The organism is Bradyrhizobium sp. 22, from assembly GCF_000482425.1.
Lineage (GTDB): Bacteria > Pseudomonadota > Alphaproteobacteria > Rhizobiales > Xanthobacteraceae > Bradyrhizobium > Bradyrhizobium japonicum_B.
Genome location: NZ_KI519399.1, coordinates 411619 through 523701 on the forward strand (window position 1 = coordinate 411619; position 112083 = coordinate 523701).

The 112083-nt window shown below is 65.5% G+C and carries 110 protein-coding genes, 2 tRNA genes and 1 pseudogene; 56 read left to right on the plus strand and 57 right to left on the minus strand.

Going from position 1 to position 112083, the window contains the following annotated elements; genetic code table 11:
* Positions 1-18: 18 nt before the first annotated feature.
* From K410_RS41510 to K410_RS36435, 10 genes are all read right to left on the minus strand, one after another.
* Positions 19-1359: an ATP-binding protein gene (locus K410_RS41510; RefSeq protein ID WP_028133515.1), complete on the minus strand. Its 1341-nt coding sequence runs from the start codon at positions 1357-1359 to the stop codon at positions 19-21.
* The gene (locus K410_RS0103275; protein WP_028133516.1) at positions 1359-2636 is read right to left on the minus strand and encodes a metallophosphoesterase family protein; all 1278 of its coding nucleotides are present in this window, start codon (positions 2634-2636) and stop codon (positions 1359-1361) included. Before K410_RS0103275 ends, K410_RS41510 begins: the two co-directional genes overlap by 1 nt.
* A gap of 59 nt (positions 2637-2695) precedes the next feature.
* Positions 2696-4084, minus strand: coding sequence for a ubiquitin-activating E1 family protein (locus K410_RS36430; protein ID WP_049819915.1), 1389 nt, complete (start codon positions 4082-4084; stop codon positions 2696-2698).
* Entirely contained in the window at positions 4081-4566 is a 486-nt protein-coding gene (locus tag K410_RS0103285) for a hypothetical protein (protein ID WP_155253210.1), read from the minus strand. Before K410_RS0103285 ends, K410_RS36430 begins: the two co-directional genes overlap by 4 nt.
* Positions 4556-5029, minus strand: a complete 474-nt coding sequence (locus K410_RS0103290) for a DUF7665 family protein (protein WP_028133518.1) — start codon at positions 5027-5029, stop codon at positions 4556-4558. Before K410_RS0103290 ends, K410_RS0103285 begins: the two co-directional genes overlap by 11 nt.
* 1 nt (position 5030) lies before the next feature.
* A complete protein-coding gene (locus K410_RS0103295) occupies positions 5031-5540 on the minus strand; it encodes a hypothetical protein (RefSeq protein WP_028133519.1) in 510 nt (169 codons plus the stop codon).
* A gap of 90 nt (positions 5541-5630) precedes the next feature.
* A complete protein-coding gene (locus tag K410_RS0103300; RefSeq protein ID WP_028133520.1) occupies positions 5631-9017 on the minus strand; it encodes an ATP-dependent helicase in 3387 nt (1128 codons plus the stop codon).
* A 2-nt stretch (positions 9018-9019) separates the two neighbouring features.
* Positions 9020-9640 carry a hypothetical protein gene (locus tag K410_RS0103305; RefSeq protein ID WP_028133521.1) on the minus strand — a complete coding sequence of 207 codons (621 nt, stop codon included), beginning with the start codon at positions 9638-9640 and terminating at the stop codon, positions 9020-9022.
* On the minus strand, positions 9627-10433 hold the full coding sequence (locus K410_RS0103310; protein WP_028133522.1) for an RNA polymerase sigma factor: 807 nt from the start codon (positions 10431-10433) through the stop codon (positions 9627-9629). Before K410_RS0103310 ends, K410_RS0103305 begins: the two co-directional genes overlap by 14 nt.
* 231 nt (positions 10434-10664) lie before the next feature.
* Positions 10665-10892 (minus strand): hypothetical protein, encoded by a 228-nt coding sequence (locus K410_RS36435; RefSeq protein ID WP_049819916.1) that lies wholly within the window; start codon positions 10890-10892, stop codon positions 10665-10667.
* A 320-nt stretch (positions 10893-11212) separates the two neighbouring features.
* Here K410_RS36435 and K410_RS0103320 point away from each other — a divergent pair, with 320 nt between their 5' ends.
* The 9 genes from K410_RS0103320 (at position 11213) to K410_RS36445 (ending at position 19635) form a co-directional block, all read left to right on the plus strand.
* Entirely contained in the window at positions 11213-11815 is a 603-nt protein-coding gene (locus tag K410_RS0103320; RefSeq protein ID WP_028133523.1) for a hypothetical protein, read from the plus strand.
* A gap of 233 nt (positions 11816-12048) precedes the next feature.
* Positions 12049-12519, plus strand: coding sequence for a hypothetical protein (locus K410_RS0103325; RefSeq protein WP_155253211.1), 471 nt, complete (start codon positions 12049-12051; stop codon positions 12517-12519).
* A 96-nt stretch (positions 12520-12615) separates the two neighbouring features.
* Positions 12616-13575 carry a DUF4357 domain-containing protein gene (locus tag K410_RS0103330; protein ID WP_028133525.1) on the plus strand — a complete coding sequence of 320 codons (960 nt, stop codon included), beginning with the start codon at positions 12616-12618 and terminating at the stop codon, positions 13573-13575.
* A gap of 16 nt (positions 13576-13591) precedes the next feature.
* On the plus strand, positions 13592-14326 hold the full coding sequence (locus K410_RS0103335) for a hypothetical protein (RefSeq protein ID WP_245269318.1): 735 nt from the start codon (positions 13592-13594) through the stop codon (positions 14324-14326).
* Between the two features lie 27 nt (positions 14327-14353).
* Positions 14354-16408, plus strand: coding sequence for an AAA family ATPase (locus K410_RS36440; protein WP_049819917.1), 2055 nt, complete (start codon positions 14354-14356; stop codon positions 16406-16408).
* 408 nt (positions 16409-16816) lie between these two features.
* Entirely contained in the window at positions 16817-17065 is a 249-nt protein-coding gene (locus K410_RS0103345; protein WP_028133527.1) for a hypothetical protein, read from the plus strand.
* 309 nt (positions 17066-17374) lie between these two features.
* The gene (locus K410_RS0103350; protein WP_080672117.1) at positions 17375-18604 is read left to right on the plus strand and encodes a tyrosine-type recombinase/integrase; all 1230 of its coding nucleotides are present in this window, start codon (positions 17375-17377) and stop codon (positions 18602-18604) included.
* Between the two features lie 86 nt (positions 18605-18690).
* Complete coding sequence (locus K410_RS0103355) at positions 18691-18873, plus strand: hypothetical protein (RefSeq protein WP_155253212.1); 183 nt, start codon at positions 18691-18693, stop codon at positions 18871-18873.
* Positions 18874-19008: 135 nt separating this feature from the next.
* Positions 19009-19635 carry a hypothetical protein gene (locus K410_RS36445; protein WP_155253213.1) on the plus strand — a complete coding sequence of 209 codons (627 nt, stop codon included), beginning with the start codon at positions 19009-19011 and terminating at the stop codon, positions 19633-19635.
* A 122-nt stretch (positions 19636-19757) separates the two neighbouring features.
* Here the strand turns inward: K410_RS36445 and K410_RS36450 are convergent.
* Positions 19758-20399 (minus strand): annotated as a pseudogene (locus K410_RS36450) (magnesium chelatase domain-containing protein); the annotation flags it as partial.
* A 228-nt stretch (positions 20400-20627) separates the two neighbouring features.
* On the opposite strand from K410_RS36450, the gene K410_RS0103370 reads away from it, so the two are divergent.
* Together K410_RS0103370 and K410_RS0103375 are read left to right on the plus strand one after the other, a co-directional pair.
* Entirely contained in the window at positions 20628-20873 is a 246-nt protein-coding gene (locus tag K410_RS0103370; RefSeq protein WP_018644993.1) for a PilZ domain-containing protein, read from the plus strand.
* A 79-nt stretch (positions 20874-20952) separates the two neighbouring features.
* A complete protein-coding gene (locus K410_RS0103375) occupies positions 20953-21726 on the plus strand; it encodes a tetratricopeptide repeat protein (protein WP_028133530.1) in 774 nt (257 codons plus the stop codon).
* Positions 21727-21786: 60 nt separating this feature from the next.
* Here the strand turns inward: K410_RS0103375 and K410_RS0103380 are convergent, their stop codons facing one another.
* From K410_RS0103380 to rsmI, 7 genes are all read right to left on the minus strand, one after another.
* Positions 21787-23076: a CpaE/TadZ family protein gene (locus K410_RS0103380; RefSeq protein ID WP_028133531.1), complete on the minus strand. Its 1290-nt coding sequence runs from the start codon at positions 23074-23076 to the stop codon at positions 21787-21789.
* Positions 23073-23804 carry a CpaD family pilus assembly protein gene (locus K410_RS0103385; RefSeq protein WP_028133532.1) on the minus strand — a complete coding sequence of 244 codons (732 nt, stop codon included), beginning with the start codon at positions 23802-23804 and terminating at the stop codon, positions 23073-23075. The genes K410_RS0103380 and K410_RS0103385 overlap by 4 nt, the downstream gene beginning before the upstream one ends.
* A 64-nt stretch (positions 23805-23868) precedes the next feature.
* A complete protein-coding gene (locus K410_RS0103390; RefSeq protein ID WP_028133533.1) occupies positions 23869-25386 on the minus strand; it encodes a type II and III secretion system protein family protein in 1518 nt (505 codons plus the stop codon).
* Positions 25387-25396: 10 nt separating this feature from the next.
* Positions 25397-26209, minus strand: a complete 813-nt coding sequence (gene cpaB / locus K410_RS0103395) for a Flp pilus assembly protein CpaB (protein WP_028133534.1) — start codon at positions 26207-26209, stop codon at positions 25397-25399.
* Positions 26210-26643: 434 nt separating this feature from the next.
* A complete protein-coding gene (gene gshB, locus K410_RS0103400) occupies positions 26644-27588 on the minus strand; it encodes a glutathione synthase (RefSeq protein ID WP_028133535.1) in 945 nt (314 codons plus the stop codon).
* 10 nt (positions 27589-27598) lie between these two features.
* Positions 27599-28015, minus strand: a complete 417-nt coding sequence (locus K410_RS0103405; protein ID WP_028133536.1) for a YraN family protein — start codon at positions 28013-28015, stop codon at positions 27599-27601.
* Positions 28002-28964 carry a 16S rRNA (cytidine(1402)-2'-O)-methyltransferase gene (gene rsmI, locus K410_RS0103410; protein WP_028133537.1) on the minus strand — a complete coding sequence of 321 codons (963 nt, stop codon included), beginning with the start codon at positions 28962-28964 and terminating at the stop codon, positions 28002-28004. The genes K410_RS0103405 and rsmI overlap by 14 nt, the downstream gene beginning before the upstream one ends.
* Before the next feature lie 338 nt (positions 28965-29302).
* Between rsmI and K410_RS0103415 the strand changes: the two genes are divergently transcribed.
* Positions 29303-30535 (plus strand): penicillin-binding protein activator, encoded by a 1233-nt coding sequence (locus tag K410_RS0103415; protein WP_028133538.1) that lies wholly within the window; start codon positions 29303-29305, stop codon positions 30533-30535.
* 117 nt (positions 30536-30652) lie between these two features.
* Here K410_RS0103415 and hemW read toward each other — a convergent pair whose 3' ends face one another.
* Genes hemW through rph form a run of 3 tightly spaced genes read right to left on the minus strand, consistent with a single transcriptional unit; the run spans position 30653 to position 33214 of the window.
* Positions 30653-31837: a radical SAM family heme chaperone HemW gene (gene hemW, locus K410_RS0103420; protein WP_049819921.1), complete on the minus strand. Its 1185-nt coding sequence runs from the start codon at positions 31835-31837 to the stop codon at positions 30653-30655.
* Positions 31838-31853: 16 nt separating this feature from the next.
* A complete protein-coding gene (rdgB, locus tag K410_RS0103425) occupies positions 31854-32489 on the minus strand; it encodes an RdgB/HAM1 family non-canonical purine NTP pyrophosphatase (RefSeq protein ID WP_028133540.1) in 636 nt (211 codons plus the stop codon).
* Positions 32490-32500: 11 nt separating this feature from the next.
* Complete coding sequence (gene rph, locus K410_RS0103430; RefSeq protein ID WP_028133541.1) at positions 32501-33214, minus strand: ribonuclease PH; 714 nt, start codon at positions 33212-33214, stop codon at positions 32501-32503.
* 167 nt (positions 33215-33381) lie between these two features.
* On the opposite strand from rph, the gene hrcA reads away from it, so the two are divergent.
* Both hrcA and grpE read left to right on the plus strand, forming a co-directional pair.
* Positions 33382-34470, plus strand: a complete 1089-nt coding sequence (gene hrcA / locus K410_RS0103435) for a heat-inducible transcriptional repressor HrcA (protein ID WP_028133542.1) — start codon at positions 33382-33384, stop codon at positions 34468-34470.
* Positions 34471-34579: 109 nt separating this feature from the next.
* Positions 34580-35197 carry a nucleotide exchange factor GrpE gene (grpE, locus tag K410_RS0103440; protein ID WP_028133543.1) on the plus strand — a complete coding sequence of 206 codons (618 nt, stop codon included), beginning with the start codon at positions 34580-34582 and terminating at the stop codon, positions 35195-35197.
* 110 nt (positions 35198-35307) lie between these two features.
* On the opposite strand, the gene pncA is transcribed toward grpE, so the two are convergent.
* Positions 35308-36030, minus strand: coding sequence for a bifunctional nicotinamidase/pyrazinamidase (gene pncA / locus K410_RS0103445; protein ID WP_028133544.1), 723 nt, complete (start codon positions 36028-36030; stop codon positions 35308-35310).
* Positions 36031-36198: 168 nt separating this feature from the next.
* Positions 36199-37140, minus strand: a complete 942-nt coding sequence (locus K410_RS0103450) for a hypothetical protein (RefSeq protein WP_028133545.1) — start codon at positions 37138-37140, stop codon at positions 36199-36201.
* Positions 37141-37534: 394 nt separating this feature from the next.
* Here K410_RS0103450 and dnaK point away from each other — a divergent pair, with 394 nt between their 5' ends.
* From dnaK to K410_RS0103490, 8 genes are all read left to right on the plus strand, one after another.
* Positions 37535-39436: a molecular chaperone DnaK gene (gene dnaK, locus K410_RS0103455; protein WP_028133546.1), complete on the plus strand. Its 1902-nt coding sequence runs from the start codon at positions 37535-37537 to the stop codon at positions 39434-39436.
* A gap of 244 nt (positions 39437-39680) precedes the next feature.
* Positions 39681-40808 (plus strand): molecular chaperone DnaJ, encoded by a 1128-nt coding sequence (dnaJ, locus tag K410_RS0103460; protein ID WP_028133547.1) that lies wholly within the window; start codon positions 39681-39683, stop codon positions 40806-40808.
* Between the two features lie 88 nt (positions 40809-40896).
* On the plus strand, positions 40897-41496 hold the full coding sequence (locus K410_RS0103465; protein WP_028133548.1) for a class I SAM-dependent methyltransferase: 600 nt from the start codon (positions 40897-40899) through the stop codon (positions 41494-41496).
* Between the two features lie 57 nt (positions 41497-41553).
* Positions 41554-42132, plus strand: a complete 579-nt coding sequence (locus K410_RS0103470; RefSeq protein WP_028133549.1) for an NADPH-dependent FMN reductase — start codon at positions 41554-41556, stop codon at positions 42130-42132.
* 6 nt (positions 42133-42138) lie between these two features.
* A complete protein-coding gene (gene pyrF, locus K410_RS0103475) occupies positions 42139-42852 on the plus strand; it encodes an orotidine-5'-phosphate decarboxylase (RefSeq protein ID WP_028133550.1) in 714 nt (237 codons plus the stop codon).
* 100 nt (positions 42853-42952) lie between these two features.
* The gene (locus K410_RS0103480; protein WP_028133551.1) at positions 42953-43264 is read left to right on the plus strand and encodes a DUF1330 domain-containing protein; all 312 of its coding nucleotides are present in this window, start codon (positions 42953-42955) and stop codon (positions 43262-43264) included.
* A 209-nt stretch (positions 43265-43473) separates the two neighbouring features.
* Entirely contained in the window at positions 43474-44289 is an 816-nt protein-coding gene (gene dapB / locus K410_RS0103485) for a 4-hydroxy-tetrahydrodipicolinate reductase (protein ID WP_028133552.1), read from the plus strand.
* Positions 44290-44378: 89 nt separating this feature from the next.
* A complete protein-coding gene (locus tag K410_RS0103490; protein ID WP_028133553.1) occupies positions 44379-45002 on the plus strand; it encodes a 2,3-bisphosphoglycerate-dependent phosphoglycerate mutase in 624 nt (207 codons plus the stop codon).
* Between the two features lie 117 nt (positions 45003-45119).
* On the opposite strand, the gene K410_RS0103495 is transcribed toward K410_RS0103490, so the two are convergent.
* Together K410_RS0103495 and K410_RS0103500 are read right to left on the minus strand one after the other, a co-directional pair.
* On the minus strand, positions 45120-46016 hold the full coding sequence (locus tag K410_RS0103495) for a methylated-DNA--[protein]-cysteine S-methyltransferase (RefSeq protein ID WP_028133554.1): 897 nt from the start codon (positions 46014-46016) through the stop codon (positions 45120-45122).
* A 55-nt stretch (positions 46017-46071) separates the two neighbouring features.
* On the minus strand, positions 46072-46602 hold the full coding sequence (locus K410_RS0103500; RefSeq protein ID WP_028133555.1) for a DUF2244 domain-containing protein: 531 nt from the start codon (positions 46600-46602) through the stop codon (positions 46072-46074).
* 22 nt (positions 46603-46624) lie between these two features.
* On the opposite strand from K410_RS0103500, the gene nth reads away from it, so the two are divergent.
* A complete protein-coding gene (gene nth / locus K410_RS0103505) occupies positions 46625-47422 on the plus strand; it encodes an endonuclease III (RefSeq protein WP_028133556.1) in 798 nt (265 codons plus the stop codon).
* Positions 47423-47434: 12 nt separating this feature from the next.
* Here the strand turns inward: nth and K410_RS0103510 are convergent, their stop codons facing one another.
* From K410_RS0103510 to K410_RS0103520, 3 genes are all read right to left on the minus strand, one after another.
* Positions 47435-48175 carry a sulfate transporter family protein gene (locus K410_RS0103510; RefSeq protein ID WP_028133557.1) on the minus strand — a complete coding sequence of 247 codons (741 nt, stop codon included), beginning with the start codon at positions 48173-48175 and terminating at the stop codon, positions 47435-47437.
* A gap of 292 nt (positions 48176-48467) precedes the next feature.
* The gene (gene nikR / locus K410_RS0103515; protein WP_028133558.1) at positions 48468-48914 is read right to left on the minus strand and encodes a nickel-responsive transcriptional regulator NikR; all 447 of its coding nucleotides are present in this window, start codon (positions 48912-48914) and stop codon (positions 48468-48470) included.
* 136 nt (positions 48915-49050) lie between these two features.
* Positions 49051-51498 carry a heavy metal translocating P-type ATPase gene (locus K410_RS0103520; protein ID WP_028133559.1) on the minus strand — a complete coding sequence of 816 codons (2448 nt, stop codon included), beginning with the start codon at positions 51496-51498 and terminating at the stop codon, positions 49051-49053.
* 64 nt (positions 51499-51562) lie between these two features.
* Here K410_RS0103520 and K410_RS0103525 point away from each other — a divergent pair, with 64 nt between their 5' ends.
* Complete coding sequence (locus K410_RS0103525; RefSeq protein WP_028133560.1) at positions 51563-51838, plus strand: metal-sensitive transcriptional regulator; 276 nt, start codon at positions 51563-51565, stop codon at positions 51836-51838.
* Positions 51839-51995: 157 nt separating this feature from the next.
* Here K410_RS0103525 and K410_RS0103530 read toward each other — a convergent pair whose 3' ends face one another.
* Entirely contained in the window at positions 51996-52961 is a 966-nt protein-coding gene (locus K410_RS0103530; protein WP_028133561.1) for a YiiX/YebB-like N1pC/P60 family cysteine hydrolase, read from the minus strand.
* A 192-nt stretch (positions 52962-53153) separates the two neighbouring features.
* Here K410_RS0103530 and K410_RS0103535 point away from each other — a divergent pair, with 192 nt between their 5' ends.
* Entirely contained in the window at positions 53154-54551 is a 1398-nt protein-coding gene (locus tag K410_RS0103535) for a flavin monoamine oxidase family protein (RefSeq protein WP_028133562.1), read from the plus strand.
* Positions 54552-54568: 17 nt separating this feature from the next.
* Here K410_RS0103535 and K410_RS0103540 read toward each other — a convergent pair whose 3' ends face one another.
* Genes K410_RS0103540 through pheS form a run of 3 tightly spaced genes read right to left on the minus strand, consistent with a single transcriptional unit; the run spans position 54569 to position 58884 of the window.
* Positions 54569-55342: a sulfite exporter TauE/SafE family protein gene (locus K410_RS0103540; protein ID WP_028133563.1), complete on the minus strand. Its 774-nt coding sequence runs from the start codon at positions 55340-55342 to the stop codon at positions 54569-54571.
* Positions 55343-55396: 54 nt separating this feature from the next.
* Positions 55397-57805 (minus strand): phenylalanine--tRNA ligase subunit beta, encoded by a 2409-nt coding sequence (gene pheT / locus K410_RS0103545; protein ID WP_028133564.1) that lies wholly within the window; start codon positions 57803-57805, stop codon positions 55397-55399.
* The gene (gene pheS / locus K410_RS0103550) at positions 57802-58884 is read right to left on the minus strand and encodes a phenylalanine--tRNA ligase subunit alpha (protein ID WP_028133565.1); all 1083 of its coding nucleotides are present in this window, start codon (positions 58882-58884) and stop codon (positions 57802-57804) included. The genes pheT and pheS overlap by 4 nt, the downstream gene beginning before the upstream one ends.
* Positions 58885-59126: 242 nt before the next feature.
* Here pheS and K410_RS0103555 point away from each other — a divergent pair, with 242 nt between their 5' ends.
* On the plus strand, positions 59127-59450 hold the full coding sequence (locus K410_RS0103555) for a hypothetical protein (protein ID WP_245269319.1): 324 nt from the start codon (positions 59127-59129) through the stop codon (positions 59448-59450).
* 8 nt (positions 59451-59458) lie between these two features.
* On the opposite strand, the gene rplT is transcribed toward K410_RS0103555, so the two are convergent.
* Together rplT and rpmI are read right to left on the minus strand one after the other, a co-directional pair.
* On the minus strand, positions 59459-59818 hold the full coding sequence (gene rplT, locus K410_RS0103560) for a 50S ribosomal protein L20 (protein ID WP_028133567.1): 360 nt from the start codon (positions 59816-59818) through the stop codon (positions 59459-59461).
* An 81-nt stretch (positions 59819-59899) separates the two neighbouring features.
* Positions 59900-60100 carry a 50S ribosomal protein L35 gene (gene rpmI, locus K410_RS0103565; protein ID WP_008539890.1) on the minus strand — a complete coding sequence of 67 codons (201 nt, stop codon included), beginning with the start codon at positions 60098-60100 and terminating at the stop codon, positions 59900-59902.
* A gap of 271 nt (positions 60101-60371) precedes the next feature.
* Between rpmI and K410_RS0103570 the strand changes: the two genes are divergently transcribed.
* Entirely contained in the window at positions 60372-60776 is a 405-nt protein-coding gene (locus tag K410_RS0103570) for a hypothetical protein (protein WP_028133568.1), read from the plus strand.
* A 155-nt stretch (positions 60777-60931) separates the two neighbouring features.
* Here K410_RS0103570 and infC read toward each other — a convergent pair whose 3' ends face one another.
* A complete protein-coding gene (gene infC, locus K410_RS0103575) occupies positions 60932-61471 on the minus strand; it encodes a translation initiation factor IF-3 (protein WP_080672213.1) in 540 nt (179 codons plus the stop codon).
* Between the two features lie 251 nt (positions 61472-61722).
* Here infC and K410_RS0103580 point away from each other — a divergent pair, with 251 nt between their 5' ends.
* A complete protein-coding gene (locus tag K410_RS0103580) occupies positions 61723-62532 on the plus strand; it encodes an alpha/beta hydrolase (RefSeq protein ID WP_028133570.1) in 810 nt (269 codons plus the stop codon).
* A 160-nt stretch (positions 62533-62692) separates the two neighbouring features.
* The gene (locus K410_RS0103585; RefSeq protein WP_028133571.1) at positions 62693-63163 is read left to right on the plus strand and encodes a nuclear transport factor 2 family protein; all 471 of its coding nucleotides are present in this window, start codon (positions 62693-62695) and stop codon (positions 63161-63163) included.
* A 130-nt stretch (positions 63164-63293) separates the two neighbouring features.
* Here K410_RS0103585 and K410_RS0103590 read toward each other — a convergent pair whose 3' ends face one another.
* From K410_RS0103590 to K410_RS0103600, 3 genes are all read right to left on the minus strand, one after another.
* Positions 63294-64091: an acyl-CoA thioesterase domain-containing protein gene (locus K410_RS0103590; RefSeq protein WP_028133572.1), complete on the minus strand. Its 798-nt coding sequence runs from the start codon at positions 64089-64091 to the stop codon at positions 63294-63296.
* A gap of 154 nt (positions 64092-64245) precedes the next feature.
* A complete protein-coding gene (gene queG / locus K410_RS36455) occupies positions 64246-65469 on the minus strand; it encodes a tRNA epoxyqueuosine(34) reductase QueG (protein ID WP_049819922.1) in 1224 nt (407 codons plus the stop codon).
* Positions 65418-66110, minus strand: a complete 693-nt coding sequence (locus K410_RS0103600) for a glutathione S-transferase family protein (RefSeq protein ID WP_028133573.1) — start codon at positions 66108-66110, stop codon at positions 65418-65420. The genes queG and K410_RS0103600 overlap by 52 nt, the downstream gene beginning before the upstream one ends.
* A 169-nt stretch (positions 66111-66279) precedes the next feature.
* On the opposite strand from K410_RS0103600, the gene K410_RS0103605 reads away from it, so the two are divergent.
* The gene (locus K410_RS0103605) at positions 66280-67086 is read left to right on the plus strand and encodes an undecaprenyl-diphosphate phosphatase (protein ID WP_028133574.1); all 807 of its coding nucleotides are present in this window, start codon (positions 66280-66282) and stop codon (positions 67084-67086) included.
* A gap of 153 nt (positions 67087-67239) precedes the next feature.
* Here K410_RS0103605 and K410_RS0103610 read toward each other — a convergent pair whose 3' ends face one another.
* The gene (locus K410_RS0103610) at positions 67240-68205 is read right to left on the minus strand and encodes a complex I NDUFA9 subunit family protein (RefSeq protein WP_028133575.1); all 966 of its coding nucleotides are present in this window, start codon (positions 68203-68205) and stop codon (positions 67240-67242) included.
* Positions 68206-68356: 151 nt separating this feature from the next.
* Here K410_RS0103610 and K410_RS0103615 point away from each other — a divergent pair.
* Positions 68357-68443, plus strand: a tRNA-Leu gene (locus K410_RS0103615).
* A gap of 295 nt (positions 68444-68738) precedes the next feature.
* Here K410_RS0103615 and K410_RS0103620 read toward each other — a convergent pair.
* From K410_RS0103620 to K410_RS0103630, 3 genes are all read right to left on the minus strand, one after another.
* The gene (locus K410_RS0103620; protein ID WP_245269320.1) at positions 68739-69131 is read right to left on the minus strand and encodes a lysozyme inhibitor LprI family protein; all 393 of its coding nucleotides are present in this window, start codon (positions 69129-69131) and stop codon (positions 68739-68741) included.
* A 401-nt stretch (positions 69132-69532) separates the two neighbouring features.
* Positions 69533-70486: a Bug family tripartite tricarboxylate transporter substrate binding protein gene (locus tag K410_RS0103625; RefSeq protein WP_049819923.1), complete on the minus strand. Its 954-nt coding sequence runs from the start codon at positions 70484-70486 to the stop codon at positions 69533-69535.
* A 190-nt stretch (positions 70487-70676) separates the two neighbouring features.
* The gene (locus K410_RS0103630; RefSeq protein ID WP_028133578.1) at positions 70677-71948 is read right to left on the minus strand and encodes an MFS transporter; all 1272 of its coding nucleotides are present in this window, start codon (positions 71946-71948) and stop codon (positions 70677-70679) included.
* A 399-nt stretch (positions 71949-72347) separates the two neighbouring features.
* Between K410_RS0103630 and K410_RS0103635 the strand changes: the two genes are divergently transcribed.
* From K410_RS0103635 to ptsN, 9 genes are all read left to right on the plus strand, one after another.
* On the plus strand, positions 72348-73910 hold the full coding sequence (locus tag K410_RS0103635) for a hypothetical protein (RefSeq protein ID WP_028133579.1): 1563 nt from the start codon (positions 72348-72350) through the stop codon (positions 73908-73910).
* A 35-nt stretch (positions 73911-73945) separates the two neighbouring features.
* Entirely contained in the window at positions 73946-74491 is a 546-nt protein-coding gene (locus tag K410_RS36460; protein WP_245269321.1) for a hypothetical protein, read from the plus strand.
* A gap of 149 nt (positions 74492-74640) precedes the next feature.
* Positions 74641-75255, plus strand: a complete 615-nt coding sequence (locus tag K410_RS0103645) for a ribonuclease D (RefSeq protein WP_028133580.1) — start codon at positions 74641-74643, stop codon at positions 75253-75255.
* A gap of 197 nt (positions 75256-75452) precedes the next feature.
* Entirely contained in the window at positions 75453-76181 is a 729-nt protein-coding gene (gene lptC, locus K410_RS0103650) for an LPS export ABC transporter periplasmic protein LptC (protein ID WP_028133581.1), read from the plus strand.
* A 5-nt stretch (positions 76182-76186) separates the two neighbouring features.
* On the plus strand, positions 76187-76906 hold the full coding sequence (locus tag K410_RS0103655; RefSeq protein ID WP_049820212.1) for an LptA/OstA family protein: 720 nt from the start codon (positions 76187-76189) through the stop codon (positions 76904-76906).
* A gap of 220 nt (positions 76907-77126) precedes the next feature.
* Positions 77127-78143, plus strand: coding sequence for an LPS export ABC transporter ATP-binding protein (gene lptB / locus K410_RS0103660; protein WP_028133583.1), 1017 nt, complete (start codon positions 77127-77129; stop codon positions 78141-78143).
* 90 nt (positions 78144-78233) lie between these two features.
* On the plus strand, positions 78234-79877 hold the full coding sequence (gene rpoN, locus K410_RS0103665) for an RNA polymerase factor sigma-54 (RefSeq protein WP_028133584.1): 1644 nt from the start codon (positions 78234-78236) through the stop codon (positions 79875-79877).
* A gap of 195 nt (positions 79878-80072) precedes the next feature.
* Positions 80073-80678: a ribosome hibernation-promoting factor, HPF/YfiA family gene (gene hpf, locus K410_RS0103670; protein WP_028133585.1), complete on the plus strand. Its 606-nt coding sequence runs from the start codon at positions 80073-80075 to the stop codon at positions 80676-80678.
* Between the two features lie 217 nt (positions 80679-80895).
* Positions 80896-81357: a PTS IIA-like nitrogen regulatory protein PtsN gene (gene ptsN / locus K410_RS0103675; protein ID WP_014438750.1), complete on the plus strand. Its 462-nt coding sequence runs from the start codon at positions 80896-80898 to the stop codon at positions 81355-81357.
* 74 nt (positions 81358-81431) lie between these two features.
* Here ptsN and K410_RS0103680 read toward each other — a convergent pair whose 3' ends face one another.
* Positions 81432-82067, minus strand: coding sequence for a TetR/AcrR family transcriptional regulator (locus tag K410_RS0103680; RefSeq protein WP_049819924.1), 636 nt, complete (start codon positions 82065-82067; stop codon positions 81432-81434).
* Between the two features lie 319 nt (positions 82068-82386).
* Here K410_RS0103680 and K410_RS0103685 point away from each other — a divergent pair, with 319 nt between their 5' ends.
* Genes K410_RS0103685 through K410_RS0103695 form a run of 3 tightly spaced genes read left to right on the plus strand, consistent with a single transcriptional unit; the run spans position 82387 to position 85948 of the window.
* Positions 82387-83190, plus strand: a complete 804-nt coding sequence (locus tag K410_RS0103685) for an SDR family NAD(P)-dependent oxidoreductase (RefSeq protein WP_028133587.1) — start codon at positions 82387-82389, stop codon at positions 83188-83190.
* A 35-nt stretch (positions 83191-83225) separates the two neighbouring features.
* Positions 83226-84356, plus strand: a complete 1131-nt coding sequence (locus K410_RS0103690; protein ID WP_028133588.1) for a DUF5938 domain-containing protein — start codon at positions 83226-83228, stop codon at positions 84354-84356.
* Positions 84357-84409: 53 nt separating this feature from the next.
* Entirely contained in the window at positions 84410-85948 is a 1539-nt protein-coding gene (locus K410_RS0103695; RefSeq protein ID WP_028133589.1) for an AMP-binding protein, read from the plus strand.
* Here K410_RS0103695 and K410_RS0103700 read toward each other — a convergent pair.
* From K410_RS0103700 to K410_RS0103755, 11 genes are all read right to left on the minus strand, one after another.
* Positions 85937-86872, minus strand: coding sequence for an FAD binding domain-containing protein (locus K410_RS0103700; RefSeq protein ID WP_028133590.1), 936 nt, complete (start codon positions 86870-86872; stop codon positions 85937-85939). The genes K410_RS0103695 and K410_RS0103700 overlap by 12 nt on opposite strands.
* Positions 86869-89556, minus strand: coding sequence for a molybdopterin-dependent oxidoreductase (locus tag K410_RS0103705; protein WP_028133591.1), 2688 nt, complete (start codon positions 89554-89556; stop codon positions 86869-86871). The genes K410_RS0103700 and K410_RS0103705 overlap by 4 nt, the downstream gene beginning before the upstream one ends.
* Entirely contained in the window at positions 89553-90194 is a 642-nt protein-coding gene (locus K410_RS0103710; RefSeq protein ID WP_028133592.1) for a TetR/AcrR family transcriptional regulator, read from the minus strand. The genes K410_RS0103705 and K410_RS0103710 overlap by 4 nt, the downstream gene beginning before the upstream one ends.
* A 375-nt stretch (positions 90195-90569) precedes the next feature.
* Positions 90570-90842 carry a BQ00720 family protein gene (locus K410_RS0103720; protein ID WP_011083553.1) on the minus strand — a complete coding sequence of 91 codons (273 nt, stop codon included), beginning with the start codon at positions 90840-90842 and terminating at the stop codon, positions 90570-90572.
* Positions 90843-90892: 50 nt separating this feature from the next.
* The gene (locus tag K410_RS0103725; RefSeq protein WP_028133593.1) at positions 90893-91318 is read right to left on the minus strand and encodes an Hsp20 family protein; all 426 of its coding nucleotides are present in this window, start codon (positions 91316-91318) and stop codon (positions 90893-90895) included.
* Between the two features lie 435 nt (positions 91319-91753).
* Positions 91754-92842 carry a sn-glycerol-3-phosphate import ATP-binding protein UgpC gene (locus tag K410_RS0103730; protein ID WP_028133594.1) on the minus strand — a complete coding sequence of 363 codons (1089 nt, stop codon included), beginning with the start codon at positions 92840-92842 and terminating at the stop codon, positions 91754-91756.
* A gap of 14 nt (positions 92843-92856) precedes the next feature.
* Complete coding sequence (gene ugpE / locus K410_RS0103735) at positions 92857-93705, minus strand: sn-glycerol-3-phosphate ABC transporter permease UgpE (RefSeq protein WP_028133595.1); 849 nt, start codon at positions 93703-93705, stop codon at positions 92857-92859.
* A 1-nt stretch (position 93706) separates the two neighbouring features.
* The gene (ugpA, locus tag K410_RS0103740; RefSeq protein WP_028133596.1) at positions 93707-94588 is read right to left on the minus strand and encodes a sn-glycerol-3-phosphate ABC transporter permease UgpA; all 882 of its coding nucleotides are present in this window, start codon (positions 94586-94588) and stop codon (positions 93707-93709) included.
* A 47-nt stretch (positions 94589-94635) separates the two neighbouring features.
* The gene (gene ugpB / locus K410_RS0103745) at positions 94636-95952 is read right to left on the minus strand and encodes a sn-glycerol-3-phosphate ABC transporter substrate-binding protein UgpB (RefSeq protein WP_028133597.1); all 1317 of its coding nucleotides are present in this window, start codon (positions 95950-95952) and stop codon (positions 94636-94638) included.
* Positions 95953-96171: 219 nt separating this feature from the next.
* The gene (locus tag K410_RS0103750) at positions 96172-97377 is read right to left on the minus strand and encodes a CaiB/BaiF CoA transferase family protein (RefSeq protein ID WP_028133598.1); all 1206 of its coding nucleotides are present in this window, start codon (positions 97375-97377) and stop codon (positions 96172-96174) included.
* Between the two features lie 185 nt (positions 97378-97562).
* Complete coding sequence (locus K410_RS0103755) at positions 97563-97988, minus strand: organic hydroperoxide resistance protein (RefSeq protein ID WP_028133599.1); 426 nt, start codon at positions 97986-97988, stop codon at positions 97563-97565.
* Between the two features lie 150 nt (positions 97989-98138).
* On the opposite strand from K410_RS0103755, the gene K410_RS0103760 reads away from it, so the two are divergent.
* A complete protein-coding gene (locus tag K410_RS0103760; RefSeq protein ID WP_028133600.1) occupies positions 98139-98600 on the plus strand; it encodes a MarR family winged helix-turn-helix transcriptional regulator in 462 nt (153 codons plus the stop codon).
* Between the two features lie 6 nt (positions 98601-98606).
* Here K410_RS0103760 and K410_RS0103765 read toward each other — a convergent pair whose 3' ends face one another.
* From K410_RS0103765 to K410_RS0103775, 3 genes are all read right to left on the minus strand, one after another.
* Positions 98607-98849: a GIY-YIG nuclease family protein gene (locus tag K410_RS0103765; protein WP_028133601.1), complete on the minus strand. Its 243-nt coding sequence runs from the start codon at positions 98847-98849 to the stop codon at positions 98607-98609.
* Between the two features lie 253 nt (positions 98850-99102).
* Positions 99103-99178, minus strand: a tRNA-Ala gene (locus K410_RS0103770).
* 94 nt (positions 99179-99272) lie between these two features.
* Entirely contained in the window at positions 99273-99680 is a 408-nt protein-coding gene (locus K410_RS0103775) for a TIGR02300 family protein (RefSeq protein ID WP_028133602.1), read from the minus strand.
* Between the two features lie 160 nt (positions 99681-99840).
* Here K410_RS0103775 and aroA point away from each other — a divergent pair, with 160 nt between their 5' ends.
* From aroA to K410_RS0103835, 12 genes are all read left to right on the plus strand, one after another.
* Positions 99841-101178, plus strand: coding sequence for a 3-phosphoshikimate 1-carboxyvinyltransferase (gene aroA / locus K410_RS0103780; RefSeq protein ID WP_028133603.1), 1338 nt, complete (start codon positions 99841-99843; stop codon positions 101176-101178).
* Positions 101175-101813 (plus strand): (d)CMP kinase, encoded by a 639-nt coding sequence (gene cmk, locus K410_RS0103785; protein ID WP_028133604.1) that lies wholly within the window; start codon positions 101175-101177, stop codon positions 101811-101813. The genes aroA and cmk overlap by 4 nt, the downstream gene beginning before the upstream one ends.
* 267 nt (positions 101814-102080) lie before the next feature.
* Positions 102081-103787, plus strand: a complete 1707-nt coding sequence (rpsA, locus tag K410_RS0103790; protein WP_028133605.1) for a 30S ribosomal protein S1 — start codon at positions 102081-102083, stop codon at positions 103785-103787.
* A gap of 269 nt (positions 103788-104056) precedes the next feature.
* Entirely contained in the window at positions 104057-105037 is a 981-nt protein-coding gene (gene sppA / locus K410_RS0103795) for a signal peptide peptidase SppA (RefSeq protein WP_028133606.1), read from the plus strand.
* A gap of 172 nt (positions 105038-105209) precedes the next feature.
* Entirely contained in the window at positions 105210-105515 is a 306-nt protein-coding gene (locus K410_RS0103800; RefSeq protein ID WP_008539997.1) for an integration host factor subunit beta, read from the plus strand.
* 69 nt (positions 105516-105584) lie between these two features.
* Complete coding sequence (locus K410_RS0103805) at positions 105585-105977, plus strand: lipopolysaccharide assembly protein LapA domain-containing protein (RefSeq protein ID WP_028133607.1); 393 nt, start codon at positions 105585-105587, stop codon at positions 105975-105977.
* A 66-nt stretch (positions 105978-106043) separates the two neighbouring features.
* Positions 106044-106703, plus strand: coding sequence for a phosphoribosylanthranilate isomerase (locus K410_RS0103810; RefSeq protein WP_028133608.1), 660 nt, complete (start codon positions 106044-106046; stop codon positions 106701-106703).
* The gene (trpB, locus tag K410_RS0103815) at positions 106700-107914 is read left to right on the plus strand and encodes a tryptophan synthase subunit beta (RefSeq protein WP_028133609.1); all 1215 of its coding nucleotides are present in this window, start codon (positions 106700-106702) and stop codon (positions 107912-107914) included. Before K410_RS0103810 ends, trpB begins: the two co-directional genes overlap by 4 nt.
* Positions 107911-108747: a tryptophan synthase subunit alpha gene (gene trpA, locus K410_RS0103820; RefSeq protein WP_028133610.1), complete on the plus strand. Its 837-nt coding sequence runs from the start codon at positions 107911-107913 to the stop codon at positions 108745-108747. The genes trpB and trpA overlap by 4 nt, the downstream gene beginning before the upstream one ends.
* Positions 108748-108919: 172 nt before the next feature.
* Positions 108920-109861, plus strand: coding sequence for an acetyl-CoA carboxylase, carboxyltransferase subunit beta (accD, locus tag K410_RS0103825; protein WP_028133611.1), 942 nt, complete (start codon positions 108920-108922; stop codon positions 109859-109861).
* Entirely contained in the window at positions 109858-111201 is a 1344-nt protein-coding gene (locus K410_RS0103830; RefSeq protein WP_028133612.1) for a bifunctional folylpolyglutamate synthase/dihydrofolate synthase, read from the plus strand. Before accD ends, K410_RS0103830 begins: the two co-directional genes overlap by 4 nt.
* 129 nt (positions 111202-111330) lie before the next feature.
* The gene (locus tag K410_RS0103835) at positions 111331-112071 is read left to right on the plus strand and encodes a metallophosphoesterase family protein (protein ID WP_028133613.1); all 741 of its coding nucleotides are present in this window, start codon (positions 111331-111333) and stop codon (positions 112069-112071) included.
* Positions 112072-112083 lie beyond the last annotated feature (12 nt).

The following is a 112083-nucleotide window of genomic DNA, read 5'->3' on the forward strand; positions in this document are numbered from 1 at the left end:
GCTCCGACGAGACGAGCGCTACCGCCAAACCGAGCCGCTCAAGGGGGTCAAAATTGGAAGCCGATACGGGGTCAAATTTGAACGCCGATTGACATCCAGACCCGCCCCGTGCTCACATAGCCTCGCTTCGGCCTCCGCGAGCGCGCCTTCGGCTTTGGCCAACTCGGCCTCGGCAGATGCAAGAGCCGCCTCGACGCCAGAGCGTCGCTCCATAAGGTCTCGGAGAGTTCCCGTCACGCCGGTGGAGAGGAGGAGCTGCGCGGGATCCTGCTCTGCCCTCCGATCGAGCAGCGTCAAAACATGCGCGATCTTCTGCTCGGCAAGTCCAAGGGCGAGGCGACGATCCGGAAGGTCCTTCGCCGCCGTGACGTACCGGGCCCGCAGGTCCGTCAGCAATTCCATGCGGCTGTTCAGGGCGTGAGCCGAGGCGTTTACGACAAGCCCATCGAGCTCACGCTGCAGAGCGACAGTGTTCTCGGTCGCCGACCGCATCTGCACCGTCAAGGCCGCCTGGCGGCTCGTCAGCGCTGGAAGATCGCGCCCCCACGACGACGGTGCGACGGGCAACCGTGCGAGCGGAGACAGTTCGGTGCGGAGGGCGCGCAAGCTGCGCAACCGCGGCAAGGCGTTGATGCAGCTTTGCACTTGATCCATCCGTGCCTGCGTGCGGCTACGTTGCGCGATTGCATCGGCGTAGGCCGCGGCCGCGTCGTCGCGCTGGATCACGAGGCGGGCGTATTCGGTAGCGAGGGTATCTATGCGCTCTCGCTCCTCGTTGAGAGCCGCCAGATTCTTCTTGAGCTCGAGGAGACCTCCCGATCGCTTTCCTGGACGGAAGAACGCCTCCGCTTCCGCCTGCATGGACCCGAGACGGGCGCTGAGATCGGCCAGACCGGCGGTTGCGGAAAACAGCAGATGACCGAGATCGCCCTTGCTGGCGAGGATGCTTTCCCCACCGGCCTCCAGGGTCTCGTCGTCGAGACAGAACATGGTGTGGAAGGCGGTGCGATCCAGGCCTCCCAATTCTCCGGGAAGCGTCGTATCGGGAACCGGATTGTCGGCCTCGTCCAGCAGGCTGTTATGAGGACGCTTGATGCGGCAGAACCTGCGAGTTCCGCCCGAGGTCTCCACTTCGGCTTCGATACGCATGGCCGCGTAGGGGTGAAGGAAGTTGAACCTGCTCTGCGCTGGGATGCCGAAGATCAGATCCGTGCACGCCGACATCGCGGTGGATTTCCCGGCCTCGTTCGATCCATAGACGATGTGCAGGTCGGCGCAACCCGCGACCCGCTCACCGAAGTCGATGAAAGCGTCCGTGAACTTGCCGTAGCGACGAAGTCCGAGTTTTCGGATGCGCATCAGCGCGCTCCGTCCGAGTCGCCGATCGCAAGGCGCGCCAGGACCTCTTCCGCACCCTCTCCCGCGAGCCGCACGACAAGATCCTCGAGGGCGGCCTCGTCCGGAGCGATGGCTCGCCGGCACTCAGGCGGCAACTGCGCCAGCAGCTCCTTGACCGTGTCGGTTGCCTCGGTTCGGAAGCCTTCTGATGCGACGACCTCGTCGTTCATCGTCCTTCGAAGTGCATCTAGTTGGTCGGTGCTCGCGGTTGCGCCTGCTGGCGTGCGCCGGCAGTCGATTTCGAGTTTGTCGATCCATACGTCGCCCAGCGATTTCGCGCGTGTTTCGGCCTCGGTCCGCAGGAGATCGGCGTCCCGTCTCATATTCCACGCCAACGGCGTCGTTCCGGACACCGCGAGCCGCACGACGAGATGATCGCTGACGGACCGGGTCGCCGCGACCTGAAGCGACGTCTCGAGCCGCGCGACCAGATCGTGCCAAGTTGCCGTTCCGGAAGCATCGAGTCCGACCCGCTCGAACTGGGCCAGGCTCACGATCCGCTCCTCGAGTGCAATGGAGCCGTCGTCTAGTACGTTCGCCAACGTCACGGACTTGGGTCCGCTTTCGCCGATGTCACGCCCCTGCGGGATTCCGGGCATCACGATGGGGCAATATCCTTCGATCGTCGATCGCTTGTGGATGTGTCCCAGCGCCCAATAGCGGAAGCCGGATGCGAGGAGGTCGCTCGTGGAGCATGGCGCATACACATCGTGAGAAGGCGAGCCGCCCAGGCTGGTATGCATCATTCCGATGTTGATCGCGTCCTGTACCGATGGCCGGTACTTGACGAGGAGTCCCTCGGGGGCGTGCGGTTTCGCGAAGCTGAGCCCGTGTATGACGATCGATCGCTCTCCGCGATCCCGCTCTACCTCGACGGCTTCGGCACGTCCGCCGAAAAGATGCACGTTCGGCGGAAAGACGAGCTCCTTCGTGATCCTGGCCAACGCGTCATGGTTGCCTCGGATGATGAAGATTCGGATGCCCGCAGCGTCGAGGCGCCGAAGTTGCTCGCCGAGAAAGCGCGCGGTCTTCATCGAGGTCTGATCGCCGTCGTAGAGATCGCCGGCGAGCAAGAGCGCTTGTACCCGTTCATCGAGGCAGAGATCGATGATGCGCGCGAAGACCTGCCGGCTGGCGTTGCCGATGAAATCGGCCAGTTCGCGATCCCGCAGCGCGAGAGAGCGCAGCGGCGAGTCGAGGTGGATATCCGCCGCATGGACGAAACGGTAGGCAGTCATCTACAACTCGCATCTTTTCGAATCAGCGGAGTTTACCCCACTTGGGAAGCGTCGGACGCTCAGCGGGAGCAGGGTTGGAGATATCCTCGATCTTCGCAGCCGACGATCGAAACGGTACCTGGGTTGCATGGGGGCCATGCCGCGCCGCTAAGTATGGTGCGGCTACCAAGATCGCGCAAATGGCACGAGATGAGTTCGTGCCGATGCGCACCCATGGCGAGGCGCATGAACTCGGCGATCACGAGCGTCGCGGCAATCGCACCAACAAATGGCGCGCCGATGCTCCGACCCGCTAGGCGAACGGTTCCGCATTGGTCGCCGCTCTCCTCAAATAAACGACGATAGGCAGGTTGAGAAACGGTTGCGTCTTCGGCCGCGGTGCTCTGCCAAGTCGAGCGCGCGTCGCGCGCGCCGGGAAAAGTGTGCATGTCGATGCCGAGATAGTCCTGCGGGCCTTTGCCCAGGCCCGCCTCGATGACGCGCTCGAATCCGATATCTTCAATCGATTGCCGCGCGAGCGCGTTGTCGACCCCGATGAGTGCGACCACCGGTTCGCGCGGGCTCACGCGAAAGTCATTCGCGAAGCGGCGCTCAATGATCGACGTCCGGAAACCGCGCTCCTCGGCCCAGTCCGCCATCGCGCGCGACTTGTAGCGGCCGACGAGCTTCGGCGTCGTAAGCAGCGACGTGCTAACGTTCGACGTTGCGAGAACGTCGAAGTCATGCAGCACGACCTCGAGCGCGCCGGGCCGATAGGGCAGAAGTCCCAGTGTCCAGAGATAGGCCTGGCCGAGATTGCCAAGGCCGACGAGCCAAGCGGATGAGGGCAAACGAGCAAGGGCCGGCCCGTCGCCGCCTTGGAGCCAATCCTGTTCGGGACGCCAGAGGTTGAGCCCTATCGTCCGGCGACACGCCAGCCGGTGGCCGCGCAGGCGCTGGAAGATCTCAGAGACCACGAGCGCCCCCGCCATCACCCCGGCCGGCGTCACGTCCGCACCGGCCGATGCGGGTACATTCTGCTTCGCCGGAACGACGCCACCGCTCCATCCTCGTAGGACGACGCGAATAGCGAGACGGTCGACACCATCGATGTTCGGCATGCCGAAGGTCGCCGTCGGCATGCCGATCTGAGGGCGGTCAGCGACCTTCGCACCGTACGCTTTCAGAGCAGCCATGAGACTGCCGAAGGGTGGTAGCGTGACCCTCAACGGCATATCCGCCCCGATGACGGTTACGCCCCCCAGCAACGTTCGCGTGGCGCTGTTTACCGCCGTCAGAACCGCTGCCTGCAGGCCTGCGCTGTCGGCGACCTCGGGGCCGAGAACGAATTGCGCTTGGTAACCGGCGAAGATCCGCATCGCGTCGTCGAGCGACGCGGCCTCGCCGGTGTCGAGCGCGATCTTGGCGGTGCGGTGCAATTCGTCGGCAATCTGTTCAAGGTCCGTCATTGTTCATCCTCGATCTTGAGTACACTGGCCACCTGACGACCGCCGTGTGAGCGCCAACGATGATCCCCTAGATATTCGTAGAGCCCGATCGACCAGCGGCGCACCGGCGGCCGCGCCATCAGCGGCAGTATGAGCGCAAGATGGCCCGGCCGTGCGATCATGGGGTTGTCGCGGTCGGACAAGCTCTGCCCGGCGCCTCGTGGATGCACGTGCGCGTCCGCGACCACCACGAGCGACATCTCGGCGCAGCGGTCCCACAGCCGACCGAAGGCGTCGGCATGCAGCACGCAGATTCCCTTGGAATAGGCGTGCGGGTCGAGGTCATCGTAGTAGACGACGGCGGTCGCTTCACGGTCGGCTCCGCTGCGCGTTCCGAGCAGAAACGCGCCGGATTCGTGACGACCTTCGGTGCGTCGGTGCAACTCCGAACCGAGAGCGAGCCACAGGTTGCGTCGCATGTGAAGGGTGGGATCAGGCTGCACGGCGACCTCCGTAGTCGCCGGAGTTCAGGAGGTCATGCACCACGCGCAGGTAGCCCACGATGCCGATCGCTGGATCCCAGATGAGACTCGGATGCTGCTGGTACCAGTTCGCATGGCCTTCGATGGATACGCGGTCGCACGGCAGATAGAGGCATGCGCCGTTCTTCCAGTCGGGATTGAACGCGAGCGAAACGCGGTTCTGCCCGGCCGGCCACTTGTTCGCGGCCAGCGGACCGCCGAGGTCAAGATCCCACGGCCGCGCCGTTGGTGGTGTGCGCGGGTAGTCTTGCAGTTCGAAGCGGAGCCCGTACACCAACCCATCGCGTGCCAAGACTGCAAACACGGCATGCGGCCACGCGTGTGAGACGAGGCGCCACCGCCTCGCCGCCGCGCCGCTGCGATATCGGCCGGCGGCGAGATGTGCGTGGAACACCGCTTCCTCCGGAGTCATGGAGGTGCTCAACTTAACCCTCCACGCGCTGACAGGGCACGAGGTCGAACGCGACAGCGCAGGTGTGGTGCTGCGTGAGCGTTCCGACGTGCACGTCGCGGTCCGGCCGCGTGGTCGTACCCTTGATCTGGAGCACGTGCTCGGCGGCGTCGCGCGGTGACAGGTGGAAGGCACGCCGGGCCGCCCAGCGCTTAACGCGTTCCACGGTGGCGCCGGGCGCGAAGGGACGCTTCTCGGTCTCGCCGTTGAAGCGGACCAAGACCTCCACATGGCGGCAATGCGAGACGTGCACGCGCAGCGGACCCGTGGCGTCGTCGTCGGGAGGCAGCGGTAGCAGCTCCTCGATCACGGCGTGGCCGTCGATGGCCCCGTCGATATCTTCCAGGAACAGGAAGCGGCCTTCCTTGTCGCCGGGCAAGTCGATCCTGGACAAGATCGCCGCGAGGGTGTCTTCGGGCTTCGCCTCCAGCACCGCAATGTCGGCGAGCCCGTGGCTCTGGAGCAGGACGTCGATGATCTTCATTCTACCAACCCTTTTCAGTAAGCGGGTGCTCCTGATTGAGACCCTGCGCTCTAAAGGGTTAGTCGTAGACTTCGCGAAAAACCGGAATCGCTAGGGTTGACCAGGGACGCTGGCGCAGATGAAGTAATGTGGGCAGCGTGGGCAGTTCTCGCCGTTGTCCTTCGGCTGAGCCGGATAGAAGCCCTTCGCGATTCGACCCAGTGCATTTTCTGCATCCGCGAGGCGGGCCTTCATGACACCATCGAGAGTGACCGGAACCGGTTCGTTCGTCGTGAGGTATTGCACCTCGAAGGTGGCGCTTCCGCCCATCGCGTTGCGAACGGCCTGAAGCATGAGTGCGTGCAAATGACGCTGGTCGGGACGCGACGGTTCTCGGCCCGTACGAACGCGTCGCACGACAAGACGCCCATCGCTACGCTCGATCTCGTCGATCGGCACGTTGATCGTTCGACCGCCACGCGTGAGCGGCACCGTGCTCCCGAACGTGATGCCTTCGCGTTGACGACTCCTGGCGTTCTCGAGGATGCTCATGGCCGAGGTCTTGTAGAGTGGCTCGAGCGGGTCTCCGGTCGGACCTATGTCGTTCCACGCCGCATCCAGCGCTTCGGCGAGGGCCGCGGCCTCGACTGAGCCGGTCTGTGCTCGCAGCCAATCGAGCACGCGGTAGACCGCGCGGTGGAACCGGACATACGCCGTGTCGTCGCGACCACCGCTGAGACCGAGCACGAGCTGATAGAGGTAGCGCCGTGGGCAATCGATATAGAGCTCGATGTCGCGGCCATCGTGCTCCGGGATGTCTCGCGCGAGGTCGGGGCGGTGGTCATCAGGCGGTGCCAGCGGCAGTTTTTCGGTCCAAGTCGGGTCGCCGTCCGGCGCGCGCGGCAGAAAACGCGCGATCTGGAGAAAAGGCGTCGCTGAATTGGACCTCTGTTTCTCGGAATAGCGCTCGGCGCGAGATAGAGAAAGATGGTCGCGGGCGCGCGAGAGCGCCACGTAGAATAGACATTCCTCCTCCTCCTCGTGATCGGCGATCGGCGAGGTTGGAAGCAGGCCGTCCGGCGCCGGACAGCGGTCGCCTTGTCGCCGCAGCGGGAACATGCCCGAACCTAGCGTCGGCAGATGCACGACCTTGAACTCAAGACCTTTGCTCGCGTGGACGGTCATGAGGCGGACCGCATCGATACCGTCGACGGCGTTAGGTGGCTCGCGCAGCGCGCGCTCGTCACCGAATACCTCAAGTCGCCGTATCCATTGCAGCATTCCGCGCTTGGGATCGCCCGCACCGCTGTTGTTCTCGATCGCGAACTGAACGAGTTGATGGATCGCCAGGCGACACTGCTGATCGGCAGGGGTGTCGCCACCGAGATAGTTTCGCAGGAGTGTGCCGCGATCGAAGAGCACATGACATAGAAACGCACCGGGTCCCGTGCGGAAGCCGATGCCGTCGAGGTCGGCCGCCAGGCGGCCAAGGCTCGCTTTGCCGTCCGGAGACAGGCAAGGAACATTTGCCAGATCCGCCAGCGCCTCGGCTGGTCGCCTCTCGTGATCGCGGGCGTAGGCCAAGAACGCCTGCACGTCGGCAAGCGACGTGCGGTAGGGCGGGAGGTCCGCGACCCGAAGCAAACCACCACGGTGAGGTTCGGCGACGAAGGAGATGAGCGAAAGTAGATCGCACACTTCCGGGCGCTCGAAGAGATCGCCGAGATAGAGGACCGGCACGCCGGCGGCCTCCAAGCCGAGCGCCACCCGCTCAAGATTGCTGTGCACGCGGCAGAGCACGGCTTGCTCACGGAAGTCGATGCCGCTCGCGCGGTGCTTCATGATGGCATCCGCGATGCCTCGGATCTCGGCATCGCGGTCCAAGGCGACGTTGCAGTCGACGGCTTTGGCTCCCGGGCCGCGATAGGCAGTGAGCTTCACGGCCTTCATCTCGCCACCGTGCATATGCCCGGCGTAACCGCCAAAGGTGTCGACGATCTGCTGGCGTGAGCGGTAGTTCACCGTGAGGGCCTTACGCTGTCCCTTTGGATAATCCTTCTCGAAGTCGAGCGCATTCTGAGGCGCGGCGCCGCGGAAGCGGTAGATCGATTGGCGCGCATCCCCGACGACCCAGAGCCGGTCGCCTTCACCCGCCAACTCCTTTACGAGCAAGGCGCTCGCGCGATTGACGTCCTGATATTCATCCACGAGCAGGTGTTGATACTGGCCCCGGAGTTCATCGCGCACCTCTGGGCGCGCCCGCAAGAGCTCGACCGGTCGATTGATCAGATCGGCAAAGTCGACCCAGCCGGCCCTGCGCATCTTATCGTCGTAGTGCTTGAAGACGCGCGCTACCTCTTGCGCTTTGGAGACCCTGAGTTCCGCTTCTTCGTCGCCCTTCGCCACGCTGGCCGCCATGCGGCGGACCGCCTCGGCGTAGTCGGCCGGCGACTTCACCTCGTCCTTCGCGCGGCTTATGGCGCCGAGTACGAAGCGAAGGTCGGACAGCGGTTCGTGGAGGCGGAGGTAGTGGTCGAGTCCGAGTGCCAGAAGGTCTTCTTCAAGAAGGGCCAGGATATCGGCTTGGTCCAGAAGTCGAACCGGTTGAGCGATGCCAATTAGCTCACCGTATTTACGGATCAGTTCGAGACCGAAAGCGTGAAAAGTACCCGTCCAGATCTCAGCGGCGGCCTCGGGCATCGTCGAGGCGACGCGTTCGCGGATCTCGCGGGCGGCCTTGTTGGAGAAGGTCAGCGCGAGAATCGACGCCGGCGGGTGCTTCTTGCCGACGAGAAACTCGAGACGAGCGATGAGGGTTCGCGTCTTGCCGGTGCCGGGCCCCGCTTCGATCAGCAAGGGCGAGCCCTCATGATGCGCGGCCTCCCGTTGCGAGTCGTCGAGGCCCAGACGTTCGGCGGGCCCTGGCTCTTCGACGACGGTATCCGGGGGTTTCGGGAGAAGTAGTGACGCGGCGAGTTGCTGATGGACGAGGCCCAGGGGAATCGCGAGATCTTCGGCGATCCTAGGCGCTGAGTTTTCCAGATCGACGAAAAGCCTATGCGCCTCGTGGCACGGCAGTAGGAACTCCCGAGCGAAAACGTTGGCAAGGCGCTCGCGCAGTTCTTCGGGGCTGTAAGCTTCGACGCGCTTGAGGCCGAGCGGCGTGCCCTCTTCCGGAGCGCCCGGATCTGATCCTCGCGGCATGATCGCGGGGTCGGTCGGCGTCTCGATCCAATAATGCCCGAACTCGTGCGCTTCGACGTAAGCGGCGCTTTTCGGCGAAAGTTCGTTGGAAATGTAGATCGCCTTAGATGCGCGGTGCAACGCGCCGTCTCCGCCACCCAACAGCGGATGGTCGGGCGGCAGGCTTTGTACCTTGATGTCAGCCTCCTTGCGCGCCGCTGCGAGCAATTGAGCGGCGGCATTGCCGCCCGCCTTTGCGCGAAGCAACGCATACTTCTCGCGGGCAAGTGCCCTGACGGCGCCGAAACTGTCCATCGCTATTCCTGCAAAACGGGATCGGGCTCCTCCGAGAGCCACTGCTTTTTTTCGGGTTCGGGTAACTCGGCATGTTCGACGAGGTAGGCGAAGTCGACCTGCTTGGCGGTCGGCCGCTTTCGCGCTTTGTGTGCGGTCGCCATCTGCGGCGGCAACCGGAAGAATTCTCGCACGCCGTCGAGCTGACGGTGCAGCGCTGCCGCAATCTCGCGCACGAGACGCGCCGGAATCGTAGCGGGCCGGACCAGCCGAGCGGCAAGCGAAGCCAAGATCGATTGGTCGATTCCGAGCGTGCGCTGGAAGGATTCAAGGCTATGCCCCGCCCGGGTGATCTCGGCCGAAAGGTCGTGAATTGTCTGCTGCCGATCGGCTTCATCGAGGAGCTGCTGCACGCGGCTCATGGTTCGGCTGACGACCCGGTTGACCGCTTCCGGCGCCGGCTCAGGCGAATCCGAGCGCGTTTCGACATCGATCCAGGCGGTGACGTACCGGATAATTTCGCTCCTGAATGTCGGATACCGGTCGAGCCAAATGCGGAGCCCGTCACCGGTCGGAGGCTTGCCGAGCGTCCCGAGCTCAGTCAGCACGTCGTCAAGGTCCGGTTTCGGCTCAATCTTCGTCATCGTTGTCTCCCTGGCGCCCAGCGATTTTCAAGGCCTGTTGCACCCAATTGCTGATGGTGGTCGCATCTACCTGGTAGTGCTCGGCAAGCTCTTCGTAAGTCAGGCGGGCGATGTAACGTTGTATGAGGATGTCGCGAAATTTACCTTCAAGTCTTCCGATCGCGTGGCGCAAAAGACCCTGCACTTCGGGGCTTGCCATGCGATCTTCGATCTCGTTGAGAGGATCCACCGCATCGCTCTCATCGCCATCGTTGGCGGAGCTCGGCTGGGCACGCTCGCGCTTACTTTCGATAGATGAATCCTTGTGGCGATGAGCATCGATGGCCTTGCGCATGGCGTAGTGCGCAAAATTGACCTCGGCGTACTCGGCCTTCCCAGCTTGAACCTCCTTCGCGATTCGCAACAGCACGTCCTGGGCATGGTCTTCGTCTTCGCCCGCGTCGTACTTCACGGCTTGACGCATCAGCAGCGGCGTTGCCCGGGTAGCGAAGGCGTTGAAAGCTTCAATGTAGGACCGACGGTCGCCGCTGGCGTGCGCTTGTCGGACCGCGTGCATGAGCGCCTCGATGGTCCATCGCTTCGCACCGGCAGCGACATGCCTGAGCTCGTCGCGTCGCGCCGCATCCTCCAACGCGTACCAGCGGCGCAACTCATCGGTAAGCTCGGAGCGCCGCTTGTATTTCGCGAGAGGCGGTACGCCTGTTAACTCTACAGCGCCCTTTGTCGGACGGGCGGGTGCCGCGATGTCCGCCGCAAGGTGGCTGGGGTCATCAGTTTCCCCCGAATTTGCCATGGCCGTCTCCTTAGTGAGGGCGCCTGATAAAGGGCTAATCGGAGGCGAGCAGAAAAAACGGAATCATCTTGGAAATAGATTTTGGATTGCAGCGAGTCGCCCCGACCCGAGGGTATCGGCACGCAGGGCTTGTGCCAAGGGGTAGATACCAGTTGTGGCTGCCAAGCGGCTGTTTGCGACGCCCGCGCCTTGATAGGGCTGAGGTCAGTCGATGCTGGGGGGCAGCGGCGATCAAGCCTTTTTCGACTTCTGTGTCCTAATCGCCCGCTCAACCAAATGCCAGGCATCCTGCTCCTTGAGCGCCTTGATCACTGCCTGCTCGACGAATTGCCAGGCCTTCTGATCGTTCGCGGTCGCGGCGTCCCTCACTGCGGCGATGTATTCGGGCCGCATGTAGTACAGCGCGGCCCGGCGGCCGTCCTTTCTTGAAGCCTGTATCTTCTTCGCCGCCTTCGCCATCTCCGCTCGCCTGCTCGTTCTGCGCGATTCGACTCGAAAGCTATCACGCGCCGGCGCCCGGTCGCGAACGTTTTCCTAAAGTTTTCACCCCCGGCTTCCGAAAGTCGCAACCGGTATTCGATATCGGATCGATATCCGATCGATATCGGTCGGATATCCGATTTTTCTTGACTTTTCCCCGGTTTTATGATCTAAGCAGCGACATCCCACTCACTACCAATCGGCCAGGCCACCTTCACACCGCGCGAATCGCGCGGCCTCCCTTCGTGCGTCAGCGTGCCGGGGAGTGCGGGCGCGTTCCATTTCCCCAACGAGGACTCATGAAGACGAAAAACGCCGCCGCACTCTTCGCCAGCTTCAAGACGTCGCGGGCCATCCCGTGCGCCCGACCACTCCGGCGGGACTTCATGATCCAGTCGACGTTCGACGCCGGCGTCAGGGCCATCGAATACCATCCCATGGTGGTGCTCGACGACCACGTGATCAGGACCGACGCCGTCCTGGTCGATCGGGACGATGGCCGCTACGTCGTCGACTTCGTCGATGCGCGGCCGCCGGGTGATCCCGAGGCCGCAGGCCTCCTCCAGCTCGGTTTCGAGCAGGACTCCTCCGGGATTCTCTCCGTCACGACGGCCGATGTCGGCCGCGAGCCGCTCCTCTCCGCGGCTCGCGAGGTTTGGCGGCATTCCACGATCGCGGTGAGCGCCGGAGACCGGGCGCAGGTCCTCGAAGCTTTGGAGCAGGAGGGCCCAATCCCGCTGCGTGCTTTCGCCGGTCTGGTCGCAACTCGACGCTATCCGATCGAGGTCGTCTATGCGTTAGCATGCGAGGGAAGCGTTGGGATTGACTTGACCTGCGGGCTCGACGCTCGCGCCATCGTGCGCTGCGGAGACCTCGGCCTCAGCCGTCGCTACGGGACGTAGTGCGGACACTCTTCTCTCGACAGCACGGGGCCAGACAGCGCCTCGGACGGTAGGCGCGGAAAGAGCCTGGCAATTGAAAGCCGGGAGAGGTCGCCAAGATACATTTCTGTCACATGACGCAATTCACAATCCCCGATTTGCGAGGACTGATGGGCATTGATCAAGGATTCGTTTTTCAGTCCGTCAAATGCGTGCGCCCAATATGGTGCACGACGGCGGTGCTCGAGCATCACTTGATCCAGATGACGCTCGACGGGACGACAGACACAATCGACCAGATCGCGGTGAAGGCTGGCGGAGGCACCTTCGTCCGCTACGTCGTCGCATGGCGATGCGGGGCGGGTGTCGTGCAGCAGATCGGACTGCCGTCGACGGCTGGGGAGGTTTTCGCCATCCGACGCGCGGCTGCATCCCAAGGATTGGCGATCGAGACTCTCGATCCACGAGAGGTCCTCGCCGAGCCTCGCTGCAGCGCCGCGCGTGCCGTCTGGGCGCTGCGCGACCGGGACGTCGACCCGGCGATGCGGATTGCGGTCCTGTCCGCGCTGGCGGAAGGCCAGATGAGTCTGGACGAGCTCTGCGCGCAGGTGCCGGGTCCGGCCGATCCCATCCCGGCTATCGCCTCACTCGCCTGCGCAGGCGACATCCGCCTCGATCTGTCCGCAAGCTTCGGGCCCGACACCCCGGTCAAGATCGCGGCGTGACGGCGCGCGCGGCCAAAGGGCAGCGTCTCGCATCGTCAATAATCTCGCGCGTGCGCGCGTGCGTACTCGGCTCACTTCACCTGCGAGGAGACCAGTATGGCCGAACCTTCGACCGCCACCACTACTATCGTGTACCGCCCCTTCGGCGGAATGGACGGCTACCGCGTCCTGTCCGACCGCGCGAGCCGCGCTGTGGTCCACGCCTTCCCACTTAAGGACCTCCCAGCCGTGGCGTCGGCCGGGCTGCTCGCCGGCGGCTGCGCCTATGTCCTGCTCGGCGGCGGCAGGGCCTACGTTGGCGAGAGCGGCAAGCCACTGCGCCGGCTCGCCGAACATGCCGCCGACCCGACCAAGGGATTCGCGCGCGAGGCCTTCGTGGTCAGCGGCTGCGACGGAGCAGCTTTCGACAAAAGTCTGGGTCTGGATTTCCAGTTTCGTCTGACGAAGGAGGTCATCGACGTCGGATCGGTGACGGTGGTGAAGGGCAGCAATCCTATCGGCCCCGATCTGCCGGCAGCCGACCGATCCACGCACGACCGCATTTACGCCGACGCGCTGAGGCTGCTGCACGACGCTGGCTGTGGCATCTTTTCCCCCACTGGCACCGCTGCCGGCCCCGATGCCCCAACTCCGACCGCGCCGCCCGACGCGCCGCATCGGCCGTCGCTACCCGAAGCTCCGTCCGCAGACGCGGCGGACGGCGGCCCCATGGCCATCGGCGTGTCGGCGCTGCCGATCGACGGCGAGTCCTTCGAATTGCGTTACTGCAATCTCTGGGCGCGTGGCTATCGCTCCGGCGCGCGATTCGTGGTCGGGGCCGGCTCGGAAATCAGGACCAGCACCAACGGCAGCGTCGATGCGATCACGCGCAAGCGGCGCGAAGAGCTCTTCAGGGCGGGCGTGGTGGCGACGATCCCCGGGTTGTCGGACCGGCGGCGCCTGATGGTGGACGTCGCTTTCGCGACGGAGTCGATAGCCGCCAAGGTCACGTGCGGCGCGCACACCGCACCGTCCTGGACACCGCTCGCCGCACGGGCCGTGGTCCTGGGAACGTGATGCTGCGCAGGGAGGCTTGAACGTGGCCATGCGGTGCGATTCCGGCTGGCGGGCGAAGCTCGTCCGATCCTATCCCGACCTCTTCCATCCAACGGGCGATCCGCTCTCCGCGGAAGGCTGGCCGGCCGTGGACGACGGCTGGCGCGAGCTGCTGGAGCGCGCCTGCGCTCGCATCCGGGAGGCGGTCCGCGCCGAGGACGGCTCGTTCCGCGCGACGCGGGTCAAGGAGAAGTACGGCACGCTCCGCTTCCACTGGTCGGGCCGCCTGTCGCCGGAGGCGCGAGACCGGGTCGAGGAGGCGATCGCGCTCGCCAAGGCGCGCAGCGCGTCCACGTGCGAGGTTTGCGGCGAAGCCGGGCGCCTGTACGGCGGCGGCTGGTTTCACGACGCGCTGCCCCTTCCATGCGGAAGGCCGCCCGGCCGTCCAGGTCGAGGAAGGGTTCGAAAATCTTCACGTCGACCACCGCCCGGTCGGCGGCCGCTGGCTGCCCCGCTACCGCTTCTACGACCGCGACACGGACCGCTTCGTCGAGGCGGGGCGGCCCCGCGGAAAGGGCAAGTGATGGCGAAATTCCGCCGCGGCGCCTGCGGACGCAGGGGCGAGTTCGAATACGACCTGGACCGTCACGGCTGCCCGCTCTGCGGGTCGGCGGACGTCGTCTTCGCGCTGGCCATCGAAGAGGTGCCGGACGAGCTGCTCGCCGCGCTGAAATCGATGGGATCTGACGACGAGGGGCGGGACGGGGACTGAGGTCCCGACGATCGCGAGGTGGCGTGCATGGCGAAGAATACCGAGAAGCCGAAGAAGAAGGGCCGCGTCGCCCCTGGGTGGGGATTCAAGCGCCTGTCGGCCCTCAAGGTCGACCCGACGCTGGGTCCGCAAGACGCCGAATCCGAAGGACCCGAAACCGCGGGACCGGAAACCGAAGCCGCGTCCGCCCCCGAGCGGCCTCGGAAAAGGCACGGCACGGCGACCGCGATCATCGTCGGCGCGGCGTTCGAGGCTGCGACGACGCCGGCCGTCCGCCGCCGCCTCGCCCACGTCCAGGCGCTCGCCGCTATCGTGATCGTTCCCGGCCCCGCCTGGGTCGCTCCCATGCAGGCCTACGTCGCCTCCGAATTCGGCTCCCGTTGGTGCTTCCACACCCGCGACGGCACCGACCGCAGGCGCGAGGACGCCGGCTCGGTCGAGGCGGCGCGCGACCTGTCGCGCGGCATGTGCGTTATGGGCGTGAGCCACGACGAGACGCTGCTGCCCGCCTCGCTGCGGAGCGCGGCCGACATCGTCGTCCGCATCGCCCCGCCGGACGGCGCCTTGATGCGCAAGGCGATCGCACGTTTCGCCGGGCGCTCGCCTGGCGAACTCGGGCCCGGGATCGCGGCCGGCCTCGAGCTGCCGGAGATCGTCGCCGCGTTCCGGCCGGCCAGCGGCGCCAAGAACATTGTGCGGCGGCTCGAGGCCGCGCGCCATTCGCATGTCGGTACGCCGCGGCGCGTGCCGGCTCTCGCCACCGCGGTCGAATATGGCGAGGCGCAGCGCTGGGGTCTCGACCTCGCCCGCGACATCGCCGACTTCAGGGACGGCAAGATCGAGTGGCGCGACGTCGACCGCGGCGTCTGCCTTCATTCGCCGCCGGGCTTTGGCAAGTCCTGGTTCGCGGGCGTGCTCGCGCAGGGCTGCGGCGTGCCGCTGGTCACGACGTCCGCAGGGTCGTGGTTCGCGAACGGGCCTGGGTATCTGGACAGCGTGGTCAAGGAGTGCAGAAAATCCCATGCCATGGCTGTCGCGGCGGCCGGGCCCGGCGTCGCCGTCTGGCACATCGATGAGGTCGACGCCGCCGTACCTGAACGTGCAACGATGTCACAACGCGCGCAGGAGTGGTGGAATGTCGTAGTTTCTGATATTTTGAATATCGTCGATTCTGCGCTGGCGGCGAAGGATGCGCACCTCCTGGTCATCGGGAGCTGCAACGACATCAGCCGCGTGGATTCAGCGCTGCTGCGGCCGGGCCGCCTGGAGAAGGTCGTCCGGATCAATCCGCCCGACGCCGCGGGGATCGCCAACATTCTGCGCTTCCATCTGGACGGCGAGCTCGCGGGCGATGACCTCGGCGCGGCCGCCGCCGTGATGGAGGGGTCGACCCCCGCCGAGGTCATGTACATGGTCAGGACGGCGCGGCGCGCCGCCAGGCACGCCGGCCGGAGCCTGGCCGTCGCCGATCTGATCGCCGCGGCGATGCCGTGCGAGGCCCATCCGCCGGCGCGCCTCTTCAGGATGGCGATCCACGAGTCCGCGCACGCCGTGATCCTGCTGGCGCTGGAGGCGGGCACCGTGCAGGGCGTCTTCCTGAGGAGCGCCGGCGACGCCGGCGGCCGCACCTCCGTGCTCTATGCCGAGGACGACCTCGTCACCCGCGCGGCGATCGAGGACCGCGCGACGGTCGGGCTGGCCGCGCGCGCCGCCGAGCGCCTCTTCACCGGGGCGGTCTCCACCGGCGCAGGTGGCGCCCCGGACAGCGACATCGGCTCGGTGACGGTCCTGGTCGCATCCCTCCACGCGTCCTTCGGAATGCGGGGCGCCCCGCTTTATCTCGGCGCCGGCGACGAGCTGCTCAGGGCGGTCGCGCTGGACACCGTCCTGCGCGAGGCGGTGGCGCGCGACCTGCGCCGGCTGGAACGCCGGGCGGACCGGCTGGTCGCGGCCAACCGCGCCGCCATCCTCGCGGTGGCCGGCCGGCTGGCGGAGGCACGCCATCTCACCGGCGCCGAAGTCGAGGCGCTGGTGCGCGGGCGCCTGCGCGGGCGGCGCCGCCGTCCGCCGGGCGGGGCGTGAGCGGTGCCGCCCGCCGTCGCCCGCCGCCGGCGGCCCGCCGGCCGGGTGCCGGCGGGGGCCGTCCCGGCCCGGCGGGATCCTCCCGACGGGTCCCACGAAAATCGAATCCTTGGACGGCAAATCCTTGAAAGATCGAATCCTTGAGAAAGCGGAAAATTCGAATCCTTGAAATCGAATCCTTGGAAAACGAGTCCTTGAAGATGAATCCTTCAATTCTGTTTTGCCGAATTTCCGCCCGCGGCGGCCCGGGGCGTCCGGCGGCTCCCGGTCCGGACCGCGGGGCCTCGCCGGGCCGGCGGCGGGGCCCGCTCCGCGCGCCGGGCGGATGCGCCCGCGGGGGACGCCGGCCGGGGCCGCGGCGACCGGCGCCGGACGAGGATTTCCTGCAACCCGAACGGAGGAAAGATCATGAAGCCGATACCCCGCCGCGTCGCGGCGAGACCTAGCGTGAAGGACTGGAGTCCGACGGAGGTATTATCGTATGAGGAGGCCGCCGCGCTGCTGTGGCCTTCGGGAAAACCGCTTTCGGCGTCGAGTCTGCGCACGGCGCAAAAAGCTGGGCTCCTGGATACCATCTTGGTTGCAAGGAAGAGACTTACAACCTTAGCGACCATCGAGGCGATGCTCGAGACGGCGCGCCAGAAGGCGCGCGAATGAGAAGGGGGCGCCCAGTATCGGCGAAGTATCGGCAAGTAATTCGGGAGCGGGCTGCCGCGGAGAGCGCCCGCGGTCCCGGCTCCAACCTCTTGAATTCATGACGGAAGTGGGGAATCCGTGGTGCCGCGTTCCGCCCTTGCGGGCGGCGCAGGATGATCCGGAGCGACCCCGGCGGACGAGCCGCCCGGGGCCGACGTTCCGGAAGGCGACGACCCCGCCGATCTCTCGACGGGGTCGCTGACGAGACCGCGCGCACGGTTCTAGCCGTGGAAAGCAGCCGGACGCGCGATCCGAGGAGCAAAGCGTACCATGAAAAAGGTCGGTAGGGAATTGCATCGCGCGGCGATGGAGAGGGCGATCCTGATGCCCTCGGTCGTCGACGGCGAACGCCTGGACGGGCCGAAATACTCCGCCCGCTTCCGCAGCCAGACCGGATACTGGGCCCTGTGGAAGGGCAAGGATCGCGTCCGAAGCCTGAACACGAGCGACAGGGAGGAGGCCCAGCGCCTGGTCGACCTGGCCCAGCTGCAGTCGGACGCCCGCGAGGACAACATCGTGGACTGCCGCCGGGCCTCGGCGACCGAGGTGATCGACGAGCGCATCAAGGTCGTCAAGAAGTTGAAGAAGCGCTCGGCCGGCCAGATCGAATCCACGCTCAAGGCGCTCAAGCCCCACGTGGAGGGCAAGCAGCTGCGCCAGCTGGATAACGATTGGCTGGCCGAGACCGAGGAGGCGATGCTCGAGGAGGGGTATTCGTATTCGTATTTCTGGAACGGAATCAATTACTTCCGGACCGCGGTCCGGAAGTATTGCGCGGCCAAGCTCTCGCTGCCGGTCCTGCCCTTCGCCATGCCGCCGCGCGCGGAGGGCCGCAAGCGCGTGGTCTCCCGGGAGGAGCAGGCCGACATCGAACGGTGGTCGGGCGGCAACGACGCCTACGACAAGACGACCAGGCTCTGGACCCCGCGGAACTGCATCTCCGCGGCCGAAGCGCACCGCCGCCTGATCGTCGCCCGCCAGACGTATCTGGGAGCGACGTTCGGCTCGCGCGCCGGCGTCTACGTGGGTCTATCCTACGGGCCTCGCGTCGACGGCGGCGGCTACTTCGACCTCGAGCGAGGCGTGTTCCACCGCGTCAAGCCGGGCACCAAGACCTCGGCCAACAAGCGCTCGCCGAAGGTCATCATGCCGCCGAGCGCGATCGACGAGGTCGCCGGTTGGCAGATCCGGGACGCCGGCTGCCCCTGGGTGTTCCCCACCCAGGACCGAAGCGGCCCGCTCGGCCAGGAGCGCATGCGGGTGATCTACGAAGATGCGATGGACGAGCTCGGCATCGAGGACGTGTTCGCCCACATCTGGCGCCACACCTTCATCACCCGCCTGGTCGAGGAAGGAGTCTCGGCCTACGCGATCGCGGAGGTCGCCGGCGTCTCGGTCCGGATGATCAACAAGGTCTACGATCACCACGACGTCGGCGCGGTGCAGCGGCTGGCCCACGAGGCGATGGCCGGCATGACGGGGCGCCGCAAGGCGGCCTAGGACGTCCGATCCGTCGGAGGCCCCAGGGCGCCGCAGGCGAAATGCCGGCGGCGCCCTTTTTCATGGCGGGTCCCAGAAGACCGCCGATGACGGTCCGCGATACGGTCCGCCGGCGGCCGGGCTTCGCAATCGCCGCCAAGGCCATGCGGCGGCTGGCATTTCCGGCAGGGTCTCTCTTCCGGGTGGAAAAGGCGGTCGCGTTAACCTTCTTTGTCCACTTTCTTAAATTGGCGGATTTCAGCGCGGTCCAAACCGGCTCGGAGCACTGAAATCGGCTTCATAACGGTCCGTGCAGGTCGCGCGATGACGATTTTTGGACGGTCGCCGGCGCCTGCTGGAAGCGCGGTGGCGCCCGCGGTAGAAGCCTAGGGACGCCGTCCGCCGGGGCGGCTCGGAGGCGCACCATGGACGATATGCCGACCGACATCTCCGCACGGCCGTCCCGTCGGCGCCAGCGCGCTCCTGGAGCCCCTCAGTTCGTCCTGCGCTTTCCGGTCGAGATGATCCCGGCGCTCGCCGCAGCCCACGTGGAGGACGACGATGAGCGCAGGGCGTTCGCAGCCGGACGCCGGATCGCCGCCGGCAGCCGAGCCCGCGATGATTTCATGTCAATCTTCGAGTGGAAGACGCGGGGCCGGGGCCGGTCCAGGCCGGCCCGCAACTCCGACGTCGAGATCCGCGACGCGCTCGACCTGGCGATGGCCGCTCGGACTGAGCGTTCGGCGATAGCCGTACTGTCCGGCCTGGTCGGCGTCGACGTCCCGGTGGCCTCGGCGGTCATGACCGCCATCGACCCTGCGCGCTACACGATCCTCGACTTCCGCGCGCTGTGGTCGCTTGGCGTCGAGCAAAACTCGCCCTACTATCCTATCCCCTACTTCCTCGATTATCTGACCACGTGCCGCCAGATCGCGGCGGAGACCGGCACCTCTCTGCGCGATCTCGACCGCGCTCTGTGGGGGTACTCGAAGAGGAATCAGAGGCGCCCCGGCGCGATTCGCGGACCGAGTGAAGCGCCGTGGCCGGTCTGACCGCTGGAAACCACGCGGTCCGAGGGCCTCCCCCAAAAAAAATTTGGAAGTATTGATTTCGATGATGTGGCCCTAAACTCATCGAGACGACCTGAATAGACTTGAGTTTTGTATCACATCCTCAGCAGATGATGGCCGCCGGCGGCCGCGATCTCCAGCGCCCGCTTGGCGCTCTCCTGGCCCTTAATGTCGCGCAGGTCGAGCGTGGAGGCGGCGGCTTCGTGCACCTTCGGCGAGGGCCGCGACAGCACCTGCGTGCCCTTGAAGTGGTTGGCGATCTGGATCAGCGAGCTTGCTGCGATGATCTGGATGTCCGGGCTCGCCCAGGCCGCTTCGGAGCCGCAGGCCGCCGGGCAGATCAGCCCCTCCTCGCGTGCATTGGCGCCGATCGCGGCGGGAAGGACGCCGGCCACCGGGGCGATCGAGCCGTCGAGGCCAAGCTCGCCGAGCACGGTGAAGCCGGTCAGCGCATCCGGCGGGATCGCCCCGATCGCCGCCATCAGCCCGAGCGCGATCGGCAGGTCGTAATGGCTGCCCTCTTTGGGCAGGTCGGCCGGCGCCAGATTGACGATGATCCGCCGCGCCGGCAGCGCCAGCCCCGAGGCGATCAGCGCCGAGCGCACCCGCTCGCGCGCCTCCGACACCGCCTTGTCCGGCAGGCCGACGATGGCGAAGGCCGGCAGGCCGGGGGCGACCTGGACCTGCACGTCGACCGCGCGGGCCTCGATCCCCTCAAAGGCGACGGTGGAAACCCGCTGAACCATGCTCAAACCAGCCTGCCCCTCTCGCACAATTACGGGTAGCAGAGCGCGGCTCTTTTCGCAAGAACAATACAGGAACATCCCGCAGGGGCGGACAAGCCCTAACCGATCGTAAACACCGAGCCGACACTACGCCTCGAATGCGAGCTTCTGCCCTCAGCACATTCCAACGAATGTCCGCTACTCCTGAGGCTGCGGGATGGGCCGTGGTCTAACGGGTGAACAATTCAAATGCTTGCAAATCGCCGCAGAAGCGAACGTCGGGTGTGCAGCCGCCTCGCCAAGATCCATTTTGGCGCGGGCTCGCTGCCGCGGGACTGCACGATCACCGATATTTCGGATGGTGGCGTGAAAGTGGTGGCGGAATTTCTGGAAGTGCCGCCGCAATTCACCATCATCTTCGCGCCGGATTATTCCCGGCAATGCCGCCTGCGCTGGCGCATCGGCTGCGAGTTCGGCGCTGAATTCGTCGACTGAGAGGCGGGGGCCCGCGTCCTTAACGGGACTTTAGCGTTAATCGGTAAGCATCTCTGATCAGTTGCCGAGTGATCAGAGTATGTCCAAGCGTTCGTCTCTCGCCTTTCCGCCGGCGAGATTGCTGTCTCCCGCACTGCTGGTGCTCGTCCTCGGCGGCTGCCAGACCGCCGGCGTCGAGGATGTCACCGGCGCGCTCGGCATCAGGTCGGAAACGACCGTCAAGACGGATCCCAAGCCGGACATGGACGCTTTGCGCGCGCGTTACCGCGCCAAGCCCGGCGATCCCGCAATGGCGATCGAATACGGCAAGGCACTGCGCGAGACCGGCCAGCGCGCCCAGGCGGTCGCGGTGCTGGAGCAGGCCGTGCTCGCCCATCCCAGCAACAAGGCGCTGCTCGCCGGCTATGGCCGCGCGCTCGCCGACAGCGGCAATTTCCAGCAGGCGTTCGACGTTCTCAGCCGCGCGCATTCGCCCGAGGATCCCGACTGGCGCATCCTGTCGGCGCAAGGCGCGGCGCTCGATCAGCTCGGCCGCCACGAGGAGGCGCAGCAATATTACGCGAGCGCCCTGAAGATCGTGCCCGACGAGCCGCAGGTCCTGTCCAATCTCGGTCTGTCCTACATGCTCCAGAACAATCTGCCGCGCGCCGAACAGGTGCTCGGCCGCGCCCATCAGCGCAATCAGAGCGATACGCGGATTCGTGCCAACCTCGCGCTCGTGCTGGGATTGCAGGGCCGCCAGGCCGAGGCTGAAATCCTGGTCAAGGCAGATTTGCCGCCGGACCAGGCAGCGGCCAAAGTCACGGCGCTGCGGCAAATGCTGGCGAAGAAGCAGCAGCAGGCCGAGAAGTAACCCGCCAGCCAACTGCATTCCTGCTCGTCGCGTCCTCGCGAGGCGAGAACGCTATCTCGATCACGACGCCTTGCGGTGCGGAGCCGATGGGCGGCCCGACCGGCCCTTCAGCTTCTTCAGCAGCGGCTCCAGCAGCGAGCGCTTCGGCTTCTTCACCTCGCCGCGACCGGCGAGGCGGTTCGCCATGGTCTGAAACAGCGCGGTGGTGCGGTGGTTCTTGGCGACTTCCGCGATCATCTGGCCGTTATTGGCCGCGGTCGAGAACAGCTTCGAATCGAACGGGATCACCGCGATCGGCTGGCTCTCCATGGTCTTGGCGAAGGCCTTGACGTCGATCTCCGCGCGCTTGTGCATGCCGACCTGGTTGATGCAGTACAGCGGCGGCCGGTCGTTCGGTCGTGCCGCCTTCAGCACGGTCAGCATGTTCTTGGTGTTGCGCAAGTTCGCGAGATCGGGCTCGGCGACGATCACGATGTCGTCGGCGTTCACCAGCGCGCGACGCGTCCAGCCGGACCATTGGTGGGGAACGTCGAGCACGATGCAGGGCGTGGTCATGCGCAGCGTGTCGAACACGGCATCGAAGGCTTCGGCGCCGAAATCGTAGACGCGGTCGAGAGAGGCGGGCGCAGCGAGCAGGCTGAGGCGCTCGGTGCATTTGGCGAGCAGACGCTCCATCAGCGCCGTGTCCGGCCGGTCCTGCGACAGCACCGCGTTGGCGATGCCCTGGACCGGATCCTGGTTGTAGTCGAGGCTCGCGGTGCCGAAGGCGAGGTCGAGGTCGATCACGACCGAATCGAGCGAAAGGTCGCGGGCGATGGTCCAGGCCACGTTGTGCGCGACGGTGGAGGCGCCGACGCCGCCCTTGGCGCCGACCACCGCGATGACGCGGCCGGTGATGATGGCCTCGGAGGCCGAGAACAGGCTGCAGATCGAGCGGACGACGTCGAGGGTCTCGACCGGTCCGATTACATAATCGTTGACGCCGCGGCGTACCAGCTCGCGATAGGGCGCCGTGTCGTTGGGATTGCCGATCACGACCACGCGGGTGCCTGGGTCGCAGACGCCGGCGAGGTCGTCCAATCCCTCGAGGATGTCGCGCGTGCCGTCGGATTCGATCACGATCACGTTCGGCGTCGGCATCGATTCATAGACTTCGATCGCCGCGGCAAGGCCGCCGTCCTTGGCGGTGAGGTGCGCCTTGGCGAGCCGGCGGTCCTGCCCCGCCGCGGTCACCGCTTGGAGCGTCTGCTCGGTCTCGCAAAAGGCCTGCACGGAGATGCGAGGAACCGGCGCAATGTGTTCCTCGGGGTGCCCTAGGTCGTCCGAATCTTCGTCGTGGAGCCGTGTCATTTGCCGGTATCGCTGAGCTTGGCCTTGTCGGCGTCGGGATTGGGTGTCGAAACCGCGGTGCCCTTGCGATAGCGCTCGAAGGCGATGTCGCGCCGCGCGGTGTAGGCCGGCGTCTCGGATCGCGGCTGCTCGAGGTCGGCGGGATTGTCGATCATTGCCGCGAGGTTGCGCTGGCTGGCGCAGCCCAGATTGAAATAGGGCCGGTTCTCGTTGTAGCCGGGATCGAGGATGGAGGGACCGATGTCTTCCGGCCACAGACCGCAGGGACCCGCGACCGCGGTGATCTTAGAATAGCTGAGGCGGATGGTGGGCAGCAGCCCGGGGTCTTCAGGACGATAGGGATGCTGCACGATGGCGCGGGCCGGCACGCCGCCGGATGTGAGCACCGAGCGGATCTCCCGATAGGTCGCGGCCGCCGCGCGTGAATTTGCGCTGTCGACGGGGACGTCGACGACGACGGAGCCAGTGCCTTCGCGCATCCAGTCCCGCGCAATGCCGGCGACATCCGAATGCTGCGCGGCCGACAGGCCGCCGCGCGCCGTGCCGACGAAGATCACGATCGACTTCCTGCCCTCCTGCACCGCGATCGGGTGGCGCTGGCGGTAGTCGGTCGGTACCGTCTGAGTGATGTCGCCGCTGGTGTTGCAGGCGCCGAGCATGACGGACAGCCCGGTCAATGCCAGCGCGATCCCAAAGCTGCGACGTCGATCGGCAGATGTTGTCGTCATCGCCCGGTCCCCTCTTGCACCGTTCCTTGCCCCGTTTCTTGCCGCGGTCCCCAAACCGTTCGCCTCAGTCGATGATGAAGCCGAAATCGCCGGGTGCGCCGTTGATCGGATCGACGCGCCGTGTGGTGCCATAGAGCCGGTTCATGCGGCCGAGCAGCGCCGTCTGCGCATCGGAGGCCGGCGCGAAGCCGTCGTCGGGCCGCGACAATTCCTTTTGCGCGACCGCGCGCACCACATAGGGCGTCACGATCACCATCAGCTCGGTCTCGTTGTTGACGAAGTCCTGGCTGCGGAACAGCGCGCCGATGATCGGCACCTGGTCGACGCCGGGCAGGCCGTTGATCGCCTGCTTGGTCTGCTGCTGGATCAGGCCCGCCATCGCCATCGAGCCGCCCGAGGGAATTTCGAGCGTGGTCTCGGCGCGGCGGGTCTGGATCGAGGGAATGGTGATCGAGTTGCTCGAGGTCGAGGACACCGCCTGCGTCAACGTGATGGAGTTGGTGTTCGACAGCTCCGACACCTCGGTCATCACGCGCAGGCTGATGCGGCCTTCGCTGAGCACGACCGGAGTGAAGTTCAGGGAAATGCCGAACTTCTTGTAGGTGACCTGGGTGGTACAGACGTGGGTGACCGGATCGCAGGAATAGCCCGCGGGGATCGGGAATTCGCCGCCGGCGATGAAGGTGGCGGATTCGCCCGAGATCGCCGTCAGGCTCGGTTCGGCGAGCGTCCGCATCACGCCGGCGCTTTCCATCGCGCGCATGGTGGCGCTGACGGTGGCGACGCCCTTGGCGAGACCGGCGACGCCGAGCCCATTGCTGCCGACGATCGGCCCGCCCGAGACCGAGAACGGGTTGGAATTGTTGAAATTCACCACGGCCGTGCCGGCATTCAGGCTGGCGCTGAGATCGACGCCGAGCTGCTTGACGATGTCGCGGCGCACTTCGCCGACGACGACCTTGAGCATCACCTGGTCGCGGCCGCGCACGACGATGTTGTTGACGACCTTGTCCGATCCGCCGACCAGCTTTGCGGCGACGTCGCCGGCCTGCTGCGCCTCGACCGGGCTCGACACCGATCCGGTCAGCATCACGCTGTCGCCGACGCCTTCGATCTGCACGCCCGGCAACGACTGGCGCAGCGCCGTGCGCATGCCGTTGAGATCGCGCTTGACCGCGATGTCATAGGAGGCGACCTGCTGGCCGTCGGCGGCGAAGAAAACGACGTTGGTCTGGCCGACCTGGCCACCGATGATATAGGCGCGCTGGGCCGAGCGAATCACCGCATTGGCGATCTTGGGATCGGCCACCAGCACGTCCTTGACTTCGCGGGGCAAGTCGATGACGACGGATTTGCCGATGCCGAGCGAGAGAAAGCGCGTCCTCGCCGGCGCGATCGTCGCGACCGGCGACACACCGAGATCCGGCGCTTGGATCGGCGCCTGGTCGCCGACCGGCGCATCGGCGGCGTCGACGCAACCGGGCGCTGCGAGCAGCCCCAGCATCAGCATCGTCCCCGCAAAGAACGAGCGCGCGCGCTTCCCCCGAATGCGCAGGCCCATCCGATCATCCCCGTAATTCATCATGTCCCCATCACTTCTGTGACGTCAGTTGCCGCGTCTGCACGCCGTAGCGGATGACGTCGATGCCTGCGGAGCGCTTTGCCCCCTGGTCCTCGACGGTGACTTCCGTCGCGTTGGCATCGACGATGCTTCGCAGCGCAAGCTGGAGCGTGCCGCCCTGGCGCGCGGCCGAAAGCGTGGCGACCTGGTCGGGCTTGAGCTCGAGCGTGACGGTCTTGCCGACCACGGCGTTCTGACCGTCCTTTTCCTTCGGCGCCTGATCAATCGCGAGCACGCGGATGTTGGTCAGGATGACTTCGGACACGATGAGGTCGTTGCCGGCGGTCGGGCCGTTGGTATCGGGGTTCTTCAGGCGACGTGTCAGCACGATGTCGACGCGGTCGTTCGGCAGGATGAAGCCGCCGGCGCCGGTCTCGGCGGAGATTTCGGTCGAAACGGCGCGCATGCCGGAAGGCAGGATCGCGGCCATGAAGCCGGAGCCTTCGGCCCTGACCAGCTTCTGCTCGCGGATCGGCTCGCCCTGCATTAGGGGGACGCGCGCGATCGAGCCGGCGATCTGGCTCTGCGCCTCGGGCCTGTTGTCACGGCGGATGAAGGCGCTGCTGGCGGTCGCCGCCGGCCAGGTCTGCCATTGCAGATCCTCGGGCTTGAGCGCCTGGCCGAGCTGGATGTCGTTCTTGGCGATGAGGACTTCGACAGTCGGCAGCTTCTCGACGACGGCCTCAACCGGCGCGGGGGCATTCTGATAGCCGCTCGCCAGGTACGCAGCGACGCCGCCGGCGGCCAGCGCGATGACGAGAACGACAATGCGTGCGGTGTTCATACGCTTTACTCATACGCGGGGCACTCGAACCGCACCTGGCGGGTTCCCCCGTGTCGATGAGTAGGGAGTAAAAGTATAAGGGGTGTTGCGAGGCCGAGCGCGCCGACCGGCTGCGACGCTGGTTCTCGGCAGATGGTGAACGCGGCGTTATCCAGTCGGCCAGCGGCCCCGTAGTTTCACGCAGAGCGCGCTCGTGCGTTGGCCCGATGCGGAGCGCGTCATGGTGAATGGGTGGTTAGTGATGAGCGGTCTTGCCCCGCTCCGAACTGCTGCTCCGTCATCCTGAGGTGCGAGTGGCGCGATGCAGTGCATCGCGCCGGGAGCCTCGAAGGATGTGCGGCCCCGTGCAGCCGGGCCGTCGCCCTTCGAGGGCCGCTGAAGAAGCGACCGCCTCAGGTTGACGGCGATGGATAGACGTGCGCTTCGCGAGAGTTCTACTTCTTCCGCTTCTCTTCGATCACGTCCCAGATCTTCGCGGCGACGTCAGGCCCGCCGAGCCGCGCGATGGCGCGGATGCCCGTGGGCGAGGTCACGTTGATCTCGGTGAGGTTGCCGTTGATGACGTCGATGCCGACGAACAACAGGCCGCGCTCGCGCAAGGCCGGGCCGAGGGTGGCGCAGATCTCGCGCTCGCGCGGGGTGAGCTCGGTCTCCTGCGCCGCGCCGCCGCGCACCATGTTGGAGCGGAGGTCGTCGGCGGCCGGCACGCGGTTCACCGCGCCGGCGAACTCGCCGTTGACCAGGATGATGCGCTTGTCGCCGTGCCTCACCTCCGGGATGAATTGCTGGATCACCCACGGCTCCCTGAACGTCACGGAGAACATGTCGAACAGCGAGCCGAAATTCATGTCCTGCGGCATCACGCGGAACACCGCCGCGCCGCCATGGCCGTGCAGCGGCTTCATCACGACGGCACCATGCTTGTCGCGAAACGCGTTGATCTCATCGACGTCGCGGGAGATCAGCGTCGGCGGCATCAGCTGCGGAAAGTTCATCACGAACAGCTTTTCCGGCGCGTTGCGGACCGAGGCGGGATCGTTGACTACCAGCGTCTTCGGATGGATGCGCTCGAGAAGATGCGTCGAGGTGATGTAGGCGAGGTCGAACGGCGGATCCTGCCGCAGCAGCACCACGTCGAAGCCGTTCAGCGCCTCGCGCCTGGGCTCCCCGAGCGTAAAGTGGTTGCCGGGCTCGTCGCGCACGGTCAGGAGGTGAACGGGGGCCACGATCTCCTCGCCGACCATCGAGAGCTTGTCAGGCGTGTAATAGGACAGGCCATGGCCGCGCTTCTGCGCCTCCAGCAGCAGCGCGAAGGTGGAATCGCCCTTGATGTTGATGCGGGCGATGGGGTCCATCTGGACGGCGACGTTCAGTTTCATGGTCTGCCTTTCAGGTCGAGGCGTCGAATGCCGCCAACACATGGCGCGGAAGTGAGCGCGGCGCAATCAGCATGGCGTCGAATCGCAATTCGAATTCGGCATGCTCGGGATGCGCGACGAGCCAGCCTTGCGCGGCATCGATGATGCGCTGCTGCTGGCGCGGCGTCACGGCAAAGGCGGCATCGTCCAGCGTCGCGCGCGCTTTGACCTCGACGAACGCGATCAGGTTGCGGCGGCGCGCCACGATGTCGATCTCGCCATGCGCCGTGCGGTAGCGCTTGGCGAGAATGCGATAGCCCTTGGCCATGAGATAGGCGGCGGCGCGGCTTTCCGCGGAGATGCCGGTGTGGAATGCGGCGACGCGCTCGGGCGAGGCGGCCTTTGGTTCCCTTGGGATCTCACGCTTCGGGATCTCAGTCTTCGCCATCGCGGCCCCGCGAATGCTTGTGCAGAGTCTTGGCGAGCTCGAGCGCGCGGGCATAGACCTCGCGGCGCGGCCGGCCCGAGAGCGCGACGGCGTGCGCCACGGCATCCTTGACGCTGTGCGCGGCCAGCTGCTCGCGCAGGAGACCATCGAGCGCATCCATCGTCAGCAGCTCGGCATCCGGGGGCGGCGGGCCGATGACCAGAACGAACTCGCCGCGCGTCTCCGGCGCGTCCGCCTGTCGCGCCAGCTCGGCAAGCGGCGCGCGTCTGACCTCCTCGTGCAGCTTGGTCAGCTCGCGGCAGATTGCGGCGTCCCGCTCACCCATGATCTCGGCGAGATCGGTCAAGGTGGCCTGCATCCGGTTTCCTGATTCGAACATCACCAGCGTCGCGTCGATGCGCGCGAGCTCGGCCAGGCGGGCGCGGCGCGCGGCGGACTTCGCCGGCAGGAACCCCTCGAAGAAGAAGCGGTCGGTCGGCAGCGCCGCCACCGACAGCGCGGCGAGGACGGAGGACGGGCCCGGCAGCACGTGCACGGAGTGGCCGGCGGCGGCGACCTCGCGCACCAGCTTGAAGCCGGGATCGGAGATCAGCGGCGTGCCGGCATCCGAGACCAGCGCGACCGAGCCGCCGGCCGCGAGCGCCTCCAGGATTTTCGGACGGGCGGTTTCCGCATTGTGCTCGTGATATTGCTTGAGCTGCGCCGCGATGGCGTAGCGCTCGGTCAGGCGCCGGGTGATTCTTGTGTCCTCGCAGGCGATGACATCGACGCCGGCGAGGGTCTGCAGCGCCCGCAGCGTGATGTCGCCGAGATTGCCGATCGGGGTTGCGACCAGATGCAGGCCCGGTGCCGCCTTCGGCGCCGTGAGCCGATGGGCATCGATGGAGAAACCGCGCGAGGCGGCCTCTTGAGCTTCAGACGTATTTATCGTGGCCGGCTTTGCGCGCATAATGAAGTCAACTTAGGCACGATCGCTAAGGCTGGGAACCGGCTCCCCGAAAAAGATCGTGCCGAGATGAGGGGCTGGGAACGGACGGGAATGTGATCGGTCGGGATCACGTCGGGAGGGGGTGAGGGGCCTCGCGCCATATTCGCGACGGAAACTCCGCCTTGATGCTGGGTGAGCGATGGCGAACAGCTGCCGGGACAGGGAGGCGGCCGCGTTAAGCGGTTATTATCCTTTTGTTTTGGTTAACTATTTGCCGACAATATGCCTGAATCCGCGGCCTGCGCCGTGGAAGGAAGATCATGACCGGCCGGCGATGGCGGGTCAGAAGAGAAGCTGCCATGGTGGGCCCGCGTTTTCCTAAGTCTCCCATTCCGGGGTCCCTGATGTCGGGGGCGACCCGCCGGAGCGCGCTCGGCCTGTTGCTCGGCGCGCCCCTGCTGTCGGCCTGTGCCGGCGTGCAGCAGAGCCTCAGCCAGTTCTCCAACCCGTTCTCGAGCTCGGCACCGCCGGCCCAGCCGGCCGGCCCGCCGCAGCAGGCGACGACCGCCGGCACCGGCGGCGTGAAGGTCGGTCTGATCCTGCCGCTGTCCGCGGCCGGCAATGCCGGCCTTGCCGCGCAATCCATGCGCAATGCCGCCGAGATGGCGCTGGCCGAGTTCCAGAACCCGAACATCCAGCTCCTGATCAAGGACGACAACGGCAGCCCGCAAGGCGCCCAGGCCGGCGCGCAGCAGGCGGTCGACGAAGGCGCCGAGATCATCCTCGGGCCGCTGTTCGCGCAATCGGTGCCGGCGGTGGCGCAGGTCGCGCGCACGCGCGGCATTTCCGTCATCGCCTTCTCGACCGATTCCAGCATCGCCGGCCGCGGCGTCTATCTGCTCTCCTTCCTGCCGGAATCCGACGTCAATCGCATCGTCGAATATTCTGCCAGCATCGGAAAGCGCTCGCTCGCCGTGCTCGTGCCCGACAATGCCTATGGCAATGTCGTCGAGGCCGCGGTGAAGGCGGCGGCGCCGCGCCGTGGCGGGCGCATCGTCGCGTTCGAGAAATACGGCGCCGATCGCGCCACGCCGGCGCGCACGGTGGCGCAGCAGCTCGGCAGTGCGGACGCGCTGTTCATCGCCGATGACGGCGATGCCGTGGTGACGGTGGCCGACGCGATGACGGCCGCGGGCGCGAATCTGCGCAACATCCAGCTGCTCGGCACCGGCTTGTGGGACAATCCGCGGGTCTATGCCAGCGCCGCGCTCCAGGGGGGCCTCTACGCTGCGCCGGACCCGGCCGGCTTCCGCGCTTTCTCCGGCCGCTACCGCACCAAATACGGCGCCGAGCCGATCCGCACCGCGACGCTCGCCTATGACGCCGTCGCGCTCGTCGCCGCGCTCGCGCGCACGCAAGGCACCACGCGCTTCTCGCCCGACGTGCTCACCAATCCCTCCGGCTTTGCCGGCATCGACGGCCTGTTCCGCTTCCGCGCCGACGGCACCAACGAACGCGGTCTTGCCGTGATGAAGGTGACGCAAGGCGGCGGCGTCGCCGTTGCAGGCTCGCCGAAGAGCTTCGGAGCGTAGCTCCGGACGACGGTGCCGTAGGGTGGGCAAAGCGAAGCGTGCCCACGCATTTTTTTGCGGTCGAGTGAGATGGTGGGCACGGCGCAAGTGCGCCTTTGCCCTCCCTACAAGATCCCGTTACGCCGCGAGATCCGCGACCACTGCATCCAGCACCGGAAATCCGCTGCTGGTCACGCGCAGGCGGCCCGTTGCATCCACCGTGATTGCGCCTTCCTCGCGCAGCAGCGCGATGCGCTTGGGATCGAGCGGACGGCCGGAGAGCGCCTTGTAACGCTCGGGGTCGATGCCTTCAGCGAGGCGCAATCCCATCAGCAGGAATTCGTCGGCGCGTTCCTCGCTGTTGAGCAGCTCGTCGGTGACAATGCCATGGCCATTGGTCTCGACCCGCATCAGCCAGGCTTCGGGACGCCTCTCGGTGGCGGTCGCGTGCCTGACATCGTCGATGTCGAGGCGGCCGTGCGCGCCGGGACCGATGCCGGCATATTCCTCGCCGCGCCAGTAGACCAGATTGTGCCGGCACTCGGCGCCGCGCCGCGCGTGATTGGAGATCTCGTAAGCGGGCAGCCCGAGCTTGTCGCAGGTCTCCTGCGTGACGTCGTAGAGCGCGCGCGCGACCGCCTCATCCGGCGTCTTCAACTTGCCGGCCTGGTGCAGGCCGAAGAACGGCGTGCCTTCCTCGATCGTCAGTTGATAAAGCGACAGATGCTCGGCCGCTTCATCGATGGCGAGGCGCAGCTCATCGGCCCACATCGCCGGCGTCTGGTCGGGGCGGGCATAGATCAGGTCGAACGAATAACGGTCGAACGAACGGCGCGCGATGGCGACGGCATCGAGCGCCTCGCGCGCGCTGTGCAGGCGTCCCAGCGCCTTCAGCGAGGCGTCATCAAGCGCCTGCACGCCGAGTGAGACGCGGTTGACGCCGGCGCTGCGATAGCCGGCAAAGCGCGTGGCCTCGACGCTGGTCGGGTTGGCTTCGAGCGTGACTTCGACGTCGCGTGCGACGGTCCAGTGCTTGCCGATCGCATCGAGCACCGCGCCGACGGTTGCGGGCTGCATCAGAGATGGCGTACCGCCGCCAAGGAAGATCGAGGTGACTTCGCGGCCGGGCGCGCGCGCCGCGTTCGTTTCGATCTCGCGCGCGAACGCAGAGGCAAAGCGCGCTTCGTCGATCGCGGCGTGGCGGACATGGCTGTTGAAGTCGCAATAGGGGCACTTCGACAGGCAGAACGGCCAGTGCACGTAGACGCCAAAAGCTTCGGATTGTCGTTTTGACGCGTTTTCCCGGCGCGAACCGGCATCCACTTCGCTCGAAAACGCTCTATCGCGGCTCAAGGCAGATCTCCGCCAGTTTCCGGAAGGCGCGGGCACGGTGCGACAGGCCGAGACCCAGCGGCGGCAGGCCGTGCTTCTCGATGCTCTCCATCTCGCCGAAGGTGCGGTCGTGACCATCGGGCAGGAACATCGGATCGTAGCCGAAGCCGGCGCTGCCGCGCGGCGGCCAGACCAGGGTGCCATCGACGCGCGCCTCGACCTCTTCGAGATGATGGTCGGGCCAGGCCACGCACAGCGCGGAGACGAAATGCGCTCTCCGGCGGTCCGGCGTGGTTGCGCCGCGCTCCTGCAACAGGCGCTCGATCTGCGCCATCGCCGCGTTGAAGTCCTTGGCCGGACCGGCCCAGCGCGCGCTGTAGATGCCGGGCGCGCCGTCGAGCGCGTCGACCACGATGCCGGAATCGTCGGCGAAGGCGGGCAGTTTGGTCGCCTGCGCCGCCGCGATCGCCTTGATCGCGGCGTTGCTGCGGAAATCGCTGCCGGTCTCCTCCGGCTCGGCGAGGCCGAGCTCGCCGGCCGACACCGCCTCGACGCCGTGGGGCGCGAGCAGCTCCCGCATCTCGGCCAGCTTGCCGGGATTGTGGGTAGCGACGACGAGCTTTCCGGTGATTCGGCGGTGCATGGGCCTATTGACTACGCCACAGCCAGTTTCTGCAAGTCCACCAGACGCGCAACGCCCTTGCGCGCCAACGCCATCAGCGCCAGGAACTCGGCTTCCGTGAACGGTTCGCGTTCCGCCGTGCCCTGCACCTCGATGATGCGGCCGTCGCCGGTCATGACGAAATTGGCGTCGGTCTGGGCTTCCGAATCCTCGGCATAATCGAGATCGAGCACCGGCGTGCCGTTGTAGATGCCGCAGGAGATCGCGGCGACGTTGTCGCGCATGACGTTGGCCTTGATCATGTTGCGCGCCTTCATCCAGTTGACGCAGTCGGCGAGCGCGACCCAGGCGCCGGTGATCGAGGCCGTGCGCGTGCCGCCGTCGGCCTGAAGCACGTCGCAATCGACCGTGATCTGGCGCTCGCCGAGGGCCTCGAGGTCGACGATGGTGCGAAGCGAGCGGCCGATCAGGCGCTGGATCTCGACGGTGCGGCCGCTCTGCTTGCCGGCGGCGGCCTCGCGGCGGGTGCGTTCCGAGGTGGCGCGTGGCAGCATGCCGTATTCGGCGGTGACCCAGCCGCGGCCCTGGCCCTTCAGCCACGGCGGCAGGCGGTCTTCCAGCGTGGCGGTGACCAGCACATGGGTGTCGCCGAACTTCACCAGGCAGGAGCCTTCCGCATATTTGACCACGCCGCGCTCCAGCGTCACGGGGCGCAATTCGTCGGGCGCACGGCGGCTTGGCCGCATGGGAAATCCTCCAAAACTCACGGGAAAGGCTGTTGGCGGTGCTTGTAGGTGGGGCGAAGGTGGGCGGCAAGGGCTTATTCGGCCCCTGATTCCGGGCCGGTAAACGCCACGCTTGTCAGAAGCGCCCGGGATGGACAAATTATGAGGATCTGAGAGGAGTTACCGCTGTGGCCCATCACGATCCGATCCATCTGATCGCGCCGCGCGCAGGCCTCGCCCAGCTCAACGAGCGTTCCCGCGATATCTTTCGTCAAATTGTCGAAAGTTACCTCGCGACCGGTGAGCCCGTGGGCTCGCGCAATATCTCGCGCCTGATCGCGATGCCGCTGTCGCCGGCCTCGGTCCGCAACGTCATGGCCGATCTGGAACAACTCGGCCTGATCTATGCGCCGCACACCTCCGCCGGCCGGCTGCCGACGGAACTCGGCCTGCGCTTCTTCGTCGATGCCTTGATGCAGGTCGGCGACCTCAACGAGGCCGAACGGCAGTCGATCCAGAGCCAGCTCACGTCCGTAGGCCAGGCGCACTCGGTCGAGGCGGCGCTGGACCAGGCGCTGACGCGGCTGTCCGGACTGACGCGGGCCGCGGCGGTGGTGCTGACGCCAAAGTCCAATGCGCGGCTCAAGCACATCGAGTTCGTCCGCCTGGAACCGGAGAAAGCCCTGGTCATCCTCGTCGGCGAGGACGGCCAGGTCGAGAACCGCGTGCTGACGCTGCCCCCTGGAGTTCCGTCCTCGGCGATCACCGAAGCCGGCAATTTCCTCAATGCGCGAATCCGCGGCCGCACCCTGGCCGAGGCGCGGCTTGAGCTCGAGACGGCGCTGGCCGAGGCCCGCGCCGAGCTCGACCAGCTCGCACAGAAGGTGATTTCCGCCGGAATCGCCAGCTGGTCCGGCGGCGAGAACGAGGACCGCCAGCTCATCGTGCGCGGCCATGCCAATCTGCTCGAAGATCTCCACGCGCTGGAGGATCTGGAGCGGGTGCGCCTGTTGTTCGACGATCTCGAGACCAAGCGCGGCGTGATCGATCTGCTCGGCCGGGCCGAGACGGCCGAGGGCGTGCGCATCTTCATCGGCAGCGAGAACAAGCTGTTCTCGCTGTCGGGGTCCTCCACCATCATTGCGCCCTATCGGGATGCCGCCGGCCACATCGTCGGCGTCCTCGGGGTGATCGGCCCGACGCGGCTGAATTATGCCCGCGTGATCCCGACGGTGGACTACGCCGCCCGCATCGTCAGCCGCCTTTTGGGGGGCTGACCGGCCTTTCCGCCGATCACGGGCGCTTGATTTTCGCGGCTCAAAGCACGATATGCGGGCCAACAATCCCAGACCACCTTGAGTCCAGACGAGTTCGAGAAGAGAGCCGATGACCGATCGAGACCGGCAACCCGAAGACGCGGCCGCGCCGACTGGCGAGCCCGTGGCGTCAAAGCCCTACATCATGCCCGACGATCCCGAGCCGGGCTCGGTCGAGACCCTGCAGAAGGAGGTCGCCGAGGCGCGCGATCGCATGCTGCGGACGCTGGCCGAGATGGAGAATCTGCGCAAGCGCACCACCAAGGAAGTCGCCGACGCCCGCCTCTACGGCATCACCGGCTTTGCCCGCGACGTGCTCGACATCGCCGACAATCTTCAACGCGCGCTCGACGCCGTTCCGGCCGAGGCGCGTGCCACCGCCGATCCCGGCCTGACCTCGCTGATCGAGGGCGTCGAGCTCACCGAGCGCGCACTGCATAGCGCGCTGGAAAAGCACGGCGTGAAGAAGCTCGATCCGCAGGGCCAGAAGTTCGACCCGAACTTCCACCAGGCGATGTACGAAGTGCCCGATGCGTCGGTGCCGTCGGGCACCGTGGTCCAGATCATGCAGGCCGGCTACACCATCGGCGAGCGCGTGCTGCGCCCGGCTCTGGTCGGCGTCGCCAAGGGCGGCGCGAAGCCAGCGGCTGCAGCGAACAACAACGAATCGAGCAGCGCGCCGAACTGAGTTCTGCCGTCATTCCGAGGCGATGCGAAGCATCGAACCCGGAATCTCGAGATTCCGGGTTCGGCTCTTCGAGCCGCCCCGGAATGACGAAGGAAGGATAGCGCGCTGCTTTACGCACTCACCGCGATATCGGCAGACTGGATCCGCTTCACGCGGGCCTTGGCCATATCGGCCCACGCCTTGGCGAGCGAGCCCTGGGTGTCGATGCCGCGGCAGGCGTCTTCCACCACATAGACCTCGAAGCCCGCCTTGCGCGCATCGAGCGCGGTCCAGGCGACGCAGAAATCCGTCGCGAGCCCTGCGACGAAGACGCGCTTGATCTTGCGTCCCTTCAAATATCCGGCAAGGCCCGTCGAGGTCTTGCCGTCGGCCTCGAGGAAGGCCGAATAGCTGTCGACGTTCTTGTGAAAACCCTTGCGGATGATGAGCTCGGCGTGAGGAATGGCGAGGTCCTTGGACAGCGCCGCGCCGTCGGTGCCCTGCACGCAATGATCGGGCCACAGCACCTGCTTGCCGTAGGGAAGGTCGACGGTCTCGAACGGCTTCTTGCCGGAGTGGACCGAGGCAAACGAAACGTGGCCTGGCGTGTGCCAGTCCTGCGTCATCACCACGTTCGCGAACGCCTTCGAGATCTTGTTGATGACGGGCACCACCTGCTCGCCGTCCTTCACGGCGAGGCTGCCGCCCGGCAGGAAGCAGTTCTGCACGTCGATCACGAGCAGCGCGGAGGTATCGTCAGGTTTGATCGGTGCCGCTGCAAAGAGTGCACTCGGCGCCAGCGTCGCCAGCGCCGTCGTTCCAAGCATTGCCAAGACTTGTCGCCGATCCAGCATCGTTCGCCTCCCCTAAAGGTGATCCAACGGGAGCGAAGCCTAGTTCCGTTCGTATACGAACAGAAGCCCGAAAATGCGGCCGGGACTGGTGAGGGGTTGGGCTGGCGACCCTAAACTCACTGTCGTCCCTTGCGTTCGCAGGGACGACGGCGAATCTGTGGCACCGCCTCAACCCTTCGGCTGAATCCCGTCGCGCACGGCGCGGAAGCGGGTGAAGGCGGCCTGCCACTGGTCGCGCGGGGCGCTGGCGATGATGCGCAGCGAAGCGCCGCCGCTCGAGAAACGGATCCACTGCACCACGGTCACCGGCGTCTTGTCCTTGCCGATGACGCCGTCGATCCGGGTCTCGAAACCTTGCTGGCCGTTGATGCGGATCGGCTCCGACATGGTGACGCGGGATTCGCGCACGCCGGGGATCTGCAGCGCGGCCTCCTGGGCGAAGCGGGCGCGGTCCTCGGCGGCTTGCGGAGTTGCGCCGATCAGGCCGAGGATCATGAACGGCTTCGATTCATAGCCTGCGCTCTCATTGCCGTCGGCGAGGATAATGCTGGCGCCCGGCGCCAGCGTGCGGATGTCCTTGAAGTCGGCGAGATCGGTGATCTTGAACGGCATCAGCGCGATCTGCTCCTCGGCCGAGACCTGCCTGCGGGTGGTGGCGGTCGCGAACATCTGCCGCACCGCCTCGTCGGTGTAGATCTTGGTCGCATTCTCCGGGACCTGGACCGCGACATAGCCCGAGAAGCCGGCGCCCGGCACGATCATCGAATAGCGCTTCACCGGGGTGTCGCCGGCCTTGCCGGTCTCGGTGGTGAAATAGGCAAGGCCGGCGGGGGTCTCGACCTTGTCCTGCTTGACGCCGTTCGCTCCGGCCGGATTGGAATTGAAGGCGCTCACGACCTCGCCATAGGCGGCCGGCGGCAGCTCGGTGACCAGCACCTTGACGCTGCCGTCCTCGCTTTCGAAACCCGGAAAGGTCTTGGCCGTGTTGAGGCCGACCAGCGGCACCATGCCAAGACGCAAGCCGGGCGGAAACACGGCGTCGGCGGCGAGGACCGGAAGCGCGGAAGCGGCGAGAAGGGCGAGCGCGGCGAGGGGGCGGATCAGCTTCATGGGCACTCTGATTGGTTCACATTGAGGCCGTTCGATGGTCGGCCGCCGGGCCGCTTTGTCGCGCGGGGCGGCGTTGGCGGCTGCCTGGCCGGTCCGCCTTTTAGCGGGTTTGGGCTTGCGGCGACAGGGCGGACGGGCCCGCGGCAGAGGGGGCTTGCCGAAGCCCGAACCTGTTAATAATTCCTCACCCGCAAGTGCGGTGAAGTCCGGATATGATCTTCCAAAACCCGATGTTTTAGCCGCAGAAACGTAGCTTCGGTCCTTGCGGGCCCCTCCCCCCCTCCTATATGAGCCTCAATCATCGCAATATCGCGGATGTTTGATCTTAGGGGGTTTCGGTTTGGGTGCCTTCTGGGCCCAGCCAACCTGCCGCAAAAAGAAGGATATCAGGACCATGGGAAAGGTCATTGGGATCGACCTCGGCACCACGAATTCGTGCGTCGCCGTGATGGATGGCAAGAACGCCAAAGTCATCGAGAATTCCGAAGGCATGCGCACGACGCCCTCGATCGTCGCCGTCACGGACGACGGTGAGCGTCTCGTCGGCCAGCCGGCCAAGCGCCAGGCCGTTACCAATCCCGAGCGCACCTTCTTCGCAGTGAAGCGCCTCATCGGCCGCCGCTACGACGACCCGATGGTCGAGAAGGACAAGAAGCTCGTTCCCTACAAGATCGTGAAGGCTTCCAACGGCGACGCCTGGGTCGAGGCCGATGGCCAGACCTACTCGCCCTCGCAGGTCTCGGCGTTCATCTTGCAGAAGATGAAGGAGACCGCGGAAGCCCATCTCGGCCAGAAGGTCGACCAGGCCGTCATCACCGTTCCCGCCTACTTCAACGACGCCCAGCGCCAGGCGACCAAGGACGCCGGCAAGATCGCGGGCCTCGAGGTGCTGCGCATCATCAACGAGCCGACCGCGGCCGCGCTCGCCTACGGCCTCGACAAGACCAAGGCCGGCACGATCGCCGTCTACGACCTCGGCGGCGGCACGTTCGATATCTCCATCCTCGAAATCGGCGACGGCGTGTTCGAGGTGAAGTCGACCAACGGCGACACCTTCCTCGGCGGCGAAGATTTCGACATGCGCCTCGTGGGTTATCTCGCCGACGAATTCCAGAAGGAGCAGGGCATCAACCTGCGCAACGACAAGCTCGCACTTCAGCGCCTGAAGGAGGCCGCTGAAAAGGCCAAGATCGAGCTGTCTTCGACGACGCAGACCGAAATCAACCTGCCCTTCATCACCGCGGACCAGACCGGCCCGAAGCATCTGACGATGAAGCTCACCCGCGCCAAGTTCGAGGCGCTGGTCGACGACCTCGTGCAGAAGACCGTCGAGCCCTGCCGCAAGGCGCTGAAGGATGCCGGCGTGACCGCCGGTGAGATCGGCGAAGTCGTGCTGGTCGGCGGCATGTCGCGCATGCCGAAGGTCCAGGAAGTCGTCAAGCAGCTGTTCGGCAAGGAGCCGCACAAGGGCGTCAACCCGGACGAAGTCGTGGCGATCGGCGCTGCGATCCAGGCCGGCGTGCTCCAGGGCGACGTCAAGGACGTGCTGCTGCTCGACGTGACCCCGCTGTCGCTGGGCATCGAGACGCTGGGCGGCGTGTTCACCCGCATCATCGACCGCAACACCACGATCCCGACCAAGAAGAGCCAGGTGTTCTCGACCGCCGAGGATAACCAGAACGCGGTCACCATCCGCGTCTTCCAGGGCGAGCGTGAAATGGCGGCCGACAACAAGATGCTCGGTCAGTTCGACCTGATGGGCATTCCGCCGGCTCCGCGCGGCATGCCGCAGATCGAGGTGACCTTCGACATCGACGCCAACGGCATCGTCAACGTCTCGGCCAAGGATAAGGCTACCGGCAAGGAGCAGCAGATCCGCATCCAGGCCTCCGGCGGTCTGTCGGAAGCCGACATCGAGAAGATGGTCAAGGACGCCGAGGCCAATGCCGAGGCGGACAAGAAGCGCCGCGAGGCCGTCACCGCCAAGAACGAGGCCGATGGCCTGGTGCATTCGACCGAGAAGGCCCTGGCCGAGCACGGTTCGAAGGTGGCCGAGAGCGAGCGCCGCGCCATCGAGGACGCCGTCAGCGACCTCAAGGAAGCGCTGAAGGGCGACGACGCCGAGGCGATCAAGGCCAAGACCAACACGCTGGCCCAGGCTTCGATGAAGCTCGGCGAGGCCATGTACAAGCAGCAGGCGGAGGCCGACGCCAAGAAGGACGCGGCCAAGGACGACGTCGTCGACGCGGAATTCACCGAGGTCGACGACGACAAGAACAACAAGAAGTCCGCTTAAGCCCGAGAGGGTGATGATGCGGGCGACTTGGATCCCACGCGCACCAACGGCCTCCTCCCTCGCGGGGGAGGCCATGGTGTCGGGCTCTGCGGGACCGAGACCCGCAACGATCGATCAATTCCCAGCTGCTATGCTGAACGCCGTCGTGCCGGCTTCCGCCGCGAGGCGGAAGGGCGCTTATGTCGTCGCGCAGCGGCATCGTTTCGCTCCGACTTGATTCGCGATTGGATAGACCGAGCTCATCATGTCCACGTCCACCAAGCGCTGCTATTACGAGACTCTCGAAGTCGAACGTGACGCCGACGAATCCAAGCTGAAATCGTCGTTCCGCAAGCTGGCGATGAAGTTTCACCCCGATCGCAATCCCGGGGACGACACCAGCGAGATCAAGTTCAAGGAAATCAACGAGGCCTACGAGGTCCTGAAGGACAAGGACAAGCGCGCCGCCTATGACCGTTACGGCCATGCCGCTTTCGAGCAGGGCGGCGGCGGCGCCGGGTTCGGCGCGGGCTTCGCCTCCTCTTTCTCCGATATTTTCGAAGACCTGTTCGGCATGGCCGGGCAGCGCGGCCGCGGCGGCCGCGAGCGCGGCGCCGACCTGCGCTACAACATGGAAATCACGCTCGAGGAAGCCTTTGGCGGCAAGACCGCGCAAATCGAGATTCCGGTCTCGGTCACCTGCGAGGCCTGCTCCGGCATCGGCGCCAAGGCCGGCACCAAGCCGAAGACCTGCTCGACCTGTGGCGGCGCCGGCCGCGTGCGGCAGTCGCAGGGCTTCTTCACGCTGGAGCGGACCTGTCCGGGTTGCCAGGGCCGCGGCCAGATGATCGAGGATGCCTGTCCGTCCTGCTCGGGCCAGGGTCGCGTCACTCGCGAACGCACCTTGTCGGTCAACATCCCCCAGGGCGTCGAGGATGGCACCAGGATCAGGCTTGCCGGCGAAGGCGAGGCCGGGGTCCGCGGTGGCCCGCCCGGCGACCTCTACATCTTCCTGTCGCTGGCCCAGCACCAGTTCTTCCAGCGCGACGGTGCCGATCTGCATTGCCGTGTGCCGATCTCGATGGTGACGGCCGCCCTCGGCGGCGAGTTCGAGGTGCCGACCATCGACAAGGCCAAGGCCAAGGTGAAGGTGCCGGCGGGGACCCAGTCCAACCGCCGATTCCGCATTGCATCAAAAGGCATGCCGGTGCTGCGCTCGCGCCAGATGGGCGACATGTACGTTCAGGTCGTGGTCGAGACGCCGCAGAACCTCACCAAGAAGCAGCAGGAATTGCTGGCCGAGTTCGAAAAGCTGTCGTCCGGCAACACCCAGCCGGAATCCGAGGGCTTCTTCGCTAAGGTCAAGGATTTCTTCGGCAGTCGGGCGGGTTGACTTGGCTTGACCGTATCGCCTTCGGCCTATACGTCTTTATGACCATTTTCTGACACGCCGCGGTCCCGCGGTCCCGTCCGGTCCAGACATGCCATTGCCATCGTCCGCGCGTGCGTTGAAGAAGCCTCGTCTCGACGACGAGGTGCGCTTTCTCAGATCATGGATCGAAAAGCCGCTGCACATGGGCGCGGTCATGCCGTCGGGCAAGCTGCTGGCCCGGACCATGGCTCACTATGTCGATCCCGATTCCGACGCGCCCGTGGTCGAGCTCGGGCCCGGCACCGGTGCCATCACCTCCGCCCTGATCGAGCGCGGAATCGACCAGAAGCGTCTCGTTCTCGTCGAATACAATCCCGGCTTCTGCGCGCTGCTGCGCGACCGCTATCCGCAGGCCAAGGTGGTGCAGGGCGATGCCTATCGCCTGCGTGACACGCTCTGGAACGTGCTGAGCGCCCCCGCCTCCGCCGTCGTCTCCGGCCTGCCGCTCGTGACAAAGCCGATGCTGACGCGGCTGCGGCTGATCCGCGATGCCTTCACGGCGCTGGCGCCCGGCGCGCCGTTCATCCAGTTCACCTATGCGGTGGTGCCGCCGATCCCGAAATCGCTTCCCGGCGTGTCCACAGAGGCTTCGGAACGGATCTGGATGAACCTTCCGCCGGCCCGCGTCTGGGTGTATCGCAAGGACTAATTCCGCCGGCTTCCTTCTCTGCGCGGCGGGCTGGTTTCGCCGAACGTATGGAAGCAGATGTCCGCACCCAGGATCCTGATCGTTCCCGGCTCGCTGCGCACCGGCTCGCACAATGTGAAGCTGGCGGCGGTCATCGCCCATGAATTCGCCAGGACCGGCGTCGACGTCACCCGCATCTCGCTCGCCGATTTTCCGCTGCCGATCTACGACGGCGATCTCCAGGCCAAATCAGGCGTGCCCAAGCACGCGATCAATCTCAAGCGCATGATCGGCGCGCATCACGGCGTGCTGTTCGTCACGCCCGAATACAACGCCTCGGTGCCGCCGTTGCTCAAGAACGCGATCGACTGGGTCAGCCGCGTGCACGAGCTGCACGAGGCGCGCGGCGAGGTGTTCCGCAACCGCGCCTTCGCGCTCGCTGGCGCTTCGCAGAGCCGGCTCGGTGCGGCGCGCGCATTGCAGGCGCTCAGGCTGATCCTGACCTCCTGCCATGCCAATGTGATCGCCAGCCAGCTCACGCTCGCCTTTGCCGATCAGGCTTATGACGATATGGACAGGCTCAAGAACGAGGGCGATATCGCCGCGTTGAAGGAGCTGGTCGCGCAATTGATCGACATTTCCCAACGCATGATGTGAGGTGACATGACGCCAGCCGAGATCGCACCGAAGGACCGCCTGATCGTCGCGCTCGATCTGCCCAGCGTCGATGCCGCGCAGGCCATCATCGACCGTCTCGGCGACAGCGTCACCTTCTACAAGATCGGCTATCGGCTCGCTTATGCCGGCGGATTGCCGCTGGTCGGCAAGCTCGCCGACAAAGGCAAGAAGGTCTTCCTCGATCTCAAGCTGCATGACATCGGCAACACCGTGAAGCAGGGGGTCGAGAGCATCAGCAGGCTTGGCGCCACCTTCCTGACCGTGCACGCCTATCCGCAGACCATGAAGGGCGCGGTCGAAGGCCGCGGCAATTCGAGCCTGAAGATTCTCGCGGTCACGGTGCTGACCTCCTACAACGAGGACGACCTGCATGCGGCCGGCTACCGGCTCGGCGTCTCCGAGCTGGTCGAGGCCCGCGCGCAGCAGGCGCAGGTGCTCGGCATCGACGGCCTGGTCTCCTCGCCGGAGGAGGCCGGTGCGTTGCGCAAGATCGTCGGCCACCAGATGCACCTCGTCACGCCGGGCATCCGGCCGGCAGGTTCGGCAACCGGCGACCAGAAGCGCATCATGACGCCGGGCCGCGCGATCGCCGCCGGCGCCGATTACCTCGTCGTCGGACGGCCGATCGTGGAAGCCGCCGATCCCAGGGCCGTCGCGGACGCCATCCAGGCCGAGATTGCGCAGGCGCTCGGAGCATGATCCGGACCCGAAGGGCCGCGTTAGCGAAGAGTGTGAAGCGGTTTTCCGATCAGACCATGCTCAAATAGAAATGACCCCAACAACACAGGGAGAAGAACCAATGGCAAAGGGCTACTGGATCGGGCGCGTCGATGTGAGCAGCGACGAGGGCTACAAGCCCTACGCCGTCGCCAACGGTCCGATCTTCAAGAAATGGGGCGGCCGCTTCGTCGTCCGCGCCGGCAAGTTCACCACCGTCGAGGGCGCCAGCCGCACCCGCAACGTCGTGATCGAATTCCCGGACTACGAGACAGCGCTCGCCTGCTACAACTCGCCGGAATACCAGGCCAACATCAAGGTGCGCCAGCCGCACTCGGTCGCCGATCTCATCATCATCGAAGGTTACGACGGCCCGCAGCCGCAGGACGGCTGAGGCGCCCTCGGGGCCTGCATGGTTCGAGACGCCCGCTCGCGCGGGCTCCTCACCATGAGGGTTCTGATATCTCGCCGCGAAACGAGACCTCATCCTGAGGGCCCGCCGGAGGCGGGCGTCTCTAAGGATGGCCGCAGGCGACCTGCCTGCCCCCCTCGGTTGCCGGAACTGCCTCCCCCCGCTACAAGTGCGGCGAAGAGGATCACACCATGTCCGACATGCGCTTGATTGTTGCTGGGGCCGGCGGCCGGATGGGTCGCGCGCTGGTGCGGGCGATTTCCGAGAGCAAAGGCGCGGTGCTGGCCGGCGCGCTGGAGGCCCCCGGCTCGGAGCTGCTCGGCAAGGATTCCGGCGTGCTCGCCGGCCTGCCGGCCAACGACATCAAGCTCTCGGCCGATCTCTGGGCGATGTCGAAGGAGGCCGACGGCATCCTCGATTTTACCGTGCCGGCCGCGACCATCGCCAATGTCGCGATCGCCGCCGAGCGGGGAATCGTCCATGTCGTCGGCACCACCGGGCTGTCGATGTCCGACAACGCCGTGATCAAGAGCGTCACCAACCGCGCCGTTGTGGTGCAGTCCGGCAATATGAGCCTCGGCGTCAACCTGCTGGCCGCCGTGGTCAAGCGCGTCGCCAAGGCGCTCGACCAGAGTTTTGACATCGAGATCGTCGAGACCCATCACCGCATGAAGGTCGATGCCCCCTCCGGCACCGCGCTGATGCTGGGCCAGGCCGCAGCGGCCGGACGCGGCGTCAGCCTCGACGAGCATTCCGAGCGTGGCCGCGACGGCATCACCGGCGCGCGCAGGCCGGGCAATATCGGTTTCGCCTCCTTGCGCGGCGGCACCGTCGCCGGCGATCACAGCGTCACCTTCCTTGGGTCCTTCGAGCGCCTGACGCTGTCGCATCAGGCCGAGGACCGTATGCTGTTCGCCCATGGCGCGCTCAAGGCAGCGCTGTGGGCGCATGGCAGGGCGCCGGGGCATTACTCCATGGCCGACGTGCTCGGCCTGTCCGACATCTGAACCGGAGCCGAAGGCCGCGTCAGCGCAAAGTGTGAAGCGGTTTTCCGATCAGATCATGCTCAAACAACAACCGTAACGGAAAGCAGTCAATGAGCGAACGTCTTCTCGTGCTCGTGCGCCACGGCCAGAGCGAATGGAATCTGAAGAACCTGTTCACCGGCTGGAAGGATCCCGATCTCACCGAGCTCGGCGTGAAGGAAGCCACGGAAGCCGGCCGCAAGCTGAAGGCGCAGGGACTCGTGTTCGACGTGGCCTTCACCTCGGTGCTCACGCGCGCGCAACACACGCTCGACATCATCCTCAACGAGCTCGGCCAGACCGGTCTGCCGACCTCGAAGAACCTCGCGCTGAACGAGCGCGATTACGGCGATCTCTCCGGCCTCAACAAGGATGACGCCCGCAAGAAATGGGGCGAGGAGCAGGTGCTGATCTGGCGCCGCTCCTACGACGTGCCGCCGCCCGGCGGCGAAAGCCTGAAGGACACGCTGGCGCGCGCGCTGCCCTATTACGTGCAGGAGATCCTGCCCGGCGTGCTCAACGGCAAGCGCACGCTGGTCGCCGCCCATGGCAATTCGCTGCGTGCGCTGATCATGGTGCTGGAGAAGCTCTCGCCCGAAGGCATTTTGAAGCGCGAGCTCGCCACCGGCGTGCCGATCATCTACCGCCTCAATGCGGATTCGACGGTGGCCTCCAAGCTGGATCTGGCGGACTGATAGACGCCGTCATTCCGGGGCGCCCGTAGGGCGAACTATGGTGCGCAATTGCGCACCTGAGAAACTCGAGGTTCCGGGTTCGATGCTTCGCATCGCCCCGGAACGACATTGAATGAATCACTGCAGCCCCAGCTGCCCGGCTTCCCAGCCCAGCATCGCCTGCTTGCGGGTGATGCCCCAATGATAGCCGGTGAGGGTGCCGCTCTTGCCGAGCGCGCGGTGGCAGGGCACGACGAATGAGACCGGGTTCTTGCCGACCGCCGCACCGACGGCGCGCGAGGCCTTCGGGCTGTTGATGTTGCAGGCGATGTCGGAATAGGACACCGCGCGGCCCATCGGGATTTTCAGCAGCGTCTCCCACACCCGCACCTCGAAGTCGGTGCCGATCATCACCACGCGCAGCGGCTGGTCCGGCCGCCACAGCCTGGTGTCGAAGATGCGCGCCGCCAGCGGCGCGGTGCCTTCGTGATCCTCGACATAGGTCGCGTTCGGCCAGCGCCGCGTCATGTCGGCGAGCGCGATCTTCTCCTCGCCGTGGTCGGCAAAGGCGAGCCCCGACAGGCCGCGATCGGTCGCGATCACGATCGCGGTGCCGAACGGGGAGGGATGAAAGCCGTAGCGCAAGGTGAGACCGGCGCCGCCGTTCTTCCATTCGCCCGGCGACATCGCTTCGTGCGTGACGAAGAGATCGTGCAGCCGGCCCGGGCCCGACAGGCCGGAATCCAGCGCGGCGTCGAGAATGCTGGCGGAGTCCCGCAGCAGGCCCTTGGCGTGGTCGAGCGTCAGCGCCTGCATGAAGGCCTTTGGCGTGATCGAGGCCCAGCGGCGGAACAGATGGTGCAGCTCATCCGGCGTGACGCCGGCCGCGTCGGCCATCGCCTCGATGGTCGGCTGCGCGCGCCAGTTTTCCGAGATGAAGGCGATCGCCCGGCGCACCGAATCATAGTCGCGCAGCGCGGCGTTCTGGGGGCCCGGCTTGGTCAGGCGCTGGTCATGTATGGCGAGTGTCATCATGGCCGGAAATGTAGGAGAGGGGCGGGTGGGAAACCACCCGATTTCCGATGCGACATCAACGGATCGGATTGTAGGTCGGCCCGCGCCTGGCGGCATTGAGCGCTTCAATCAAGCCTTTGTAAAAACTTGCTTTTTCCTCTGGTCCCAGAAACTTCGCGATCTGGATCTGGCGGCCGCGCGAGATCAGATAGAGATGCTCGATGCCGAAGTCCTCGTCGACCTCCAGATCGATCCGGACCCAGAGCGGATTGAACGTCCATTCGGCGACCTGGCCGCGATGGCTGATACGCTTCACGCGTAGTTCGGAGGTGGTGACCGTAATCTCCTCACGGGCGCGGGCGGTGCGGAAATTGGCCTTGAAGGCCCACCACACCACGAGCACGTCGAGGCCGAAGAAGCCGAGCACCGGCCAGGCCCCCTTCATCAGGAAGGCGAGGCCCGTGGCAAAGCTGACCACGCTCAGGAACAGCATCACGGCGAGGAAGCCGGTGCGGTTCAGCGAGCGGTGCGGCGTCAGCAGCGCAGAGAAGATCTGCACCTCGCGCGGATCGGGATCGCTGTGCTCAATTTCGTTGCCTGCGCTCATCGTCCGTCAGTATATCCCGATCATGGCGAAAATCACCCGCAAGCCGGCCCCGCACAAAGCGCCCGTGCCCAAGCAGAAGGCAAAGGCCGTCGCAGCGAAGCCCAAGCCCGTCAAGACCAAGCCCATCAAGACATCGGCTCCGGCGAAAAAATCGCTCAAGGCCACCAAGCCCAATTCCTCAAGACCCTGGACGCCGGCCGAGGTCTACGACGCCTTCAGCCGCTTCCGCAAAGCCAATCCGGAGCCGAAAGGGGAGCTCGAGCACGTCAATCCGTTCACGCTGCTGGTCGCCGTGGTGCTGTCGGCGCAGGCGACCGATGCCGGCGTCAACAAGGCCACGCGCGCTCTGTTCGAGGTCGCCGATACCCCGCAGAAGATGCTCGACCTCGGCGAGGAGCGCTTGCGCGACTACATCAAGACCATCGGCCTCTACCGCACCAAGGCGAGGAACGTGATCGCGTTGTCGGCAAAGCTGCTCAGCGAGTTCGGCGGCGAGGTGCCGCGCACGCGAGCCGGGATCGAGTCGCTGCCCGGCGCCGGCCGCAAGACCGCCAACGTCGTGCTCAACATGGCCTTCGGCGAGCATACCATGGCGGTCGACACACACGTCTTCCGCGTCGGCAACCGCACCGGGCTGGCGCCCGGCAAGACGCCGCTGGAGGTCGAGCTTGGTCTGGAAAAGGTGATCCCGGCCGCGTTCATGCTGCATGCCCATCATTGGCTGATCCTGCACGGCCGCTACACCTGCCTCGCCCGCAAGCCGCGCTGCGAGGTCTGCCTGATCAACGATCTCTGCCGCTGGCCGGAGAAGACGGTCTGAGCGACGGCGCCGTTACCGCATCTGCCGCGCCGGCGCGATCAGCTCCGGCCGCGGGCCCGACAGCCGCTTGTGCATGTGGACCATGAAGGCCATGGCGAAGATCGGCGTCGCCAGATTGACGATCGGGATCGAGACGAAGGCGGCGATGAACAGGCCGGCGGTGAAGATGGTCGCGGCATTGTCGCGTCGCATCGCCTTGGCTTCCTCCGGCGGGCGGAAGCGCATCGCCGCGAGCTCGAAATATTCGCGACCGAGGAGCCAGGCCGTGGCGAGGAAGAAGATCAGAAAGCCGGCACCGGCGAACAGCACCAGCGGCAGCGCGGCGAGATAGATCAAAATCGTCAGCAGCGCGGTCTTGATGCCCTCGAGCATGGCCTGGCTGATAGGCAGCGCGACGCCCGGTTGCTCGGCTGGGTAATGCTCGCGCTCGACGATGTCCGCGACGTCGTCGACGAACAGGCTCGCCACCAGCGAGGTGATCGCGGGCATCAGGAAGATGCCGCCGAACACGACGCCGAGGCCCGCTGCGATCGAAACGATCCAGGAGAGGATTTCGATGGACGAATGCCAGCCGGGTCCGAGCAATTCCTCCAGCCAGACCGCCCCGGAGGTTGCGAACCAGCTGAGCAGCCGCTGCAGGCCAATCGCCAGCACGATGATCAGCACCAGCGCCAGCCCGATCGATCGCCATAAGATCGAGCGCATCGGCGGCGAGATCATTTGCGACAGCGCCTTGATGGCGGCATCCAGCATGGGAGATCCTCTGAGGTCAACACTGCGCGAGAGGTAGAGACCGAATGCGGCTTCGGCAAGGGCGGGGGCTGCCCTCGGCCGCGAATGCGGCGCGAGCTCTTGCTTACCCTCCCCTGGAGGGGGAGGGTCGGCTCACATTGAGCGCAGCGAAATGTGAGACGGGGTGGGGTGATCTCTCCCCACGGGCACTGTTCGACGCGGAGAGACTGTCACCCCACCCCGCCCGCGCTGCGCGCGATCGACCCTCCCCCTCCAGGGGAGGGTAAGAGCCGCTACTCTCTCCTAGAGCAGCCTAGTCATGCCGGTGTCCGTGCTTCCGTCCTTTCGCCGGCTTCCCATCCCCGGTCGGGATCATCACCACGCGACCGTAGCGGACGCCGCGTTCGGCGATGATGTGGTCGGCGAAATGCTTGACCTCATCCGCCGACCCCTTCAGCGCCGTCATCTCCATGCAATTGTTGTCGTCGAGATGGACGTGCAGGGTCGCCAGCGCGAGGTCGTGATGGCCGTGGAATTCCTGCACCAGCCGTTTCGACAGATCGCGGGCGGCGTGATCGTAGACATAGACGAGACCGGCGACGCATTGGCCGGTCTGCGCGGTGTCCTCGGTGCTCTGCTGCAGCCCGGCGCGCGCGAGGTCGCGGATGATCTCGGAGCGATTCTGATAGCCGCGCGCTGCCGCCGCCGCGTCGATCTCCGCCAACAGATCGTCCTCGATCGTGATCGTAATTCGCTGCATCGGATCTTCTCCGCGCGTCCTGTCTGCCTCTTGTCAACCGTAGCCCGGATGGAGCGAAGCGCAATCCGGGACGGCGCGAATATGGGACCAGGCCCCCGGATATTGCTTGCGCTCCATCCGGGCTACGCAGGTAACCCTACAGCTGCGTTGCGCGCAAGCGCAGCGCATTACCGACCACGCTCACCGAGGACAGCGCCATCGCCGCCGCGGCGATGATCGGCGAGAGCAGCAGGCCGAAGGTCGGGTAAAGGATACCGGCCGCGATCGGAATGCCGGCGGCATTGTAGATGAAGGCGAAGAACAGGTTCTGGCGGATGTTGCTCATGGTCGCCTGCGACAGCTTTCGGGCGCGGACGATGCCGACGAGATCGCCCTTGAGCAGGGTCACGCCCGCGCTCTCCATCGCGACATCCGTGCCGGTGCCCATGGCGATGCCGACTTCGGCGGCGGCCAGCGCCGGCGCGTCGTTGACGCCGTCGCCGGCCATCGCGACGATGCGGCCGGCCTTTTGCAGCTTGGTCACCACCGCGCTCTTCTGGTCCGGCAGCACCTCGGCCTCGACCTCGGCGATGCCGAGCCGGCGCGCCACCGCCTCGGCCGTGGTGCGGTTGTCGCCGGTCAGCATGATCACCTTGATGCCTTCGGCAGCTAGCGCCCTCAACGCCTCCGGGGTCGAGGCCTTGACCGGATCGGCGATCGCGAACAGCCCGGCAAGCCGGCCGTTGACGGCCATGTTGATCACGGTGGCTCCGTCCTGGCGCAGCCGCTCGGCCTCGGCGTCGAGCGCATTGGTGTCGATTCCGATCGAGACGAGATATCTGGCGTTGCCGAGCACGATGGTCTTGTCCTCGACCTTGCCGGTGGCGCCCTTGCCGGTCGGCGAGTCGAAGTGCTCGACCTGGCCGAGCGCAAGCTGCTTCTCCTTCGCTGCACGCATGATCGCGTCAGCCAGGGGATGCTCGCTGGCCCGCTCGACGCTGGCCGCAAGCCGCAGGATGTCGTTTTCCGCAAAGCCGGCTGCCGGCACGATCGCGACCACCTTGGGCTTGCCCTCGGTCAGCGTGCCTGTTTTGTCGACCACCAGCGTGTCGATCTTCTCCATCCGCTCCAGCGCCTCGGCGTTCTTGATCAGTACGCCGCCTTGCGCACCGCGGCCGACGCCGACCATGATCGACATCGGCGTCGCCAGGCCCAGCGCACAGGGGCAGGCGATGATCAGCACGCTGACGGCGGCGACGAGACCGAAGGCGAGCCGCGGCTCCGGCCCGAACCAGGCCCAGGCGGCGAAGGCCGCCAGGGCGACGACGATCACGGCGGGCACGAACCAGCCGGCGACCTGATCGGCCAGGCGCTGGATCGGCGCGCGCGAGCGCTGCGCGTCCGCGACCATCTGCACGATCTGCGACAGCAGCGTCTCGCGCCCGACCTTGTCGGCGCGCATCACGAAGCTGCCCGACTGGTTCAGCGTGCCGGCAATGACCTTTGCGCCGGTTTCCTTGGTGACGGGCATGGATTCCCCCGTCACCAGGGATTCGTCGAGCGAGGAGCGTCCCTCGAGAATGACGCCGTCGACCGGCACCTTCTCGCCGGGACGAACGCGCAAGCGGTCGCCGGCATGGAGGCTATCGATCTCGACCTCGTGCTCGCTGCCATCGGCATCGACGCGTCGGGCGGTCTTCGGCGCCAGCTGAAGCAGCGCCTTGATCGCGCCCGAGGTGGCATCACGCGCACGCAGCTCCAGCACCTGGCCGAGCAGCACCAGCACGGTGATGACGGCGGCGGCTTCGAAATAGACTGCGACCGCACCTCCATGGGCGCGGAACGTGGCGGGGAAGATCTGCGGCGTGACGGTGCCGAGGACGCTGTAGACATAGGCAACGCCCGTGCCCATCGCGATCAGCGTAAACATGTTGAGGTTGCGCGTCAGCAGCGATTGCCAGCCGCGGACGAAGAACGGCCAGCCGGCCCACAGCACCACCGGCGTGGCGAAGGCGAGCTGGATCCAGTTCGACAGCGTCGGGTCGATCCAATTGTGCGGGCCGGCGAGATGGCCGCCCATCTCCAGCACCACAGCCGGCAGCGACAGCACGCCGCCGATCCAGAACCGCCGTGTCATGTCGGCGAGCTCGGGATTGGGCCCGGTCTCCAGGCTGGCGAGCTCCGGCTCCAGCGCCATGCCGCAGATCGGGCAGCTGCCGGGACCGACCTGGCGGATCTCGGGGTGCATCGGGCAGGTGTAGATCGTGCCCGCGGGCATCTCGGGCTCGGGTGTCTTTTCCTTGGCGAGATATTTGGCGGGATCGGCCGCGAATTTGGTGTGGCAGCCGGCCGAGCAGAAATGGAAGGTCTCGCCGTGATGAGTGAGCTGGTGCTTCGAGGTCGCGGGGTCGACGCTCATGCCGCAGACGGGATCCTTGACCTTCGTGGCGCCCTCGCCAGCGTCATGCGCGTGATGATGAGCGTGGCCGCCGCAGCAGGAGGACGCCGGCGGCTTGGCAGCTTCCGTCTTGGCCGCTTCCGTCTTGGCGGAACACCCGCATCCGGAATGTCCGCCCGCGTCGTGATGATGCCCGTGTTCTTTCATAGCCCTGCTCCGGCGCCTGTATCCGGGTCTTGCAACCCATACCCGGTAGGGGTATATAGACCGCATGCGCAAGGACATCAAGGCATCTGTCGGAAAACGCCTCGGCCGGATCGAGGGCCAGGTTCGCGGCCTCTCGAAAATGGTAGAGGATGACCGCTACTGCATCGACATCGTGACGCAGATCTCGGCGGTACGGGCCGCGCTGCGCCGGGTCGAGGAGGAGATCCTGAAGGATCACGTCGCCCATTGCGTCGAGCACGCCATCGCGAGCGGCGACAAGGCCGATCAACGCGCGAAGATTGCAGAGCTGATGGCGGTGATCGGACGGGCGGAGCGGTAGATCGCGCTCTCTCCATCGTCATTGCGAGCGCAGCGAAGCGATCCAGAATACTCCCGCGGGCAGTCTGGATTGCCTCGTCGCAAGAGCTCCTCGCAATGACGGAGAGAGCGAAATTTCCCCGCAAGTTGTCCCGGCCTTCGCCAGGACGACGGCGGATCTAAGCCGCCATCGCCCGCGTCCGTGCGCGATACGTTGCGAGGTCGCTGAGCTGCACGAAATGCTCCGAGAAACTGGCGCCCATCTCCGCAAGCCGCACGCTCACTTCCTCAGCGGGAATTTCAGCCGACGCCTCTTCGTCAATCGCTTCAGGAACGAGCGGCGGCGCCAAGAGCGCTTCTGGAAACACACCGAATGTGCCCGCTACCTCCTCGAGCGGCTTCTGCTTGTCGGCCCAGTGCAGCGCGGTGTAGTCGAACCCGTGCACGATGGTGGGTTTGACGACTTCGAAATAGGGCGAGATGTCGAAGTCGCGGGGCATGTAGAGCGATGAATCGCGGATGTGCAGGATCTCGCGGCGCGCGGCGCGGCTGCCGGCCTTGGTGATCTTCGGCAGGATCGGGTAACGCACGGCATCGAACGCCTGCGCGATCAGCGCCGAGCAGATGATCTTGGTCGGATCGCCCGAGCCGATCGCGATCATGCGACGCCGCCAGCGCTGCGGTATCGGCATCGGAAACAGATAACGCATCAAGTCGACGATGTTCTTGGTGTCGTAGCCGAAGCCGATACGGTTGATCGCATAGCGGCAGACCGTGGTGCGATCCTCATAGGACAGCCCGACCGGGCGGCAGAGGCGGGTGTGATACGGAAAATATTTCGACAGCGGCGCAGAGGTGACGCCTTCGCCGATATTGGCCTCGATCAGCACATGCGGCTCGCCGTCGGGCTCCGCGGCGCCTTCGACCGGGCCGACATAGAGCGCGGCATGCGACCAGGTCGACTGGGTCAAATACTTGATGATGCCGGAGATGCGGTTGTTGCCTTCGACCAGCAGCACGTCACCGGGCTCGATGACGCCGCGCAGGTGCTCCGGGTCGCTCGGCGTGAACGGCTCGTAGCCCGGCACCTCCTTGGAGAGGTACGCGGCAATCAACTTGCCGACTGAATCCAGGACCGTCCCCATGTCGAACTCCCCCCACGGCCTTTCCCGGCCGTCTTTTTCCCTTCTCTATCATGGTCGAAACGTCTTGCAATTCGGTTCATCACTCCGTGAGGTCAAGCACGATTGATTCACCATGATGGTTGCCGTGCAACATCAGATGCGGCAAGGTTCGCTGACTGTTCCCGTCCGCCGCAAGTCCTCGGAAACCATGACATGACAATCACGCGCCGCGGTTTCCTTGTCGCGTCGGCGGCTCTTGCCACGGTGCCGGCCCTGCGCGCCAACGCGGCCAGCCTGCCACGCGAGGCCGACATCGTCGTGGTCGGAGCCGGGGCTGCGGGAATCGCTGCGGCGCGACGCATCATGGCGACGGGCCGCAAGGTGATCGTGGTCGAAGCGGCGTCCCGGATCGGCGGCCGCTGTCTCACCGATACCATCACTTTCGACATGCCGTTCGACCGCGGTGCACGCTGGATGTACAATCCAGATACCAATCCGATGATCCGGCTGGCGCGCAATGCCGGGCTCGACGTGCTGCCGGCGCCGTCCGGCCAGAAGATGCGCATCGGCCGCCGCAACGCGCGTGCGGGCGAAACCGAGCAGTTCCTGGCGGCGCTGGTGCGCGCCAACCGCGCCATCGACGAGGCGGCGCGCGGCAAGCTGGATACGTCCTGCGCGTCTGTGCTGCCGAAGGATCTCGGCGATTGGGCTGGCGCGGCCGAGTTCTTGCTGGGCGCGGGCTTCGCCGGCAAAGACCTGAAGGAGCTGTCGGCGATCGACAAGGGGCGCGCGCAGGACCGCAACGCGGCGATCGCCTGCCGTCAGGGCCTCGGCACGCTGATCGCCAAGCTCGGCGAGCAGGCGCCGGTGGTGCTGTCGACGCCGGCGAGCCGAATCGCCTGGAGCAACCGTGACGTCAGCGTGGAGACGCAAGCCGGCAAGATCGCCGCGCGCGCCGTCGTCGTCACGGTCTCGACCAACGTGCTGACATCGGGCGCGATCAAGTTCACCCCCGACATTCCCAAGCGCACGCTGGACGCAGCGGCAAAGCTCGGCCTCGGCAGCTACGATCGCATCATGCTGCAATTGCCGGGTAACCCGCTCGGCCTGTTGCGCGACGATATCCTGATCGAGCAAAGCAGCTCGACGCGCACGGGGCTGATGTTCGCCAATATCGGCGGTTCCTCGCTCTGCTCTATCGATGTCGGTGGCGCGTTCGGCCGCGAGCTTTCCGAGCAGGGCGAGAAGGCGATGGAAGCCTTTGCCAGGGAATGGATCACAAAACTGTTCGGCAGCGAAGCTGCTTCCGCCGTGCAGAAGACCAGCGCCACGCGCTGGAACGCATCGCCTTACGTGATGGGCGCGATGTCGGCGGCCTCCCCCGGCGGCCAGCTCTCGCGAAAGGTTTTGGCGGAGCCGATCGGCAACGTGTTCCTTGCCGGCGAAGCCACCCATGAGACGCTGTGGGGCACCGTCGACGGCGCCTGGGACAGCGGCGAGCGCGCCGCGGACGCGGCCTTGCGCAAGATCGGCGCGCTCAAGGACGACCCCGCCGACGTGCCGACGCAGTCGACGAAGAAGCGCAGAGCGCCGCGGCAGCAGGGCAATTAAGCCCGCTACGGCGGAGCTTATCGGCGCAACACCCCATCCAATGCGGGCAATCCAAAAATCACCGCCATCGCGATCAGCGCGTAGCAGATGCCGCGGAACACTTTTTCGCTGGCGCGTCCGAACAGCGAGGCGCCGAATGCGACGCCGGCCGCATAGACCGGGCCGACGATCAGCGCCAGCGCCAGCGCTTCGCGGCTGATCAGGCCGGTGGCCGCGTAACTGATCATCGAGAACAAATCGGAGGCGCCGAAGAACAGCATGATGTTGGCGCGCGCGACCATCGGCGCGATCGGACGACCGAGCCAGTAGCCGACGATCGGCGGGCCGCCAGTCTGAGCGAGACCGCTGCAGAAGCCGGACAGCCCGCCGATGCCGACCGAGAGCCAGGCGTGGTCCTTGCCGCGATAGCGCCAGCCCGACAGCAGCAGAAGCAGCAGAGCGGCGACGAAGCAGGAGATGATCCAGCGCGTGGTGACGGGCTCGAGCACGCTGAGGAAATAGGTGCCCGCGGGCACGCCGACCAGCGCGCCCAGCACGATCACCGCGGTGGCCTTGCGGTCGGCCTTGCGCCATGCGTCGGGCAGGAGCGGCGCGGCCGAGACGAAATCGATGACGAGCAGGAGTGCCGCGACCAGCCGCGGCGCGGCGATGCTGCTCGCCAGCGGCATGAAGATCAGCGCCGCGCCGAAGCCGGAGAAGCCGCGTGCGGTGCCCGAAACGAAAGCGACGGCGCAAAGCGCCATCGCAATGCTGAGGCTGACGTCTTTCGGGAGAAAGTCAGCAAGGGTCATGTTTTCCATTCTGGAGCATGATGTCGTCCGAAAACCGCTTCACGCCTTTCGGCATCATGCTCGCAGAGTGCCGCCCGTCTTCTTCGTCACCTCGGCCACGATCTTGGCGGCGACGGCGTCGATCTCCTGATCGGTCAACGTCTTCTCGCGCGGCTGGAGCGTGACCGCGATCGCGATCGACTTCTTGCCGTCATCGATGCCCTTGCCCTCATAGACGTCGAAGACGTTGACGCCGGTGATCAGCTTCTTGTCGACGCCTTGCGCGGCGCGCACGATGTCGCCCGTCTTCACGGTGCGATCGACGATGAAGGCGAAGTCGCGTGATACCGGCTGGAACGCCGACAGCTCGATCAAGGGCTTGGCGCGGGTCGGCTTCTTCTTCCCCTCGGGAATGCGGTCGAGGATCACCTCGAACACGACAAGCGGGCCGTCGGCGCCGAGCGCCTCCAGTGCGCGGGGATGCACCTCGCCGAAATATCCAAGCACGTTCTGCGGGCCGATCTGGATCGTTCCGGAGCGGCCCGGATGCAGCCAGGACGGTCCACCCGCGACGATCTGCAGCGCCTGCATCGGCGCACCGGCCGCGGCCAGAACCGCCAGCGCGTCGGCCTTCGCGTCAAACACGTCGGCCTGCGCCGAGCCCGACCAGTGCCGGCCGAGACCTTCGGACGAGGCAAAGCCGCGGCGAACGCCGCTTGCGGCCATGAACTGGTCCTGCGGGCGATCGCCCCTGAAGATCTGGCCGACCTCGAACAGCGCGACATCGCTCATGCCGCGATTGGCGTTCGCCTGTGCCGCCGCGATCAGGCCCGCGAGCAGCGTCGGGCGCATGTCGGAGAGGTCCGACGCGATCGGGTTCGCGACTTCGAGCTCGCGCTGGCCGCCGCCGAACAATTGCGCCGCGGCCTTCGTGATGAACGACCAAGTCACCGCTTCGATGATGCCGCGGCTTGCCAGCGCCCGCCTGGCGCGGCGGGTGCGCAGCTGAAGCGGCGTCAGCACCGGCTTGCGGGCGTCCTCGCCGCGCTCGAACGGCGTCATCGGCACCTTGTCGACGCCGAAGATGCGGACGATATCCTCGACGATGTCGGCCTTGCCGTGGACATCCGAGCGCCACGATGGCACCGCGACCTTCACCACCGGGCCCGGGCCCGCCATCATGAAGCCGAGATGGGTCAGGATGCGCTTCATCTCGGCTTGGGGCACTTCAATGCCCGACAGGCGCTTGACCTCGGTGATCGGGAACTCGATCAGGCGATCGTCGCCAAAGGCCTTGCCGACCACGACATTCTCGGACGGCGTGCCGCCGCACATTTCCATCACCAGCTTGGTCGCGAGCTCCAGCCCGGGCACCATGAAGGCCGGATCGACGCCGCGCTCGAAGCGGTAGCGTGCGTCGGAATTGATGCCGAGCTTGCGGCCGGTCTGGGCGATGTTGATCTCGTTCCACAACGCCGATTCGATCAGCACGTCGGTGGTGGTCTCGTCGCAGCCCGAGGCCTCGCCGCCCATGATGCCGGCCAGCGATTCGACGCCGTGCTCGTCCGCGATCACGCAAATCGCGGGATCGAGATTGTAGGTGCGGCCGTCGAGCGCGAGCAGGCTCTCGCCGTCGCGGGCGCGGCGCACGACGAGATTGCCCTTCACCTTCTTGGCGTCGAACACGTGCAACGGCCGCGCGCGGTCGTATGTCATGAAGTTGGTGATGTCGACCAGCGCGTTGATCGGACGCAGCCCGATCGCGGTCAGCCGCTTCTGCAGCCATTCCGGCGACGGCCCGTTCTTGACGCCGCGCACGAGACGAAGCGCGAAGCCCGGGCATAGCGCGGGGTCCTCCACCGTGACCTTTACCGGGCACGGGAATTCGCCCCTGATCGGCTTGATGGTGTGATCGACGAACTTGCCCATGTCGGCGGCGGCGAGATCGCGCGCGATGCCGTGCACGCCGGTGCAATCCTGCCGGTTCGGCGTCAGATTGATCTCGATCACGGGATCGCCCAGCGCGGCCCATTCCGCGTATCCGGCACCGATCGGTGCATCCGCCGGCAATTCCATGATGCCGTCATGGTCGTTGGAGATCTGCAGCTCGGCCGCCGAGCACAGCATGCCGCGGCTCTCGACGCCGCGGATGGTGCCGATGCCGAGCGTGATGTCCTTGCCGGGAATGTAGGTGCCGGGCGGCGAGAACACGCTGACGAGGCCCGCACGCGCATTCGGCGCGCCGCATACCACCTGCACCGGCGCGCCACCGTCGCCGGTGTCGACCATGCAGACGCGCAGGCGATCCGCGTTCGGATGTTGCTCGGCCGAGATCACCTTCGCGATGGTGAAAGGCTTGAGCGCCTTCGCCTTGTCCTCGATGTTCTCGACCTCGAGCCCGATCATGGTGAGCTTGTCGGCGAGCTTTTCGAGCGGCTCGTCGGTGTCGAGATGATCCTTCAGCCAGGAGAGGGTGAATTTCACGAGCTCAGCCCTCCCGCCAGCGTCGGCACTTCGAGCGGCTTGAAGCCGTAATGGCTCAGCCAGCGGACGTCGCTGTCGAACAGCTGGCGCAGATCGGCGATGCCGTATTTCAGCATGGCGATGCGGTCGATGCCCATGCCCCAGGCGAAGCCCTGGTACTCGTCGGGATCGATGCCGCAGGCGCGCAGCACGTTCGGATGCACCATGCCGCAGCCGAGAATCTCGAGCCAGTCCTCGCCTTCGCCGAAGCGGATCTCGCCCTTGTCGCGGCGGCACTGGATGTCGACTTCCAGCGACGGCTCAGTGAATGGGAAGAACGAGGGACGGAAGCGCATGTTAATGTGATCGACCTCGAAGAACGCCTTGCAGAACTCGTGCAGGATCCATTTGAGATGGCCGAGATGCGAGCTCTTGTCGATGACGAGGCCTTCGACCTGGTGGAATTGCGGCGTGTGGGTCGCGTCCGAATCGATGCGGTAGGTGCGGCCCGGGCAGATCACGCGGATCGGCGGCTTCTGGCTCAGCATGGTGCGCACCTGCACCGGCGAGGTGTGGGTTCGCAGCAGCATGCGCGAGCCGTCCTCCTTCGGGTTGAAGAAGAACGTGTCGTGCATCTCGCGCGCGGGATGGCCTTCCGGGAAGTTCAGCTTGGTGAAATTGTAGTCGTCGGTCTCGATGTCGGGGCCTTCGGCGACCGAGAAGCCCATGTCGGCGAAGATCGTGGTCAGCTCGTCCCAGACCTGGCTCAGCGGATGGATGCGGCCGGCTTCAGCCGGCGCGTCGCGCAGCGGCAGCGTGACGTCGACGGTCTCGGACGCCAGTCGCGCATCGAGTGCCGCGGACTTCAGTACATCGCGTCGCGCGGCGAGCGCCTCGCCGACCTTGTCCTTGGCCTGGTTGATCGCCGCGCCTTGCGTCTTGCGCTCGTCGGGCGACATCTTGCCGAGCGTGGCGAGCAGCGCCGAGATCGAGCCCTTCTTGCCGAGGGCTGCGACGCGCACCGCTTCGAGCGCGGCTTCATCGCCGGCGGCGGCGATCTGGTCGAGGATGGACGTTTCGAGCGTTGCGAGGTCGGACACAGGCAAATCCTTGGCTCCAAATTCGGCTGGGTTGTCGCCGCCGGAAGGGCGTAACGTCAAGCAAAAAGCCGGTGTTTTCGGGCTCCCGCCCGGCTGGGTTGAACCTCGTGCGGGGGCGGGCCACCAAGGGAGGATACGAGGAGACCTTCGCGATGCCGTCGAAATGCTGTTGGGCCGTTCTGGCCGCTATTCTGTCCATCGCCGGTACCCCAGCGCGCGCCATGGTCTGCATGGACCAATCCATGACGCTGGACGAGGTCGCGGCCGCCATCAGCAGCCAGAAGAGCTGCGCAAGCGCGATGAAGGTCTTCAGGGATTGCCAGCTGACCGCGAGCGGCGATGTCGAGCTCGGCGTCGCCGTCGAGCAGAAGTGCGAGGCGGACTTCAAGCCCGGCCTCAGTGCCGCGCAGGCGCAGGCCTACAAGCGCGAGATGCACGCATGCGACGTCAAGTACCGGAACAAGTCCGGCACCATGTATCAGTCGTTTACGGCATTCTGCAGGGCGGAGGTCGCCCGGCGTTACTCGCAACGCGCGCTGCAGGCTGCGGGCCGGAAGGCCCGCTAGCGCAAGCCTTACGCCGCCAGCGCAGCCTTGGCCTTCTCGGCGATGGCCTGGAACGCGGCGGGCTCGTTGATCGCGAGATCCGACAGCACCTTGCGGTCCACGGTGATCCCGGACTTGGCCATGCCGTCGATAAATCGGCTGTAGGTCAGGCCGAACGGACGGACGGCAGCGTTGATGCGCTGGATCCAGAGCGCGCGGAACGTCCGCTTCTTACGCTTGCGGTCCCGGAAGGCGTATTGCATCGCCTTCTCGACCGCCGGCTTGGCGGCGCGGATGGTGTTCTTGCGGCGGCCGTAGAAGCCCTTGGCGGCCTTGTAGACTTTCTTGTGCTTGGCGTGGGCGGTCACACCGCGTTTGACGCGAGACATGACGAAATCCTTCAGAGATGACTTTGGTTATCGGATTGCCGCGCAAAGGCGCGGCACGTTCGGCAGTGATCGTGGACGCGATCAGGCGTTAGGCAAGAAGTACTTCTTGACGTTGTCGCCGTCGGTCTTGAACAGCACGCGGGTGCCGCGGAGCTGACGGATCTGCTTCTTCGTCCGCTTGATCATGCCGTGACGCTTGCCGCGCTGGGCGTGCATCACTTTGCCGGTGGCAGTCACCTTGAAGCGCTTTTTAGCGCCCGACTTGGTCTTCAGCTTGGGCATTTGGCTCTCCTAATGGCCACAGCGATCCGCCCGCGAAGGCGGCTGGCCGTCAAAAATGCTCGTTAGAGCGTTGATTTTGCTCAGGTTTTACGGACAAGCGCGAAACCCGCACGAACACCGCCACGGCAGCCCTTAATCAGCCGGGCGATGAAGGCTGGGCTTATGGCAGAGGACAAGCCAATTGGCAACGATGAACCGACGGAACCTGGCCGGCGACTATCCGATGTTGCCACCCCCATGTCCCAGCCGTGTCGCCCGGAGCAGGACCAAAATGGCTCGTTTTTCCCGATCTCTTTCGTTTTTGACCGATTTCGCCCGCCCGCGCCGTCTGGCGCTGTTCGCCGTGCTCGCCACGGCCGTGCTGCCCTCGACTGCCGACGCCCGCGTCGGCAGCTATGACGGCATCTGGAATGTCACTTTCGCCACCACCCGGGGCAATTGCAGCTCCGGCTACAGCGTGCCCTTCACCGTCACCGGCCGCCGGGTCTCGTCCGCCGGCGGGGGCCGGGTCTCCGGCACCGTCAACCGTGGCGGCGCGGTCGCGGTCCATGTCTCGGTCGGCGCGTCCCATGCCAGCGGCGGCGGCCGGCTCGCCGGCGTGAACGGCGCCGGCTCCTGGAAGGGCATCATTTCCGGCGACCCCTGCAGCGGTACCTGGCAGGCGACAAGGACCTGAAGGTTCGATCAATCGCCACAGCCGCGGTGCGCTCCCTCTCCCGCAAGCGGGCGAGGGTGTAGCAGCGCTCGTGGCCTGCACCTCGACCACAACAAAACGGCCCGCCGGAGATCCGGACGGGCCGTCAAACTTGCTATGGTCTCAACCAGTCGCGATCAGCGCGGCGCCAGCACCATGACGACCTGGCGGCCTTCGAAGCGCGCGTCCTGCTCGACCTTGGCGAGCTCGGCCACGTCGGTCTTGATCTTGTCCAGAAGCTTGGTGCCGATCTCCTGGTGCGCCATTTCGCGGCCGCGATAGCGCAGCGTGATCTTGACCTTGTCGCCTTCTTCGAAGAACCGCTGCATCGCGCGCATCTTCACGTCGTAATCGTGATCGTCGATCATCGGACGGAGCTTGATCTCCTTGATCTCGACGGTCTTCTGCCGCTTGCGGGCTTCGGCGGCCTTCTTCTGTGCCGAATACTTGTACTTCCCGTAGTCCATAATTTTGCAGACGGGAGGGCTGACATTCGGCGAGATCTCGACCAGGTCCATGCCGGCTTCCTGAGCCATGCGGATTGCCATAACTGTCTCGACGGTGCCTTTGTTGTCACCGGCCGCGTCGATCAGCTGGATCTGCGCATTGCGGATATCATCATTGATGCGCGGCCCGTCTTTGCTGGCAGCGGGCGGAGCTTTATTAGGACGGCGAATGGGTGGTTCTCCAAAGTTGTGAAAGAAGCGGCTATCTTGAAGGAAGATGCGGTTGCCGGCAAGCAAGTCGCTCGTGCGGGAAGCGAAAAACCCTCAAATGCGAGGCATTTTGGTCACGCCCGGGCACGCTGATCGACATAGACACCTTGCTTCTGTTCCGCAAGCGTCCCAAAGGGGCCAATGCCGCATCCCGATTGCGCCGCAGAAGGCGCCCCCGACAGCTCAAACCGCACAGTCAGAGTAAACGTTCCATGACCGATCCAATTCCCGATGCCGTGCTCGACTTCATCGACGTGGGCGAGGGTCCGTCCGCACGCAGGATCGCGGTGCGCCACCGTGCGGGCAACGGCCCTGGCCTGGTCTGGCTGGGCGGATTCAAGTCGGACATGCAGGGCGGCAAGGCCGTGGCGCTGGACGGCTGGGCCCGGGATCACGGCCGCGCCATGGTCCGGTTCGACTATTCCGGTCACGGGGAATCCGGCGGCGATTTCGCCGATGGAACCATCGGCCGCTGGCTCGAGGACAGCGTTGCGGTATTCGAACGCTTCTGCGACGGCCCGCAGGTTCTGATCGGCTCGTCCATGGGCGGCTGGATGGCGCTGCTGCTCGCGCGCGAGATCAAGAAGCGGCAAGACAAGCAAGAGAAGCAACGAGCCAAAGCCTCGCTCGCCGGGCTCGTGCTGATCGCGCCGGCACCCGATTTCACCGAAGAGCTGATGTGGAAGACTTTTTCGCCGGCGGTGAAGCAGGAGATCGAGACCAAGGGCGTCTGGATGAGGCCGTCGGACTATGGCGACGGCTCGCCCTATCCGATCACGCGGAACCTGATCGTGGAGGGCCGCAACCATCTCGTGCTCGGCAGCGCCATCGATCTCGGCTGCCCGGTCCGCATCCTGCAAGGTGCGAAAGATCCTGACGTGCCCTGGCAGCACGCCTTCGCGCTGACGCACCGTCTGCCGGCCGACGACGTCGTGCTGACCATGATCCAGGACGGCGACCACCGCCTCTCCCGCCCGCAGGACATCGCCCGCATTCTTGCGGCGGTGGCCGAGATCGGGTGAGAGTGTAACTCGCTGTCATTGCCCGCCTAGTGCGCTATGGCGCACAGGGGCGGGCAATCCAGTATTCCAGAGACGGCAGCGATAGAGCCGAAAGGCCGTGGCGTACTGGATGCCCCGCCTACGCGGGGCATGACGGAGAACGAGGGAGGGAGAAGCGCCAATGACAGACACCACCGCCATGCTGCGCGCGTTCTGCGCTGCCGTCGAGCAGCGCAACGGCCGCGCCTTCGCCGAGTTGTTCACCGAGGATGGCGTCTATCACGACGTCTTCTACGGCGCCTTCGCAGGCCGCGAGAAGATCGCCGCGATGATCGACGATTGGTTCTATCGCACCGCGACCGATTTCCGCTGGGACATGCATGACCCCGTCTCGGACGGCACCACACTCTATGCGCGCTACACTTTCAGCTATCGCTCGACGCGGCCGGAAGCGAACGGCGCCCGGGCGATGTTCGAGGGCGTTGCGATCATGACGCTGAAGGATGGCAAGATCGCTGGCTATCGCGAGGTCGCCAACACCGCGCCGGCGTTCGTCGATCTGAACTTCGCGCCGGAACGCATCGCCAAGATCGTCGCCAAGCAGGGCGCCGAACTCAAGGCGCGGCCGGAGATGCAGCGGCATTTGGGGTAGGCGCGTCTCCCTCCACATCGTCATTCCGGGGCGCGCCACTTGGCGCGAGCCCGGAATCCATACTCCCGATCGTGGTTATGGATTCCGGGCTCACGCTTCGCGTGCCCCGGAATAACAGTGGGGAAAGTCCCTACCGCTTCGACGGATTTGCCATCGGCTTGCGCTGCGCCAGCGCGGCGACTGTCGCGGTGCCGATCGGGCCCTGCTCGTCATAGAGCCAGCATTCGCCGATCGCGACGCCATCGGTGGCGTGGTGGTTCACCACCTCGAAGCCGATCCACTTCGTCACCGGAAGTCGGTGCAAATAGATCGTGACGTCGCTGTTGATGTAGCCGAGGCCGTTGTCGCCGGCATTGGCGAACGGGCTGGCGAAATCGGCGCCAACGGCGACATGGACGAACGGCGTCAATTGCACGCCGGCAACGAGCTCGCGCACCTCGCTCATCCAGAGCCGGCGCGGCCCGAGCGAGCCCATGTGCCCGACGATCGGGCGCGTCGTCCATTTGCCGTTCATGCCGAGCCTCGGATCGGTCGGCTTCGGAATCTCGTCCGGCTTCGGCACCTCCCAGTTCGGCGGCGACCAGACGTTGCCTTCGGGATTTTGTGTCTTGCGCAGCAGCTGGCAGGAGGCGCGCGCCATGCTGACGCCGCCGGAGACGAATTCCGCTTCCACCACGCGGATGCGCAGCCCGTCGCGCACGAGGCGCGTCGTCACGTCGATCGGCTTGTCGATGGTCGGCAGCCGAAACATGTCGACGGTGAGCCGCGCCGGCACGAAGTCGGGGCCGGAATGGCGCTCCTCGATGGCAAAGCCGAGCAGGCCGACGATGACGCGACCGTGCAGCGATTTCGGATCCCAGGGACCATTGGCCACTTCCGTCGGATGGAATGTATCGCCGTCGCGGGTGAAGAAAGGCATGTTTGTCATGCGCGCGAGATTGCGGGATTGGGGAGGGAAATCAAGTGTGAGCGTCCTCGGAGCGAGGTTAGGAGTGCAAAGCTCTCGCCTAAACAACAGGTGTCATCGCCCGCGAAGGCGGGCGATCCAGTATTCCAGACGCGGTTGTGATTGAGCCGATAGGTCACGGCGTACTGGATGCCCCGCCTTCGCGGGGCATGACGGCGGTGGGTTCGGAGGCGGCATGCCACTCCTGACTGACACCTTCGTCGCATTCTGCGCTCATCGCCACAGACTTCATCGCCTCAAACTCTCCGCGCTCCACCAGCTGCCCCAATGCCCAAACCGCAGCCCCGCGCACCAGCGGGCTTGCGTCATCGAGCAAGCGCCGCGCTTCTTCCGCCAGCGCCGCCTCGCCCGAGTTGCCGATCGCGATCAGCACGTTGCGCAAGAAGCGATCGCGGCCGATGCGCTTGACCGGTGACTTCGTGAACAGCGCGCGAAAGGCGGCATCGTCCAGGCGTGCCAGTTCAGAAAGCGATGGCGCGCGCAAGTCGTCGCGCGCGGCGAGCTTGGCTTCGCGTCCCTCCTGCGCGAACTTGTTCCAGGGGCAGGCGGCGAGACAATCGTCGCAGCCGTAGATGCGGTTGCCGATGGCCTTGCGGAATTCGCGCGGGATCGGTCCCTTGTTCTCGATCGTGAGATAGGAGATGCAGCGCCGCGCATCGAGCTTGTACGGCGCTGGGAAGGCCGCGGTCGGGCAGATCTCGAGGCAGGCCCGGCACGAGCCGCAATGATCGATTTCGGCGACGTCGCGCGGCAGCTCCAGCGTGGTGTAGATCGCGCCGAGGAACAGCCAGGAGCCGAATTCGCGTGAGACCAGATTGGTGTGCTTGCCTTGCCAGCCGAGACCCGCAGTCTGCGCCAACGGCTTCTCCATCACCGCCGCGGTGTCGACGAACACCTTCACGTCCGACGGCGCGGTCGCGACCAGCCAGCGCGCCAGCGCCTTCAGCCGCTTCTTGATGACGTCATGATAATCGTCGCCCTGCGCATAGACCGAGATCGCCGCGCGCGTGCGCTGCTTCAGGATCGCGAGCGGATCGGAGTCGGGACCATAATTGACGCCGAGCATGATCACGCTGCGCACGTCGCGCCACAGCCCGCGCGGATCGACGCGGCGCTCCGGCTGCGCGGCCAGCCAGTCCATGTCGCCATGGCCGCCCGATGCGATGAATTCGAGGAAGTGTTTGCCGGCGCTCTCGATCGTGCCCGGCGCGGTGATGCCGATACAGTCGAAGCCGAGCGCGAGGGCTTCGCGCTTGAGCGCCGTCTTCAGTTCAGTCGGATCGGAGCTCAGAAATCCAGGTCCACGTAGGTCCGCGATGCCGGCACGCCGGCCAGCCATTCGCTCAGCAGCGGACGGAACGACGGGCGGGATTTCACCCGCGCGTACCACGCCTTTGCTGCGTCGTCCTCGCTCCATGGCACGTCGCCCAGATAGTCGATCGCCGAGAGATGCGCCGCGGCGGCGAGGTCCGCGTAAGTGAGCCGGTCGCCGGCGAGGAAATTACGCGTCTGCGCCAGCCAGCCGATATAGGCCAGATGATAGCGCACATTGGCCTTGGCCGCGCGCATCACGTCGGCCGAAGGCGCGCCGCCGCCGTTCTCCTCGCTCATGAAGCGCTTGTAGATGCGCTCGGTGACGAGGGGATGGGAGACCTCCTCGAAGAATTTTTCGTTGAACCAGGCCATCAGCCGGCGCACCTCGACGCGCTCGGCAAGCGTCTCCGGCATCAGGCGCTTCACGCCCATCTCGCCGCCGTAGGCCTCGTCGACATATTCGGCGATGATCGCCGCGCCCGGCACGGGCGGCTGCTCGTCGTCCACCAAGACGGGCGTCGTGCCGGCGGCGTTGAGCAGCAAAAATGCCTCGCGCCGTTCCCAGCTGCGTTCTTCGACCAGCTTGAGGTCGAGCCCGTATTCGCCCGCGATCAGGCGGATGAAGCGCGAATGCGGACAGAACGGATGATGAAACAGCGTAAACATGAAGCCTTTGACTATTTGATGGTGCTTAAGAATCCATCAATGTTTGTGCGGCGCCACACTAGTCCTTCATAACCGCGAGGCAAGGGCGTGATTTCGCATTTTGCGATTGCGGCATGGGGGCGAATAGGCGAGAAGAGCCCCGCTTTTCAAGCCGAAATGGACCGTAAATATGTCAGACGCAATACGGGCAGTGATCCTCGGCATCATCGAGGGTGTGACCGAGTTCCTTCCCGTATCCTCGACCGGCCATTTGCTGCTCGCTGAGCGCTTCTTCCATCTCGGCGAAGGCGCGTTCTGGGATTCGTTCACGGTTCTGATCCAGCTCGGCGCGATCCTCGCCATCGTCGGGCTCTACTTCAGGAAGCTCTGGGACGTCGTGATCGGCATGTTCACGGGCGATGCCGATGCGCGCCGCTTCGTGATCGGCGTGCTGGTGGCGTTCCTGCCGGCCGTGATCGTCGGCCTCGTCGCCGGCAAGTACATCAAGGCCTTGCTGTTCAATCCCTGGGTCATCTGCTTCACGCTGATCGTCGGCGGCGCCATCCTGCTCTGGATCGACAAGCTCGAGCTGAAGCCGCGCGAGCACGACGCCACCAGATTTCCGCTTCTGATGTATCTCTATATCGGCATCGCGCAGTGCGTGGCGATGATCCCGGGCGTATCTCGCTCCGGCGCCAGCATCGTCGCTGCGATGCTGCTCGGGGCCGACAAGCGCGCGGCGGCGGAGTTCTCGTTCTTCCTCGCCATCCCCACCATGATCGGGGCCTTCGCCTACGACTTCTACAAGAGCCGCGCCGAGATGACGACGGACCATATGGGCATCGTCGCGATCGGCTTCGTGGTGTCCTTCATCACCGCCATCATCGTGGTGAAGACGTTCCTGACCTACGTCACCCGCCACGGCTTCGTGGTGTTCGCCTGGTGGCGTGTCATCGTCGGCACGCTCGGCCTGATCGCGCTGGCGCTCGGGCAGTAGGTTCGACGGTCCGTAGCCCGGATGGAGCGCAAGCGTAATCCGGGGCCGCTAGCGCCGGCGGCACGATTCCCGGATTGCGCTCCGCTCCATCCGGGCTACGTGGTCGAGACGACGGCGTCGTCGATGGCAGCGGCAAACGGCATCTCGTGATTCTCACGCGCTCTTGCGCTGGAACTGGCCGGCCGCGCGGAAGCGCCAGAGATATTGCGGGGCGATCGCTTCCAGCGAATCGGCGGCGATGCCGAGCCCTTCCAGCGTCAGGCCGGCGGCCTTTGCCGCCTCCGACACGACGTTGTCGCGCTCGAGCAGCGTGACCTGGTCCGGGGTCAGCTTGAACGCGCCCGGCGCGAATTGCAGGAAGGCGGCTTTGAAGCGGGCGAGGCCGAACGGCAGCGGCACCAGCATCCGCTCGCGGTCGGTGATCTCGAGGATGGTCTCGATGATCTCGCGCATGGTCAGCACCTCGGGCCCGCCGAGCTCGTACGTCGCGCCCGCCTTGGCCTTGCCGTCGACGGCGTCCGCGATCGCGGTGGCGACGTCGCCGACATAGACCGGCTGCATCCGGGTACTCCCGCCGATCAGCGGCAGCACGGGCGACATCCGGGCCAGCGCGGCGAAGCGGTTGGTGAACTGGTCCTCGGGGCCGAACATCACCGAGGGGCGGAAGATCGTCGCCGAGGGCACCGCGGCCAGGACCGCCGCCTCGCCGGCCGCCTTGGCCCTGGCATAGTGCGAGGGCGATTCGGCATCGGCTCCAATGGCGGAGACATGCACCAGGGAGCTGCCTGCCGCGGCCGCCGCCTTGGCGATCGTTTCGGCGCCCCTGGCCTGCACGGCGTCGAAGGTCTGCTCGCCGCCCTCGGCGAGGATGCCGACCAGATTGATCACGACGTGCGAATCGCGCAGCGCCGCCTCGACCGAGGCCGGATAGCGCAGATTCGCCTGCACGGTGTGGACCTGCCCGACCCGGCCGGAGGGCTGAAGGTATCCGGCCAGTTCCGGCCGCCGCACCGCGACCCGGACCCGGTAATCGCGCTTGCACAGGGCACGGACGACATTCCGGCCCAAAAATCCCGAACCGCCGAAAACCGTGACCAGCGTGTCCAGATTCGATGCCATGGGAGCCATTCCTGCGGAAAAGAGTGCGTCTTGTCAGGCTTGTATCGGGCCGGTTTGCGATGCGCAATCGGCATCCCGAACCGCTCTTCAAGCATGAATTGACAACGGCGTCACCGAACCGTAGTAACCGCCTCCGTGCCCCAAACGGCATGCCCAGGTGGTGGAATTGGTAGACGCGCTGGCTTCAGGTGCCAGTGGCTTAACGGCCGTGAAGGTTCGAGTCCTTTCCTGGGCACCACATCCTGTTCAAGCGCTTGAAATCGCTCATTTGCATGGGATTTGAGCCGCTGACCGGTGCCAAAACCGGGACGCAGCGCTCATGTGTACCGAATCGCCTCCATCGCTCGTCGGCCCGACCCAGATCGCAGGCGAGCTGGGGGCGGCTGGCTTGGTCGATCGCTCGGCAAGCGCTACGCGCCGACAGCCGTTGCCCGGTCATCCATGAACGACGTCCACCGCGCTCGCGGCCGAAGCCCTCGTCGCGATGGGGCAAAAGGCCGGCAAAGCCGATGACGACCAGCGGCTAAGAGGTCTCAGTGCTCGCTCACCGCAGCGCCGAGCTTGATCAGGCTCAGCGCGTGGTTCGCGGTCTCGCGCAGGCGGCAGTAGCTCGCGCCGCCCTTGTACATGCCGGGATCGACTTTATCGAAGGCCGCGCAGAAGCGATCACGCGAGGCGGCGAAAGTTTTCTGAGATTCCTCGGCGGCCTTGATCACGTCGGTGAACCCGCCGGCCTTCACCTTCTTGAGCGCCTCACTGGTTTTCTGCGTCCAAACCGCGAGTTCGCGCGCCGCGCAGGCTTTCCATTTGGCGACGTCGTCATTTGCGCCATCTGCCGCCTTGATGCAGGGGTCGGCGACGAGCCCGACGCATGCGCCGCCAAACCCGCCGGTTTTCTCCACCTTCTTCAGGCAGGCATCGATCACTGCAAGGTCGGCCGGCGCGGTGCCTTGGGCGGTGTCTTGGGCGAAAGCCATCGATGCCAGCGGGAGGCTTGCGGCGAGGATCGCGGCGGCAAGTTTGAATTTCACTGGAGATCTCCGTTCGGCGCACCGATGCAACCTTGGTCACCGGAGGCCCGGCGTGGGTTCACCCATGTAGAGCAGGAGCCGCCCCTCACACCACCTGCTTCCCCGTCCGCTCCGCCACCGCTTTCTGCACGAAAATATCTGGAAGCCATCTGGGCGGCTCCGCAACGACGACCGTGCATTTGACACGCCGGCAGACGCCCCGAGTGTCGCCATGATCCGCTCGATGTCGGCTGGGCGCGGAATACGGAGAGCCACGAGGAGCAGGAAGCGCGCTGGGCTGCTAGTCCGCGACGCAGCTACTCCGACGGCTTGACGCCGAGATCGCTCAGGATGCGGAGCATCACTTCGCTGTCGCGCTTTAAGATCCGATTCGTCATTTCGAAGTCGGCCGGCGATGACAGGATGAAGTTGTTCAGCATCTGCTGAACTTTCGGGTCGGTTCCGGCCTGGATTAGCAGCGGCGAGAGCCGATCGACGATATCCCGCGGCGTGCCGGACGGCACCGCAAACGTGGTGAAAGGGCGCAGACTGTAGAAGTCGCCGACGGCGCCTTGCTCGGTCATGGTCGGCGTGTTCGGATGGGGCGGCAGGCGGGTGCCGACCACGCCGATCAGGTTGCCGGTGCCGGCCTGGATGACGGGCGCGGCTGCGGCATAGCTTCCGGCGGCGCCATCAAGCGTCTGTCCGGCGACGTCATTCCACATCGGCGCCTCGCCGCGATACTGGATGACCTGAACCTTGATGCCGTATTGCTTGGCGATCGTCTCGATCAGGACGTGCGGCGTCGAGCCCACGCCGTAGGATCCCCAGTTCACGCTGCCGACCTTTTTGCAGTATTCGATGAACTCGCGCAGGTTGGTCGCGCCGGTCTTCTTCGCCGCCACGACCGGACCGCCAGCGCCGATGACCATCGTAAGATAGGTAAAATCCTTTTCGGGATCGTAGGGCAGGTCTCTTACCGTGACGCGGTTCTGGATCAGCGACGACGAGATCGTGCACAGAATGGTGGTGCCGTCCGGATCGGCGCGTTTCGCTTCTGTCACGCCGATGACGCCGCCGGCGCCGCCCTTGTTTTCGACGATGACCGGCTTGCCCACCTGCCGCGCCAGGAAGTCGCCGAACGCGCGTGCGATGCCGTCGGTCTGGCCGCCCGGTGGATAGGGCACGATGATCCTGATCGATTTGGACGGCCACGCGGATTGCGCCTCGGTCCTTACAGCCGGCGCGCACAACGCGACGGCAGAACTCATCACGAATGTTCGTCGTGTCAGCTTTCCCATTTCCTGCCCTTGGTCGTGTTGTTTCTTGTCGAGTCGCGAGGACCGATCGGATGAAACTAGCGAAGAACGTGGCTACGTGACGTGCGGCACTGTGTCCGCCACAAAGCAGGTGACTTCCACCGCGCGGAAAACGAATTCGGACGGCGGCTCCTCTCTCCCCTCACACCACCCGCTTCCCCGCCCGCTCCGCCACCGCCTTCTGCACGAAGTACATCGCCACCAGCGCGATGAGAGTCGTGGCGACGACGACGTAGCCGATCCGGTCGAAATGGAGCAGCGCGCCGTCGGGCGCCTGCGCGATGATCGCGCCGGCGAGCACCGAGCCGAGGCCGCCGGAGAGCTGCTGCAGCGAGGCGCTGATGGCGCTGAACGAGCCGCGCTGGTCGGGATCGGGGATCGCCGACATCAGCGCCTGCGACGGGATCATGCGCGAGAAGATGCCGACGAACATCAGCACGTTGACGAGGATCGCGGTCGCGAGCGTGACGTGGCCGAGATGGGTGTAGATCAGCACCATGATCACCGACACCACGCTGCCGAACACGAAGGTCGGGTACTTGCCGAACGCGTCGCTGGCGCGACCGACCAGCGGCCCCGTGACGATGCTGAACAGGCCGGAGACGAGATAGATCGTCGGCAGATGCGCGATGTCGATGCCGAGATTGTTCACGGTGAAGGCGCTGGAGAACGGCATCAGCATGTATCCGCCGGTCGCCAGCAGCGTCGTGACCGCGAAGGCCAGCGTATAGCGGGGCTGCGCGAGCGTTGCGACCAGATGGTGGAACGGGTTTCTGTCCTGCTTCAGCTTCAGATGCGCATCGACCGGCTTCATGGCGAAGGCGATGACGGCGATGGCCGCGATCGACACCACGACGATCGCGATGAAGCAGACATGCCAGCTCCAGCGATTGGCGAGAAACAGCCCGGCGGGAATGCCGAGCACCTGGCTCGCCGCGAACGCGGTCTGGATGAGTCCCATCGCGCGGCCGCGGATATGCAGCGGGAACAGATCGGTGATGATGGCGAGCACCACCGCGCCGATCACGCCGCCGAACAATCCGGTCACGATCCGGCCGAGCAGCAGCACATGGAAGTTCGGCGCAGCCGCGCAGAGCGCGGTGCCGAGCGTGAAGCCGATATAGAAGAACAACAGCAGGCGCTTGCGATCGAAGCGATCGGCAAAGCCGGCGGCCAGCACGCCGGAGATGCCGGCACTGAACGCGTAGGCCGACACCGCGACGCCGAACTGGGCGGCCGTGATGTCGAGCGCGGGCATCAGGATGGCGCCGAGCGGCGACATGATGATGAAGTCGAGGATGATGGTGAACTGCGTGAACGCGAGCAGCGCGATGAGAAACGCCTGATAGCGCGAGAAGCCGCGCTGGCGCTCTGATGGATCGTCGATCGGCGCGGCGAGCCTCTGTTCGGTCATGGATCTCGATTCGTGGGGCGGCGGGGAGGGAAACTGGCAGATGGGGAGAGCCCGCCGGATTTCCACGGGCGCGCGCCCTAGGCTGCGCCGAAACGGGCAGTTCGTGCGCCATTGTGGGTTCCATGCAACAGCCGAGCCTTCGGCAAACCGTCCGGCCTTTCGCGAAGCGCGTGCACGGACTGAGAAGCCGGGGCACCGGGGCCCCCCCATGAACATGGGAGGACGATAGGCCGCGCAGGCTTTGGTGCATCGCGCGTCTTCCCAAGAGCACGGGCCGCATGCTTTGAGAGTTGCCAAACGTCAATCGCGTTTGGCGGCGGCTTGGGGCTGGAAGTGACGGTCTTCATTCTTCCTCGTCCTGCCGATTGCGGGTTTGCAAGACCGGGATGGGGACCTGACATGACGATTTCACCGCGAGCGCCAGTCACCGCTTGTCTCGCAACGGCGCTGCTCGCCGTGATCGCGGCCTGCGCCGGCGCGCCGCAAGCCCGGGCCCAGTTCATCTGCGTGGATGGTGCCGCGTCCGAGCAAGGCGCCTCGGCCGCCGGCTCAGCGAGCAATTTTGCCTGCGGGCCCTCCGCCTCCGCTCCGGGTGCGGGCAGCAACAATTCCGCGATCGGGAGCGGCGCTTACGCTGACGGAAATGCCAGCAGCAATATTGCCGTCGGTTCCGCCAACGCCAGCGGCCACAGCAGCTCCAATATGGCGACCGGAAACAATGCCAACGCCAGCGGCAACAACAGCTTCAACAGCGCGACCGGAGCGGGAGCCATCGCCAGCGGTGACACCAGCAAAAACATGGCGTCCGGAAACAACGCGCAGGCCAGCGGCGACAACAGCAACAATATCGCGGCCGGCGCCGGAGCCAACGCCAGCGGCAACAACAGCGGTAATCTCGCGTCCGGGCTCACCGCCCTGGCCAACGGAGACAACAGCAGGAACGTCGCGACCGGGCGCAGTTCTAATGCCTCCGGCAACAACAGCAGAAATCTCGCGAGCGGGTTTGTCGCCAGGGCTTACGGCGACAACAGCTCCAACACCGCGACGGGGACCAACGCCAACGCCTACGGCAACGGCAGCGCTAACATCGCGACCGGCCCAAACTCCAACGCGACCGGCGACAACAGCTTCAATATCGCGACCGGCGTGAATACCAACGCGAGCGGGTCCGGAAGCTACAACGTCGCCACCGGAAACGCCGCCAACGCATTCGGCGCCAACAGTTCCAACGCGGCGGCCGGCTATATGGCGAATGCCAACGGCGCCAATTCGGCGAATATCGCGAACGGCACGCAATCCAATGCCAGCGGGACCGGCAGCTTCAACATCGCAGTCGGAAACGGCGCCAATGCGAGTGGTAACGGCGTCGCGAACACCGCAATGGGCAACGGCGCCACCGCCACCGGCGCAAATTCCTCGGCCTTCGGCAACGGCGCTTCGGCTACCTTCGCGAACGCCACCGCGATCGGCAATGGTGCCACTGCAACGCGTGCCAACCAGCAGGTCTACGGCACCGCGAGCAATACCTACACGATGACGGGCGTCACCTCGGCCGCGAGCACGGCCGCGCAGTCCGGACCGGTGCAGCTCGTCACCACGGACTCTGCCGGCAATCTCGCATCCACCTCGCTCAGCGCGCTCGGGTTTGCGACCCCCGCGGATATCGCTGGCATCAACAGCCAGCTCGCAGGCATCAATGCCCGCCTCAACGACCTCGACGGCAGGACCGGCAAGGCGGTCAACGGCGTCGCGATGGCCTTTGCGCTGTCCGGCTCGCCCTGGCTGATGCCGTCCGAGAAGATCGCGATGAGCATGAACTGGGGGACGTTTCAGAATACCAATGCGCTCTCCATGAGTGCGGCGTTGCGCGTTAGCGAGCACGTGCAGGCCAGCGGCGGTCTGACCTATGGCACGAATGGCGGCGGCTTGGGCGGCCGCGTCGGCATGCGCGTCGGCTGGTGAATGCAGCAGAGCCGTTTCATGCACAGGGACGTTCCATGCGATTGAATGCGCGCGCCGCGATTGCCCTGGCGCTGCTGCTGTGCTGCGGCAGCGACTGGGCCATGGCCCAGCAGAAGACGCCTGAGCCGGCCCCGGCGCAGTCCTCGCTGCCTGTCACGCTGGAGAAGGCACTCTATCTGATCCGCTCGACGCTGCTCACGCTCAACGATGCCAACCGCACGGGCAATTACACGGTGCTGCGCGATCTCGCTGCGCCCGACTTCCAGGCGCGCAACACCGCCGCAGATCTCGCATTGAATTTTCTCGACCTGCGGCGCCGCAATTTCGATCTCTATGCGGCGGCATTGCTGGCGCCTCAGTTCAGCGATGCGCCCGCGCTCGATCAGCACGGAATGCTGCGCCTTGCAGGTTACATTCCGACCCGGCCGCAGCAGATCCAGTTCGATCTGACGTTTCAGGTCGTGGCCGGACAATGGCGCCTGTTCGCGATCGCGATCGCGACGCCGGAAGCTGCATCGGTACAGCCGCAAGCCCGGGCGACGCCCGGCAGGCCGGCCGTGCCTGCGAAGAAGGCGCCCTGAAGGGTTGCGCGGGCGTCGATCTGCATCATGCCGGCAACGACCTGACCGAACCGCGTGCTTGCGCGGCCCGCCGGCAATGGCTACACCGCCGGCAATCCGAATTAGCTATTGTGCTGACGCAACCGATTCGACCCGAGGTTCTGAACGCCATGACCGTACGCCTGCACCGCGGCGACCTGCCCGACCTCACGCGCTACACCGATGCGGTGGCGATCGACACCGAGACCATGGGGCTGAATCCGCACCGTGATCGGCTCTGCGTGGTGCAGCTCTCGCCCGGCGACGGCAGCGCCGACGTGGTGCAGATCCCCAAGGGCCATACCGACGCGCCGAACCTGAAGGCCCTTCTGGCCAATCCCGCCATCACAAAAATCTTCCACTTCGCGCGGTTTGACGTCGCGGTCCTGTACCAGACCTTCGGCGTCATGACCGGGCCGATTTATTGCACCAAGATTGCCTCGCGCCTGACCCGGACCTACACCGACCGCCACGGCCTGAAGGACCTCGTGCGCGAGGTGCTCAATGTCGATCTGTCCAAACAGCAGCAATCCAGCGACTGGGGTTCCGACAGCCTGACCGAGCCGCAGCTCGCCTACGCCGCCTCCGACGTGCTGCACCTGCACGCTTTACGCGAGCGGCTGGATGCCATGCTGGTCCGGGAAGGCCGCGCGCAGCTCGCCAGGTCCTGTTTCGACTTCCTGCCGACCCGGGCCCTGCTCGACCTCCAGGGCTGGGCGGAAGAGGACATTTTCGCGCATTCCTGAGCCCTCGATCGCCGGGTAGACTCCGGTCTGCGCCCCGTTTCGGACACTTTCCTGCGGCCTGTCCAAGCCTGATACGTCAAGGCTTATGTGCCAAGGCTTAGTCCAAGGTTTACGTCCGCGGCTGCATCTTGCGGCGGCGACGGGTACAATGGGGGCGCCCTCGACCCGGCTTGGCGAGCGACACCTCAGGAGCTCAGGTGAATTCGGCCCACAATCCCACCTACGACGCCGCGCTCGCGGCAAAGTTTGCCAGCGCGGCGCGCCATAGCCGTCTGGTGCGGATTCTGCGGGTTGGGGTCCCCGCGACGGTGGTCGTGGCCATGGCCGTGATTATCTACATCGCGTTCTTCAACAAGTTCAGGATTCCGGAGCTGCCGCTTACGGTCGAAAACATGGTGGTGTCGGGCACCAAGATCACGATGGAATCGCCGCATCTGTCCGGCTTCACGCCGGATCGGCGGCCCTACGAGCTCTGGGCCAAGACCGCGACGCAGGACATCACCGACCCTGACCATGTCGATCTCAACGACCTGCGCGCGAAAGTGCTGATGGAGGATCAATCCACCCTGTTGCTCGATGCCCGCACCGGGCGCTTCGACAACAAGCAGCAGCAGCTCGACCTGCATAAGGACATCTTCCTGCGCACCTCCACCGGCTATGAAGCGCGGCTGAACTCGGCCTTCGTCGACATGAACAAGGGCACGGTCTCCTCGGACGAGCGTGTCGACGTCAAGCTGACCAACGGCACGCTGAGCGCCGATCGCTTGCGAATTACGGAAGGCGGCGACGTCATCCGTTTCGAAGGCAATGTGGTGATGCATCTGGACAAGCTGGACGAGCCTGCCGGCGCACAGACTGCGCCGGTCGAGCCTGCGTCGTCGGCAAAGACACGTACGCCTCAGAACAAGTCTGCCAACTCAAGATGATTTTCATGACCAGGATCTTCTCGCGCAGCGGCCACAAGCGGCGCGCCATCATCGGCGCGGCTGCACTTGCAGCCGGCATCGCGCTGGTCGCGGGCAGCGCCGCCATCGCGCAGAGCACGATGCAGGGCGTGCCCAATGCGATGCAGGGCTTTTCGCAGAACCGCGACCAGCCGATCCAGATCGAGGCCGCCTCGCTCGAAATGCGCGACAAGAAGAAGGAGGCGACCTTCGCCGGCAACGTCAAGGTCGTCCAGGGCGACACCACCATGACCTCGAAGACGCTGGTGGTGTTCTACGAATCCGGCGGCGACAAGCCCGCCACGCCGCAGCCCGCACCTGCGAAAGGCGCCAAGTCCGCGCCGATGCAGTCGGCGCAGCCGGGTCCGGGCGGCAGCTCCTCGATCAAGCGGCTGGAGGCGCGCGGCAATGTCGTGGTCACCCAGAAGGACCAGGTGGTGACAGGCGATACCGCCGTGTTCGACACCAGGACCAATCTCATCACCATGCTCGGCGGCTCCGGTCAGGTGGTCCTGACGCAGTGCAAGAACGTGCTGCGCGGCGACCGCTTGATGGTCGACATGACGACAGGCGTGTCGCGGGTGGAATCCGACAATGGCCGGGTTCAGGCCCTGCTGCCGCAGGGCGGCGGCAGCGATTGCGGCCAGGGGAGCAAGCCCGGCGGGGCGCCGCCTCTGCAATTGCCCGGTGCAAGTAAACCGAAATAATTCAACGGCTTGGTTCGGGGACGGCCGAACCGAGGTTGAAGCTTGGCCGCCGAGACTGTATCTAGCGCACAAGGCTTCGAGGCGGGGTCCACCGCTTTTCGGGCGTGTTTCACTGGGCATGAGACATCCCTTCACTCATGCTGCATCGGCGAATCGAAGGCCGCTGCGGCAGATCGCGCGAGTTCCGCGCAGGATCGTCGCGAAAGGCTGGAAGGCGGGGATGGTCGATCTCTTCAGCATGTTCCGTCGGCGCCCCGCCAAGCGCGGCCGGCCAGGATTTGCGCGGCAGGACATTACTGCACTCGGTGACAGCGTCGGCGGGCTCGTGACCAGCCCGATCCGCGACGCGCCGCCGCTCGCCCGCGACCAGGCGCGAGCGCCCGATCAGTTCCAGGCTGACTATCAGGGCGGCTACGAAGCCGACTATCAACCCGAGCCGCGTCCGCAGCCTGTCCACCCCGTCAGGGCTGCCGGCAGGTCCAATGGCGCTGGCGCGCCGCAGCTGCTGAAGCGGCCGGGTTTCCTGGCGGTGCATAGCGTGGAAAAGGCCTTCGGCAGCCGCCAGGTGGTGCGCGGCGTCAGCATCTATGTGCGCCGCGGCGAAGCGGTCGGCCTGCTCGGCCCCAACGGCGCCGGCAAGACCACCGTGTTCTACATGATCACCGGCCTGATCAAGGCTGATCGCGGCGCGATCGAGCTCGACGGCCACGACGTCACGAAGCTGCCGATGTATCAGCGTGCGCGCCTCGGCATCGGCTATCTGCCGCAGGAAGCCTCGATCTTCCGCGGCCTCACCGTCGAGCAGAACATCCGCGCCGTGCTCGAAGTGGTCGAGCCCTCGCGCAAGAAGCGCGAGCAGCAGCTCGATTCCCTGCTCGACGAATTCAACATCACGCGGCTGCGCAAATCGCCGTCGATCGCGCTGTCGGGCGGCGAGCGCCGCCGCGTCGAGATCGCGCGCGCGCTGGCGACGCGGCCGAACTACATGCTGCTCGACGAGCCCTTCGCCGGCATCGACCCGATCGCGGTCGGCGACATCCAGGACCTCGTCCGCCATCTCACCAATCGCGGCATCGGCGTGCTCATCACCGACCACAATGTCCGCGAGACGCTCGGGCTCACCGATCGCGCCTATATCGTCTATGCCGGGGAAATCTTGACCGAGGGAACCCCGGATGAGATCGTTGCCGATCCGGATGTGCGCCGCCTTTACCTTGGCGAGGAATTCCGCCTCTAGCCCGTTTTTGCGTTTCGTCAAGACATGTACATCGGGCCTGGACTAAGATAAGCAAAAATCGGACCAATTTTTGGGAACGGTTCTTGCTTCATGGCCCTCACGCAGAGATTAGAGTTCCGGCAATCGCAGTCGCTGGTGATGACGCCGCAGCTGATGCAGGCGATCAAGCTGCTGCAATTGTCCAATCTCGATCTCACCACCTTCGTGGAAGAGGAGCTGGAGCGGAACCCGCTGCTGGAACGGGCCAATGACGAGGCCCCCGCGGGCGAGACCCCCGGCGAGGCCAGCCAGTACGGCGCGGGCGAGGAGGCCGGCGGCCAGGGAGAAGGCCACGGCGACGGTCTTGGTGATGACGGCTTTGGCGGCAGCGCGGACGGCTTCGAGCCGGGCCAGGACGAATGGATGAGCAAGGATCTCGGCACCCGCGCCGAGATCGAGCAGACCCTGGACACGGGCCTGGACAACGTCTTCTCGGAGGAGCCGGCCGAGGCGGCTGCCCGCAACGCCCAGGACGCCGCGCCGACCACCTACACCGAATGGGGCGGCGGCGCCTCCGGCGACGAGGATTACAATCTCGAAGCCTTCGTGGCTGCGGAGATGACGCTCTCGGACCATCTCGCCGAGCAGCTCTCGGTGGCCTTCACCGCGCCTGCGCAGCGCATGATCGGCCAGTACCTGATCGACCTCGTCGACGAGGCCGGCTATCTGCCGCCCGATCTCGGCCAAGCCGCCGAGCGTCTTGGCGCCTCGCAAGCCGACGTCGAGGGCGTCCTCGCCGTGCTGCAGAAATTTGATCCGCCCGGCATCTGCGCGCGGAGCTTAAGCGAATGCCTCGCAATCCAGCTCCGCGAGCTCGACCGTTACGACCCCGCGATGCAGGCTCTGGTCGAGCATCTCGATCTGCTCGCCAAGCGCGACATCGTGGCCTTGCGCAAGATCTGCGGCGTCGACGACGAGGACATCGCCGACATGATCGGCGAGATCCGCCGCCTCAATCCCAAGCCCGGCATGAAGTTCGGCTCGGCGCGTATGCAGACCATGGTGCCCGACGTCTATGTCCGCCCGGGTCCCGACGGCGGCTGGCATGTCGAGCTCAACAGCGACACCTTGCCGCGCGTGCTGGTCAACCAGACCTATTATTCCGAGCTGTCGAAGAAGATCGGCAAGGACGGCGACAAGTCCTATTTCACCGACGCGCTGCAGAACGCGACCTGGCTGGTGCGCGCGCTCGACCAGCGCGCCCGCACCATCCTGAAAGTTGCGACCGAGATCGTGCGCCAGCAGGACGGCTTCTTCACCCACGGCGTCGCGCATCTGCGCCCGCTGAATCTGAAGGCCGTCGCCGACGCCATCCAGATGCATGAATCCACGGTGTCGCGCGTTACCGCCAACAAGTACATGGCGACCAATCGCGGCACGTTCGAGCTGAAATATTTCTTCACGGCCTCGATCGCCTCGGCCGACGGCGGCGAGGCGCATTCCGCCGAAGCCGTGCGCCATCACATCAAGCAGCTGATCGATTCGGAGGAGCCCTCCGCGATCCTGTCGGACGACACCATCGTGGAACGCTTGCGCGCCTCGGGCATTGATATTGCCCGCCGCACGGTCGCGAAGTACCGCGAAGCCATGCGCATTCCTTCCTCGGTGCAACGCCGCCGCGACAAGCAGAGCGCCCTTGGTAACGTCCTCTCCACCGCCTTGTCCGATCGCTCGCGCAACCCCGAGCCGGCCTGATTGCGCTGGCGCGAAATCGCGCTACTCTCGGCTCCCCTTTGCAACCGATCCAGGCACGCGCATGATCCGGAAGAATGCACGGCGGCTCCCCCTCCCGACCAACGCGGAAAGTGTTCGTGGGGAGATCATGCGCAGGGAACGACTTCGGCTGCGATGACGTCGTCGCAGCCGAGGAGCAAACCAAGCGAGGCATCCATGACCCTTCGGATTTCGGGCAAGAGCATCAGCGTCGGGGAGGCCCTGCGCGGCCGCGTTGCCGATCGCACCGACGAGGTGCTGCGCAAATATTTCGACGGTAATTATTCCGGCCACATCACGCTCAGCAAGGACGGCTTCGGCTTCCGCACCGATTGCGCCCTGCATCTCGATTCCGGCATCACGCTGGAGGCCGATTCGAACGCGCCGGATGCCTATGCCAGCGCCGACCAGGCGCTGCTGATGATCGAGAAGCGGCTGCGCCGCTACAAGAACCGGCTCAAGGACCGCTCCGCCCGCAAGGCCCATGTCGCCTCCGAGGCCATGGCTGCGCTCGACGCGACGGCCTACGTGCTCGAGGCGCCCGGAGAGGACGAAGAGGAAGTCACCGGCTACAGCCCCGTGATCATTGCGGAGCAAACCACGTCGTTGAAGCAGCTCTCGGTCAGCGAGGCGGTCATGGAACTCGACCTCAGCGGCGCGCCTTGCCTGGTATTCCAGCATGGCTCCTCAGGCCGGGTGAACATCATTTACCGCCGGGCGGACGGCAATGTGGGCTGGATCGATCCGCCCGGGGCCAAGGTCGACGGCAAGCCGGGCGGCTAGGTCAGGGCGGACGTCCGTACGATTCCGGACCTTAACAATGACCGCGGCAAAGCCGCACGCGGGAGTTGGCACCGGGATTGCGTTGGAGTAGAAGCCCCCCACATCTGGATCGGGGCTAAGTCCCCCTCCTGCTTCATGTTATTGACGCCGGCCCGGCTTGGTCTATCAAGCGGGCCAAATCGGAACCTGACGGTTTAATTCACCTCGGAAAGCCTCCATGCCGATTACCGATCTGGTCGCACCCGAGGCGATTCTCCCGGCATTGAAGGTCAACAGCAAGAAGCAGGCCTTGCAGGAGCTCGCGGCCAGGGCCGCCGAGCTGACCGGGCAGAACGAGCGCTCGGTGTTCGAGGTGCTGCTGCAGCGTGAGAAGCTCGGCACCACCGCGGTCGGCTATGGCGTCGCCATCCCGCACGGCAAGCTGCCCAAGCTCGAAAAGATCTTTGGCCTGTTCGCGCGGCTCGACCGCCCGATCGATTTCGAGGCCATGGACGGCCAGCCGGTCGATCTGGTCTTCCTGTTGCTCGCCCCCGAAGGCGCCGGCGCCGATCACCTCAAGGCGCTCGCGCGCATCGCCCGCCTGCTCCGCGATCAGGACATCGCCAAGAAGCTCCGCGCCTCGCGCGATGCCCAGGCGATCTATTCGGTGCTGGCCCTGCCGCCCGCGACCGCGGCGTAATCGTCATTTGCCGACTGCGAGGGAGCGGGTGGCATAGCTCGACGTCCGCGGATCACGGGCGCGGCTCGTGCGCTTCAGCAGACCGTCGGTAGCAGGTGCCTGACTTCGTCGAGCAGTTCGGGAATTGCCGTCTCGTCACCGGCAAGGTGCCTGAGCAGCGCACTCTGGAATAGACCATCGAACAGCGCATAGAGCGCGGCCGGCGACGATGCCGGCCGCTTGCCGCCCAACTCGGCATAGCGGGAGGCAATGCGCCAGATCATCGCCTTCAGGCTCTTGTCGATCTCGATGACATCCTTGCGAAACGCCGCCTCGAACATCGCCTGCGAGCGCAAATCGTACCAAAGACGGTGCATGTCGGCTTCGTTCTGCAGCGTCGCTGCGAGCTTGGCGAGGAAACCTTCCATCAATTCGTCGCGGCTCGTTGCCGTCGCGACGACCTCGTCATATCGCGTCACGCACTTCGCCTTGTAGTGGCGCACGCAGCAGCAGATCAGGTCGATCTTGTCGCTGAAATAATAGTGGAACACGCCGTGCGTGAACGCCGAGTTCTGCGCGATCTCCCGCAGGCTGGTCCGGGCGAAGCCAAGCTCTCCAAGCGTTTCGAGCGCGGCCTCGGCCAGCTCGATGCGCCGCGCGTTGAACTTGTCGTCCCGCACGATCTCCGCCACGGCCTCTCGCTTCGCCGCTCCTGTCGCTTGCCGCGCCATTGTCGCGCTGTCTCCCGCCTCTTGGTCACCACGATCGTCACATCGTCCGTCATCGTCTACAGACCATCCTCTTTGACAACTGTCAAATTTTCTTCTTGACAACTGTCAAGTTCCGGGAGGAGTGTGCGGCCAAGGAATTTGGACAGTCGTCAAGACGTCTGCAAATGGAGGAAATGCAACCGCCGGCGCCGTGCCGCCGGAACGGATCCGCATGCCGTTGCGCAACCGCGCCGGCACCGTGCTGCCGATCGCAGTACGCACCGATCATCAGCGAACAGATCAGTCCAATAGATCAGTCCAGGCAAAGGGAGGACGTGCGATGAGTGAGAACAGTCTTGATGGCCGCAAAGCCTTGGTCACCGGCGGAGCCCGCGGGATAGGAGGGGCCATTGCCGAAGCACTGGCGCGCTCCGGTGCGGCGGTCATGATCGGCGACATTCTCGATGACGTCGGCAAGGACACTGCCGGCAAGATCGCCAGGCTTGGTGTGAAGACCGGCTTCGTGCATCTCGATGTCGCCGACGATGCGCAGTGGGAGAAAGCGACTGCTGCGACGATCGCCATGCTCGGCGGCTACGACATCCTCATCAACAATGCCGGGATCGAGATCACGTCCCTCGTCAGCGAGATCAGGGCCGAGGACGCGCGGCGGATGTGCGACGTCAACATCGTCGGCACCGTGCTCGGCATGAAGCACGCGTTCCGCGCGATGCGGCCGGGCGGAGCGGCAGGCAAAGGCGGCGCGGTCGTCAACATCGCTTCCGTCGCCGCGACGATCGCCTTCCCGAGCATCGCGGTCTATTCCGGCACGAAATCCGCGGTCGACCGCATGACCCGGGTTGCGGCGATGGAGGCCGGCAAGCTCGGCTATGGCGTCCGCGTCAACTGCATCTATCCCGGCTTGATCCCGACCGACATGGGCCTGCAGCTGGCCAACGACATCGTGAAGATCGGTCTCGCGCCCGACGTCAATGCCGCGGTCGGCTCGGTGGTGGAGCAGACGCCTCTCGGCAAGCTCGCGGAGGTCGGCGACATCGCCGACGCCGCGGTGTTCCTGTGCTCGAACAACGCGCGCTTCATCACCGGCATCGGATTGCCGGTCGATGGCGGCATGGGAATGTGAGCTGCAACGACAACAAGCATTTCGGAGGAACGAGAATGAGCGCGAAGAAACCCGTCATCGTCTATGGCGCGTCCGGCTACACCGGCCGGCTGGTCTGCGAATACTTGCGCGAGTACAACATCCCCTTCATCGCCGCCGGCCGCAGCGCAGAGAAGCTCAACGCCGCAATGAAGGCGAACGTGGCCGGCATCGAGACCGCCGACTACGAAGTGGTTGCGGTGCCTCACACCGTGGCCGCGCTGACTGAATTGTTCAAGGGCGCCTCGGTGGTGCTCAACACCGTGGGCCCGTTCTCCAGGTTCGGTGCCGAGGTGGTGCAGGCCTGTTGGGCTTCCCGATGCCACTACACCGACACCACCGGCGAGCAGGACTGGCTGATCACGCTCGAGCAGGAATGGGGCACGAAGTTCGCCAATGCCGGCCTGCTGCTCGCGCCGGGCATTGCGCAGATGTACACCACCGGCGAGATCGCCGCGCAGCTGTGCCTGGAGACGCCCGGGCTCGACACGCTTGATATCGCCGTGTTCTGGGGTGGCAGCCCGACCATCGCATCGACGCAGACCATCCTGGTCAACGCCGCGATGGCCAAGGCCTACTACCTGGAGCAAAACAAATACGTCGAGCATCAGCCCGATGCGGGCCTCTACAACCTCGCCATCCCCGGCCAGCACGAGCTGGCGCTGGCGCTGCCGTGGGGTGGCACCTCGCACCCGGTGTGGTTCAAGCGCGATCCGCGCGTGGCCAACGTGAAGGTGCTGGGGGGCGTGTTCAATCGCGCGCTGATGCTGGGCGTGCCGCAGATCGTCGCCGGCGCACTGGAAGCGACCAAGGACATGAACCCCGACGATCGTTACGCTGCGTTGGCGCAGACCGCCGCCGGCGTGATGAACACCATGCCGCCGCGCGAGAACCCGCGCGTCAACAAATCGCTGGATTCGGTGCATGCCTCCGGCCCGCTCGGGCGCGCGCACTGTGTCATCTACGGCAACAGCAACTACAAGCAGACCGGCTTGCTGCAGGCCTATGCCGCGGCGCACCTGTTGCAGCAGCCGCCCAGGCGCGTGGGGTTTGCCTCCGGCTGCCAGGCGTTCGGCCACCACGAGCTGCTCGGCCAGTTGCGCAGCTTCGGGCTGGTCAGCAAGCCGGTTCTGACGGTGCACGACTAAAACGATCGCGGGTGGTGCACCCATGCGCCACCCGTCTCATCGCGAGATCGAACATGCGCTTCATCGATTATCTCGACAAGGGTGCCTCGCTCGGCGTCGATGCGCCGTGCCTGACCATGGATGGACGCAATCTCAGCTATGGCGAGGTGCAGCGGCTCAGCTATCGCATCGCGCGGGGGCTCGACCGATCGGGCATTGCGCCCGGCAACAAGGTCGCGATCCTGTCTGGAAACGATCCGGTCGCCTTCGCCTGCGTGTTCGGCATCTCCCGTGCGGGGGCGGTCTGGTGCCCGGTCAACCCTCGCAACGAAGCCGCCGAAAATCGGCTCATCCTCGATCAGTTCGATTGCAGCATGCTGCTGTTTCACTCGAGCTTCGCACCGATGGTCGAGGCGGTCCGTGCAGAGCTGACAAAGCTGCGCACCCTCGTCTGCCTCGACGCCGAACTGCCTTTTGCGCCATCATTCGACGACTGGCTCGCCGGCCTCGCAGACGAGCCTTATCAACGCGAGACGATCGACGATCTCGCGATGATCCCGGGCACCGGCGGCACCACCGGCAAGCCGAAGGGTGTGATGCTGTCGGGCCGCAACATCGAGACCATGACGGCGCTGACCTTGATGGGCTATCCCTTCAAGGGCCGTCCGGTCTATCTCGCGCTGGCGCCGCTGACGCATGCCGCCGGCGTGCTGTGCTTCCCGATCATGACGCTGGGCGGCCGCATCGTGATCATGCATCACCCCGACATCGCCGAGTTCCTCGATCTGATCGAGCGCTATCGCGTCACGCACACCTTCCTGCCGCCGACCGTGATATACATGCTGCTCGATCATCCGAAGCTCGACTCGGCGAAGCTCGAGTCGCTGCAATGCTTCTGGTACGGCGCGGCGCCGATCTCGGCCGCACGGCTTGCGGAGGCGCTCCGGCGGATCGGGCCGATGGCGCAGCTGTTCGGTCAAACCGAGGCGCCCATGATGATCGCGATGATGGCGCCGGAGGAGCATTACAACGCCGACGGCACCATCGCGATGGAGCGTCTCGCCTCGGCCGGGCGAATAAGCCCGCTGGTGCAGGCCCGCATCATGGATGGCGACGGCAATCTGCTGCCCACCGGTTCACGCGGCGAGATCGTGGTTCGCGGCTCGCTGGTGATGCAAGGCTACTACAAAAATCCCGAGGCCACGGCTGAGGCCTCCGCGCATGGCTGGCACCACACCGGCGACATCGGTTACCTCGATGACGAGGGTTACCTCTATATCGTCGATCGCGCCAAGGACATGATCATCACCGGTGGGTTCAACGTCTACTCGATCGAGGTCGAGAACGCGCTGCGGGTGCATGAGGCGGTCCAGGATTGCGCCGTGATTGGCCTTCCGGACGAGAAATGGGGGGAGCGGATCGTTGCCGTGGTCCAGCCCCGTGCCGGCCGGAGCGTCGATGCGACGGCGCTGACGGTCTTCGTCAAGCAGCGGATCGGCAGCGTCAAGACACCGAAGCAGATCGAAGTCTGGGACGATCTGCCGCGCTCCAAGGTCGGCAAGGTGCTGAAGCCGGAGATCCGTGCCCGGCTGTCGGATCGCTCAGACGGTTAGTTGGTTCGAAAGCCGCTCCAGCGCGTCGCGTACCAGCCCTTGCAGAAGATCGAGCTTGTAGGCCGTCATCGGCAATGGTTCGGCGCCCGCGCTCGCCGCTTTCGTCGCTTCTGCAATCGATGCCACATTGGCAATCTTGCCGTTGAGCGAGACTTCCACGGCGGTGAGGCGAAGCGGCACGGGCGCGACGCCGCCGGCTGCGAGACGCACCAGCTCGAACTTGCCGCCGGTGATTATGGCGCGGGCGCAGAGCTCCACCAGCGGCCATTCCGCATGGGTCCGGCTGATCGCCCGCTTGTAGGACGCGCGCTCGCCTTGAAGCGGAGCAGGAAGCGCAATGCTCTCGATCATCTCGCCGGTTGCGAGCGTGTGATCGGCGTGCGAGAGCGAGCCGTCGCCGAGCAGGTCGGCGATCGTCATCCCGCTGCGCCGGTCCGTGGTGATGGTCGCATCATAGGCGAGCAGAGCCGCCGCCATGGTCGAGGGATGCGGTGCGACGCAGTCGCCGAGATCGAAGGCAACGCCATAGAGATGATTGCCGGGCCGGGCCGGGCAGGTGCTGCCGCCCTTCTTCAGGCAGGCAATGTCGGGCCGGCGGAAATACCAGCAGCGTGAACGCTGCGCGAGATTGCCCCCGAGCGTCGCGACGTGGCGCACCTGTGGCGTCGCGAGTCCCTGCGCGCTTGCCGCAATGCCGGGATAAGCGGCGAGGATGCGAGCGTCGGTCGCGATCGTGGCGATGGTGGTCAGCGCGCCGATCCGGGCCGCTCCCTCGGCGTCCCAGCTGATCGTCCTGTCGCCCGTGGCCGAGATATCGACCAGCATTCCCTGCGACACGCCGCTGCGGCGGCGTTCGCTGAGGTCGGTGCCTCCGGCGCGGAATTCGGGCGCGGGCTCGGCGGCGGTCATGACGGCGACACTCATGCTGCATCCCTCCCTTTCAGCGCGGCGACCAGACGATCGGGCCGGAACGGAATTTCGGTCAGCCTCACGCCGATCGCATCGCGGATGGCGTTGGCGATCGCGGGCGAGGTCGGCACGGTGGCGACTTCGCCGATGCCGACGCTGCCGCCCGGCACATGCTCGAAGCCGGCTTCGTCGAAATACACATCCAGTTTCGGCATGTCGCCAATCCCCGGAATGCGGTAATCCTCCATGCTGCCGCTCAGGATGTGCCCGCTCGAAGGATCGGTTTCCCGCGACTCATGGAGTGCGTAGCCGATGCCCTGGATCACCGCGCCCGCGGCCTGGCTTCGCGCCAGCGCCGGGGCGGCGAGCTTGCCCACCGCAAGGCCAGTATAGGCGTTGAGCACGCGCACATGGCCGAGCCAGGTATCGATCTCGACCTCCACCACTTGCACCGAGCTCGGTACGCCGGCGCCGACCACCATGTGGCTCATCAGACGCAGCACCCAACCGAACACTCGGCCCATGATGCCCGCCTCGTGCAACGCGGGCCTGACGCCGGGCGGCGGCTTGCCGTCCTCCTGGCGTTTCGCCGACACGGCGATATCAGGGGAAGCCGCGATCATCTCGCGCCACGGCGCGTTCGAGCCCGGCGCTGGTGTGCGGGACGAGGTGCGCGTGATTTCCGCTTTCAGCTTGTCGATGGCGAGCAGGGTCGGCGGTACCACCGAAGCGGTGACGCGGCTTCCGCCGGAGCCCGGCCCGGGCGTCAGGTTGGAGCGACCGATGCGAACGTCCACGTCCTGCGGCTCGAGATCGAACGCCTTCGCGACGGTGTTGGCGATCACGCTGCGCGTGCCCGTGCCGATATCCTGCACCGCGCAGCTTGCGACGATGCGGCCGCCCTTGATCGCGAGTTCGACCGAGGAGCCGGTCTGCCAGAGATACAGCCAGTAGCCGGTGGCGACGCCGACGCCGCGGCGGTAGCGGCCGGTTTGCGCAGCGGCCGGCTTGCGGTTCTTCCAGACATCGAGGCCGGCCGCCCAGTCGTACAGTCGCTGACGGTTGGGATCGGGGTCCCAGAGCTTGCGCAGTTGAATCGGATCGATCTTCATGCGCAGTGCCGCTTCGTCGATCGCCTGCTCCAGCGCAAACGACATCGGCGGACCGCCGGGGCCGCGGAACGGCGCGCCGGGCGGCAAATTGCTGAGCACGTCGAAGTCGACGAGTTCCTTGGCTTCGGCCGGATAGATCAGCCGCGCGAGGCCCGCGATCAGCGAGTTCACGGCGGCGCCGGTGTCGGCATGGGCGGTGAGCGACAGCGCCTTGAGGCGGCCTTCCGCCGAAGGCAGCAAGGACAGTTTCAGCTCGGCGGCCGGACGATAGCCGGCGACGGAAAGCTCCTCTTCACGATCGAAGGCGACGCGCACCGGCGCCTTCGCGGCGCGCGCAAGCTCGATCGCGGCGATGGTCTCCACCCCGACGCTGCCCTTGGAGCCGAACCCGCCGCCGACATGATCGGCGATCACACGCACCTTGTCGTGCGGAAGGCCGTAACGCTTGGCGATCTTCTCCATGCTCTCGTGGATGGCCTGGGTCGAGATGTGCACGATGAGCTGATCGCCATCGAACCTGGCCACGGCGGCATGTGGTTCGAGGCTTGCGTGCTGTTGCGTCGAGACGCGGAAGGTCTCCTCGACCAGCAGCGGATTGCGTTGCGCCCGCGCCTCGTCGAGCCAGCTCTTGGCCTGCTTGGCCTTTTGCGAGAACGGCGCCGAAGGCCCGCGCACATTGCCCTTCCACGACACCGGAGCGCCGCCGGCGCCCTCCGACACGTTGCCGGCACGCTTGCGGTCCTTCTTTTCGAACACGATTGGCGCATCGTCGCGTCGCGCTGCATCGAGCCCGATCACCGCGGGCAAGGGCTCGGTCTTGAAGCTGATCGCGGCGATGGCCTTCAGTGCGGTGCGGCGATCCCTGGCCGCGACGGCTGCGATCGGCGCGCCGACGAAGCGGACCATGTTGTCGTCGTCGAGCAGCGGAACGACCGCGGCAACACCGGCAATCGCGCGCGCCGGCGCCAGATCGAGCCCGGTGATCCTCGCATGCGCGACGTGCGCGCGCAGGATGACACCTTCGAGCTGGCCGTCATGGTGGATGTCGACGGTGTAGCGGGCGAGCCCCGTCACCTTGTCGCGGGCTTCCAGCCGCGGCGCGATGGGCTCGATGCCGTCGAAGCGGCCTGAACAAGCCTCCGCCACCGCGCGAAAAATACCTTCATAGGCGCCGCAGCGGCAGAGATGTCCCGACAGCGCGGCGGCAATCTCCTCGCGCGAGGGTGTCGCCGTGCCCCTGGTCGCGCGCCAGCCGTCATGGAAGGCTGTGGCTTCGACGACGAAGCCGGGCGTGCAGAAACCGCATTGCAGGGCGTCGTGCGCCATGAACGCCTTCTGCACGGGATGCAATCCGGCGCGGCCTATGCCCTCGATGGTCGTCAGCGATTTGCCGGCGGCCGCCTGCGCCGGCAACAGACAGCTCACGACTGGCGTGCCGTCGAGCAGCACGGTGCAGGCGCCGCAGACGCCGGAGCCGCAGACGAGTTTGGTGCCGGTGAGGCCGCCATCGCGGATCACGTCGATCAGGAGCGCATCCGGATCGTCGGGCAGCGCCAGAGGCCGTCCATTGATGGTCGTGCTGGTCATGTTCGAACTCCCGTTTTGCGGTGGGACTTCTTTGCGGACGGCTGCATCGCGCCGGCGATCAGCATGCGCAGCATGGTCTCGAGCTGTTTCAGGAACGCGTCGACCGGCTGCATGGCAGGGAAAGCGGATTTGGTGCCGTGGACCGCCATCTCGACGCAGCGCGCGAGCTCGCGCACGCTGACGCCGCTTTCGAGCTTGAGCTTTCGTTTGCGGCACACCCGCGCGATCGTGGTTGCGATCTCCTCAGTGAAACGGTTGGAATAGCTCTGGTAGAGGTCGCGCGCCTGCGCGAGGTGCTCGGAAAACAGCTCCTCGGTATGGGGCGAGTCCTTGAGCGAAGCGAGCAGCGACTGCATTCGCGCGCCGATCTCGGCGACCAGGATGTCGGCAAGATCGAGGCCCGCTTCTTCCGCCGCCTTCGCCGCCGCGATCTCGGCGGCGAGCCCCTGCGCGTAGATCCGCTCGAGCACGGCGCGAAACAGCGCCTCCTTGGAGGCAAAGTGATGATAGAGCGCCTGCCGCGTCAGTTCGGCTTCCTCCGCCGCCAGCTCGATCGAGGAGCGGCGGAAGCCGTGGCGCCGAAACACGCGCAAGGCGGCGTCGAGGATCCGGTCCTGGGGAGGGGCCTTGGCCTGCATTTTGTCAGATTTGACAAATGAGAATGAAATGTCAAATCTCGGATTGATGACGGATTCGTGCGCGCACGCCTCGTCCCTCGAGTCGGCGCTGACGCACCTCCTCAGGATGAGGCTAATCAGCATCAGTGTCCGTTGAAACTGCTGCCGCGCACTCCGCCCTCATCCTGAGGAGCCCGCTCAGAGCGGGCGTCTCGAAGGATGGCCGCAGGGAAAACTCCCATATGCGACAGCCCTGCCGCACGCGGACGGCGACATCGCCGAATTCCCGTCGGCTGGCGATGGCGACGCGAAGACGTCACCGCTCAAATGGAAACGGGCACGCCTTCTTGCGAAGGCATGCCCGCTTGAAACCCTAATCCTGCGACGCGCGCGTGCTCAGTGCACGCTCACCGCTTGCAGTTCGTTGCTCCAGGCGTTGGCGACCGCGGCTTCGCGGCTGTCGGTCAGCATGATCGGCGTGCCGTCGGCGGCGTGGAGCGCGAAGAGCTTGAGGCCCGGCGCGATTTTCGGCGCTTCGGGAAACAGGCCCGGCACGTCTTCCGAGCGGATCTGCTTCACATAGGCGATATGGCCTTCGCCGAGGGTTGCCAGCGTCTCCGGCGAGACGTTCTTGGCTTCGTATTCGAACGCAACGTGACCTTCACTCATGGTCTCGACTCCTCTGGAACACTAAGCGGTCGAGTCCGCTACTCGTTCCATTATTCGTGCTCATTGATAGCGATTGTCTTAACGATCCTCTCCGGTTCAGGCCGGGCCAGATCGATCGACAACAGCCCGTTCTTCAGATCCGCACCCAGCACCAGCATCCCCTCCGCCAGCACGAAGGTGCGCTGGAAGTGGCGCGCGGCGATGCCGCGATGGATGTATTGCCGGGACTTGTCGTCCTGCTGACGCCCGCGGATCACGAGCTGGTTTTCCTCAATGGTTACATCGAGTTGGTCGCGCGTAAATCCGGCGACCGCCAGCGTGATGCGCAAGCGCTCGGGCTGGCCGTCCGATCGGTCGCACCGCTCGATATTGTAGGGAGGGTAGCCGTCGGCGCCTTTGACGACGCGGTCGAGTACGCGCTCGATCTCGTCGAAGCCCAGAAGGAACGGACTGGATAACGTGGGAACACGAGACATAGTTTACAAAGTCCTCGCAGAAGCGACTTTGGTGTGTCGGGGCCCGTAGTGGCACCCCTTGATCAGCAATATGGGCACGTTCCCGTGTTGGTTCAAGCAGGTAGCCGGGTGGCTGTGGATGGGCGTCTCGGCCTGTGGCTCCGCCCAACATCGAATGAAGTACGTCCGGATCGTCATGCCCGGGCTTTGCCGGCTTCGCTGAAGCTTCGCCGGCCCAACATCGAATGCCCGGCGAAGCCTTGGCGGAGCCGGGTCCCAGCCATTCATGACCTTGCTCGTTGCGCCAATAACCTGGACGCCCGGGCCTTCGCCGCGCAGGCGGGACAAGCCCGGGCATGACGAATTTGCGAATGAATTTCTCGAACGAAAACAAAGCCCCTTCTACTGTGCATGGGGTTGTTTTCGCACTTTTAAGTGGGAGGGCCTCGGAACCCCTCAGGCCTCGAGCCGCTTGCGGCCGTCGCCGCTGAACAAATGCAGCTTGTTGCGCACCGCCGCGACCCGGATTTTCGCGCCGATGGCGGGGGCGTCGGTTCCGGGGATGCGGACGATGATCTCGCCGGGCGGCAGCTCGCCGGGGGTGGCGGCGACGTGCTGCTCTTCCTGCTCGCGGCGGCCATAGACGAAGGTTTCGGCGCCGACATGCTCGATCGCTTCCACGGTCAGCGGCAAGGCGACGCCGCCGGCCGGGGTCTGGTCGGTGATGACGAAATCTTCCGGGCGGATGCCGAGGATGCCGGCGTCGGCCGCCGCGCTGCCGGCGAGCTGCGAGCGGATCTCCTCGGGCCGCGTCGACATCAGGTTCATCGGCGGCGCGCCGATGAAGGAGGCGACGAAGGTGGTCGCCGGCTTCTCGTAGATATCAAGGGGATTGCCGACCTGCTCGACCTGGCCGCCGTTCATCACGACGAGGATGTCGGCGAGCGTCATCGCCTCGAGCTGGTCGTGGGTGACGTAGATCGACGTCGTGTTGAGCCGGCGCTGCAATTTGCGGATCTCGACCCGCATGGCGATACGCAGCTTGGCGTCGAGGTTCGACAGCGGCTCGTCGAACAGGAACACCTTCGGCTGGCGCACGATGGCGCGGCCCATGGCGACGCGCTGGCGCTGGCCGCCGGAAAGCTGCCGCGGCTTGCGCTCCAGCATCGACGTGAGCTCGAGGATGCGCGCAGCTTCTTCGACGCGGGTCCTGATCTCGGCCTCCGCCATGCCGCGGTTGCGCAGGCCATAGGCCATGTTGTTGTAGACGCTCATATGCGGATAGAGCGCGTAGTTCTGGAACACCATGGCGATGTCGCGATCGGCGGGCTCGATGCCGTTGACGATGCGGCCGCCGATGTCGATCTCGCCACCGGTGACCGTCTCGAGCCCCGCGACCATGCGCAGCAGCGTGGACTTGCCGCAGCCGCTCGGCCCCACCAGCACGCAGAACTGTCCGTCGCCGACATCGACGTCGACGCCCTTGATGGCCTCGAAGCCGCCGGGATAGGTCTTGCGGACGTTGCGCAGGGTGACGTTAGCCATCAAAAACTCACTTGTTACTTTTCCGTCTCGACCAGTCCGCGCACGAACAGCTTCTGCATGACGACGACGACGAGCACCGGCGGCAGCATGGCCAGCACGGCGGTTGCCATCACGATCGGCCATTCGGTCAGCGCGTCGGTGGTGGTGATCATCTTGCGGATGCCGATCTGGATGGTCTGCATGTCGTCGCGCGTGGTGATCAAGAGCGGCCAGAGATATTGATTCCAGCCGAGGATGAACAGGATCACGAACAGCGCCGCCATGTTGGTGCGCGACAGCGGCAGCAGCGTATCCCAGAAGAAGCGGAAGGGGCCGGCGCCGTCGATGCGCGAAGCCTCCAGCAGCTCGTCCGGCACGGTCATGAAGAACTGGCGGAACAGCAGCGTCGCCGTGGCCGAGGCGATCAGCGGCAGCGACAGGCCGGCATAGCTGTCAAGCATGTGCAGGTCGGCGACGATCTTGTAGGTTGGATAGATGCGCACCTCGACCGGCAGCATCAGGGTGATGAAGATCAGCCAGAAGATCGCCATGCGGAACGGGAAGCGGAAATACACGATCGCATAGGCCGAGATGATCGAGATCGCGATCTTGCCGACGGCGATCAGCAGCGCCATCACCAGCGAGTTCAGCATCATGTTGCCGACCGGCTCGCGGGTCGAGCCGCTCGTGCCGACGAAGATGGTCTGGTAATAAGTCTGGAGGAAATGGCCGCCGGGCAGCAGCGACATCTGCCCGTTCGCGATCACCGCGTTATCCTGCGTCGACGCGACGAAGGCGAGGTAGACCGGGAAGGCGACGATCGCGATCCCGATCCAGAGGATGATGTGGGCGATGTAGCGCCGAAAGCCTTCTTCCTCGACCATATCAGTAGGTCACCTTGCGTTCGACGAAGCGGAACTGGATGCCCGTCAGCACGATCACCATGATCATCAGGATCACCGATTGCGCCGCGGAGCTGCCGAGGTTCCCCCCGAGCAGGCCGTCGGTATAGACCTTGTAGACCAGCGTCTCCGTCGACTTGCCCGGACCGCCGCGGGTCATGGTGTCGATGATGCCGAACGTGTCGAAGAAGGCGTAGACGATGTTGACGACCAGCAGGAAGAAGATGGTCGGCGACAGCAGCGGGAAGATCACGGTCCAGAACCGCCGCATCGGGCGGGCGCCGTCGATCGCGGCGGCCTCGATCACGCTCTTGGGGATGCTCTGCAGGCCGGCGAGGAAGAACAGGAAATTGTAGGAGATCTGCTTCCAGGCGGCGGCGAGGATGATCAGGGTCGCGGCCTGGTTGCCGTCGAGCAGCGGATTCCAGTCGACGCCGAGGGCGCGCAGGTAGCGCGAAAGCACGCCGAGCGAGGGATGCAGCATGAAGATCCAGAGCACGCCGACCACCGGCGGCGCCACCGCATAGGGCCAGATCAGCAGCGTGCGGTAGAGCATCGAGCCGCGCAGCGGCTTGTCCGCCATCACGGCAAGCAGCAGCGCAAACGACAGCGACGACACCGCGATCGCGAACGAAAAGAAGAAGGTGCGCAGGATCGCCTCGAAATAGGCGGGGTCCCTGAACAGGTCGACGTAATTCTCGAACCAGACGAACGTGGTCGACAGGCCGAAGGCGTCCTGCAGCAGGAACGACTGGATCATCGCCTGCAAGGCCGGCCAATAGAAGAAAATCAGGACGATCGCGAGCTGCGGCGCAACCAGCGCATAGGGCAACAGCTTCGACTGGAAAATGGCTTGCTTCTGCATGATGCCCCGGAGCGGCAGGCCGGGCGACCGGCCTGCCGCTTGTCGCCTTACTTCACGGCGGTCTTTTCGAACTGCCGCAGCATGGTGTTGCCGCGCTCGACGGCCGCGTCCAACGCCTGCTTGGCAGTCTTCTTGCCGGCCAGCGCCTGCTCGATCTCTTCCGCCCAGACGTCGCGGAGCTGCACCATGTTGCCGAGACGCAGACCGCGCGAATTCTCGGTCGGCTCCTTGTTGGTCAGCTCGAGCAGCGGGGTCTCGAGATAGGGCTGGTCCTTGTAGAAGCCTTCGGCCTTGGCCTTCTCATAGGCCGCCTTGGTGATCGGCAGATAGCCCGACGATTTGTGGATGTAGACCTGGCGATCGGTATCGGAGAGGAACGTCAGGAACTTCGCCACGCCCTTGTATTCGTCCGCCGATTTGCCGCCCATGATCCAGAGCGAGGCGCCGCCGATGATCGAGTTCTGCGGCGCGCCCTTGGCGTCCGGATAATAGGGCATCGGCACCGCGGTGAAGGCGAACTTGGCCTGCGCCTTGACGTTGCCGAAGAATGCCGACGAGGTCAGGTAGAGCGGACATTCGCCCGACGTGAAGCGGCCTTCGCCGGTGTTGGTACGGCCGGCATAGTCGTAGGTCTTGTCCTTCTGGAGCTCGACCAGGTTTTCCAGATGCTTGACCTGGAGCGGACCGTTGAAGGACAGCACGGTGTCGAAGCCGTCGAGGCCGTTGGCCTTGCTGGCGAGCGGCACGTTGTGCCAAGCCGACAGCTGCTCGAGATTGACCCAGGTGACCCAGGAGTTGGAGAAGCCGCAGGTGGCGTGGCCGGCCGCCTTCAGCTTCTTGGCGGCGTCGAACACTTCGGGCCAGGTCTTCGGGATCTCGACATTCGCCTTCTTCAGCGCGTCGAGATTGACCCACATGACGGTCGACGACGAGTTGAAGGGGAAGGACAGCATCTCGCCCTTCGAGGTCGAGTAGTAGCCGGTGATGGCGGGCAGATAGGCCTTCGGATCGAACTTCTCGCCGGTCTCGGCCATCAGCTTGTAGACCGGCTTCACGGCGCCGGTCGCCGCCATCATGGTGGCGGTGCCGACCTCGAACACCTGCATGATGTGCGGCGCGTTGCCGGCGCGGAACGCGGCGATGCCGGCGTTCATCGTATCGGCGTAGTTGCCCTTGTAGGTCGGAATCACCTTGTAGTCGCTCTGGGCACCGTTGAAGTCGCTTGCGAGCTTGACGATGACGTCGTTGTTGGCGCCGGTCATCGCGTGCCACCACTGGATTTCGGTCACGGCCAGCGCCGGCGAGGCGCCGAGACCAACCGTGAGTGCAACAGCCGCCGCCGCACCAAAATGTCGAAGAGCCATCAAGAAAACCTCCCTTGCCCGTCACTAAAGAAGCGCTTGCGCTACCAGCGCCGTATGACGTTCACATGACTGTGTAAGCGGCCGAAACGAAAGCGGCAAGCGCTGGAAAAGGGAAGCCGGAAAATAGGCGAAGGCGATGCGGACAACTTCCGCCGTTCGCGGTGCACTATCGTGCCCGCGCCGCACTGCGGCATTCTTCGTTGGACCGAGGGAGTGCTTTTAGCGCTTGCGGTCGGGGCCGCAGACCGTGCCCTTCTCGACCATCGCGTCGATCTCGGCCTTGGAGTAGCCGAACTCGCCCAGCACCTCGGCCGCGTGCTGGCTGAACTTCGGCGGCAGCCGGCGCAGGCTAGGCTTGCTGCGGTCGAGCCGGATCGGCGAGGCCACGCCCTTGTACCAGTCCTTCTCGATGATATCACCGCGCGCGATCGTGTGCGGGTTGGTCAGCGCCTGGTCGATCTTCTGCACCGGCCCTGCCGGCAGGCCCGCAGCGAGCAGGCGATTGCACAGCGGCTCGGCCTCGTGCTGGCTGAACACGGCGGCGAGCTCGGCGCGCAGCGCCTCGCGGTTGGCGATGCGGTCCTTGTTGCGGGCAAAGCGCGGGTCGGTGCCGAGCTCGGGCTTGCCGATCTCCTTGGCGAGCTTTCGGAAGGTGCCGTCATTGCCGACGCCGATGAAGATGTTGTCGGTTTTGGTCGGGAAGATCGCGTAAGGCACGAGGTTCGGATGCTCGTTGCCGGTGAGCGACGGCGGCTTGCCGTGCATGAAATAATTCGCGGTGTGCGGATGCATGATGGCAAGGCCGGTCTCGTACAGCGTCGTCTCCAGGAACTGGCCCTTGCCGGAGCGCTGCCGCTCCGACAGCGCCATCAGGATGCCGATCGCGGCATAGAGCCCGGTGGTGATGTCGACCAGGGGCACGCCGATCCGCATCGGCCCGCTCTCGGGCGAGCCGGTCGCCGCGATCATGCCGGTCATGGCCTGGATGATGGCGTCGTAGCCGGGGTTGCCGCCGCGCGGGCCGTCGGCGCCGAAGCCGCAGATCCGGCAATGCACGAGGCGCGGAAATTTCCTGCTGAGGACGTCGTTGCCGATGCCCCATTTCTCCAGCGTGCCCGGCTTGAAATTCTCGATCAGGACGTCGGCGGTCTCCAGCATCTTGAGCAGCACGACGCGGCCGCCTTCGGAGGCGAGGTCGAGGCCGATCGAGCGCTTGTTGCGGTTGATGCCGACGAAATAGGCCGCGTCTTCCTCGTGGAACGGAGGGCCCCATTCGCGCACCTCGTCGCCGGCGGGCGGTTCGACCTTGATGACGTCGGCGCCGTGGTCGGCGAGGATCTGGGTGCAGTAGGGACCGCCGAGCACGCGCGTGAGATCGATGACGCGCAGTCCGCTCATGGCACCTGTGGCGGCTTCAGAACTCATGCCTTCGCTTCCCCTGTGTCGACGTTTGATCACAGGCCTAGCGAGGTTTGCAGCGAGCAGCAATGGCTCCCGGCGTAGGGCCGCATGCGCCCGCCATTGCGGCAATCCCGCGGCGTGGCAAATGCGGATTCTGGCGGAAGCGGCCGGCCCGAGGGGGATCCCGGGCCAGCCAATCCGCCGTTCGATCAGACGACCGTCAGGCGAACGTCGACGTTGCCGCGGGTGGCGTTGGAATAGGGGCACACCTGGTGGGCCTTTGCGACCAGCGCCTCGGCCTCGGCGCGGGCAAGGCCCGGCAGCGAGACCGCGAGGTCGATATCGAGGCCGAAGCCGCCTTCGGAACGCGGGCCGATGCCGACGGTCGAGGTGACGGAGGCGTCATTCGGAACCTTCGGGCCGCCTTGCGAGGCCACGAACTTCATCGCGCCGATGAAGCAGGCGGCATAGCCGGCCGCGAACAGCTGCTCGGGATTGTTGCCGGCGCCGCCGCCACCGCCGAGCTCCTTCGGCGTGGCCAGCTTGACGTCCAGCGCGCCGTCGAGGGTTGCAGCATGGCCGTCGCGGCCGCCGGTGGCCTTGGCGCTGGTCTTGTAGAGCACGTTCACGGACATTGTCGTCTCCCTGGTTTCGATGGGTGCGGTGTTTATTGCAAGCAATTTGATTGTGCGCAATTGAAATTGCGGTGCCTCACATTTAATTGTTCGCAATTGAATATGCCGCCGCCGGGCGGCACAATGAGGCCAAACCCCGGGAGATTCGCCATGCCCCGAAAATCATCGACAGCAGACGCGCCGCTGCGGCTCGACAATCAGATCTGCTTCGCGGTCTATTCGGCCGCGCATGCCTTCAACCGCGTCTACAAGCCGCTGCTGGACCGGCTCGGCCTGACCTATCCGCAATATCTGGTGATGCTGGTCTTGTGGGAGCGCGACGACGTGCCGGTCAAGGACATCGGCGAGCGGCTGTTCCTGGATTCGGGCACGCTGACGCCGCTGCTGAAGCGGCTCGAAGCGGCGCATCTCGTCAAGCGCACCCGCTGCAGCGAGGACGAGCGTCAAGTGTTGATCGCACTGACGGCGCAGGGCCATGCCTTGAAGGACAAAGCCCGCAGCGTGCCACAGTCGATCCTGGCGGCCTCGCACTGCTCGGTGCCGGAACTGGTCGCGATGAAGGACGAGATCGTGGCGCTGCGGGACCGGCTGAATGCGGTGATCGGGGAGTAGGGGATTTTAGGAAAGCCGCTTCTTCGTGAAGGCCCGGCCAGAGTGAGACTTCAAGTAAGCCTCGAACGCGAGCGCCCTATGCTTATCGAGGAAGGCGCAGTACCAGATCAGCTTCCATGGCCTGAATTTGGCAGTGTGACTGGACTTGCCGGCATTGTGCTCCGGAATCCGCCGCTTCAAATCCTCTGTGGCGCCGACGTATTCCTGCTCAGGAAATTCGATGCTGCGAAGGATGTAGACGTACCACATTGACGGCTATCGCCCGGGTAGTCGTTCGGTGGGGCCTTATCAGTCCGTCTTCGCCCTTCGGGCTCCGACGTGGCTGCGCCACGCGTAGCCCGACAGAGGGTCCGCCTATATTGGCGGCTTCCACCTGGATCGTCGATCGAATTGTTCTGAACTGTCACCAGTCCGTCTTCGCCCTTCGGGCTACGCCGGACACCACGCTTCGCCCTTCGGGCTCCGACGTGGCTGCGCCACGCGTAGCCCGAAGGGCGAAGCGTGGTGGAGCCAGGCGGGATCGAACCGCCGACCTCTTGCATGCCATGCAAGCGCTCTCCCAGCTGAGCTATGGCCCCTTAGTCCTTGGCGGGATGAATCTGGTGGATCACCCCAACCGGCGAGTCCTGGCGACTCGCGCGGTGCACCCTTTTTCACAGATCAGGACTGATCTCAAGTCTCTTCATCACCTCCGACATCACCAATGATGTCGGTCACGTCCTCATCGCCCTCTTCCTCGTCGGCAATGAAGGTCGAATCATCGTCATCGTCGTCGTCGAGGGTCTCGTCGACCTCGATATCGTCTTCGGACTCGGGCACCACGGCCTTGACCTTGCCGGTGTTCTCCTCGGCGTCGGCTTCCTCGAGCGAAACCTCTTCGACCTCTGCCGGCTCGGGCGCAGCATCCGCTGTCGCCGCGTGCCGGGCTTCGGCGCCGCGGGGCATGCGCGCCGGCGCCACCGGGGCGATCGGCACAACTTCGCCGGTATAGGGCGAGATCACCGGATTCTTGTTGAGGTCATAGAACTTTTTGCCCGTGGTCGGGCAAATACGTTTGGTTCCGAGTTCGGACTTGGCCACGGCAGGAATCCTGGGAATGTCTGAAAAGCGGTGTTTCACTTGGCTAGTTGGCGGCCCGCTGTCAATAGCGCATTACGGGAGAACGACATGCCCGTGACGGCGCGCGGACCATGTGGTACCTGCGCCGCAGTCCCCTCAGGGCTCATCCAAGGACACAATCTTGACTCATTCCGACCCTCCGAGGCCGCTGCAGTCTCGCGCCAGCGGACCCCTGACCGGGAAAGTACGGGTGCCCGGCGACAAGTCGATCTCTCACCGTGCGCTGATCCTGGGCGCGCTGGCGGTCGGCGAGACCAGGATTTCGGGCCTGCTGGAAGGCGAGGACGTCCTCAACACCGCCAAATCCATGCAGGCGCTGGGCGCCAGGGTCGAGCGTAGCGGCGATTTCACCTGGAAGGTGAACGGGGTGGGCGTCGCGGGCTTCGCCACGCCCAAGGCGGCTCTGGATTTCGGCAATTCCGGCACCGGCTGTCGGCTGGTGATGGGCGCCGTCGCCGGCTGCCCGATCTCGGCGGTCTTCGACGGCGACGCCTCGCTGCGCAGCCGCCCGATGCGCCGGATCCTCGATCCCCTGGAAAAGATGGGCGCGAAGGTCATCTCCGGGGGGGACGGCGGTCGTCTGCCCCTGACCCTGCAGGGCGCGCGCGATCCGCTGCCGATCACCTACACCACCCCGGTCGCCTCGGCCCAGATCAAGTCGGCGGTGCTGCTGGCGGGCCTCGCCGCCCCCGGCACCACGACTGTCATCGAGACCGAAGCCAGCCGTGACCACACCGAGCTGATGCTGAAGCATTTCGGTGCCGACATCTCCTCGGCGCGGGAGGGCGTGCATGGCCGCCGTATCACGCTCAAGGGCCAGCCCGAGCTGCACGGCGCCACCGTGGTGGTGCCCGCCGATCCGTCCTCGGCGGCTTTCCCGGTGGTCGCGGCGCTGATCGTCGAGGGCTCCGACGTCGTCCTGTCCGACGTCATGACCAATCCGCTGCGCACCGGCCTGTTCACCACGCTGCGCGAAATGGGCGCCTCCATCGAGGAAAGCGAGGCGCGCGGCGATGCCGGCGAGCCGATGGCGAAACTGCGGGTGCGGGCCTCGAAACTGCGCGGGGTCGAGGTGCCGCCGGAGCGCGCGCCCTCGATGATCGACGAATATCTGGTGCTGGCGGTGGCGGCCTCATTCGCCGAGGGCACCACCATCATGCGCGGCCTGCACGAGTTGCGCGTGAAGGAATCCGATCGGCTGGAGGCCACCGCCGCGATGCTGCGCGTCAACGGCGTGAAGGTCGAGATCTCCGGCGACGATCTGATCGTCGAGGGCCGCGGCCATGTCCCCGGTGGCGGCACCGTCGCCACCCACATGGACCATCGCATCGCGATGTCCGCACTGGTGATGGGCTGCGCCGCCGACCAGCCCGTGACAGTCGACGACACCGCCTTCATCGCCACCAGCTTTCCGGATTTCATTCCGATGATGCGTTCGCTAGGGGCCGAGTTTTCATGATCATCGCCATCGACGGGCCCGCGGCCTCGGGCAAGGGGACGCTCGGCAAGCGCCTCGCCCACCATTACGGCTATCGTCATCTCGATACCGGCGTCATCTACCGCGCGGTGGCCTACGCCCTGATGCAATCCGGTCATGATCTCCGTGACGAGGCGGCCGCGGTGCAGGCCGCGCTGGAGCTCGATCCCGAAAAGTTCGGCAATCCCGCGCTGAAGACCCAGAAGGCCGGCGAGGGGGCCTCCATCGTCTCGGCGATCCCCAGGGTTCGCGAGGTCCTGGTCAATTTCCAGCGGCAATTCGCCGCCGATCCGCCCGGCGCGGTGCTGGACGGCCGCGACATTGGAACCGTGATCTGCCCGGACGCCGACGTGAAGATCTTCGTCGTCGCCGACCCAAAGGTCCGCGCCCGCCGCCGCACCATGGAGGCCCGGGCGAGGGGCGAGGAGGCCGACGAGGCCGCCGTCCTCGCCGACATCATCCAGCGCGACGAACGCGACCAGAACCGGCCGATCGCACCCTTGAAACCGGCCCCGGATGCTTACTTGCTAGATAACTCCCAACTGGATATAGAAGGCGGCGTCCGGGCCGCCATCGACATTATCGAGGCCGTCCGAGCGGGCCGGTCGCGGGGTTAAGCCGCAGCCGTCATTGGAGGAAGTGCCCGCTCCCGCTCTTTGAGGTCGATACGTCAGGCCCCTCGTTTCGGGGCCGGCACGATCCAGGCTCCGGACACAAGATTTCCACGTATCGAACGCGCGGGCCTCAGCCGGCCCGCTTCCGCTGTTTCGGCGTCGAGCCGGTGCAGCGAGCGGTCGCTCGAAGGTTCTGCGGACCTTCCGACACTGCGCGTGCGGTACGCCCATGAACCCAACGGCCGGCATACTTCCGCAATTGGAGAACAAATGGCTTCGACTTCTGCTGATACCTATAGCCCGTCGCGCGACGATTTCGCTGCGATGCTCGACGAGTCCTTCGCAGGCGGCAACCTGCAGGAAAGCTCCGTCATCAAGGGCAAGGTGGTTGCAATTGAAAAGGACATGGCCGTCATCGACGTCGGCCTGAAGACCGAGGGCCGCGTCGCCCTGCGCGAATTTTCCGGCCCCGGCCGTGACAGTGAACTGAAGGTCGGCGACGAGGTGGAAGTGTTCCTCGATCGCATCGAGAACGCCCTCGGCGAAGCCGTGCTGTCGCGCGACAAGGCGCGCCGCGAAGAGAGCTGGGGCAAGCTCGAGAAGGCGTTCCAGAACAACGAGAAGGTCAACGGCGTCATCTTCAACCAGGTCAAGGGCGGCTTCACCGTCGACCTCGACGGTGCCGTGGCCTTCCTGCCGCGCTCGCAGGTCGACATCCGTCCGATCCGCGACGTCGCGCCGCTGATGAACAACTCGCAGCCGTTCCAGATCCTCAAGATGGATCGCCGCCGCGGCAACATCGTGGTGTCGCGCCGCACCGTGCTGGAAGAGACCCGCGCCGAGCAGCGCCAGGAGCTGGTGCAGAACCTCGAAGAGGGTCAGGTCATCGACGGCGTGGTCAAGAACATCACCGATTACGGTGCGTTCGTCGATCTCGGCGGCATCGACGGCCTGCTGCACGTCACCGACATCGCGTGGCGCCGCGTCAATCATCCGACCGAGGTGCTCTCGATCGGCCAGACCGTGAAGGTCAAGATCATTAAGATCAACCACGAGACGCACCGCATCTCGCTGGGCATGAAGCAGCTGCTGGACGATCCGTGGCAGGGCATCGAAGCCAAGTACCCGCTGGGTGCCCGCTTCACCGGCCGCGTCACCAACATCACCGACTACGGTGCGTTCGTCGAGCTCGAGCCGGGCATCGAAGGCCTGATCCACGTCTCCGAGATGTCGTGGACCAAGAAGAACATGCACCCCGGCAAGATCGTTTCGACCTCGCAGGAAGTCGACGTGCAGGTGCTGGAAGTCGATTCCGTCAAGCGCCGCATCTCGCTCGGCCTCAAGCAGACCATGCGCAACCCCTGGGAGGTCTTCGTCGAAGGTCACCCGACCGGTTCGGTGGTCGAGGGCGAAGTCAAGAACAAGACCGAGTTCGGTCTGTTCCTGGGCCTCGAGGGCGACGTCGACGGCATGGTCCATCTCTCCGATCTCGACTGGAAGCTTCCGGGCGAGCAGGTGATCGACAACTACAAGAAGGGCGACATGGTGAAGGCCGTGGTGCTCGATGTGGACGTCGAGAAGGAGCGCATCTCGCTCGGCATCAAGCAGCTCGAAGGCGACCCCTTCGCCGAGCCGGGCGATGTCAAGAAGGGCGCGGTCGTGACCTGCGAAGTGCTCGAAGTGAAGGACAGCGGTATCGAGGTGAAGATCGCCGGGACCGACTTCTCGACCTTCATCAAGCGCTCCGAGCTTGCCCGTGACCGCAACGACCAGCGCGCCGAACGCTTCGCCGTCGGCGAGAAGGTCGATGCCCGCGTGATCCAGTTCGACAAGAAGGCCCGCAAGGTCCAGGTGTCGATCAAGGCGCTCGAAGTCGCCGAAGAGAAGGAAGCCATCGCGCAGTACGGCTCCTCCGATTCGGGTGCGACGCTCGGCGACATCCTCGGCACCGCGCTCAAGAACCGCGACAGCAAGTAAGCGAAACGTTCTTTTCGCTGACATCGAAGCCCCGGCGCGAGCCGGGGCTTTTTTGTTGGGGTCGTCGTTGTTGTAGCCCGGATGGAGCGCAGCGAAATCCGGGGCTCTCCAAACATGGCACGAATCCCGGATTACGCTGCGCTCCATCCGGGCTACGCCGTCGCAGGCCTTGTTTTCTTCAAATTGCGCCGCAATTGATGTATCCAGATAAGCCGTTGGTCACGCCGTGACGGCACAACGCGTCCAGTCTTTCATTTGGAGATATTCCGATGTCGCTCGATTCGGACATCATCGTCGATCGCCGCCGGATTCGTCGCAAGCTGACGTTCTGGCGTGTCGTGGCCGCGCTGATCGCGATCGCGGCGATCGCAAGTGCTGCGCTGGTTGCGACACCCGGCGCGCGGGGTAGCTTCGTATCCGCCGGCTCGATCGCGCGGGTTCAGATCGAGGGCCTGATCCGCAGCGATTCCGATCGCACGCAGGCGCTGGAACGGCTGGAGAATTCGCAGGCCGCCGCCGTCATCGTTCACATCAACTCGCCGGGCGGCACCACCGCCGGCTCCGAGCAGCTCTACGATTCGCTGGTCCGGCTGAAGGCGAAGAAGCCGCTCGTCGTGGTGGTGGAGGGCCTGGCTGCCTCCGGCGGCTACATCACGGCGATCGCGAGCGATCACATCATCGCCCAGCAGAGCTCGCTGGTCGGATCGATCGGCGTGCTGTTCCAATATCCCAACGTCAGCGAGCTCTTGAAGACGATCGGCGTCAAGGTCGAGGAAGTGAAGTCGTCCCCGCTGAAGGCCGCGCCGAACGGTTTCGAGCCGACCAGCCCCGAAGCACGGGCCGCCCTCGATGCGCTGGTGAAGGATTCCTACGCCTGGTTCAGGGGATTGGTGAAGGATCGGCGTGGCATGGATGACACGCAGCTCGAGAAAGTGGCCGACGGCCGCGTCTTCACCGGACGCCAGGCGATCGCCCTCAAGCTGATCGACCAGATCGGCGACGAGAAGACGGCGGTGTCCTGGCTGGTCGAGCACAAGAGCGTCAAGAAGGGTCTGCCGGTACGCGACTACAAGCTCCAGCCCCGTTTTGGCGATCTGACGTTCCTCAAGACGGCGGCCGCCGTCACGCTGGAAGCGCTTGGTTTGAGCTCGATTGCGCATCAAATCGGGCAAACCGGCGTCGCGCAGGCGGTCGATCGGTTCGGAATGGACGGAATGCTGGCCCTGTGGCAACCGGCCACCTCAAACTGAGGTGGTCTAGGCGAGCTTCCCAAGCTTTTCCCGTCTGGCGAGCATCGGGACAGCCCGCTTTTTCGGCATTTGTCACGCATTTTCACGACGCTCAACCTTGATTTAGCGTCTTGACAGATCAAGGTATTTTCACGGAAATGGTCATCCGCACGCTCCCGGGTCCTATCTCTCGATGATCAAATCCGAACTTGTTCAGCGTATCGCCGAGCACAACCCGCATCTGTACCAGCGGGATGTCGAGAACATTGTGAATGCGATTCTCGAAGAGATCGTAGCGGCCCTCGCGCGCGGCGATCGCGTCGAGCTGCGCGGCTTCGGCGCCTTCTCGGTCAAGCATCGCCCCGCACGCGCCGGGCGTAATCCGCGTACCGGCGCCCATGTGCCCGTCGATCAGAAGAGCGTTCCGTTCTTCAAGACCGGCAAGGAAATGCGCGAGCGGCTGAACCGCGACCATCCGGATCCCGGCGCGGCGGACTGAGCCGGCCGGGGTTTGTCTGCGGTCGCGCATGACGCGGCCGCGAGCTTGATTCAAGGCGAGCGAAGCGAGATGCGAAAGTTCCTGACCGCGCTGATCGTCATTCCGCTGGGCCTGATCCTGGTGGCGTTTGCCGTCGCCAACCGGCATTTCGTCACGGTCTCGTTCGATCCCTTCATTGCGGACGATCCGTCATTGTCGATCACCTTGCCGCTGTTCCTGCTGCTGATCCTGGTGGCGGCCATCGGGGTCTTCGCGGGCGGCTGTGCCGTTTGGTTCGGCCAGCGGCACTGGCGGCGCTCCGCGCGCCGGCACGAGGCGGAGGCCCGGGCCGCCAGGGGCGAATTGGCCGATCTGCGGGCCCAGGCGGCCGCGGCGAGGCCCGAATCCCAGCGCCTTCCCGCCCCGATCGGGGTGGGGCTTTACGGGCCCATCGGGCGAGACAAGCAGCGCGCGACGTTGTAGAAGCGGCCGCAACGCAAAACCCCGTTTTCCGGCCGCCAGCCTGCGGTCTTCATTTGCCTTGAGATCATGTCCCTGCTCGTCAAGATCTGCGGCCTGTCCACGCGCGAGACGCTTCAAACGGCGCTCGCGGCGGGTGCGGATATGGTGGGCTTCGTGTTCTTCCCGCCGTCGCCGCGGCACCTGTCCCTCGAGCTCGGCCGCGAGCTTGGCCGCCAGGTCGAGGGGCGCGCGCTCAAGGTGGCGCTCACCGTCGATGCCGATGATGCCACGCTCGACAACATCATGGACGCGCTGTCGCCGGACATTTTCCAGCTCCACGGCAAGGAGAGCGTCGCGCGGCTGCGCGACATCAAGCAGCGGTTCGGCCGCCCGGCGATGAAGGCGTTGCCGGTCGAGACGGCGGCCGATCTCGCCGTGCTGCCGGGCTATGCCGCGGTCGCCGACCGCATTTTGTTCGATGCGCGCGCGCCGAAAGACGCGACGCGACCGGGCGGCTTAGGGGCGCCGTTCGATTGGCAGTTGCTGCGAAACCTCGATCTGCAATTGCCGTACATGGTGTCGGGCGGACTTCACGCCGACAATGTCGCCGAAGCCCTCCGCGTCACCGGCGCCGGTGGCGTCGACGTCTCCTCCGGTGTCGAGAGCGCGCTCGGCGTGAAAGATCCCGAGATGATCAAGGCCTTCATTCGCGCTGCGCGCGCCACTCAAGAGTTGAGCGTCCGATGAACATCGCCAAGCCAAATTCCTACCGCAGCGGCCCCGACGAGCGCGGCCATTTCGGCATTTTCGGCGGACGCTTCGTCGCCGAAACGCTGATGCCGCTGATCCTCGATCTGGAGAAGGCCTATACCGAGGCCAAGGCCGATCCGGCGTTCCAGGCCGAGATGAACGGCTATCTCAAGAACTATGTCGGCCGGCCCTCGCCGCTCTATTTCGCCGAACGCCTGACGGAGCATCTCGGCGGCGCCAAGATCTACCTCAAGCGTGAAGAGCTCAACCACACCGGCTCCCACAAGGTGAACAACGTGCTCGGCCAGATCATGCTGGCACGGCGCATGGGCAAGAAGCGCATCATCGCAGAGACCGGCGCGGGCCAGCATGGCGTCGCCACCGCGACGCTGTGCGCGCGCTTCGGCCTGGAATGCGTGGTCTATATGGGCGCCGTCGACGTCGAGCGGCAGCAGCCCAACGTCATCCGCATGGAGATGCTGGGCGCCAAGGTGATGCCGGTGCAGTCGGGCACGCGCACGCTGAAGGACGCCATGAATGAGGCGCTGCGCGACTGGGTCACCAACGTGCACAACACCTTCTACTGCATCGGCACGGTGGCGGGACCGCACCCCTATCCGACGCTGGTGCGCGATTTCCAGTCGATCATCGGCAACGAGACCAAGGCGCAGATGCAGGAGATCGAAGGCCGACTGCCGGATTCCCTGGTCGCCTGCATCGGCGGCGGCTCGAACGCCATGGGCCTGTTCCACCCCTTCCTCGACGACCCCTCCGTCGAAATTTTCGGCGTCGAGGCTGCCGGTCACGGCCTGACGCAGCTGCATGCGGCCTCGATCGCGGGCGGCCGTCCCGGCGTGCTGCACGGCAACCGCACCTATCTCCTGATGGACGCCGACGGCCAGATCCAGGACGCCCATTCGATCTCGGCCGGCCTCGATTATCCCGGCATCGGGCCCGAGCATTCCTGGCTGCACGAGGTCGGCCGCGTGAATTACCTGTCCGCGACCGACGACGAGGCGCTGGCCGCCTTCCAGCTGCTCTCGAAGCTCGAAGGCATCATCCCCGCGCTCGAACCCGCGCATGCCATCGCCAAGGTGATGGAGCTCGCGCCCAAGCGGCCGCAAGACCACCTGATGGTCGTCAACCTCTCCGGCCGCGGCGACAAGGACGTCCCGCAAGTCGGTGACATCCTGAGGGGCAAGAAGTGACCACGCGTATCGACACTCGCTTTGCCGAGCTGAAGAAGCAGGGCCGCGCGGCCTTCGTGACCTTCCTGATGGCCGGCGATCCCGATCCCGCGACCTCGCTCGAGATCATCAAGGCGTTGCCGAAATCAGGCGCCGACGTGATCGAGATCGGCATGCCCTTCACCGATCCGATGGCCGACGGTCCGTCGATCCAGGCCGCAGGCCTGCGTGCGCTGAAAGCCGGCATGACGCTGAGGAAGACGCTGGAGCTGGTGCGCGGCTTCCGCAAGGACGATAATGCGACGCCGATCGTGCTGATGGGTTATTACAACCCGATCTACATTTACGGCGTCGACAAATTCCTCGTCGATGCCAAGGCCGCCGGCGTCGACGGCCTCATCATCGTCGATCTGCCGCCGGAGGAAGACGAGGAGCTCTGCCTGCCCGCGATGAAGGCGGGTCTCAACTTCATCCGCCTGGCGACGCCGACCACCGACGACAAGCGCCTGCCGGCGGTGCTCGCCAACACGTCCGGCTTCGTCTACTACGTCTCCATCACCGGCATCACCGGTGCTGCGGCCGCGGACTCTTCGGCAGTCAGCGAGGCCGTGGCCCGCATCAAGCGGCACACCAAGCTGCCGGTCTGCGTCGGCTTCGGCATCCGCACGCCGGAGACCGCGCGTGCCATTGCTTCCCATGCCAACGGCGCCGTGGTCGGCACCGCGCTGGTCGATGCGCTCAAGAACAGCCTCGATGCCGAGGGACGGGCGACCGCCAAAACCGTTAACGCGGTCGCCGAGTTGACGGCGGCCCTGGCCCAGGGCGTCAAGGGCGCGCAACAGGCCGCGGAATAGGCCATAATTCCGCTTTAGCCCTTTAGTTTGAGCATGATCTTGTCGGAAAACCGCTTCACACTTTTCCGGATCATGCTCTAACGCGGACGACACGGCGGCTTGCCGGGCGGAGGTCCGGCCGCCATATATCCTTTCAGGCGGCCCTCCGCGGGTTCGCACATCGGAGCAAACCATGAACTGGCTTACCAATGTGGTCCGGCCGAAGATCCGCAACATGCTGCGGCGGGAGACGCCGGAGAATCTCTGGATCAAGTGCCCGGATTCCGGACAGCTCGTGTTCTACAAGGACGTCGAGGCCAACCAGTTCGTCATCCCCGGCTCGAACTACCACATGCGCATGGGCGCCGTGGCGCGCTTGAAGTCGATCTTCGACAACGAAACCTGGTTCGACGTCGCGTTGCCCGAGGTGACACCCGACCCGCTCAAGTTCCGCGACGAGAAGAAATATGTCGACCGCATCAAGGATGCGCGGGCCCGGACCAATCTCAACGACGCGATCAAGGTCGGCTACGGCAAGCTCGAAGGCTCGGCCGTCGTCGTCGCCGTGCAGGATTTCGACTTCATGGGCGGCTCGCTCGGCATGGCCGCGGGCGAGGCCATCGTGCGCGGGATGGAGCTTGCGGTCGAGAAGAACTCGCCCTTCATCGTGTTCGCCGCATCCGGCGGTGCGCGCATGCAGGAGGGCATCCTGTCGCTGATGCAGATGCCGCGCACCACGGTCGCGGTGCAGATGCTGCGTGAGGCCAAGCTGCCCTACATCGTCGTGCTGACCAATCCCACCACCGGCGGCGTCACCGCGTCCTACGCGATGCTGGGCGACGTGCAGATCGCCGAGCCCGGCGCGCTGATCGGCTTTGCCGGCGCGCGCGTGATCGAGCAGACCATTCGTGAAAAGCTTCCCGAGGGTTTCCAGCGCGCCGAGTACCTCAAGGAGCACGGCATGGTCGACATGGTCGTGCATCGGCATGAGCTGCGCCCGACCCTGGCGCGGCTCTGCCGCCTGCTGACCAAGGCGCCGGCGCAGGAGGGCGCATCGAAGCCGACGCAGGCTGCCACCAGCCCGGCACAGATCGTATCGGCCGCTGAGACGGCGCCGGCTGCGCCCCACGCGTGAACGCGTCTCCGGACAGCACGAAGACGCCGCTCGGCGAGTTGATCGGGCGGCTGTCGGTCCTGCATCAGAAGCGCATTGATCTGGGCCTTGAGCGGATGCACCGGCTGCTCGAACGAATCGGGCATCCTGAAAGCAAGCTGCCGCCGGTGATCCACATCGCCGGCACCAATGGCAAGGGCTCGACGCTGTCCTATCTGCGCGCGACGCTGGAGGCCGCGGGCCTGCGCGTCCACGCCTATACCTCGCCCTATCTCGTCCGCATCAACGAGTGTTTTCGGCTCGGCCGCCTCGGTGGCGGCGTGCTGGTCGGCGACGAGGAGTTGCGTGCGGCGCTGGAAGAAGTCGAGCGTGTCAATGCCGGCGAAGCCGCGACCTTGTTCGAGCTGAAGACGGCAGCCGCCTTTCATTTATTCGCGCAGAACCCGGCCGACGTGGTGCTGCTCGAAGTCGGCCTCGGCGGCCGGCTCGACTCGACCAACGTCATCGACGCTCCGGCGGCGTGCGTGATCACGCCCGTCAGCATGGATCACATGGACTTTCTCGGCGAGACGTTGACCTCGATTGCCGGCGAGAAGGCCGCGATCATCAAGCGCGGCGTGCCGGTGATCTGCGCGGAGCAGGCGCCGGAAGCCATGGCCGTGATCGAGGCGCAAGCCAAGCGCATGCGTGCGCCGCTGATTGCCGCCAACGAGAGCTGGCACGTCAATGTCGAGCGCGGCCGTCTGGTCTATTCCGACGATCGCGGCCTGATGGACCTCCCGGCGCCGCGTTTGTTCGGCCGCCACCAATTCGCCAATGCCGGCCTCGCCATCGCGACGCTGCGCGCGATCCCCGATCTTAAGGTCAGCCACGCCGCGTTCGAGGCCGGCATTGTCGGTGCCGAATGGCCGGCGCGGATGCAGCGCATCACCTCGGGCGAGCTGCTGTCCTGGGGTCCGCACGGCTCGGAAATCTGGCTCGACGGCGGCCACAATGCCGAAGGCGGCCGCGTCGCAGCCGCCGCGCTCGGCGATCTCGAAGAGCGGGTGTCGCGGCCGCTGGTCGTCATCGCCGGCATGATGGCGAACAAGGACGCGCAAGGATTTTTGGCCAATTTCGCCGGCCTCACCCGTCACATCATCGCGGTGCCGATCCCCGACACCGAGAACGCGATGCCCGTGGACCGCCTCGCGGATGCCGCGCGCAGCCTCGGCATGCGCGTTGAGATCGCGCCCGGAATCGAGGCCGCGCTGCGTGCATTGGCGAAACTGGCCTACGAGGTGCCGCCGCGTATCCTGATCACCGGCTCGCTGTATCTGGCCGGCCACGTGCTCGCCATCAACGGCACGCCGCCTGCATAGTTGTCGTGTCCCGGACGCGCGAAGCGCGAGCTGGGACCCAGAATGCCGCAAACATGGGCCCCGGCTCTGCAGCGCACCGCGGAAGACGCGCTGCGCTGCGTCCGGGGCACGAGAGCAGGGATAACAACAATGCGTTTCGCCGCCATCGCCGACGTCCACGGAAACTACCTCGCGCTGGAGGCGGTGCTCGCCGACATCCGCGCGCTGGACATCACCGCCATCGTCAATATCGGCGACATGGTAAGCGGCCCGCTCGATGCGCGCCGCACCATCGAGATCCTGATGAATCTCGATGCCGTGCATGTGCTCGGTAACCACGACCGCTATCTGCTCGACCGTCCGTCGGAGAAGATGGGCTCGTGGGATCGTCCCGCCTTTGAAGCGCTCGATGCCGCGCAGCTCGACTGGCTGCGCGCGCAGCCGATGACACGGATATTCCGTGACCAGGTGTTTCTCTGCCATGCAACGCCTGAGAGTGACGAGGTCTACTGGCTCGACATTGTGCATCCCGACGGTACGGTGGCGCTGTCGCCGCTGGACCGGATCGAACCATTCGCGCAGGGACTCACGCAATCGCTGATCCTTTGCGCCCACACCCATCTCGCCCGTGCCGTGCGCCTGCGCGACGGCCGGCTGATCGTCAATCCCGGCAGCGTCGGCAGTCCCGGCTTTCGCGACAAGCATCCGTATCCACATGTCGTCGAAGCCGGCACGCCGCACGCGCGTTATGCGATCCTCGAGCTGGTGGACGGTGCCTGGCAGGTCACGTTCCGCCACGTCGCGTATGATCACGAGACGATGGCGGCACTGGCGCGCCGCAATGGGCAGCCGGAGCTGGCGAACGCGCTCGCGACGGGATGGATCAAGTAAACCTCTCGTGTC

What these genes read in the sequence shown, in the direction of transcription:
- K410_RS0103345 (WP_028133527.1), top strand. Translation starts at nt 16,817, where the DNA reads ATGAAGCCGATACCCCGCCGCGTCGCGGCGAGACCTAGCGTGAAGGAC.
- K410_RS0103540 (WP_028133563.1), bottom strand. Translation starts at nt 55,342, where the DNA reads ATGACCCTTGCTGACTTTCTCCCGAAAGACGTCAGCCTCAGCATTGCG.
- K410_RS0103295 (WP_028133519.1), bottom strand. Translation starts at nt 5,540, where the DNA reads ATGAAGATCATCGACGTCCTGCTCCAGAGCCACGGGCTCGCCGACATT.
- dnaK (WP_028133546.1), top strand. Translation starts at nt 37,535, where the DNA reads ATGGGAAAGGTCATTGGGATCGACCTCGGCACCACGAATTCGTGCGTC.
- K410_RS0103390 (WP_028133533.1), bottom strand. Translation starts at nt 25,386, where the DNA reads ATGAATTACGGGGATGATCGGATGGGCCTGCGCATTCGGGGGAAGCGC.
- K410_RS0103700 (WP_028133590.1), bottom strand. Translation starts at nt 86,872, where the DNA reads ATGAGTGTCGCCGTCATGACCGCCGCCGAGCCCGCGCCCGAATTCCGC.
- K410_RS0103310 (WP_028133522.1), bottom strand. Translation starts at nt 10,433, where the DNA reads ATGGCAAATTCGGGGGAAACTGATGACCCCAGCCACCTTGCGGCGGAC.
- K410_RS0103480 (WP_028133551.1), top strand. Translation starts at nt 42,953, where the DNA reads ATGGCAAAGGGCTACTGGATCGGGCGCGTCGATGTGAGCAGCGACGAG.
- K410_RS0103720 (WP_011083553.1), bottom strand. Translation starts at nt 90,842, where the DNA reads ATGAGTGAAGGTCACGTTGCGTTCGAATACGAAGCCAAGAACGTCTCG.
- K410_RS0103655 (WP_049820212.1), top strand. Translation starts at nt 76,187, where the DNA reads ATGACCAGGATCTTCTCGCGCAGCGGCCACAAGCGGCGCGCCATCATC.
- K410_RS0103685 (WP_028133587.1), top strand. Translation starts at nt 82,387, where the DNA reads ATGAGTGAGAACAGTCTTGATGGCCGCAAAGCCTTGGTCACCGGCGGA.
- K410_RS0103495 (WP_028133554.1), bottom strand. Translation starts at nt 46,016, where the DNA reads ATGATGACACTCGCCATACATGACCAGCGCCTGACCAAGCCGGGCCCC.
- K410_RS0103520 (WP_028133559.1), bottom strand. Translation starts at nt 51,498, where the DNA reads ATGAAAGAACACGGGCATCATCACGACGCGGGCGGACATTCCGGATGC.
- rpmI (WP_008539890.1), bottom strand. Translation starts at nt 60,100, where the DNA reads ATGCCCAAGCTGAAGACCAAGTCGGGCGCTAAAAAGCGCTTCAAGGTG.
- accD (WP_028133611.1), top strand. Translation starts at nt 108,920, where the DNA reads ATGAACTGGCTTACCAATGTGGTCCGGCCGAAGATCCGCAACATGCTG.
- cmk (WP_028133604.1), top strand. Translation starts at nt 101,175, where the DNA reads ATGATCATCGCCATCGACGGGCCCGCGGCCTCGGGCAAGGGGACGCTC.
- rplT (WP_028133567.1), bottom strand. Translation starts at nt 59,818, where the DNA reads ATGTCTCGCGTCAAACGCGGTGTGACCGCCCACGCCAAGCACAAGAAA.
- pyrF (WP_028133550.1), top strand. Translation starts at nt 42,139, where the DNA reads ATGACGCCAGCCGAGATCGCACCGAAGGACCGCCTGATCGTCGCGCTC.
- K410_RS0103510 (WP_028133557.1), bottom strand. Translation starts at nt 48,175, where the DNA reads ATGCTGGATGCCGCCATCAAGGCGCTGTCGCAAATGATCTCGCCGCCG.
- K410_RS0103385 (WP_028133532.1), bottom strand. Translation starts at nt 23,804, where the DNA reads ATGACGACAACATCTGCCGATCGACGTCGCAGCTTTGGGATCGCGCTG.
- K410_RS0103415 (WP_028133538.1), top strand. Translation starts at nt 29,303, where the DNA reads ATGGTGGGCCCGCGTTTTCCTAAGTCTCCCATTCCGGGGTCCCTGATG.
- K410_RS0103450 (WP_028133545.1), bottom strand. Translation starts at nt 37,140, where the DNA reads ATGAAGCTGATCCGCCCCCTCGCCGCGCTCGCCCTTCTCGCCGCTTCC.
- K410_RS0103300 (WP_028133520.1), bottom strand. Translation starts at nt 9,017, where the DNA reads ATGGACAGTTTCGGCGCCGTCAGGGCACTTGCCCGCGAGAAGTATGCG.
- lptB (WP_028133583.1), top strand. Translation starts at nt 77,127, where the DNA reads ATGGTCGATCTCTTCAGCATGTTCCGTCGGCGCCCCGCCAAGCGCGGC.
- nikR (WP_028133558.1), bottom strand. Translation starts at nt 48,914, where the DNA reads ATGCAGCGAATTACGATCACGATCGAGGACGATCTGTTGGCGGAGATC.
- dnaJ (WP_028133547.1), top strand. Translation starts at nt 39,681, where the DNA reads ATGTCCACGTCCACCAAGCGCTGCTATTACGAGACTCTCGAAGTCGAA.
- K410_RS0103800 (WP_008539997.1), top strand. Translation starts at nt 105,210, where the DNA reads ATGATCAAATCCGAACTTGTTCAGCGTATCGCCGAGCACAACCCGCAT.
- hpf (WP_028133585.1), top strand. Translation starts at nt 80,073, where the DNA reads ATGACCCTTCGGATTTCGGGCAAGAGCATCAGCGTCGGGGAGGCCCTG.
- K410_RS0103695 (WP_028133589.1), top strand. Translation starts at nt 84,410, where the DNA reads ATGCGCTTCATCGATTATCTCGACAAGGGTGCCTCGCTCGGCGTCGAT.
- K410_RS0103320 (WP_028133523.1), top strand. Translation starts at nt 11,213, where the DNA reads ATGAAGACGAAAAACGCCGCCGCACTCTTCGCCAGCTTCAAGACGTCG.
- K410_RS0103370 (WP_018644993.1), top strand. Translation starts at nt 20,628, where the DNA reads ATGCTTGCAAATCGCCGCAGAAGCGAACGTCGGGTGTGCAGCCGCCTC.
- K410_RS0103645 (WP_028133580.1), top strand. Translation starts at nt 74,641, where the DNA reads ATGACCGTACGCCTGCACCGCGGCGACCTGCCCGACCTCACGCGCTAC.
- K410_RS0103405 (WP_028133536.1), bottom strand. Translation starts at nt 28,015, where the DNA reads ATGGCGAAGACTGAGATCCCGAAGCGTGAGATCCCAAGGGAACCAAAG.
- K410_RS0103585 (WP_028133571.1), top strand. Translation starts at nt 62,693, where the DNA reads ATGACAGACACCACCGCCATGCTGCGCGCGTTCTGCGCTGCCGTCGAG.
- K410_RS0103525 (WP_028133560.1), top strand. Translation starts at nt 51,563, where the DNA reads ATGCGCAAGGACATCAAGGCATCTGTCGGAAAACGCCTCGGCCGGATC.
- K410_RS0103750 (WP_028133598.1), bottom strand. Translation starts at nt 97,377, where the DNA reads ATGAGTTCTGAAGCCGCCACAGGTGCCATGAGCGGACTGCGCGTCATC.
- ugpE (WP_028133595.1), bottom strand. Translation starts at nt 93,705, where the DNA reads ATGGTCGAGGAAGAAGGCTTTCGGCGCTACATCGCCCACATCATCCTC.
- K410_RS0103635 (WP_028133579.1), top strand. Translation starts at nt 72,348, where the DNA reads ATGACGATTTCACCGCGAGCGCCAGTCACCGCTTGTCTCGCAACGGCG.
- ugpB (WP_028133597.1), bottom strand. Translation starts at nt 95,952, where the DNA reads ATGGCTCTTCGACATTTTGGTGCGGCGGCGGCTGTTGCACTCACGGTT.
- K410_RS0103555 (WP_245269319.1), top strand. Translation starts at nt 59,127, where the DNA reads ATGACGCTGGACGAGGTCGCGGCCGCCATCAGCAGCCAGAAGAGCTGC.
- trpB (WP_028133609.1), top strand. Translation starts at nt 106,700, where the DNA reads ATGAACATCGCCAAGCCAAATTCCTACCGCAGCGGCCCCGACGAGCGC.
- rdgB (WP_028133540.1), bottom strand. Translation starts at nt 32,489, where the DNA reads ATGCACCGCCGAATCACCGGAAAGCTCGTCGTCGCTACCCACAATCCC.
- gshB (WP_028133535.1), bottom strand. Translation starts at nt 27,588, where the DNA reads ATGAAACTGAACGTCGCCGTCCAGATGGACCCCATCGCCCGCATCAAC.
- ptsN (WP_014438750.1), top strand. Translation starts at nt 80,896, where the DNA reads ATGCCGATTACCGATCTGGTCGCACCCGAGGCGATTCTCCCGGCATTG.
- K410_RS0103535 (WP_028133562.1), top strand. Translation starts at nt 53,154, where the DNA reads ATGACAATCACGCGCCGCGGTTTCCTTGTCGCGTCGGCGGCTCTTGCC.
- K410_RS0103605 (WP_028133574.1), top strand. Translation starts at nt 66,280, where the DNA reads ATGTCAGACGCAATACGGGCAGTGATCCTCGGCATCATCGAGGGTGTG.
- nth (WP_028133556.1), top strand. Translation starts at nt 46,625, where the DNA reads ATGGCGAAAATCACCCGCAAGCCGGCCCCGCACAAAGCGCCCGTGCCC.
- K410_RS0103275 (WP_028133516.1), bottom strand. Translation starts at nt 2,636, where the DNA reads ATGACTGCCTACCGTTTCGTCCATGCGGCGGATATCCACCTCGACTCG.
- cpaB (WP_028133534.1), bottom strand. Translation starts at nt 26,209, where the DNA reads ATGAACACCGCACGCATTGTCGTTCTCGTCATCGCGCTGGCCGCCGGC.
- K410_RS36460 (WP_245269321.1), top strand. Translation starts at nt 73,946, where the DNA reads ATGCGATTGAATGCGCGCGCCGCGATTGCCCTGGCGCTGCTGCTGTGC.
- K410_RS0103600 (WP_028133573.1), bottom strand. Translation starts at nt 66,110, where the DNA reads ATGTTTACGCTGTTTCATCATCCGTTCTGTCCGCATTCGCGCTTCATC.
- rsmI (WP_028133537.1), bottom strand. Translation starts at nt 28,964, where the DNA reads ATGCGCGCAAAGCCGGCCACGATAAATACGTCTGAAGCTCAAGAGGCC.
- pncA (WP_028133544.1), bottom strand. Translation starts at nt 36,030, where the DNA reads ATGCTGGATCGGCGACAAGTCTTGGCAATGCTTGGAACGACGGCGCTG.
- grpE (WP_028133543.1), top strand. Translation starts at nt 34,580, where the DNA reads ATGACCGATCGAGACCGGCAACCCGAAGACGCGGCCGCGCCGACTGGC.
- ugpA (WP_028133596.1), bottom strand. Translation starts at nt 94,588, where the DNA reads ATGCAGAAGCAAGCCATTTTCCAGTCGAAGCTGTTGCCCTATGCGCTG.
- sppA (WP_028133606.1), top strand. Translation starts at nt 104,057, where the DNA reads ATGTCGCTCGATTCGGACATCATCGTCGATCGCCGCCGGATTCGTCGC.
- K410_RS0103810 (WP_028133608.1), top strand. Translation starts at nt 106,044, where the DNA reads ATGTCCCTGCTCGTCAAGATCTGCGGCCTGTCCACGCGCGAGACGCTT.
- K410_RS0103350 (WP_080672117.1), top strand. Translation starts at nt 17,375, where the DNA reads ATGAAAAAGGTCGGTAGGGAATTGCATCGCGCGGCGATGGAGAGGGCG.
- K410_RS0103465 (WP_028133548.1), top strand. Translation starts at nt 40,897, where the DNA reads ATGCCATTGCCATCGTCCGCGCGTGCGTTGAAGAAGCCTCGTCTCGAC.
- K410_RS36430 (WP_049819915.1), bottom strand. Translation starts at nt 4,084, where the DNA reads ATGACGGACCTTGAACAGATTGCCGACGAATTGCACCGCACCGCCAAG.
- K410_RS0103355 (WP_155253212.1), top strand. Translation starts at nt 18,691, where the DNA reads ATGACGGTCCGCGATACGGTCCGCCGGCGGCCGGGCTTCGCAATCGCC.
- K410_RS0103490 (WP_028133553.1), top strand. Translation starts at nt 44,379, where the DNA reads ATGAGCGAACGTCTTCTCGTGCTCGTGCGCCACGGCCAGAGCGAATGG.
- K410_RS0103470 (WP_028133549.1), top strand. Translation starts at nt 41,554, where the DNA reads ATGTCCGCACCCAGGATCCTGATCGTTCCCGGCTCGCTGCGCACCGGC.
- K410_RS41510 (WP_028133515.1), bottom strand. Translation starts at nt 1,359, where the DNA reads ATGCGCATCCGAAAACTCGGACTTCGTCGCTACGGCAAGTTCACGGAC.
- rpoN (WP_028133584.1), top strand. Translation starts at nt 78,234, where the DNA reads ATGGCCCTCACGCAGAGATTAGAGTTCCGGCAATCGCAGTCGCTGGTG.
- dapB (WP_028133552.1), top strand. Translation starts at nt 43,474, where the DNA reads ATGTCCGACATGCGCTTGATTGTTGCTGGGGCCGGCGGCCGGATGGGT.
- K410_RS0103755 (WP_028133599.1), bottom strand. Translation starts at nt 97,988, where the DNA reads ATGTCCGTGAACGTGCTCTACAAGACCAGCGCCAAGGCCACCGGCGGC.
- K410_RS0103705 (WP_028133591.1), bottom strand. Translation starts at nt 89,556, where the DNA reads ATGACCAGCACGACCATCAATGGACGGCCTCTGGCGCTGCCCGACGAT.
- K410_RS0103530 (WP_028133561.1), bottom strand. Translation starts at nt 52,961, where the DNA reads ATGGGGACGGTCCTGGATTCAGTCGGCAAGTTGATTGCCGCGTACCTC.
- queG (WP_049819922.1), bottom strand. Translation starts at nt 65,469, where the DNA reads ATGGCTGGCCGGCGTGCCGGCATCGCGGACCTACGTGGACCTGGATTT.
- K410_RS0103375 (WP_028133530.1), top strand. Translation starts at nt 20,953, where the DNA reads ATGTCCAAGCGTTCGTCTCTCGCCTTTCCGCCGGCGAGATTGCTGTCT.
- K410_RS0103500 (WP_028133555.1), bottom strand. Translation starts at nt 46,602, where the DNA reads ATGAGCGCAGGCAACGAAATTGAGCACAGCGATCCCGATCCGCGCGAG.
- K410_RS0103680 (WP_049819924.1), bottom strand. Translation starts at nt 82,067, where the DNA reads ATGGCGCGGCAAGCGACAGGAGCGGCGAAGCGAGAGGCCGTGGCGGAG.
- K410_RS0103305 (WP_028133521.1), bottom strand. Translation starts at nt 9,640, where the DNA reads ATGACGAAGATTGAGCCGAAACCGGACCTTGACGACGTGCTGACTGAG.
- rph (WP_028133541.1), bottom strand. Translation starts at nt 33,214, where the DNA reads ATGCGGCCAAGCCGCCGTGCGCCCGACGAATTGCGCCCCGTGACGCTG.
- K410_RS0103710 (WP_028133592.1), bottom strand. Translation starts at nt 90,194, where the DNA reads ATGCAGGCCAAGGCCCCTCCCCAGGACCGGATCCTCGACGCCGCCTTG.
- K410_RS0103690 (WP_028133588.1), top strand. Translation starts at nt 83,226, where the DNA reads ATGAGCGCGAAGAAACCCGTCATCGTCTATGGCGCGTCCGGCTACACC.
- K410_RS0103725 (WP_028133593.1), bottom strand. Translation starts at nt 91,318, where the DNA reads ATGTCTCGTGTTCCCACGTTATCCAGTCCGTTCCTTCTGGGCTTCGAC.
- K410_RS0103590 (WP_028133572.1), bottom strand. Translation starts at nt 64,091, where the DNA reads ATGACAAACATGCCTTTCTTCACCCGCGACGGCGATACATTCCATCCG.
- K410_RS36435 (WP_049819916.1), bottom strand. Translation starts at nt 10,892, where the DNA reads ATGGCGAAGGCGGCGAAGAAGATACAGGCTTCAAGAAAGGACGGCCGC.
- K410_RS36440 (WP_049819917.1), top strand. Translation starts at nt 14,354, where the DNA reads ATGGCGAAGAATACCGAGAAGCCGAAGAAGAAGGGCCGCGTCGCCCCT.
- K410_RS0103570 (WP_028133568.1), top strand. Translation starts at nt 60,372, where the DNA reads ATGGCTCGTTTTTCCCGATCTCTTTCGTTTTTGACCGATTTCGCCCGC.
- K410_RS0103730 (WP_028133594.1), bottom strand. Translation starts at nt 92,842, where the DNA reads ATGGCTAACGTCACCCTGCGCAACGTCCGCAAGACCTATCCCGGCGGC.
- K410_RS36445 (WP_155253213.1), top strand. Translation starts at nt 19,009, where the DNA reads ATGGACGATATGCCGACCGACATCTCCGCACGGCCGTCCCGTCGGCGC.
- K410_RS0103625 (WP_049819923.1), bottom strand. Translation starts at nt 70,486, where the DNA reads ATGAGTTCTGCCGTCGCGTTGTGCGCGCCGGCTGTAAGGACCGAGGCG.
- K410_RS0103760 (WP_028133600.1), top strand. Translation starts at nt 98,139, where the DNA reads ATGCCCCGAAAATCATCGACAGCAGACGCGCCGCTGCGGCTCGACAAT.
- K410_RS0103610 (WP_028133575.1), bottom strand. Translation starts at nt 68,205, where the DNA reads ATGGCATCGAATCTGGACACGCTGGTCACGGTTTTCGGCGGTTCGGGA.
- K410_RS0103835 (WP_028133613.1), top strand. Translation starts at nt 111,331, where the DNA reads ATGCGTTTCGCCGCCATCGCCGACGTCCACGGAAACTACCTCGCGCTG.
- K410_RS0103805 (WP_028133607.1), top strand. Translation starts at nt 105,585, where the DNA reads ATGCGAAAGTTCCTGACCGCGCTGATCGTCATTCCGCTGGGCCTGATC.
- K410_RS0103380 (WP_028133531.1), bottom strand. Translation starts at nt 23,076, where the DNA reads ATGACACGGCTCCACGACGAAGATTCGGACGACCTAGGGCACCCCGAG.
- K410_RS0103765 (WP_028133601.1), bottom strand. Translation starts at nt 98,849, where the DNA reads ATGTGGTACGTCTACATCCTTCGCAGCATCGAATTTCCTGAGCAGGAA.
- K410_RS0103630 (WP_028133578.1), bottom strand. Translation starts at nt 71,948, where the DNA reads ATGACCGAACAGAGGCTCGCCGCGCCGATCGACGATCCATCAGAGCGC.
- K410_RS0103330 (WP_028133525.1), top strand. Translation starts at nt 12,616, where the DNA reads ATGGCCGAACCTTCGACCGCCACCACTACTATCGTGTACCGCCCCTTC.
- K410_RS0103580 (WP_028133570.1), top strand. Translation starts at nt 61,723, where the DNA reads ATGACCGATCCAATTCCCGATGCCGTGCTCGACTTCATCGACGTGGGC.
- rpsA (WP_028133605.1), top strand. Translation starts at nt 102,081, where the DNA reads ATGGCTTCGACTTCTGCTGATACCTATAGCCCGTCGCGCGACGATTTC.